The following is a 115,343-nucleotide window of genomic DNA, read 5'->3' as shown; positions in this document are numbered from 1 at the left end:
CCTCGACGTGGCGGCCGCCGGCACGGCCAACGGCACCCGGGTGCAGATCTACGACTGCAACGGCACCGCGGCGCAACGGTGGTCGTCCACCGGCGGGCAGCTGGTGAACGCCAACTCGGGCAAGTGCCTCGACGCGACCGGCCCCAGCTCCGCCGACGGCACCCCCCTGCAGATCTGGACCTGCACCGGCGCCGCGAACCAGGCCTGGACCCTGCCCAGCGGCGGCACCCCTCCCCCGTCGGGCGGCTTCACCCACCCCGGGGTGCTGGTCAGTCGCGGCCAGCTCGACTTCGTCCGCGGCCGGGTGCAGGCCGGCGCGCAGCCCTGGACGTCGGCCTTCAACCAGATGATGAGCAGCCGATACGCCTCCCTGTCCCGGACCCCGGCGCCCCGGTCGGTCGTCGAGTGCGGCTCCTACTCCAACCCCAACCACGGCTGCACCGACGAACGTGAGGACGCGATCGCCGCGTACACCGACGCGCTCGCCTGGTACGTCACCGGAGACGCCCGGTACGCCCAGAAGGCGATCCAGATCATGGACGCGTGGTCCGCCACGATCACCGCGCACACCGGCAGCAACGCGCCGTTGCAGACGGGGTGGGCCGGCTCGGTCTGGCCGCGGGCGGCCGAGATCATCCGCTACACGTACGCCAGCTGGCCCAACGCCAGCCGCTTCGCCACCATGCTCCGCACCGTCTACCTGCCAATGGTCCGCAACGGCTCGAACAGCAACGGCAACTGGGAACTGACCATGATGGAGGCCGCCGTCGGCATCACCGTGTTCCTCGAGGACCGGGCCGCCTACGACTCGGCGGTCGCCCGCTTCCTCACCCGGACCCGCGCGTTCGTCTACCTGCCCAGCGACGGGGCGCTGCCGTACACGACGCCCGGCAGCGGCCTGGACACCAGCAGCGAGATCATCAACTACTGGCACGGGCAGTCCACGTTCGTCGCCGGCCTCGCCCAGGAGACCTGCCGCGACTTCACCCACACCGGGTACGGCATCTCCGCCATCTCCCACGTCGCGGAGACCTCCCGCATCCAGGGACAGGACCTGTACCCGCAGGTCGGTGAGCGGCTGCGGCACGCCCTCGGCTTCCACTCCCGATACCAGCTCGGCGAGCCGGCGCCCCCCTGGCTGTGCGGCGGCAGCCTCACCCGGGGCCTCGGCCCGATCACCGAGGTCGGCTACAACGCGTTGGCGAACCGCCTGGGCAACGCGATGACCAACACCCAGACCCTCACGGCACAACAGCGCCCGGCCGGCAGCAACAACCTCTTCGTCGCCTGGGAGACGTTGACCCACGGCGACAACCCGAACTGACCCCGCGGTACGGGTCGCCGCCGGTTCTCCGGCGGCGACCCGCAGCACCCGTGCGGCTTGTCGGGCGGGGTCGACGCGAGGGCTCAGGCCAGGCCGAGGCCGCGGCGGCCGGTGTCGTTGAGCTGGTCGGGCTGGAAGCGGTCGGGCCAGGCGCGCTCGTAGTGCTCGGCGGGGAAGTCGCCGGGGCTGGAGCCGGTGCGGAAGGCTTCCCGCACGGTCGCCGCGTACGCCTCGTTGCGGGGGCACCAGGGCGCTGCGGGGATGTACATCACGTTGCCCCAGCCCTTCTGGTTCCGGACCGGCGCGACACTGTGGATCATGTCGCAGTGCCACCAGACGGAGTCGCCGTCGGGGATGCCGGTGAGGGCCCGCATCAGCAGCGGGTGCCACCGCTCGCTGGCCGGGAACACCTGGTTGACGGTCACACCGCACATGTCGTCGTCGGGCACGTCGCTCAGCAGCGGCCGCAGCATCAGGTACGCCATGGCCTCGGGGATCGGGACGGAGTGCAGGACACCCTGATCGTGGTCCATGTCGGACAGGGCCGTCCAGCCCTGGAAGGTGCGGAAGGCGGAGCACATGGTGCTGCCCGGGTACTGCGGCCCGGCGGTGCGGTGCGCGGCGTCCCACGGGTCGTACTGCTCGACGGTGCCGTCGAACAGGCGCCGGAAGGCCCTCTGGTAGGCCTCGGTCATCCACAGGTCGAGGGTGCCGGGGTCGAGGTGGGTGCCGAGGCCGTTGGAGTCGGCGCCCTCGGGGCGCCGGCGGATGCGGTCGGGGTAGAGCGAGTCGCGGTCGGGGTCGAACCACCGCACCCCGTCGGACTCGTGCGTCCACTGGCTGTTGAGGAACGCCTGGACCCGGGCCATCCGGTCGCTCTGGCGGGCCTGCATCTGCGCCGGCGACCAGTAGATGGGGTAGATCTCGGGCTTGGAGCCGACGCTGCCGAAGAAGTCGTCGCCGGGCCCGCGGTAGTTCTCGAAGAACCGGTTGCCGTCGACGTAGTCGACGATCTCGCGGTCCCAGCGCAGGGCCTGGTCGCGGTCGAAGTGCCCGCGCACGACGAGGCACCCGCGCCGGCGCAGCAACGCGACCTGCGCGGCGGGCACGGTGCCGGCGGCGATGTCGGCGTAGTCGATGGCGGGCCAGATCGCCTCACCCCGCGCCCGGGCGGCGGTGATCTCGTCGACAGCGGCCTGGACGCGGCGCTCGACGACGGCGAAGACCTCCTCGACCGTACGGCCGGAGGCGGCGATGCGGGCGCGCAGCGCGGCCTTGACCTCGCGGATCGCGGCCGGCAGGTCGGTCGGGGTCTGCTCCCAATGCGGCAGGGCGGGCAACGGACTGGTGGCGGGCACGGCGGGGGCTGACACGGCGGCTCCTTCTAGTCAGCTCTCTTCTTGAATCGACTGTAGGGGCGCTCCCCCTTCTAGACAAGGGCCCTGACTAGAATCGCGGCGTGGATCCCGCCAAGCCGTCGCTGGAGCTGGTGCGGTCACTGACCGACGAGCACGTGCTGCGCGCACTCATGCGGCACCGGCGGCTGACCCGCGCGGAGCTGGCGACGCGGACCGGCATCTCGAGACCCACCGCGGGCGAGAGCGTGCGCCGGCTGACCGAACGCGGCCTGGTGGCGGACACCGGCGAGCGGACGCCGGGCGGCCGCGGCCGGGGTCGCGTGGGGTCGTACTACGCCCTCACCGCCGACGCCGGCACCGCGCTGGCGGTGAGCATCGCACCCGAGGGCGTCCGGGCCGAGGTGGTGGACCCCTACGGCGACGTGCTGGCGCGGACGGCGCGGACGATCAGCCGGCCGGCCCGCCCCACCCAGGTCGCCGCCGCGCTGCGGGCGGCGGTCGTCGAGATCCGCGAGGCCGTCGGCGCGGCACCGCGCGTCGCCGTCGTCAGTGCCGCCGACCCGGTGCACCGCGCCACCGGCCGGCTCGTCCACCTGCCCGACGCGCCCTTCCTCGTCGGCGAGCTCGATCCGGTCGAGATCCTCGCGCCGCACGTCGCCGGGCCGGTCGTCGTCGACAACGACGTGAACTGGGCCGCGCGGGCCGAGCGCGCGGGCCCCGGAGCGGAGGGCCTCGACGACTTCGCCTACCTCCACCTCGGTGAAGGACTGGGTTGCGCCGTCGTCACCGACGGCGACGTGCGACGCGGCCACCACGGCATCGCCGGCGAGATCGCGCACGTGGTCACCACCGGCCCGAAGGGCGAGGCGACCGCCTTCATCGAGGTGTTCGGCCACCTCGGCCTGCGCCGGGCCGGCTCGACGGCCGTCGACGTCGACCGTCTCCTCGCGGCGACCACCGCCGCCGACGCGCGGGCGACGGCCGTCCGCGCGACGGTGGCCGACGCGGTCTGCGGCGTCCTGGCCGCGGTCGTCGCGCTCACCGACCCGACGATCGTGGTCATCGGCGGTCCGTGGGGCGGCCACCCGCTGCTGATCGACGCCATCGGCGCGGCCCTCGGCCGCGCCCGCCGGCCGGTGCCGGTCCGCGCGGCGGCACTGACCGACGAACCCGCGCTGGCCGGTGCACGGAACCACGCCCTCACCAGCCTGCGGGCGGCCATCGTCGCGACCGCCCACCGGAATCCCCCGCCGGGGTGATCCTCGTCGGCGTCGACGGGGCGGGCGACCCCCGGGGCGCGTCCGGACGGGTCCGTTCGCGGAGGGACATCCGGCCGGCTGACCGGCACCTGGTGGCCCCCGGCCCCGGTCACCCGGCGGCGCAGTTGTTGCTCGTCCGCGTGACGGTGTACTCCCGGTCGTCGTGCGTGATGCCCGACGGCTCGCCGTCGAAGTGGGTCTCGACCTTGTCCCAGCCGCGGCGCTGTTCGTAGTGCAGGTGGGGCGCGCCGGAGTTGCCGGTGCTGCCCACCCTCCCGATCTGCTCGCCCTGCGCGACCCGCTGGCCGACCCGCACCAGTGGCGGTTCGAGCAGGTGGAGGTACTGCGTCTCCCACCGGCCGCCGTGGTCGATCTTCACCCAGTAGCCGCCGCCACGGCCGCGCGGGCCGTCCGGGTCCTCCGGGGTACGGCCGCCCAGCGAGCCGTTGATGCCCGCCTCGGTGACCTCGCCGGCGTACGAGGCCAGCACGGGCCTCCCCCACGCCTCGCCCTCGGTGGGGAACAGGTCGACGTCGTAGTCGTCGTGGCCGGGGTAGGTGCCGAGCTGCCAGGTCTCGCCGCAGGCGACGGGGAGTTGGAAGAGCGGACGGGGACCCGGGGGGCGCAGCAGCGGCACGACGGTCACGACGACGGCCACGAGGACGGCGAGCGCGCCGAGCACGCCGAGCACGCCGACGATCCGGAGGATACGACGCCTGGGGCGATGGTCGGAGTGGGGGCTGGTCGAACGGCCAGTGGTCACCGCCACGACAATGTCAGACCCTGGCAAGACAACGTTGTCCCGTGTCGACCGATGAGGAGAAACCGGACGTGGCGTGCGAAGGCGACACGGACCGCAGCGGACAACGTCTATATTGCCGGGTTGTTACGGAAATGTTGGCTTCCTCACTTGCGGATGAAGTTCTGTTCGCAATACGTTGCCGTACACAACAAAACCCATCCGGTGCTGGACCCATCCCCTCACGGAGGCATCCCATGACGTTGGCAAGGTGGCGCCAACGATGAACGACGCGCCGATCCTCCTGGAGATGCGATCCATCACCAAGGAGTTCCCCGGAGTCAAGGCTCTCTCCGACGTCAACCTCGTGGTGCGCGCCGGCGAGATCCACGCCATCTGCGGCGAGAACGGTGCGGGCAAGTCCACGCTGATGAAGGTGCTCAGCGGGGTCTACCCGTACGGCAGCTACGACGGCGACATCGTCTACCAGAACGCGGAAAGCCGCTTCTCGGACATCCGGAGCAGCGAGCACGCGGGCATCGTGATCATCCACCAGGAGCTCGCGCTGATCCCGCACATGTCGATCACCGAGAACATCTTCCTCGGCAACGAGCCGCGCAAGCGGGGCGCGATCGACTGGAAGGCCGCGAACCGGATGGCCCTGGACCTGATGGCCCGGGTCGGCCTCGAAGAGGACCCGGACACCCTGATCAAGGACATCGGTGTCGGCAAGCAGCAGCTGGTGGAGATCGCCAAGGCCTTCGCCAAGGACGTCAAGCTGCTCATCCTGGACGAGCCGACCGCCGCGCTGAACGAGGAGGACTCGCGGCACCTGCTCGACCTGCTGCGCGGCTTCCGTGAGCGCGGCATCACCTCGATCATCATCTCGCACAAGCTGAACGAGATCGAGGCGATCGCCGACCGGATCACCATCCTGCGCGACGGCCGGACCGTCGAGACGCTGGACGTCAGGGCCGACGGCGTCGACGAGGACCGGATCGTGCGGGGCATGGTCGGTCGGGAGCTGCACAGCCGGTTCCCGGACCACACCCCGAAGATCGGTGAGGTCTTCTTCGAGGTCCGGGACTGGACCGTCCGGCACCCGATCTCCGCCGAGCGGCTGGTCGCCAAGCACTCGAACTTCGTCGTACGCCGCGGCGAGATCGTCGGCTTCGCCGGCCTCATGGGCGCCGGTCGCACCGAGCTGGCCATGAGTGTGTTCGGTCGCTCGTACGGCGTGTACGAGTCCGGCACGGTGCACAAGGACGGCAAGGAGATCGTCCTGAAGTCGGTGGCGGACGCGATCGCCAACGGGCTCGCGTACGTCAGCGAGGACCGCAAGGCGATCGGCCTCAACCTGCTCGACGACATCAAGACGTCGACGGTGGCGGCGAAGTTGTCGAAGATCACGCACCACGGTGTGCTCGACGAGGTCGAGGAGTACCGGGCGGCCGAGGCGTACCGCCGGGACCTGCGGATCAAGGCCCCGACGGTCGACGAGGGCGTCAACAAGCTCTCCGGCGGCAACCAGCAGAAGGTCGTCCTGGCGAAGTGGATGTTCACGGACCCGGACCTGCTGATCCTCGACGAGCCGACGCGGGGTATCGACGTTGGTGCCAAGTACGAGATCTATGGCATCATCCAGCGGCTTGCGGACCAGGGGAAGGGCGTCATCGTCATCTCCTCGGAGCTGCCTGAGCTGATCGGTCTCTGCGACCGCATCTACACGGTGTCCGAAGGCACCATCACCGGCGAAGTCGCCCGCCAGGACGCGGACCCGGAAACCCTCCTGAAGCTGATGACCTCGACTAAGAAGATGCAGACACGATGAGCCGACTGAAGGAACTCCAGAAGAACCTCTTCGGAGGAACCACCTCCAACGCCCGCCAGTTCGGGATGATCTTCACGCTGGTCGCGATCGTCGTCCTGTTCCAGATCCTGACGGACGGGCTGACGCTGCGGTCGGACAACCTGATCGCGCTCTTCCAGCAGAACTCGTACATCCTGATCCTGGCCATCGGCATGCTGATGGTGATCGTCGCCGGGCACATCGACCTCTCGGTCGGCTCGGTCGCCGCCATCACCGGCATCCTGGTCGCCAAGGCGATGGCCGAGTGGGACCTGCCCTGGCCGGTGGCCATCATCTTCGGCCTCGCCATCGGCGCGATCATCGGCGCCTGGCAGGGCTTCTGGGTCGCCTACATCGGGGTGCCGGCGTTCATCGTCACCCTGGCGGGCATGCTGCTCTTCCGCGGCGGCAACCAGTTCATCGGTAACGCGAACACCATCCCGGTGCCGGAGGGCTTCCGGGTGATCGGCTCCGGCTTCCTGCCCGAGGTCGGGCCGAACACCGGCTACAACAACCTCACGCTGCTGCTCGGCCTCGCGGGCTGCGTCGCGGTGGTGTGGCGGGAGCTCCAGGCCCGCAAGACCCGCCGGGACATGAACGCCGACCCGATCCCGATGTGGATCTCCATCCTGCGGATGGCGGTCATGGTCGGTGTGCTCGTCTTCGTCTCGCTCCGTTTCGCCAGCGGCCGCGTCGGCACCAGCTTCCCGGTGTCCGGCATCATCCTGGTCGCGCTGGTGCTCGCGTACTCGTTCTACACCCGCAACACCGCGGGCGGCCGGCACATCTACGCGCTGGGTGGCAACGCCCGTGCGGCGGAGCTGTCCGGCGTGAAGCTCAAGCGGGTCAACTTCTACGTCATGATGAACATGTCCGTCCTGGCCGCGCTGGCCGGCATGATCTTCGTGGCCCGTTCGGCGGCCTCCGGTCCGCAGGACGGCAACGGCTGGGAGCTGGACGCCATCGCCGCGGTCTTCATCGGCGGCGCGGCCGTCTCCGGCGGCATCGGCACCATCAGCGGCTCGATCGTCGGCGGTCTGGTCATGGCCGTGCTCAACAACGGCCTGCAGCTGATGGGTGTCGGCACCGACCGGGTCCAGATCATCAAGGGCCTGGTGCTGCTGCTGGCCGTCGCCCTCGACGTCTACAACAAGCGGCAGGGACGCTTCTCGGTCATCGGGAGCATCACCCGCTCGTTCCGCCGGGACACCCCGGCCGCACCACCTCCGACGTCCGACGCGGACCGCGAGCCCGCCAAGGCACCGGTGGCCGGCTGACGCCGACCACTCCCCTCAATCACCACCCGAGAAAGGCACGCATCTCTCATGCGCAACATCATCGGCAAGGCGGTGGCCGTTGGCGCCATCGCGGCGCTTGCCCTCACCGCCTGCGGCTCCGGCCGTGACGAGGGCACCAGCGGCTCGGGCTCCGAGGCCAAGGGCTTCCCGGCCAACTCTCTGATCGGTGTGGCCCTCCCGGCCAAGACGTCGGAGAACTGGGTCCTCGCGGGCGACCTGTTCACCAACGGCCTCAAGGAGGCCGGCTTCCAGAGCGACGTGCAGTACGCGGGCGCGTCGACCACGGTCGCCGACCAGCAGGCCCAGATCACCGCCATGGTCACCAAGGGCGCCAAGGTCATCGTCATCGGCGCGACCGACGCCGCGCAGCTGTCGACCCAGGTCGCCGCGGCGCACGAGGCCGGCGCGAAGGTCATCGCGTACGACCGGCTGATCACCAACACGCCGGACCTCGACTATTACGTCGCGTTCGACAACTTCAAGGTCGGCCAGCTCCAGGGCCAGGCCCTGCTGGACGGCATGAAGGCCAAGAAGCCGAACGGCCCGTACAACATCGAGCTCTTCTCCGGCTCGCCGGACGACAACAACGCCAAGGTCTTCTTCGACGGCGCGATGGACGTGCTGAAGCCGGAGATCGACAAGGGCAACGTGGTCGTCGCCTCGAAGCAGACCGACGTGAAGCAGACCGCCATCCAAGGCTGGAAGGCCGAGGGTGCGCAGGCCCGCATGGACCAGCTGCTGACCTCGACCTACGGCAACAAGGAGCTGGACGGCGTCCTCTCCCCGAACGACACCCTCGCCCGGGCGATCATCACCTCGGTCAAGGGCGCCGGCAAGCCGGTCCCGGTCGTCAGCGGCCAGGACTCCGAGGTCGAGTCGGTCAAGTCGATCATGGCTGGCGAGCAGTACATGACCATCAACAAGGACACCCGCAACCTGGTCAAGCAGACCATCGAGATGGTCAAGGCCCTGCAGGCCGGTAACACCCCGCAGGTGAACGACACCAAGTCGTACAACAACGGTGTCAAGGTCGTCGACACCTACCTGCTCCCGCCGGTCGCCGTCACCAAGGCCAACGCGGCCGAGGCGTACGCCAACGACCCGAAGCTCTCGCCGCTCACCAAGTAAGCAGCGGGGGTAGTCAGAACGACGTCGGGTCCCGGATTCCTCCGGGACCCGACTTCGTCTGGCGCTCCGTCCAGTCATCCGGACAACACCAGACGAGAGGAGGCCGACCATGGTGCAACCCACGCTGTCCGGCCTCCCCCGTGCCCGCCCGACCCTGGACTCCCCGGCGCCCACGGCGCCCGGCGCCAGCCAGGAGGAGATCCGCCGGCAGAACCTCGGCGCCGTGCTGCGCTACGTCCACGTGCACGGCCCGACCACCCGGGCCGAGCTGACCAGCCGGCTCGGCCTCAACCGCAGCACCATCGGCGCGCTCGCCGGCGACCTCGTCGCCGCCGGCCTCGTCACCGAGGAGGTGGCGCCCAGCACCGCCCGCCGCGCCGGCCGCCCCTCGCTCGTGGTGAGCCCCCGCTCCGGAGGGGTCTACACGCGGGCGCTCAGCATCGAGGCGGAGCGGCTACGGGCCGCCCGCATCGGCCTCGGCGGCCGCATCCTCGACCTGCGCGAGACCGTCCGCCCCGGCGGAATGTCCGCCGTCGACGCCGTCGGCCCGCTCGCCGACCTCGTCCGTGAGATGGAACGCGACGTCGAAGTCGACGGGCTCTGCGTGGGCGGGGCGGTCGCCGTGGCCGACACCGCCCGCGACGGCGACGGACGGATCCGCTTCAGTGGGCCTGACGAGACGCTCCGCGGCGCGTTCGAGGCGGAGTTCGGCGCCGGCCCGGCGTTCCTGGCCGGCGACCTCGCCGACATCGCCGGCCTCGCGGAACACATCCGCGGCGCGGGCGCCGGCAGCGGCAATCTCGTGTACCTGCACGGCGACCTCGGCGTCAGCGCCGGACTCATCATCGACGGCCGGCTCGTCGTCGGCCACCGGGGACACAGTGGCAAGGTGGGCCACATGGTCGTCAACCCCGACGGCCGGCCGTGCTGGTGCGGCTCCCGCGGCTGCTGGGTCACCGAGATCGGCGAGGAGGCGTTGCTGCGGCACGCCGGCCGGGAGCCGGGAGCGTCGGGCGCGGCCCTCGAGGTCCTTCGCGCGGCCGCGGACGGCGAACCCACCGCCCAGGCCGCCGTCCACAAGGTCGCCGAGTGGCTCGGCTTCGGCGTGGCCAATCTGATCAACATCATCAACCCGGACGCCGTAGTGCTCGGCGGCTCCCTGCGGGACATCTACGCCGCCGCGTCGGACACGGTGCGCCGCCGCCTGGACGAGCTGGCGCTGCCCACGTCCTGGCCGCAGGTGCAGTTGCGCACGGCGGCGCTCGGCTGTGACGCCGCCCTGATCGGCGCCGCCGAACTTGCCTTCGAGCGCCTGCTGGCCGACCCGCTCAACGTCGGCGTCCCGGGCTGACCCGCACGACGGGGCGGCGTGGGCGGCCGGCCGGTGCGCGGCCGGCCGCGACGGCGCCCGCGGTCACCGGGTCGCCGGTGGCCGCGGGCGATCGCCGGGCTAGTGACCGGCCGAGTTGTACGCCCGCGCCGTCACCCGGACCTGCCGCGGCGTGTGCGGCCGCTCCGGCCAGGAGATGCCCACCCGACGCTCCTCGCCCGGCAGGAGCCAGAAGTAGTTGTCGTCGTAGCGGGCGGGCAGGACCCGGTTGCCCTCGGAGTCACGGACGCTCAAGCGGACCAGCGCGGCGACGCTGTCACCGGTGTTGCGTACGGTCGTGACCACCGTGGCCCGGCCGGCGGTGGAGCGTACGGCGCCGGTCTTCGTCGACAGCCGGCTCGGCGCCAGGTCGTTGAGCGCCCGCATCTCCTCGGCGGCTCCGTACCGCCAGTAGGTGTTCTCCGACAGCAGCCGGTCGCGGCTGTCCCGCAGCTCCAGCCGGATCAGGTGCAGCCCGGCCCCGTCCGGCGCGGCGAGCGCGAACGCGGTCGAGGTGGACGAGGGCGCGACGGTCACCCGCTGGCGCTGGGACGCGCCCAGCGGACGGCCCCGGAGATCGTACCGGCGGGCGGTGACGGTGGCGCCGGTGAGGGCGGCGGCGGTGTGGTTGACCGCCCGGACCCGCCAGGTGCCGGGGTCGGCCTGGACGTGCAGCGGCTCGCAGGCCTTGCGGGAGCCGAAGTAGGCGCCGTTCACGTCGAGGTCGTAGTCGTACGTCTGCCAGACGGTGCTGTGCCAGGCCGGGTGCGACATCCACAGCAGCAGGCCGGTCGCGTCCTGCCACAGGTTGGCGTTCCACGCCTCGAACATCGCGCGGTGGCTCTCGTAGTTGACGAACTGCGCCCGGGTGGCGAACTCCTCCAGCGAGCCGGACTCGCCGAGCCGGGCGTCGATCGCCGCCTGGTAGGTGCCGACCCGTTGGTTGCCGATGGTCGACCAGTCGTGGTGGTTCCACACCTCGCTGATCGGCCACTCCGGTTGGTCGCCGACGAGGTTGCGCATGCTTTCGACGACCGACACGACCGGCATGCCGATCTCGGTGTGGAAGCCGAAGGAGTCGGCCTCGTAGATCGTGTTGTCGACGTACGTCGCCGGGTCGACCCAGTGGTACGGCCCGCGTCCGCTGACGATGCCGGCCGCGGAGTTGGGGATGTAGAGGATCTCCGGGTGCTCGTCGGCGACGGCCCGCGCGAGCCCCGCGTTGACGATCGGCGGCGGGTCGCCCTCGTTCGCCCCGCACCACACGACGATGCTCGGATGGTGGCGGAACCGGCGGATCGTGTCGGCGGCGATGTCGACGTAGCCGGGCGGGTCGGGCAGGAACTGGCCGGCCTGCCAGAAGTCGTTCCAGACCAGGATGCCCTGCTCGTCGCAGGCCCGGTACAGCTCCTCGCGGTTGCTGCTGCCGAGCCAATTGCGGATCATCGTGAAGTTCATGTCGCGGTGCATCTCGACGGTGTCGGCGAGCCGGTCCGGCAGCACGCGGCGCAGCAGCTCGTCCCAGCCCCAGTTGCCGCCCCGGGCGAAGACCGGCACCCCGTTGACGGTGATCTTGAGTTCGGTGATCTTGTTGCTGACCGACTTGACGTCGGTCCATCGCTGCCCGTCGTCGGAGACCTGGATGACGAACTCCCGGGCGTAGGCCTGTTCCCAGACGATGCTGACCTGGTCGAAGGTGACCGGCGCGCCCAGGTCGACCTGGATCCACTGGTCGTCCTCGTACTTCGACGACCAGCGGGTACGCGGGTTGCCGTCGACGGCCCGGTCCGGGCCGTTCGAGTCGCCGTCGGAGGACGAGGCGGTCGCGGTGGCATGCAGGGCCAGGTCGACGTCCGGCTGGGCCTGCCGCCGCACGGAGAGCGTCCACATCGAGACACCCCACGAGGTGGCCCGGGTGCCGGCCTGGATGCGCAGGTGCCGGGCGGTCTGCGCGGGGAAGGTCTCGACCTGGGTCGCCCGGCTGCCGAGCGGGGTCTCGTTGCTGACCGACGTCACGTCGGTCCAGGTGTCCCCGTCGTCGGAGACCTGGACGCGGTAGTCGAGCGCGTACGCCTGCTCCCAGACGACGGTGACACGGTCGAAGTCGACGGCGGCGCCGAGGTCGACCTGGATCCACTGGTCGTCCTCGTACTTCGACGCCCAGCGGGTGCCCGGGTCGCCGTCGACGACGTTGCCGGCGACGTTGCTGTCGTTCTCCGCCGAGGAGGCGCTGGCGGTGCGGCCCCGGGCCAGGTCGGCGCCGTCGCCGTCGGCGACCGACAGCGACCACATCGAGATGCCCCAGCCGGTCGCGCGCTGGCCGCCCTGGATGCGGACGTGCCGGGCACGCCGCCGGTCGAAGGTGACCGTCTGGGTCGCCGCGCCGCCGACGAACTCCAGCGGAGGCGTGCCGGGCGGCGAGATCTGGATCGGCTGGTGCCAGTCGTAGCCGAACTCCCGGATGCCGAAGCGGACGCCGCGCCGGTCGCTGATCCGGCCCTGGACGGTGGCGGTGATCGCGAGGTCGTGGAGGTGGGGTTCGCCGTAGCCGTTGGGCCACCAGAGCCTGGGCTCGGTCAGCCGCAGCGCGCGGAACCGGTCCGGGGCGAACGCGACGGTGGTGGTCCCGCGGGCCGGCACGGTCACCGTCTGCTCGACCTTGACCTTGTCGAACTGCGCGCGGACGGTCACCGTGGTGGCGGTGTCGGCGGCGTTGCGCACCGGCACGGCGATGGTGACCTCGGCCGAGCGGGTGTCCGGCAGCTTCGGCAGCATGGTCTTCACGTACGGGTCGCCGACCACCGCGGCGCCGGTGCTGCGCAGCCGCACGTGGTCCCAGAGGCCGCTGACGCGGTCGCGGACGGCGGGCATCCAGTCCCAGCCCGACACGGCCAGGTAGGTCGGCGCGTCGAGGTAGTGGTTGGCCGACTGGAGGAAGGTGCGGCCGTCGGTGCCCTTGTCGCCGGGCGTGCCGGGGTGCGGCATCGGGGTGACCCGGACGGCGACGACGTGCTCGGAGTGGCCGGCCAGGGCGTCGGTGATGTCGTAGGCGGCCCGGGCGAACGGGTGCGCGACGGCGCCGACCTGCTTGCCGTTGACCCAGGTGGTGGCCTCGTGGTTGATGCCGTCGAATTCGAGCCAGACGTGGCGGCCGGGCGAGGTGTCCAGGCCCCGGGGCAGCCGCAGCGCCCGCCGGTACCACCAGCTGTGCCGGGACAGCGCCTCGGGGATGCGCAGGTTGTTGAAGCCGGAGACCGGGTCGGGCAGGTACCCCCGCTCGACGAGGGTGCCCAGTACGGTGCCCGGCACGGTCGCGGGCAGCCAGTCGCGTACGTCGACGCCGGGAGAGGACAGGACGGCGCCGTCGGCGCCGCCGGCGAAGTCGTCCATCGTCAGGGCCCAGCCGGACTCGAGCGGCACGCTGCCGTCGGCGGCGACTCTCAGCTCGGGTACGGGCCGGGTGTTACCGCGCTCCCAACTGGTCCAACCCTCGGCCGCCGGGCGCGTGCCGAGGGCGGTGCCGTAGACCTGGAAACCGTTGAGCCCGACCGGGTTGCTGTTCGACCGCTTGGTGGCGGTCATCCGGACCCAGCGGGCGTCGACCGGCTCGGGCAGCCGGATCGCCTGGACGCCGCCCAGGCCGTCGCCGGTCTCGTGGACCGACCGCCAGGTGTGCCCGTCCGAGGAGACCTCGATCCGGTACGCGACCGCGGCGCTGGACAGGATCTCGTCACCGTCGGTGTGCGTGTAGTCGCCGTCGAACGGCCCGTCGGCGAGCGTGGCCTCGAAGACCAGGGTGACCGCCTCGACACGGCACAGGGCCTGCAGGTCCACCGAGATCCACTGCGGACCGCCGGGGGCGGCCCGCCACCCACTGCCCCGCACGCCGACCTGCGGCAGCCCGTCCACGGCGAACGCGGCGGGCGTCGGCGCGTAGTCCGTCGAGGAGACCGCCACCGGCCGGTACCGGGCGAGGTCGGTGGGCGGCGGCGTCGTCGCGGGGGCCGCGGACGCGATGGCGTCCGGCAGGACCGCGGTCACGCCGAACGACGCGAGAAGTGTGGCCCCGGTGGACAGGAAGGTGCGGCGCGATACGGACGGCGACTCGGGCATTCATGCCTCCCGGGCAAACTGACAACGTTGTCAGATCGTCGCGAGAGGTGTCAGACGTGTCAAGACTTCGTGTCCGACGTGCTGCCGAAGTCGCGGTGAGTTTCCGGCCGCAACGGCGCAGCGGGCGCGAACGGCGCGCGTCTTCGTGCAGATCGTCGATGGCGACGACGGCCGGCGGGACGGCGTCGACGAGTCGCGGAGGATCACCCGGCCGGCGGTAAGGTTCTCGCGTGACCAGCGACCTCACCCGCGCGAAACGACCCACCATGGTGGACGTGGCCGCCCTGGCCGGGGTGAGCCTGAAGACGGTCTCCCGGGTCGTGAACAAGGCGCCCCACGTGCAGCCGGAGCTGGCCGAGCGGGTTCTGGCCGCCGCCGCCGAGCTGGGCTTCCGCCGCAACCACCTGGCGAGTTCGCTGCGCTCCGGCCAGACCACCGCCACGATCGGCCTGCTCATCGAGGAGATCGCCAACCCGTTCTACGCCGCCATCGCCGGCACCGTCGCCGAGGTCGCCCGCGCCCACGACACGATGCTGATCATCGGTAGCTCCGAGGAGGATCCGTCCCGGGAGCAGGAAATCCTGAGCGATCTCTGTGCCCGCCGGGTCGACGGCCTCCTCGTGGTCCCGGCCGGCACCGACCACTCGTTCCTGGAGGCGGAGGTGGAACTCGGGACCCCGGTGGTCTTCCTCGACCGGCCCGCCGGCGGGCTGCCCGCCGACACCGTGCTGCTCGACAACCGGGGAGGTGCCCGGAACGGGATCGACCGCCTGCTCGGGGAGGGGCACCGGCGGGTCGCCATCCTGCTCGACTCGACCAGCGTCTACACCATGCGGGAACGGCTCGCCGGAGCGCGGGAGGCGCTGGCGGCGGCCGGCGTGGCGTACGACGACCGGCTGGTCCGCGACGGCGTCCGGGATCCGGCGACCGCGGCCCGGGTCGTCGGTGAACTACTCGACCAGCCCGACCCGCCGACCGCCTTCTTCGGCCTCAACAACCGGATCACGCTCGGGGCGGTGGAGGAACTCCACCGGCGCGGCAGCGACGCCGCCCTGCTCGGTTTCGACGACTTCGACGTGGCCCGGCTGCTGCCGCATCCGCTCACGGTGATCGCGTACGACACCCGCAGGCTGGCGCGTAGGGCCGCCGAACTGCTCTTCCGCCGGATCGAGGGCGACCGTTCCGCACCGCGCAACCTGCTGATCCCCACCGAACTGGCCGCCCGGGGTCTCCCCCGCGGTTGAGTCGCGCGCCGGCGGTAGCGCCAGCCGCGGGTTGCCGGAGGTCAGGACGTCGTCAGGAGCACGCCCGCGTACGACACCCCGGCGACGACCGCCCAGGAACCCAGGCCCAGGGCAGCGGCCCGCCCGCCGGTGCGGGCCAGCGTGGGCAGGTGCACCGCGCTGCCGAGTCCGAACAGCGCCGCGGAGAGCAGGATCTCCTGCGTCAGGCCGGTGCCGGCGAGCACGCCCTCGGGCAGCCAGCCGGTGCTGCGCAGCCCGATCATGACGAGGAAGCCGACGACGAACAGGGGCACCGGCGACGGCCTCCGGCCGGGCTGACCGCCGGCCGCGCCCGGCCCGTTCGGGCCCGTGCCGGACGCCCGCCGCCGCAGGCCAAGCACCACCACGGCGACCAGTGGGGCGAGCAGCGCCACCCGCATCAGCTTGACCAGGACGGCGTCGCCGAGGGCCGCCGGGCTGGCGGTCTGCGCGGCGGCGACGACCTGCCCCACGTCGTGCACGCTCGCCCCGACCCAGCGTCCGAACTGCGCGTCGTCGAGCCCGAGCGGGTGTTGCAGCAGCGGGAGCACGGCGATGGCCAGCGTGCCGCAGAGCGTTACCAGGGCGACCGAGGACGCGGCGTCCTCCTCGTCGCTGCCCGTCGCCGCGCTGACCGCGCCGATCGCGGAGGCGCCGCAGATCGAGTAACCGGCGGCGATCAGCAGCGGCTGGTCGCCGGGCAGGCCGAGACGACGCCCCAGCCACCACGTGCCGGCGAACGTCGCGGCCACCACCGCGACCACCATCAGCATGGTCGGCCACCCAAGCGCGCGGACGTCCTGCACGCTCAGCTTGAGCCCGAGCAGCACGATGCCGATCCGCATCAACCGCTTGCCCGCGACGCTCAGACCTGGTCGGGCCACACCTCGCACCCGGTCACGGACCCGGGGCAGGTGGGCGGCGGTGATGCCGAGCACGATTGCCGCGGTCAGCGCCGGGACGGCGGGCAGTGCCCAGTGCACCGCCCAGGCGCCGGCGGCCCCCACGGCCGCGAGGATCAGCCCGGGCAGGACACCCGTGCCGGCGCCCGGGATCCACGCCCGGCCCGGCCGGGGCGTGACGCCCGTACGGCCGTCGCCGGCCCGGCCGGGGCGATCGCCGTCGCCGGTCCGCGCGGGGGATCCCGGGAGGAGTCCGCTGCGGGTCGCCCTGATCAGCGCCGCACCGGCACCCGGCGAACCCGTCACGACTCGTCGGTCCGCTGCTCGTACACCCGGCGGACACTGGACCCGAGGCGGGAGATGTCCGCTCCGTAGATGTGCAGGGACACGGCCTTGCCGTCGCCCCCGTTCCAGACCCGGTGGATGTCGCCGGGCGGGGCGAAGCCGCACACCTCGCCCTGCCGGTTGACGACGTCCTGCGTCGCGACGAGCCGGGCGGCGGTGCCGTCGGAGACCAGGCGGAAGCGCCGCTCGTGCTCCTCGCCCTGGTGCACCCCGGTGACGCACCAGGCGACGTGGTCGTGGATCGCGGTGCGCTGCCCGGGGAGCCAGACCAGCGCCACGATCGAGAACGCGCCGTCACGCTCCGCGTGCAAGAGGTGCTGCCGGTAGTGGTCCGGGTCACCTTCGTACTGCTGCGGTGTGAGCAGGTCGGACGCGCCCAGGTGCGGGGCGAGTCGCTCCCCCACCAGGTACGCGGTCAGGTCCGGCGGCAGCCCGCGGTCCACCACGTCCCGCACCTCCTCGACCAGCTGGGCGAGGCGACGGGTGGTGGCGGCGACGACCGGGGCCGGAGTGGTCATGACCCCAGCCTGGCCGCTCCGACGTATCACGTCCAACAACAGTCCTTTGGGCGATCCCAAAGGAACGCTTATGGATGAGCCTCGCCGACCGCCGTCGAGCGCGGCCTGCGGGCGCCGCGGACCGCCGCGGATCGCGGCTGCGGTGCGGAAGGCGGGCCACTCACCCGGCGAGGTCGGCCCGTCGTCGGGACACCGCCGCGAGCGCCTCCAGCACCCGGGCGGTGGCGGGGATGCGCAGGTGCTCGCGCAGGACGTAGGCGGACACCCGGCGTCGCGAGGCAGGCGAGAGGGGACGCCCCCGGACCTTGTCCCGGCGGAGGAAGGAGAGGGTGAGCCCGGGCATCATCGCGACGCCGAGGCCCTGCGCGACCAGCGACTGCACCGCGAGGTTGTCGTCGGTGGTGAACACGATGTCGGGCGTGAACCCGAGTTGGGCGCATTCGTGCAGGAAGTTCGTCCGGCATCGCAGGCAACCCGCGATCCAGCGCTCCTCGGCGAGATCGGCGAGCCTCACCGCGCGGCGCCTTGCCATCGGATGGCCGGCCGGCAGCAGGACCGTGAGTTGGTCCTCCAGCAGCGGGACCTCGACCAGTTCCTCCGGCACCTCCTCGTGGAGCCCGGGATAGGTGAAGGCCAGCGTGAGGTCGGTCTCGCCCTGCACCACCCGACGGAGCGAGTCGGGCGGCTCGTCCTCGAGCAGCTCCACCCGGATCCCCGGATGGTCGACGGCCAGCAGCGCCATGGCCTCGGGGACCAGCGTCGCGTTGGCGCTGGGAAACGCGCACACGCGAACCCGGCCGGTACGCAGCCGGGCTATCGCGGCCATCTGTTCCCGTGCCACGGACATGCTGTCGAGGATGCTGTCCGTGTGGCGCGCCAGCGTCTCACCGGCCTCGGTCAGCCGCAGCCGCCGCCCGACCCGGGTGAACAGCGGCGTGCCGACCTCGCGCTCCAGGGCCTTCATCTGCTGGGTGATCGCGGGTTGGGTGTATCCCAGGGCCTGCGCCGCCGCCGAGTACGACTGGGTCCGAACCACCTCGTGAAACGTCCTGATATGGCGCGAATCGAACACCACCGGATCATAGGCGCGCCAGTCGAGGTGCGCGCCCACGGGCGGCCTGGCCAGGTCACACGACACCGGACTCGCCGGGCGCGGGGCGGTGGGGGATGCCGCGGCGCGACACCCCCCACCGGCCGCGGATCAGACGAGGTCGAACCGGTCCAGGTTCATGACCTTGACCCAGGCCGCGACGAAGTCCTGCGCGAACTTCTCCCGCGCGTCGTCGCTCGCGTAGACCTCCGCGAGCGCCCGCAGCTCCGAGTGCGAGCCGAAGACCAGGTCGGCGCGGCTGCCGGTCCACTTGACCTCGCCGGTGGCGAGGTCACGAGCCTCGAAGGTGTTGGCGTCCTCGGACGTCGCCTTCCACACCGTGCCCAGGTCCAGCAGGTTGACGAAGAAGTCGTTGGTCAGCGACCCGGGGGTCGCGGTGAGCACGCCCAGCGACGACTGCTGGTAGTTCGCACCCAGGACGCGCAGACCCCCGACGAGGACCGTCATCTCGGGCGCGCTCAGGGTCAGCAGGTTCGCCTTGTCGACCAGGAGGAACTCGGCCGGCAGGCGGTGGCCCTTGCCGAGGTGGTTGCGGAACCCGTCGACGGTGGGCTCCATCGCGGCGAAGGACTCCACGTCGGTCTGCTCCTGCGTGGCGTCCGTACGCCCCGGCGTGAAGGGAACCTCGATGGCGAGGCCGGCGTTCCGGGCGGCCTGCTCGACGCCGACACCACCGGCGAGCACGATCAGGTCGGCGATCGAGATCTTCTTGCCGCCGGTCTGGGCGGCGTTGAACGCCTCCTGGATCCCCTCCAGGGTGTGCAGCACCCGCGCCAGCTCGTCGGGGTTGTTGACCTCCCAGCTGTTCTGCGGCTCGAGGCGAATGCGCGCGCCGTTGGCGCCGCCGCGCTTGTCGCCGCCCCGGAACGTCGAGGCCGACGCCCACGCGGTGGAGACGAGGTCGGACACGGAGAGCCCGGAGGCGAGGATCTGCGCCCTGAGGGCGGCGACGTCCTCGGCGTCGACCAGCTCGTGGTCCACCGCCGGGACGGGGTCCTGCCAGACCAGCGTCTCGGCGGGGACCTCCGGGCCGAGGTAGCGCTGGATCGGGCCCATGTCGCGGTGGGTCAGCTTGAACCACGCCCGGGCGAAGGCGTCCGCGAACTCGTCCGGGTTCTCGAAGAAGCGCCGCGAGATCTGCTCGTAGACCGGGTCGAACCGCAGCGCCAGGTCGGTCGTCAGCATGGACGGCGCGATCCGCTTCGACGAGTCGTGGGCGTGCGGCACGGTGCCCTCACCCATGCCGCCCTTCGGCTTCCACTGGTGCGCGCCGGCCGGGCTCTTCGTCAGCTCCCACTCGTACCCGAACAGGTTCCAGAAGAAGTTGTTGCTCCACCGCGTCGGCGTCGTGGTCCAGGTGACCTCGAGCCCGCTGGTGATGGTGTCCGCGCCCTTGCCGGTGCCGAAGCTGTTCCGCCAGCCCAGGCCCTGCTCCTCGATCGGGGCGCCCTCCGGCTCGGGGCCGACGTTGTCGGTGGGACCCGCGCCGTGGGTCTTGCCGAAGGTGTGGCCGCCGGCGATCAGCGCGACGGTCTCCTCGTCGTTCATCCCCATGCGGCGGAACGTCTCACGGATGTCCCGCGCGGAGGCGATCGGGTCCGGGTTGCCGTTCGGGCCCTCCGGGTTGACGTAGATCAGGCCCATCTGGACGGCGGCGAGCGGGTTCTCCAGCTCCCGGTCGCCGGTGTAGCGCTCGTCACCGAGCCAGGTGGTCTCCGGGCCCCAGTAGACGTCCTCGTCCGCCTCCCAGACGTCCGGGCGGCCACCGGCGAAGCCGAAGGTCTTGAAGCCCATCGACTCCAGGGCGACGTTGCCGGCGAGGATCATGAGGTCGGCCCACGAGAGGCTCTGCCCGTACTTCTTCTTGACCGGCCACAGCAGACGGCGCGCCTTGTCGAGGTTGCCGTTGTCCGGCCAGCTGTTGAGCGGCGCGAAGCGCTGCTGCCCGGCACCGGCGCCGCCGCGCCCGTCGCTGATGCGGTAGGTGCCCGCGCTGTGCCACGCCATCCGGATCATGAACGGGCCGTAGTGGCCGAAGTCGGCCGGCCACCAGTCCTGCGAGGTCGTCAGGACCTCCGCGATGTCCTGCTTCACGGCGGGGAGGTCGAGGGTCTTGAAGGCCTCGGCGTAGTCGAACTCGCCACCAAGGGGGTTGGCCACGGTCGGGTTCTTGGCGAGGATCCTCAGGTTGAGCTGGTTCGGCCACCAGCCGCGGTTGCCCCCGCCCTGGGTCGGGTGGGGGGCGCGTCCGTGTGCGACCGGGCAGCGAGACTCGCTGCCCGCCTCCGCGTCGTGGACGACGGCGTCGTGGTTCTCGGACATCGGGTTCCTTCCGTGACTTTCGCGGATCAGAGGGGATCAGGACTTGCCTGCGGTGGAACAGTCGGGGCACAGACCCCAGTAGGTGACCTCGGCCTCGTCGATCGAGAAGCCGCTGTCGTCGGACGGGGTCAGGCAGGGCGCCTCGCCGGTGGCGCAGTCGACATCGGCGATGACCCCGCAGGATCGGCAGACGACGTGATGGTGGTTGTCGCCGATCCGCGACTCGTAGCGAGCCACGGAGCCGGAAGGTTGGATGCGCCGCACCAGACCCGCTGCCGTCAGCGCGTGCAGCGAGTTGTACACGGCCTGGTGGGACACGTCGGGAAGCTTCCCGCGCACGGCACGGATGATCGATTCCGTGTCGGCGTGCGGATGCGCGTGCACCGCGTTCAGCACCGCCACCCGTGGACGGGTCACGCGCAACGCGGCCCCGCGCAGCATCCGCTGGAAGTCCAGGGGCGTGGCCACGAGCGAAGTCTCGCCCGCTTTCTGGAACGAGTCAAGAATATGGGCTGAACATCACCGTGGACCTGGGCCACGGTATGCGCGCCGGCCGTCGCGATCCGACCCGCGCGACAAACCAGTCGAAAAGCGGATCACCGGACGGTCAGGAGACCAACGCGCGACGGGTGCCGGCACCGGTCACGACGTCAACGTGCCGGTGACGCTGGTGAGCACCCTCCCCCGCCCGCGAGTCGCGACCGAGGTCGTGGTCTCGAACCCGTGCGCCCGGAGCAGGCGTTCGGTGGACACGAGGTTCGCGGTGGCGGTCGCGGACGCGGGTCGCTCGCCGAACACGTGGAGCACGCCACCCGGAGCCAGCAGCCTCCGCATGCGGTCGATCCGCGGTGCCGCCGCGCCGAGCCAGAACAGGCTGACGTTCACGGCGAAGATCTTGGTGAAGTGGCCGGCCGGAAGCTCGACGGACTCGAAATCACCACGTCGGATCTCGGCCCGGCCGGCGCTGATGTGGCTGGCGTTGCGTTCCGTGGCGAGCCGTACCATCGTCGCCGCGCGATCGATCGCGACGATGGTGCCGGTGGTGAGCAGCGGGGCGACCAGTGAGACCGCCACACCCCCACCGCACCCGATCTCCAGCAGTCTGTCGTGCGGTGCGACGGCCATCGTCTCCACCGCCCACCGCTGCCGGTGGGTGGCCCCGGTCGCCCGAGCCGGTTGGCGCCGGGCCGGGCCGGGTTCGCCACCAACGAGACTCGAGGGCGGCATCGGCGACGTGCATCTCACGACGTCACCAGCCGGGCCGCGGCCGAGGCCGTGCAGCGGCTGGGCTCTGCTCACACACTGGTCGCACCTTTCGAGGTGGCTCCGGTCACGTCGTCGGCGGATCGGTCCACCGCACCGCGTACCGACTCACCGTCGACTGGACTGTACGGGGTGTTACCGCTAACCGCAGACATGCCTCGATGTGGCGGATAGATTACTGCCTGTGGTATCCGGAAGCGTGGGGAGCAGCGACGCGCGCGACAGCCGGCCGAAGCCGGCGTACGGGCGCGACGAGATCAGTGACGCCTGGATGCTCGCCGTGGCGGACACCGCGACGGCCCGCCTTCGGGAGCGGCTGCACGTGTGGCTCGACAGCGGCGAGACGCTGCTCGGTCGTTCGTCCGCCGACCGGGAGCAGGCCGCCGAGCCGAGCCCCGACGGCTCGCCGACGGTGGTCGCGGTGGCGTGGTTCGAGCCGGTCGCCGGGGAGATGGTGCAGACCCTGGCCGGGATGCAGTGTGAGGCACAGGTCGAGTCGGCGGTGCTGATGGGGTTGCCCCGGTGGCTGGCGGCGACGGCACTCCCCGAGAGCGCGCGATGGGTGGTTCGGGTACACCCGATGGGCCTGGCGCTGCACGACCCGACGGGCCAGACGTTCGCGCGAGGGGTCGCGGAGATCCCCCCAGAGTGGACGACCGCGGCCATCGCGCACGACAAGGTGCTGGCCGTCTACGGCGTGGGCGACGAGCGGCAGGAACCGCCACCGCCGTCGCGTCGGCTCCGACGTGCGCGGGACCGCGGAGCGGTCGCCGCGGCCTGGGTACCGCTCCAGATCTAGGACGAGTGTCGGGCGAACCCCTGGAATATTGATCAAGTAATATGGCGGCATGGCCGTCGACCTGTTCGCCGGAATCGCCGTGAGCGACTACCCGGCGGCGCTGGCCTGGTACGAACGGCTGCTCGGCTCGCCACCGTCGTTCTTTCCGAACGACACGGAGGCCGTGTGGGAACTCGCCGAGCATCGCTGGATCTACATCGAGCACCGGCCCGAGCACGCCGGCCACGCCATGCACACCGTCTTCGTCGACGACCTCGACTCGCGCGTCGCCCAGGCCGCTGAGCGGGGAGTCGAACCGGCGAAGCGGGAGACGTACGAGAACGGCGTGCGCAAGATCACCTACCGGGATCCGGACGGCAACGAGATCGGGCTCGGCGGCCCTCCGGCTTGACCGTGAGCCACCGCTGGCGCGGACGGCTGGCATGCCCCCAGGAACCGTGTCACCACGGTGGACCGACGCCACGGGCGGCGACGCCGTTGCGGAGCAGGACGGCGCGGTGCGACTATTGGTAAAGGTTCATTACAGTTAGTCGCGATATCGCCACAAGGCTCGTAAGTTGCCTAATTCGCTTAAGTCCGATATTGACACAAGTTCCCGTCAGACATAGCGTCTCATCGATCGCCGCGCCGCAGCCGGACGCCCCCGCCGACGCGACGACACGGAGAGGACGCGCCATGATCGCCCGCACCCGCCGCACCGTGACCCGAAGGGTGGCCCAGTTCCTCGCGCTCTGCCTGGCGCTGGTGACCGTCTTCGCCCCGCCCGCCCACGGCAACGCCCGGGCCGCGGCCCCCGCCTTCAACGTGATCGCCTTCTACAACGGCACCTGGGACCCGGCCCACATCAGCTTCGTCCGGGAAGCCAACCAGTGGTTCCCGCAGATCGCCGCGCAGCACAACTTCTCCTACACCGCGACCAACGACTGGAGTCGGCTGAACGCCGCCAACCTGGCCCAGTACCAGGTGGTGATCTTCCTCGACGACCTGCCGCCGGCTGCCCAGCGCCCGGCGTTCGAGCAGTACATGCGGGGCGGTGGCGCGTGGCTCGGCTTCCACGTCTCCGCGTTCACCACCAACCCCGGCGGCTGGGACTGGTACCACAACCAGTTCCTCGGCACCGGCGCGTTCCAGTCCAACACCTGGGGGCCGACCACCGCGGTACTGCGGGTCGAGAACCGGACCCACCCGTCCACCGTCCGCCTGCCCGCCACCTTCACCTCGTCGGTGAGCGAGTGGTACAGCTGGAGCCGCGACCTGCGGACCAACCCGAACATCACCATCCTCGCCTCGGTCGACCCGAGCAGCTTCCCCCTCGGCACCGACCCGAACCAGACCTGGTACAGCGGCTACTACCCGATCATGTGGACCAACACCGGCTACAAGATGCTGTACGCGAACTTCGGCCACAACGCCATGGACTACGACAACGACGTGCCGCTGTCGTCCACATTCGCCAGTGAGGTGCAGAACCACTTCCTCATCGACGGACTGCTGTGGCTCGGCGGCGGTGGCGGCACTCCCCCGCCCTCCGACCCGATCTCCCCGACCGCCTGGTACAGCCTGGTCAACCGGGGCAGCGGCAAGTGCGTCGACGCTCGGGCCGCCGGCACCGCCAACGGCACCGCGATCCAGCAGTACGCCTGCAACACGACCTACGCCCAGCAGTACCAGTTCCAGCCCACCAGCGGCGGCCACGTTCGGGTGAACAACCGCAACAACAGCGCCCGCGCTCTCGACGTGACGAACGTGTCCACCGCCGACAACGCGCCGATCCAGCTCTGGACCTACAGCGGCGGAAACAACCAGCAGTGGCAGGCGGTACCGGAGGCCGACGGCTACTACCGGCTGGTCAACCGGCTCAGCGGCAAGTGCCTGGACGTACCGGGCGGCTCCACCGCCGACAGCGTCCAGCTGGTGCAGTACAGCTGCAACGGCAGCGCCGCACAGTCGTTCCGACTCCTGCCGCGGTAGACCCCCCGTCCGCTCCGGAACGCGGGCGCGCCGGCTCATCGGCCGGCGCGCCCGCGTCGTGTCGTCCCGGACTCGTCGGTCTGCCCCGCTACCCGTGGCGCGGCGGTTCGTTGAGCAGGTGCCAGCAGTGGCGCGACAACCGTCGATGCGATGGACCGAGGAGACCGGTGCCGACTCCACCGATCGGAACAGCGTCCCCACTCCGACCGCCGGCGCAGGGCCGCGGCGGCCACCATGCGCGGCGCATCCTCGACGCGTGCGCCGAGCTGATCGGCGAGATCGACTACGACCGGTTGTCCATGACCGTGATCGCCGGCCGCGCCGGCCTACCGATCGGCTCGCTCTACCAGGTGTTCCCGGACACGCGCGCGATCCTGGAGGCGGTGCGGCTCCGCGGCGTGGAGACCTACCTGCGGCGCCTTGACCAGGCGCTCGTCCGCACTCGCCCGACGTCGTGGTGGGACGTCGTCGAGGCGGCGCTGGACGAGTCGATCGCCCTGCACGGCCGGCTTCCCGCCCTGCGCGTCATCCAGCAGCACGAGGTGGGGGGCGCGTACGCCGACGATGCGGACCCGAGCATCATCGGCGACCGCCTCGCCCGCGCCCTGGTCGTACGCTTCGACGTCGCCGACACCCCGCACCTGCGCCGCACGCTGCGCATCGCCGTCGCGGCGTTCGACCGGCTGGTCATCCTGGCCTTCCGGCGGCACCCGGCCGGCGACGATCGCCTTCTGTGTGCGGCGAAACGGCTGGCGCGGGAGTATCTGCACCGCCACCTGGAGCACACGCCGCGCCCACCCGCCGTGCGGCGCTGACCGTCCCGTCGAGATCGAGCGCGCGAGGTCGCGAAACGGTGTGGTTCAGGCGGGGACGATCATCGGCGTGCCGGCGATCGGGTCCGGGATGACGAGACAGCTGAGACCGAACACCTTCTCGACCAGTTCGGCGGTCACCACGTCGGTGGGGGCGCCCTCGGCGACGATGGCGCCCTCCGACATCGCGATGAGGTGGTCGCAGAAGCGGCAGGCGAGGTTGAGGTCGTGCAGGACGACGACGATGGTCTTGCCGGACTCGGCGTTCAGCGTGCGCAGCAGTCGCAGCAGTTCGACCTGGTGGTTGATGTCGAGATAGGTGGTCGGCTCGTCGAGCAGCAGCAGGTCGGTGTCCTGGGCCAGGGTCATGGCGATCCAGACACGCTGGCGCTGCCCACCGGAGAGCTCCCGGATCGGGCGGTTGATCAGGTCCGCGGTGCCGGTGGCGTCCAGGGCCCGGGCGACCGCCTCGTGGTCGTGCTCGGTCCAGCGGCGGAACCAGCCCTGGTGGGGGTAACGGCCACGGGAGACGAGGTCGGCGACCGTGATGCCGTCGGGCGCGATGGGGGTCTGTGGGAGCAGCCCGAGGACCTTGGCGACGTCGAGGGTGCGCAGGTCGGCGAGGGCCCTGCCGTCGAGGTAGACGGCGCCGCCGCGCGGGGCGAGCAGCCGGGCCAGCCCGCGGAGCAGGGTGGACTTTCCGCAGGCATTGGCGCCGACGATCGCCGTGATCATGCCGTCGGGTATCGCGACGTCGAGGTTGGTGACGATGCTGCGGTCGTCGTACCCGAGGGTGAGGGCCTCGGTGCGCATTCGGGTCATCCGCCCGCTCCTTGCCGGTTGGTGGTGGCCAGCAGCCACAGCAGGTAGGGGGCACCGACCGCGCCGGTCACCACGCCGGTGGGCAGCGGTGTGGGCAGCAGGTGCACGGCGACGAGGTCGGCGAGGAGCAGCAGCACGGCGCCGACCAGCGCGGCGGGGAGGATTCCGCCGGCGGCGGGGCCGAGGAGCCGGTTGGCGACCGGTCCGGCGACGAGGGCGACGAAGACGATGGGGCCGGCCACGGACACCGCGAGGGCGACCAGCACGATCCCGGTGGCGAGGAGCGCGGCGCGGCTGAGCTCCGTCCTCGTGCCCAGGGTGCGGGCGGCGTCGTCGCCGAGTTCCAGGGTTCGCAGCGGTCGCTGGAGCAGCATCGCGACGGGCAGCAGGACGACCAGGGCGCCGACGAGCAGACGAAGCTCGGTGGTGCTGGCCTGCCCCACGGAGCCGGTGAGCCAGTGCGCGGCCTGTCGCGCCTCGGAGAGCTGCGCCCGGGTGAGCACGTAGCCGACCAGCCCGTCGAAGAAGACGGCCACCCCGATGCCGATGAGGATGAAGCGGTAGCCGCTGACGCCGTCGCGCCAGGCCAGCAGATACATCAGCAGGGCCGCGACCAGTGCGCCGGCGAGGGCGAGCCCGCTGACGGCGAGTCCGCCGACGTGCAGGACCACGATGCCGGTGACGGCGGCGAGCCCGGCTCCGGACGTGATGCCGACGAAGTCCGGGGAGGCGAGCGGGTTGCGGAGCAGCTGCTGGAAGATCGTTCCGGAGGCGCCCAACGCGAGGCCGACCGCCAGGGCGGAGGCGGCCGTCGGCAGCCGCAGGCCGCGGACGACGAAGTCGACGCTGGGGTTGTCGGACAGGTGCAGCACCGAGGCGATGACCTCGCCGGCGCCGATGCGGAAGCTGCCGACCATCATGGTGAGCACGAAGAGCGCGGCCACGGCCAGGGTGAGGCCGACGGTCACCGTGACGGTGCGGGCGGCGCGTCGCCGCCGGTTGCCGCGCAGCGCCGCCGCCACGTCGCGCGCGGCGGTGGTCGCGTCCGTCGTGGTCGTCGTCGTGGTCATCGGCTCACACCTCCGACAGCCGGGCGTAGCGGACGACGGCCACGAACGCGGGCGCGCCGATCACGCCGAGGACCACGCCGACCTGCAGTTCGTCGGGCGCGCCGACGACCCGGCCGAGCACGTCGGCGAGCAGCAGCACGATCGGGGCCAGCAGCATCGAGTACGGCAGGATCCACCGGTAGTCGGGGCCGCAGATGAACCTGGCCAGGTGCGGCACGACGAGCCCGATGAAGATGATCGGTCCGCAGGCGGCGGTCGCCGCGCCGGCGAGCACCGCGACCACGGCGAAGGCGGCGACGCGGGTGCGGGTGACGTGCTGGCCGAGACCACGGGCCACGTCCTCGCCGAGCGCGAGGCCGTTGAGGGCACGGCCGAAGGTCAGCGCGGCGGCGAGGCCGAGCAGCAGGAACGGCGCGACCCCGGTCAGGATCGGGGTGTAGCGGCCGGCGAGCGAACCCACCTGCCAGAACCGCAGCTCGTTGAGCGCGTCCACGTTCGTCATGACGATCCCGGTCGTCACCGAGGTTAGGCCGGCGGTGACGGCCGCGCCGGCGAGGGCCAGCTTGACCGGCGTGGCACCCTCCCGGCCCAACGACGCGATCGCGTACACCAGCGCGAGGGCGGCGGTCGCGCCGACGAACGCGAACCAGACGTAGACGTTGACGCCGCGCAGGCCGAGCACGGTGATGGCGAAGACCACGAACGCGGCCGCGCCCGAGTTGATGCCCATGATGCCGGCGTCGGCGAGCGGGTTGCGGGTCACGCCCTGCAGGATCGCCCCGGCGACGCCGAGCGCGGCGCCGACCAGGATGCCGAGCAGGGTGCGGGGCACGCGCAGTTCCAGCGTGATCGTGCTGCCGATGGAGCCGTCGCTGTCCAGGCTGCCGAGGGCGTGCAGCACCTCGGACAGGCCGATGGAGCGGGAGCCCATCGTCACGCTCAGGAACGCGACGAGGGCGAGGATCGCGCCGAGCACGGCGAGCCCCGGCCCGAGGGCGGAGGCTCGCCGCAGGCCCTGCGTCGAGGTGCGCGTCGCGGACGGGCTAGTTGCCGACATTCGGATCCGCGGCCTTGACCGCCTCGGTCAGCTTGTCCAGCTCGGTGGCGAAGTCGCCGTACGTGTGCAGCCAGAACGCCGGCCAAGAGACGGCGGCACCGGCCTTGGCTGCCTTGATCTTGAACCAGGTCGGCTGCTTCTTGCCCCAGTCCGCGTTCGCGGTGGGGGTGAAGGAGCGGCCGTCCCAGAGGATCAGGTCGGGCTGGTACTTGTCCGCGTTCTCCCAGCTGAGGTTCTCCCAGTAGGCGAAGCTCGGGTCCGGCTTGTCGGGGTTGATCACCTTCAGGCCCCAGCTCTGCAGGTCCAGCAGCTCGGGGGCGTACGCGGGGTTGGCCACGTACAACTTGTCGTCAGCCGGCGACATGGCCGCGACGGTGAGTCCGGGCTTGCCCGCGACGGCCGCCTTGAAGGCGGTGACCGCCTCCTCGAAGCGCTTCTTGTTCGCGGCGATCTGCGGGTTGTCCACATCGGCGCCGAGGCTCTTGGCCAGGGACTCGTACCCCTCGGCCAGTTCGGCGATCGACTTGCCCTGCGCGACGCCGACGACGGGGGCGAGTTCGGCGAGCTTCTTGCTCTTCTCGTCGACGCCTTCCTCCATGCCGCTGTGCGCCTTCTCGACGGGCCACCAGTCCCCGACGATCAGGTCCGGCCGCAGTGAGGCCGCCTTCTCCACGTCGATCTTGCCCCACTCCTCGCCGAGGACCTCGATCCCGCTGAGGTCGAGGTTCTTCAGGTTGGGGTCGGTCTTGACCGGCTCGTCCGCGTAGATCCCCACGGGCTTGATGCCGAAGGACATCAGCGCGGCGGCCTCGCCGGCGTGCGCGATGATCCGGGTGGGGGTCTTGTCCGCCTTGACGACCTGACCGGACCCGTCGCTGAACGACCAGGGGCCAGCGGCGGAAGCCTTGTCGCCGGTCTCGGAGTTGTTGCCGCAGCCGGCGAGCATGGCGCTGAGCACCGCCACTGCCAGGATCGGACGCCACGCGCGCATGGTGAGGTCTTCCGTTTCTCGATGTCGGGGCCGGTGTCACGGCCGAGAGTTAGGTTAGGCTAAACAAAGTTGCGCCCGTTGGCTAGATGGCATGATCAGCCTCACCGCACCCCGCCGTTCGGGCGTCCCGTCAGGTGGTGGCGGGTCCGGGTCCGGAAGCGCGGAGGCCGGACATCTCCACTGGGGAGTCGCCGAGACCCTCCTCGCCGTCTCGTCCCCTCGGGACCACCGGATCCGGCGTGCGCCACGAACGCCACAGGTCGCTGTAGCGGCCTCCGGCCGCCAGCAGTTCGCCGTGCGTGCCCTGCTCCACGACGCGGCCGTGCTCCAGGACCACGATGCGGTCCGCCGTGGCCGCCTGGCTGAGCCGGTGGGCGACGATCAGCGTGGTGCGCCCCTCGGTGGCGGCCAGGGCGGCACGGTCGAGGTCGCGGGCACCGGCGCTGCCGGCCTCGGCGGTGGCCTCGTCGAGGACGGCGACGACGGGGTCGGCGAGGACGAGGCGCGCCAGGGCGAGGTGCTGGGCCTGGGCGGCGGTGAGCTGCTTGCCGCCCTCCCCCACGTCCGTGGCGAGGCCGTCGGGCAGGGTGCGGAGCCAGGCCGTGGCGCCGACCAGGTCGAGGGCGGCGGTGAGCTGAGCGTCGGTGGCGTCCGGGTCGGCCAGGCGCAGGTCGTCGCCGAGTGACCCGGCGAAGACGTGCACCTCCTGGCTGATCAGCGCGATCTCGCGACGGACGCGATGTTCGCCGAGGTCGGCCAGCGGCACACCGCGCAGCGACACCGATCCGTCGGTGGGGGTGATGATGCCGGCGCTGATGCCGGCGACCGTGCTCTTGCCGGCCCCGCTCGCGCCGACGAGCGCGACGCGTTCCCCGGGGGCGAGACGGAGTGCGAGGTCCCGCAGCACGACGGGTCCGTCGTCGTAGCGGTGGCGGGTGACGACCACCTCCAGCGCCCCCGGCTCGACCCGCCCGGCCGTTGGCCGGCCTTGACGAGGCTGCTCGCCGTCGCCCGCGGGCGCGGCGGTGGGCAGGGACGTGACGCCGACGAGCCGGGCGAGGCTCGCCCCGGCCTGCAGCACGGAGTCCGACTCGAACAGCAGCAGGCCGATGGGGTTGAAGAGCCGGTGGAAGAACAGCGCGGCGGTGGTGGCCGCTCCCACGGTGGCGAGGTCGTCGCGGACCAGCAGGAACCCGGCGAGCAGCACCGCGGCGAGCCCGACGAACTCCGCCCGGTTGATGCGCAGCCCGAACCGGGTGAAGAGGTTGAAGATCTCCAACGACAGGTCCCGGGCCACGGCCGAGCGCTCGGCGATCCGGGCCACGTGGGCGTCCTCCAGCCGGTAGGCGCGCACGGTCGCCGCGCCGCGCAGCGCCCCGGCCATCGCCTGGGCCCGTTCTCCGACCGCCACCCGCTCCCGCGCGTAGTACGGGACCGAGCGCGCCAGGTACCAGCGCAGAGCCAACGCGTACGCCGGCGCCGCGGCGAGCCCGGCGAGACCGAGCCGCCAGTCGAGGGCGAAGAGCCCGGCCGCGGTCAGCACGATGGACAGCAGCGCGCCGAGGAAGGCGGGACCGCTGCTGGCGATCACGTTCGTCACCACCGCCACGTCGTCGCCGGCCCGGGCCACCAGGTCGCCGGTCCCGGCGCGTTCCAGCGTGGCGGACGGGAGGTGCAGGGCACGGTCGAGGACCCGCTCCCGCAGTCGCGCCAGCACGGTCTCGCCGAGCCGCGCGGCGACCGCGGCCCCGGCCGCGGTGAGGACGCCGCCGAGCACCGCGGCGCCCGCGATCACGCTCGCCCAGGACACGATCCGTGACGTGGTGGAGCCGGCGATGACGTCGTCGACGAGCCGGCCGAGCACCCAGGGGGCGACGAGTCCGCTCGCGGCGGCGGCGACCAGCAACGCGCCCGCGGCGACACTGAGCCCGGGCAGCCGGGCGAACTCGGCCCGCAGCGCGGCCCAGGTCTGTCGGGCGGTGGCCGTGGGCAGCAACTGCCGGGATTGGACGACGTTCGGGCCGGGTTCGTCGGTCACCGCAGTACCTCCTCCCGGTAGCGGGCGTCGCTGGCGAGGAGGTGCTCGTGGGAGCCCTCGGCGACGACGCGGCCGCGGTCGATCACGACGACCCGATGGGTGACCCGCAGCAGGGCGGGGCTGTGGGTGATGACCACCGTGCCGCGGGCGGCGCTCGCGCGGGCGGCGGCCACCCCGTCGGCGAGCAGCGCCTCGGTCACCGCGTCGACGGCCGTGGTGGGGTCGTGCAGCACCAGCACCGGCGGGTCGGCGAGAAGGGCCCGGGCGAGCCCGACTCGCTGCCGCTGCCCGCCGGACAGGTTGGCTGCCCGCTCGGTGAGCACGCGGTCGATGCCGTCCGGGTGCGCGGCGAGCACGTCCTCGGCCGCGGCGGCCCGCACCGCGTCGCGGAGGACCTTCTCCTCGACCTCGGTTCCCTCGACCTCCGCCCCGGCGGCGAGATTGGCGCGCAGCGTCCCTTCGAACAACGCCACGTCGTGCGGCTCGACCAACAGCGTGCTGCGGATGGCGTCGATGTGCAGCTCGTCGGCGGGCACGCCGTCGACGTACAGCGTCCCCTGGTAGTCGTCCCGGGACACGCGGGCGGACAGCAGCGCGACCAGCGCCTCGGCCTCGGCGGGATCGTAGGCGAGCACGCCCAGGACCTCACCGGCCCGGACCTGCAGGCAGACTCCGTCGAGCCCGGCGTAGGTGACCGCGTCGAGGGCGAGCCGGGACGGGCTCGGGGCCGGCGGGCCGGCGGTGCCCGGCCGGATGAGCGGCGGGGCGCCGAGGACCCGCGCGACCCGTCCCGCGGAGGCCCGGGCCATGGCGAACAGCTGTACGCAGTATCCGAGCGTCTGCACCGGCTCGGCGACGAACTGGGCGAGCCCGACGACGGCGACGAGTTCGCCGATGGTGAGCCGGCCCTGTAGTGCGAGCCAGCCGGCGACGCCGGCGACCGCCGCGAGGAAGAGACCGTTGACGGTGGTGGTGAGCCCGAGGTGCAGCCCCTTGGTGGTGGCGGCGCGCAGCGTCACGTCGAGGGCGTGCCGGCTGGCGCCCGCGTAGCGGCGTGCCGCGTGGTCCTGGGCGCCGATGCCGCGCAGCACGCGGAGGCCGGCGACGAGGTCGACGGCGAGCGCGGTGGTGACGGCGAGCGCTTCCTGCTGTGCGGCGCCGCGTCGGGTGAGCAGCGGCGCCATGCGGTGCAGGGCGAGGACCACCAGGGGTACGCCGACGAGCACGCCGAGCCCGAGCGGGATGTCGACGATGAGTAGCGCGACGGCGGCGACGAGCAGGGCGGTGAACGCCGCCGCGGTGAGCCCGGCGACCCGTACGACCAGCGCGGACAGCTCCGCGTCGGAGGCGGTGACGGCGAGCAGCTCACCGTCGCGCAGGCCCGACCGGTGTCCGCGCGGGTCGAGAGCCCGCCCGGCGATCTCGACCCGCGAGAGGTGCGCCTCCCGTTCGACGGCGGCGTACGCGTGACGTGCGCCGGTCCGGTAGGCGAAGGCGAGGACGGTGAAGAGGATGGCGAGACCGGCGAGGGAGAGCAGCAGCGTACGGACGTCCCCGGTGGCGACGGCACGGTCGATGACGACGCCGATGGCGACCGGGACGAGCGCCTCGGTGGCCTGGTGGAGGCAGAGCAGCACGATGCCGGCCAGCACCCGGCCACGCTGGCGGCGCAGGGCGCGGCGCAGCACGCTGCCGGTGGTGATCTCGTCGTCCGCCACGACCGTGTGCGCCCCTCCCCGTGGATCAGGGGCAGGTTAGCCTAACCTAAACACCGGAGAGCCTTCGGGGTCCGGCCGAACGCGGCCGGCTGCTTCGCTGACCGACGCTTGCCACAATTCCGCCAGACCGACGGCAGGCTGACGCCGACGTCGCGCCGCGACGTCGGCGAACCGCGGGCGCCGCGCGCGACGCCTCTCGTCCGTCTCGCACGCGGGCGCCGCCCTTTGCCTCCGCCAGGGCGCGACCGCAACCTGCTGATCACGCCACCGCGTCCCTGGCAAGAGCCGGTCTTTTCGTAAGCAGATCTTTACTTTCGTCAATGCCATACATAGATTTTCGTCGTTCGACAAAAGTTCTGACTCATCCGAGAGAAGTCCGCGACGAGGTCACGGACGCGTGGGGGCCGACTCCTGCTGTCGACGGTCGCCGCACCCTGCCCTGTCGCGACCTGCTCGGGCGTGAACGGAGTTCCATGGACGACCATGCTGTCGGCTCCCCCCGCCACCTGTCCCGCAGATCCCTGATGACCACCAGCGTGCTGGCCGCCGGAGCGCTGGGCGTGGCCGCGCCCACGGTCGGCAACCCGTTCGCCGGGAGTCCGGCGCGGGCCGGCACCGGCGCCACGAAGCGCATCACCCTCTACGCCGAGCAGCTGCCCGGCGGGCTGTTCGGGTACGGCCTGGCACCCGGCCAGGCCACCGTGCCGGGTCCGGTGCTGGAGATGTACGAGGGCGACACGCTCGAGATCACCCTGGTCAACACCACCAACCAGCGACTGTCCATCCACCCGCACGGGGTGGACTACAGCACCGACTCGGACGGCAGCCCGCTCAACGCCTCGTTCAACAACCCCGGCGAGACCCGGACGTACGTGTGGCGCTCCCGGGAGATGTTCGCCGCGGCGGGTCGGCGCTTCATGCCAGGCAGCGCCGGCTACTGGCACTACCACGACCACTCGATGGGCACCGACCACGGCAGCGCCGGGGTGGCCAAGGGGCTGTACGGCGCGCTGATCGTCCGGCGCCGCGGCGACATCCTGCCGGAGAAGCAGTTCACCGTCGTGTTCAACGACATGCTGATCAACAACAGGATGGCCCCGGACACCCCGATGTTCGAGGCGAACCTGGGCCAGCGGGTGGAGTGGATCGCGATCGGGCACGGCAGCCTCTTCCACACCTTCCACCTGCACGCGCACCGGTGGGCGGACAACCGCACCGGGATGCTCGAGGGCCCGAGCGACCCGAGCCACGTGATCGACAACAAGGACCTCAACCCGGGCAGCTCGTTCGGCTTCCAGGTGCTGGCCGGCGAGGGCGTCGGGCCCGGGGCGTGGATGTACCACTGCCACGTGCAGTCCCACTCCGACGGCGGCATGGTCGGGCTCTTCCTGGTGCGCAACGCCGACGGCAGCATGCCGCCCGGCGCGGAGGAGGCGATCCACCGGTTCCAAGGCCACACCCACCAGCACGGCAGCTGACTGAAGGAGGGTGCACGGGGATGACCAGAAACGTACGACGAACCCTCGCCACGATCGCGGCGATCGCCACACTCCTGCCGGCCTCGGCGGCGATGGCCGCCGCGCCGGCGGCCGCGCCGAAGGCGGCACCACCGGACCCGATCAAGGTCCTCGTCTTCCACGGCCCCGCGGCCGAGCAGGACGACCCGGTGGCCCGCGCGACGGCGGAGATCAAGGATCTCGCCGCGGACCACGACATCGACGTCACGGAGTCCACCGACCCGGCCGTGTTCACCACGGCCGGGCTCGCGGCGTACCGCAGCGTGGTGTTCCTCTCCGCGACCGGCGCCACGCTCAACCGTGAGCAGGAAACGGCGTTGCAGACCTACATGAAGTCCGGCGGCGGGTTCGTCGGCATCGCCGACGCCGCCCGCGCGCAGGTCGACTCCACCTGGTTCACCGGGCTGATCGGCACCCGACCGGCCGGCGCCATCCCGGTCGCCGAGCCCGTGGCCCGGGTGACCGCCTCGGGCGAGAACCCGCCGAACGAGACCAAGGAGAAGCTGACCGACGGCGACGCCAACACCAAGTGGCTCGCGCGCTCCCCGACGGCGTGGGTGGCGTACGAGCTGAGCGCGCCGAAGCGCATCACCGGATACGCCCTCACCTCGGCCAACGACTCCCCCGGCCGGGACCCGAAGGACTGGACGCTGCAGGGCTCGGCCGACGGGCAGACCTGGTCCGACGTGGACCGGCGGACCGGCCAGAGCTTCGCGGAGCGGTTCCAGACCCGCCGGTTCGACATCGCCACCCCGCAGGAGTTCCGGCACTTCCGGCTGAACGTCACCGCGAACAGCGGCGAGCCGCTGACCCAACTCGCCGACCTGCGGCTGTTCACCGGCAGCACCACCGCCCCCGAACTGCCCCCGGTGAACCAGACGGTGGTCAACATCCTGGACCGCAACCACCCGGCCACGGCGTCGCTGCCGATGACGCTCACCCGCTCGGACCGCTGGGACAACTGGGACCCGAGCCCGATCGGCACCGTGCACACGCTCGCCCAGGTCGAGGAGCGGCACTACAACCCGGGACCGGGCGCCAACGGCCCGTTCCACCCGGTGTCCTGGTGCCGGGACTACGACGGCGGCCGGTCGTTCTACACCGGCATGGGCCACACCGAGGGCAGCTACGGCGAGGACGCGTTCCGTACGCACCTGGCCGGCGCCCTCAACTGGACCACCGGGCGGCTGCGCGGCGACTGCCAGGCCACGATCGCGGCGAACTACAAGGTGGAGCGGCTGACCGCGGCCAACCAGACCGGGCAGCTGGACCAGATCGGCGAGCCGCACGGTCTCACCATCGCGCCGGACGGCACGGTCTTCTACGTCGGCAAGGCGGCCTGCCCGACCGGCCCGATCGCCGACTGGAACAACCCGAACGTCGGCCTGGGCTGCGGCACCGTCCACTCCTGGGACCCGCAGACCAAGCAGGTCAAGCTGCTCACCACGCTCGAGGTGATGGGCAACCGGGGCAGCGGCTCCGAACTGGTGAAGAACGAGGAGGGCCTGCTCGGCATCGTGCCGGACCCCGCGTTCGCGAATAACGGCTGGCTCTACGTCTACTGGATGCCGCACGAGTCGATCGACCGGGTGCAGCGGGTCGGGCAGCGCACCATCTCCCGGTTCACCTACGACCGCGAGGCGCAGACCATCGACCAGGCCACCCGCAAGGACCTGCTGCAGTTCCCGGTGCAGATCCACAGCTGCTGCCACGCCGGCGGCGGGATGGCCTTCGACGACAAGGGCAACCTGTACGTGGGTTCCGGAGACAACAACTCGTCCGAGGGGTCGCAGGGCTACTCCGGCAACAACTGGACCCAGGAGTACCAGGGGATCTCGTTCCAGGACGCGCGCCGGACCTCGGGCAACACCAACGACCTGGCCGGCAAGATCATCCGGATCCACCCCGAGCCGGACGGCACGTACACCATCCCGGAGGGCAACCTGTTCCCGCCGGGCACCGAGAAGACCCGGCCGGAGATCTACGTGATGGGCGTCCGCAACATCGCCCGCCTGCAGATCGACCCGGAGCGCCAGTGGCTGACCGCCGGATGGGTGGGCCCGGACGCCTCGTCGCCCAGCCCGACCCTCGGCCCGGCCAAGTACGAGACGGCGACCATCATCACCTCGGCCGGCAACCACGGCTGGCCGTACTGCATGGGCAACCGGCAGCCCTACCGTGACCGCAGCAACACCGACGCGACGGTGCTGACCGGCTGGTACGACTGCGACAACCTGAAGAACGAGTCGCCGCGCAACACCGGCCTGGTGAACATCCCACCGGCCCGGGACAACATGATCTGGTACTCCCCCGACGGCGGCGGCCCGATCTTCCCGAAGCGCGCCGACGGCAGCGGACTCCCGACCTACGTCGCCGCCGACGCCACCTACACCCAGCCCTACCTGCGCGGCGGCGGCCAGGCCATCATGTCCGGTCCGACCTACCACCGGGACCGGGTCGACCCGAACAGCACCGTGGCCTGGCCGGCGTACTGGGACGACAAGTGGTTCATCGGCGACCAGTCGAACGCCAACAACCGCGTCGCGGTGACCGTCGACCCGGCCGGCGTGCCGCAGGCGGCCCCGCCGGTGTACGCCGAGTCGCTGCGGGCGATCATCCCGAGCGGCAGCGGGGACACCCGGCTGCAGAGCTGGATGGACGCCAAGTTCGGCCCGGACGGCGCGCTCTACCTGCTGGACTACGGCGGCGGCTTCTTCAGCCTGCACCCCAACCAGAAGTTGATCCGGATCACCTACACCGGTGGCGCGCCCACCCCGGCGCCGGCCGCGACGTCGGTGGCCGTCCAGAACAAGCCGCTGACCATCGCGTTCACCGGCTCCCGCTCCGGCGGCGTCAGCCACCGGTGGGAGTTCGGCGACGGCGCCACGTCGACCGAGGCGAACCCGCGCCACACGTACGCCCGGGTCGGCACCTACACCGCGAAGCTGACCGTCACCTACGCCGACGGACAGACGGCGACGGTGCAGACCACCGTCACGGTGGGCTGCGCGGCGCCGGACGGCCGGGACACGGTGTGGCTCGGCGACACCGACACCGGGGTGCCCAGCCGTACGGTCGGGCAGGGCTGCACCGCCAACGACCTGATCGACGACGAGAGCACCTGGCCCGACCACGACAGCTTCGTGCGACACGTCACCGCGGTCGCCCGCGCGCTGCAGGGCGACGGCCTGCTCACCGGCCGCGAAGCGGGCACGTTGACCCGGCTGGCCGCCGCGTCCGACATCGGCCGAGGCGGGCACACCGGGTACGAGCCGCTCTTCGACGGCACCGCCGAGTCGCTGCGCGGCTGGCAGCAGGCCCCGTCCGGGCAGTTCGGCATCCAGCCTGACGGGTCACTGCGCTCCAGCGGCGGCCTGGGCATGCTCTGGCACACCAAGGAACTCGGCGACTTCTCGCTGAAGCTGCAGTTCCGCGACATCGCGCCGGACACCGGCCGGGCCAACAGCGGCGTCTTCATCCGGTTCCCGGACCCGCGGATCCCGCTGGACCAGCGCCCGCCCGGCAGCTGCGGCACCGTCGGATCGGCCCGGACCTCACCCGCGTGGGTGGCCATCTACTGCGGGCACGAGATCCAGATCTACGACGGTGAGACCGGCGAGCCGCAGAAGACCGGTTCGGTCTACAACTTCGACCCGGTGCCGCTCGCCCAGGCCGGCGTCACCCCGAAGGACCAGTGGAACGACTACGAGATCCGGGCGGTCGGCCAGCACTACACGATCATCCGCAACGGAGTGGTGATCAACGAGTTCGACAACACGCCGGGCAAGCAGTCCTCCCGCGCCGGTGACCCGCCGACCGATCTGCGGCAGTTCCTCCGCGGCTTCGTCGGGCTGCAGAACCACGGTGACAACGACCTGATCGAGTTCCGCAACATCCGCGTGCGGGATCTCTAGGAGCGACCATGACCCGAAGACTGACGGCCGCGCTGGCGGTGCTCCTGCTCGCGGTGCTCCCGTCGGCCACGGCACCCGCGTCCGCCGCCCCGCGGGCGGCGGCGCAGGTGCTGACCTGGACCGCCGACGACGACATCACCCGCTACAAGTCCGCGCCCACCCAGGCGGTGGCCGGCGAGACCACGATCATCTGGGAGAACAGCGCGGCGACCGGCAACACCACCGGGATGCCGCACACGCTGACCTTCGACACCAGCACGGAGGGCTACAACCACGACGTCACGCTGAACATCCTGGCCAGCCCGTTCGACGCGAACGACGGGCGGCACCAGGCGACCGTGACCCTGACACCAGGCCGTTACCGCTACTTCTGCTCGATTCCCGGTCACGGCCAGATGGTCGGCGAACTGGTGGTCACCGACGGCGGAGGTGGCGACACCACGCCACCCGAGGTCTCCGCCAGCGTGGCGGGCGACCAGGACCAGGACGGCAACTACGTCGGCGCGGCCACGGTGACCGTCACCGCCACCGACGCCGGGTCGGGCGTGGACACCGTCGAGTACCAGATCGACGACACCAGCTTCCAGCCGTACACCGCCCCGGTGCAGGTCACCGCGATCGGTGACCACTCGGTGCAGTTCCGCGCCACCGACCAGGCCGGCAACACCAGCGCGGTCGGCTCGGTGTCGTTCCGGATCGTCGAGCCGGGCGAGGAGGACACCACCGCGCCGACGGTCACGGCCGACATCGCAGGCGACCGGGACGGCGACGGCAACTACATCGGTACGGCCACCGCCACGCTGACCGCCAACGACGCCCAGTCCGGGGTCGCGACGATCGAGTACTCGCTGGACGGGGCGGCCTTCACCACGTACACCGCACCGGTCGTGGTCGACGACGTCGGGATGCACATGCTGCACTACCGGGCCACCGACGTCGCCGGGAACACCTCGGCGGAGCAGATGGCCCACTTCACCGTCGTCGCCGCAACACCCGAGGACACCACTCCGCCCGTGGCCACCGCCACGGTCGCGGGCGACCAGGACGAGAACGGGGCGTACATCGGCCGCGCCACCGTGACCGTCACGGCCACCGACGCCGAATCGGGCGTCACGTCCATCGAGTACGCCCTCGACACCGGCGCCTGGACCGCGTACACCGGTCCGGTCGGCGTCCAGGCCGCCGGCGCGCACACCCTGCGGTACCGGGCCACCGACACCGCCGGGAACACCTCCGCCGAACAGTCGACGACGTTCACCGTCGTCCCCCCGCCGGCCGAGGACACCACCCCGCCCGTGGCCACCGCCACGATCACGGGCGACCAGGACGAGAACGGGGCGTACATCGGCCGCGCCACTGTGACCGTCACGGCCACCGACGCGGAATCGGGCGTCACGTCCATCGAGTACGCCCTCGACACCGGCGCCTGGACCGCGTACACCGGTCCGGTCGGCGTCCAGGCCGCCGGCGCGCACACCCTGCGGTACCGGGCCACCGACACCGCCGGGAACACCTCCGCCGAACAGACGACGACGTTCACCGTGGTCGTCGACGGCTCCGACGCCTGCCCCGGCTCGGACAGCCGGGACACGGTGATCATCGACGGTGACGACACCGGGGTGGCCAACGCCGACACCGGCAACGGCTGCACCATCAACGACCTGATCGACGAACACGCCGACTACCCGGGGCACGCCGCCTTCGTCCGGCACGTCGAGACGGTCACCGCCGCGCTCGTGAGCGGCGGCACGCTGACCAAGCGCCAGCAGGGCGCCATCGTCCGGGCCGCGGCCCGATCGGACGTCGGCGCATGAGTCATCGAACCTCATCGACAGGGAGTACAGCGATGCCCAGACGTACCGTCGCCAAGCTGGCCACCGTGAGCGCCGTCGTCGCCGTCTCGGTGCTGGCCGTGGCGCCCAGCGCACACGCCGACCTGGTCACCTACTGCATCGGCACCGGCGGTGCCGTGACGGTGCCCAACGATCTGTACGTCCCGGCCGGCGAGTCCTGCGCGCTCACCGGCACCACGATCACCGGAAACGTCAGCGTCGCCGCCGGCGGCAACCTGGTCGTCTCCGGTGGACGGGTCAGCGGCGAGGTACGTGTCGCCGCGGACGGCTACCTGGACGCCACCGACACGACCATCGGCGGCCAGGTGGTCCTGGCCGCCGGTGGGTACGGCGCCTTCCTCAAGGACGCCACGGCCGGCACGGTGACGGTGCGGCCGAAGGGCTCCGCGACCGTCGACAGCTTCCTGTTCGTGGAGGGGTCGACGATCGCCGGGCACGTCAACGTCCAGGCCGGCGAGGTCCGGCTGGACCGCGGCACGCAGGTGGAGCGCAACGTCAGCAGCACCGGCACCTACTACACCGACGTGCACGACTCGTTCGTCGACGGCACGCTGTCGGTGCTCAACAGCACCACCGGCAGCGTGGTGTGCGGCAGCGCGGTCCGCGGTCAGGCAACCTTCTCCGGCAACCTGGGCGGTGTGCAGGTGGGCCCGAACGGCGTCCTCGACGGCTGCGCGTCGGGCGGCTACTGGGGTCGGGACGTCAGCATCACCAACACCACCGGCGGTGTCACCGTCGACGACAACATCATCGACGGCCGGTTGACCGTGACGTCCAACAACCCGGTCGCCCAGGTCGCGGCGAACAACCGGATCCGCGGTGGCGTGACCGGTGAGCAGGCCGGCGCGAACGCCCGGTCGGCCCGGATCGCGGCGGCCCCGGACCGGGAGGACGCCGGAGAGCAGCGGGCACAGGCCCGCCGTACCTCGGCGGTGCAGGAGGCCGCGGCGGCCGGCGACGCCGGCCTCTAGGACGCGCTGTCCGCCGGGCCACGGGCGAGCCAGCCCGTGGCCCGGCGGCCGGCTCACGTGGATCATCCGTTCCGCCGGTTCCCCCCGCGCCACCATCAGCTTAGGGTTACCTAAGAACGGAGGTGTGCCGTGGGATTCGCGACGAGGCTGCGAGAGTTCACCCGGGCCGACCACGCGACGGCGCAGGGCACGGGTTACTTCGACGCACTGCTGGCCGGGCGCCTCGACCGCGCCGGCTACGCGGCGCTCGCCGGGCAGCTCTACTTCGTGTACGAGACGCTCGAGCAGGCCGCCGAGGCGATGCGGGACGACCCCGTCGCCGGCCGGTTCGTCTTCGACGAGCTGCACCGGCTGCCGGCGCTCGCGGCCGACCTGAGGCACCTGATCGGACCGGACTGGCAGACCAGGACCGGACCGGGCGAAGCGACCTCGGAATACCGGCAGCGCCTCCGGGAGGTGGCCTTCACCTGGCCCCTGGGATTCGTCGCGCACCACTACACCAGGTATCTGGGTGACCTCTCCGGCGGCCAGATCATGCGCCGGGCACTGCACCGCTCGTACGGCCTCGGCGAGGACGGCACCAGCTTCTACACCTTCCCCGGCGTGGATCCCCGATCGTTCAAGCAGCGCTACCGGAAGCTGCTCGACGAGGCGCCGTGGGACGCCGTCGACCAGGACCGCTTCCTGGACGAGGTGTCGCACGCCTACCGGCTGAACACCGCGATGGTGGACGAGCTGGGCCGCACCGTCCTGCCGCAGCCGACGGACGCGTCGTGACGCCGTTCACCCCCGACGTGGTCGCCGCGATCATGCGGCACATGAACGGGGACCACGCGGACGACTGCCGGGTGATCTGCCAGGGCCTGGGGGGCCGGCCGGACGCCACGGCCGCGACGATGTCCGGCATGGACGCGGCCGGCATGGATTTCGTCGCCACCGTGGACGGCGCCCCGGTACCGGTCCGGATACCGTTCCGCGCCCCACTCACCGAACGCCGTCAGGTCCGCGCCGAGGCGGCCCGCATGTATCGCGAGTCGTGCGCCGTGCTCGGCCTCACCCCGCGCCCCGACGCGACCTGATCGGCGCCGACGGCCGGGGCGGGCGGCTCGGGTCTCAGTCGGCGCTCGCCGGTCCCCGGTCCGTCGGGTCCCCGCCTCCGACCCTCCCACCGTCCCGACGCGGCGAGGTTAACCCTGGCGACCGCGACGTCGTGGTCGAATGGCGACGCGGTCACCGGGAGGTGACCGTCGGTCAGGCGGAGTGGCCCCGATCGCGGGACCGCTCAACGCGGAGGGACAGCGTCGTCGCCACGGCCGCGGACCCTGGTCGTTTCGGTCGGTTCGTGGCAGGGAACTTGAGCGGCGCCGGCAGAGACGAGGGATGACGATGCGCAACCGCACCCGACACCCGAGCGCCCGCGGCCGGACGGCGAGCGTGCTGTCCCTGCCGCTGCTCGCGGCCCTGACGCTCTCCGGCGGATGTGGCGCTGGTGAGGACGGGACCGATCCGGCCCCGTCGGCCACGTCACCGACGACCGCGGCGGCATCGTCGAGCCCGTCGGACCGGCCCTCCCCCACGGGCGACGCGAAGGTGGTCATCCCCACGTCCGCCTTCGTCGAGCTGCCACCGGAGCTGCGGAAGATGCCCCGACGGGCGACGCCCACCGAGCAGGCCCTGCCGAAGCTGTGCGGCAACGAGTTCGGCACCGGCGGCCGGCAGGTGACCGCGAGCGCCTCGATGACGGTCACCTACAAGCAGCCCGGTGACGACCCCACCTACGTGCCGCAGGGCATGATCCACCAGACGATCTTCACCTTCGCCGGCGAGGGTGCCGCGGACTACGTGCGACGGGTTCGCGATTCCGTCGAGGCGTGCCCGTCCTACGTCCGGGCGGGCGAATCCGTCACCGTCGAGAGCCGGCCCCTGCCCGGCGTCGGCGACGAGGCGGTGCTGCTGACCCGGACCTGGCCGCAGGCACACCCGGACGGGGAGCGCACCGGCGGCGACGCGACCAGCCAGATAGCGGTGATCCGCGTCGACGGGGTGGCGACCGTCCTCGACGACCAGGGGTGGGAGGGCACGAGCGGTAGCCCCGCCGTCCTGGATCGGGTCGCCCGCGAGGCCGTCCGCGCCATCGAGGCCTGGCAGCGGTAGGCCGCGCCGGCGGGTCCGGACCGGCCACCTACGGCCGCTCCCCGACCACGCGTTTCGCCTCCCGGGGCGCAGGGCATCTTGCCCACTGTCGCGTCAGCGCCGACGAGCCGGCCGACGGTGCGCCCGAACGGTGCGCACTGGACGCGCCGGGTGTCCCCACGTCACCGGGAGGCAAGCGATGCCCGCAGGGTCCAGCCCGAAGAGGGAGCGGCAGTACGAGCACATCAAGGCGAGCGCGAAGAAGCGCGGCGCCTCCACCGGCCGGGCCGAGGAGATCGCCGCCCGGACCGTCAACAAGGAGCGAGCCCGCTCGGGCGAGGCCCGCACCGCGAGCCGCTCCTCCCTCGACGACGTCTCGTCCGGGCATCGCGGCGGCAAGCGCTCGCACCGCGGCGCGCAGGGGCGCACCAAGGAGCAGCTGTACAACGAGGCGAAGAAGCGTGGCATCAAGGGCCGCTCCTCGATGTCCAAGGCGGAGCTGGAGAAGGCCCTGTCCCACTGAAGCCGGCATCGGGCGCCCGGAGGGCGACCCACCGGGGGTACGGCTCACCCGACCGGATCCCACCGGCCGTCGCTCACGGCGCCATCGCTGGCCTCTCCTGCCCGGCCGGCCGCCGACGGGTCGGCCGCGTTCGCGTGGCCTGCGGCTGCGCCGCCGGTCGACGCCACAGCGGGTGGATCGTGGTGCCGTCGGGGAGGGCGAAGGGCTCGCGGGCGACGTATCCGTGCCGGGCATAGAGGGCGGCCTCGGCGGCGGTCGCGACCTCCGCGTAGGCCGGAAGCGCGAGGCGATCCATCCGTACGAGGCAGCGGGCGAGCAGGCCAGCGGTGCGGGCGGCGTGCCAGGCGGCCGGTTGGACCGCGAGGAATGCCAGGTGGTTGTGCGCTTCGGTCGGACGGCGGACCGTGAGAAGTCGGTCCAGGCGGCGGAAGCGGTCGAGGTGGTCGCCGCAGACGGCGGTGAGCCGGTGGTGGTAGCTGGCCGGCGGCGGAATGGGCCGGTAGCGATGGAACCAGACGGCGGCGGCGGAGCGGTCGGCGAGGAGGAAGACCTCGCCGAACAGGAGCGCGTGGTCGACCCAGATTCGGGTCACCGCGGAGAGCACGGCTCGTCGCTGGTCACCGTCGGGCACGAGCCACGCGCCGACCGGCGAGGCGTGCAGGGACTCGGCGACGAGGCCGGCGACATGGCCGCTGTCGCACCACCGGGCGCGGACTGTGTGCGAAACACCTGGCATAGGAGACTCCCATGGATGGGCGGGGGCCCGGTCGACGGTGCGGTCCGTTCCACCGGGCGACGCGGTGCGGGTCAGGTCAGTAGCCCACCGCTGAGGCGGACGTGTCGTTGGGTCGGCCGTGGCCGCACGTTTCAGGCGTCGGCGCACGACGCCGCTCGGCGGTCGACGAGTTGGCGCCGCCACGGCGATGCCGGTCCCCGCGGGTCGGCGGGGAGGCCGGCCGAGCGGCTGCTCGACGGGGCGGCTCACGCCGTCGGCCGAGCCGTACCGGCAGCGGGTGCCGCCAAACGTGAGGTCAGGCAGGTCTGGTGTCGGGCTGCAGCGGTCGCCCGGTGAGCACCCCGCACCGAGGTGGAGCGCAGCCCTGGGGTGACAGACGTGGCGTCCACAGGTGCGGCGACACGTCGGCGACCACCGCCGTGGCGGTGCCAGCGGACGCGGAGCCGGCGGCGCTGCCGAGGGTGGCCGGCGTGAGGCCACCGGAGAGGGTGCCACCACCCGCGGAGCCACGACTCGCGCGGGCAGCGGCATCAGCTGCCCGCTCGGCGCCGACCCGTTGCGTCGCCGCCACGGTCTGGTCCGGCGCGGACGAGACGGCCGGTCGGTGCGTCCGGATCGCCGCTCGGGGTGGGACCCGCTCGGCGGTCCCGGGCGTGGTGGCGACCGGCACGGCCTCGGGCCCGGGTGGTGGGACCGGCTCGCCGGTCGGGGTGACCGGCTGGCCCGGCGACACCACCGGCGGCGCCGGGTTGTCGAGGATCGGTCGCGTCAGCCCGAGCACCGGGGTGAGGACCGGCGACAGCGACCCGACGATCGGCTCGACCACCGGCCGGACAGCGGCCGCGACCGGTGGGAGCAGGCCCGTTCCGGCGATCGCCCGCACCGCGGCGTCCACGACCGGACGCGTCACCGGCGCGACGGCCTCGACGACGTCGGCCAACCCTCGACCGGCCGCCCGGTCCACCGTGGGGGGCCCGGACGGCGCGGCGATCGCGCGCGCCGCCACTCGTTCGGCTCGACCAGCACCGGGACCGTCAGCAGGGCGGCCGCCGACGTGGGCCGTCGCGGCTGTCAGGTCGACAGGCGGCCGTGCCGCCGCCGCCTGTGGCGTGGCACGCTGAGGGCTCCGCGTGCCGGTCGCCCCCGCGACTCCGGACTCTGGTCCGTGGACCTTCCGGGCCTGGTCAGGTCCGCGGGTCTCGGCAGGTCGGCCGGTCTCGGCAGGGCGTCGGGGCTCGTCAGGTCCCCGGTCGATCGTGGTCGGCGCGACCGGGGCCGGCGGAGACGGGAGGATCCCGCCGACCACCGCGCCGGCGTCAGCGAGCAGGGTGCCGAGAATGCCCGGGCGAGGTCTCTCGACGGCCTGGGCGGCCTCGCCCTTGATCGCCTCGTACATGCCCCAGGTCACCGTCGTGCCGGTGATCAGGAGCAGTGCGCGCACGGCCAGCTGAGCGAGTCGTCGGCCGCGACGCCGCATCGGGCACCTCCCGGCTCGTCCACTGTCGCCCAGCAACGTTGGCAATTGTGCCCTAGATCGGCCGGTCGGTCACCCTCCGACGCGGCCGTCGACACCACGCGTACACGGCCGGTCCGGCCGGGCCCGCGGCCGGCATCCCCGGTCCGGCCGGACGTCGGCGGCGGGCACGGGACCAGCCAGGTGAGCGTGCGCCCTCGGTGGTCGCCGGGAGCACGTCACATGGCTGGTCCGTCGGGACGGCCGCGCAACGGGCAGTTCCGTGGGGGCGGCCGTCGTGCCGCGTCAGCTTCCGCTGATCACGAACTGCGACCCCGGTTGGATCACGATGTTGCCGTCGGCCGAGTTGGTGATGGTCACGTTGTTCAGGGTCGCGCTGCCCCGGGCGCCGCCCATGGCCAGGATGCCGGCGCCGTTGTTGGACTTGTCGATGCGTACGTTGGTGATGGCGACGTTCGGGACGTTGCCGCCGCCGTTCTTGAACTGGATGCCGTCGTAGGTCGAGTCGGAGATCTCGGTGTCCCTGATGGCGACCCCGAAGATGTCCCGGGTCGCCGGGAAGATCGTGATGGCGCCGAACTCCTGGTCCTCGTTCCAGAAGGCGCCACCGGTCCGGTAGAGGCCGTTGTTGGCGATCAGCGTCTGCCCGGAGAAGGGCAGCGGGTCATGGTCGGTGGCCAGCATGATGCCGGGGTAGTTCATGGTGTCGTAGACCAGGTTGTTCTCGATCGAGTTGTCGTAGCCGCCGTAGATGGCGATGCCGTTCGCGCGCCAGGGCAGTTGGATGGTGTTGTTGACGAAGTGGTTGTCGTGGGCGATGTCCACGTTCCGGTCCTTGACGTACGGGTTGGCCCAGACCGCCAGCGCGTCGTCGCCGGTGTTGCGGAAGGACGAGTTGAACACCCGCGAGTTCCGCGTGCCGTTGCTGAAGTTGATGCCGTCGGCGTAGGTGTTGCGGATCCGCATGCCGCTGAACTGCAGCCCGTCGGCCGGGCCCCAGAGCTCGGGGATGTTGTCGTAGTCCCGGCCGACCCAGACACCCACGTTGGCGTGCTCGATCCAGACGTTGCTGATCCGGGTGCCCGGCCCGAACCGGCCGTTGAGGCCCACCCCGCCCTCGGCGTTGCCGTCGCCACCACGGATCCGGCCCGAGCCGAAGATCGCGATGTCGGAGATCTCGGTGTTCCTGTCGATGTCGAAGCCGAAGTTACCTTCGTGCGGGTGGTTGATGCCGCCGACCACGTTCTGCGGCTCGGTCAGCGTGTAGAGCTGGGAGTGCCACATCCCGGCGCCCCGGATCGTCACGTTGCTGATGCCCACCTGGTTGTGCGGACCGCGGTTCAGCGGGTCGTCGGTGAGGATCTTCTGCTCCTGCCGCCACTGTCCGGCCGGGATCCAGACGCATCCGATGACTCCGTTCTGGTCGTCGGTCACCGCCCGCTGGATGGCGGCGGTGTCGTCGAGCCCATCGTTCGGGACCGCACCGTACGCCGTGATGGAGGTGCACCCCGCCGGCTGGCTCGCCGGTGGCGCCACCTGCTCCAGGTCGATCGTGTCGATGATGTAGAACGAGGCCGAGTCGCCCGTGTCGCGCTGGAGCTTGAACCGGGTACCGGCCGGGTAGGACTGCGCCAGCAGGGCGTTCGACTCGTCGAACAACCGCCGGGCGTCGGCCTGCGGGGTGTTGGTGAGCGCCTCCGGCCCGTCGGTGTTGCCGTAGAGCCAACTGTGCCGCGACGACAGCGTCAGCTTCCGCGAGAAGGTGTCGTTGATGTAGAGGCTGATCGTCGCCTCGATGCCGCCACCACCCGGCGCGTCCGGGATGGAGTTGCGCACCACGATGGAGTTCGCGGCGTTGGTCGAGGTGAACTCGACGAACTGGCCGGTGCTGTTCAGCCGGACCGACTTGCGGCCGGAGGACTCGGTGGCGAAGTTGGTGTGCCCGAAGGTGCGCAGCGGGTCGGTCTCCAGCAGCACGCCCTGGTAGCGGGCGGCTTCCGCCTCGTAGGAGACGTACGGGACCGCCGCCCCACGCCCGACCACGATCGACTGGGTGAACGTGTTGTTGGTCTCGTTGGTCTCGGCGACCGTGTTGGTCGCGTCGGCGGTGGCGGTGATGGTGGCGCCGCCGCTGGTAGCCGTCCAACTCCCGGTGATGGCCACGTTGACCGTGGTGCCGGCGGCGATCGACGCGGTGTTGGTGTTGAGCGTGGTGCCGCCCACCGCCAGTCGGGTGACCGTGGTGACGCCGGTCGCGGTGGTACCACGGTTGCGGACCGCCACGGTGAAGGTGACGGACGCCCCGACGGCCGGGTTCGGCGGGTTGGAGGTGATGCCGAGCACCTGCAGGTCGGGACCCGGGGCCTGCGCGACCACCAGCGGCGAGGCCGCGGTGAAGCTGTTGTTGCCGTTGTTCTGCTCGACGATCGTGTTCGTCGGGTCGACCACCGCCGTGACGCTGTAGCTGCCCATCGGCCGGGTTCCGGCGTTGAACGAGACGGTGGTGGAGCCACCGGCGTTCAGCGCGCCCACCGCGGCGCTGCCGACGACCGTGCCCGCCAGGCTGAAGTTCACCGTGGTGGCGCCGGCGGCGGCCGAGCCGATGTTCTGGACCACGGCCGAAAGGGTGACCGGAGTGGCTTCGTTGGGCGACGCGGGCGACCAGGTCGTCGAGCCGATCACCAGGTCGGGGTTGGGCGCGGGGGTGCCGCACACCTCCAGCTCGGCCACCTGGCCCGACGGGGCGCCGGTGTTGGCGGTGAACCGCAGCTGGACGTCGGCGGTGGTCGCGGTGACCGGGATGCTCACCACGTTGTTGCCCTGGACGAACTGGTAGCTCGCCGCCGACACCAGGTTGGCGTACGTCGACGAGGCCTGGTCGCGGCCGAGGATCTGGATGGTCTGGTTGCGGGTGCCCCAGGCCGGGTCGGGGTTCAGTTTGACGGTGACGGCCGTGATCGAGTGGTTCGCGCCGAGCGCCACGGTCAGGTTCTGCGGGTAGCTCGGGGCGCCTTCCCAGTAGGTGCCGACCTGCCCGTCGTTCGCCTTCTCCGGGGTGTAGGTGAACGTGGAGCCGCTCGCCGTCATGGTCTTGCCCTGCGCCACGTTGGTGCAGGCGGGGGGCGTCGTGCCGGTCCGGGTGACGGTGTTGCTGTTGCCGGAGAGATTGCCGGCGCCGTCGCGGGCGCGGACGTGGTACGAGACGGTCGCCGTCGCGGGCTGGGTGTCCTGGTACGTGAGGACGGTGCCCAGCGTCGCGACGAGGCCGCCATTGCGGTAGACGTTGTAGCCGGCCAGGCCGCTGCCGCCGGAGTCGGTGGAGGCGCCCCAGGTGAGCGTAATCGTGCTGCCCGACGTGCTGTGCGACAGCGTGCCCGGGACGCTCGGCGCGATGGTGTCACCGCTGCCGGTCCGGGTCACCGTGTTGCTGTTGCCGGAGACGTTGCCCGCGACGTCACGGGCCCGCACGTGGTACGAGACCGTCGCGGTGGCCGGCTGGGTGTCGTTGAAGGTGGTGACGTTCCCGATGGACTGGAGGAACGCGCCGTTGCGGTAGATGTCGTAACCGGCGATGCCGCTGCCGCCCGGGTTGTCGGTCGACGCGACCCAGTTGAGGGTGATCGTGGTGCCCGACTGGGTGTAGGAGAGGTTGCCCGGCACGCTCGGCGCGGTGGTGTCCGGTGTGCCGCCGCCGCTGCCGTAGACCTCGAGTTCGGAGAGTTGCCCGGCCGGCCAGCCGCTGTTGGCCGTGACGGTGATCCGCAGGTAGCGGGTGGAGGTCTGGTTGAAGGTGATGGTGACCGTGCTGCCGGTCGTGGGATTGAAGGTGTAGGTCTGCGGCCCGACCAGGTTGCTGAACGACGATCCGTTGGCGCTGCCCTGCACGCTCAGGGTCTGCGTACGCGTCGGCCAGCCGGCGGTCGGCAGCTTGAGCACGACCTGGTTGACGGCCTGCGACGAGCCGAGGTCGACCTGCACCCAGCCGGGGAAGGAGTTGTTGACGCTCTCCCAGTAGCTGCCCGCGTTGCCGTCGACGACCTTCGACGAGTCGTAGACGTCCGCGTGGCCGCTCTCCTGGGTCGGGCGCCCCTGGGCGAGGTTCGTGGCCGCCGGGGCGTTGGCGGGGCTCGTCGCGGCGGTGGCGCCGGCCGGGCCGGGGGTGCCGGCGGCGTTCGCGACGGCTGCCGACCCTGCCGTGACGATCATCGTGGCCGCGAGTGTCGCCGCCATCATCCTGAGCAGATTGGTTCGTCTCATCGCTGTCCTTGTCGTCGGGGGACGGTGCCGCGGGTGGCATGGCCACGGGGTGGGGGCGCGCGGCGGGTGGAGTGTGCGGTGGCGCGGCAGGGTCGGCGTTTCGGACCCGCGCCGGTCCGGTGCCGGGGGCCGAGGAGCGGGGGTGGCAATAGGGAGAAAGGCCGCCGAAGAGGCGGCCACTCGCGACTTTGCAGACCGGTGCAAGGAATCAAGCACGTCTTTGTCGAGATCTTGCATGGCGTTGACCAAAGGTTACTGACGTGCTACGGACGCGTCAATACTTCGACGGCTGTCACTATTGACGGCCCCCCGCCCGGCATCGCCGGGCGAGGGGGTCGAGCCCGGGCCCCGCTGGTCAACGGGTGGGGCTGCTCCCCCCGCCCGGACCCGCCACGGTGGCCGGACCACGGTCCGCGAACTCGTACGTCGTCGTGAGGGCCTCGGGCAGGTCGGGGACCAGGGCGTTGGTGCCGTCGACCACCTGGACGTAGCGCTTCCCCTGGAAGATCGAGTAGCTCCCGTCAGCGACCCGCTCGATCCGGTAACGCTGCGCCGGCGCGGCCGGGTCGCACTCGCGGGCACGGACGCTGCCCGGCGCGGCGTCGTGCACGACGGTCATGCAGACCTCGCGCCCGCCACGCGGACTCGCGAGCACGATCTGGAACGCGTCCCCCTGGGGGCGGAGGACCCACAGCGACCGGTCGTCGACGTCCCGCTCGGTGGTGGCCCGCACCTGGTCGTCGTCACGGCCGACCGCCAGCGCGGCCGCACCCGAGCCGGGCACCAGGATCTGGACCTGCCGCCCGCCGCCGAGGATCTCCTGCGGTCCCGCCGAGGCGGTCACGGACGGGGCGACCGACGCCGGTACCGCGCCCGCCGGCCCGATGCCGCGGCCCGGCGTCTCGACCCGGTCCCGCGCCGGCAGCAGGGTGGCCCCGGCGGCCACGACCAGTACGGCCAGGCCCGCGCCGGTCACCGCCACCCGACGCCGCCGGCGCCGGTCGCCGCGGTCGCGCAGGGTCTGCGCGGCAGGCAGCGTCGTGACTCGGCGGACCCCGTCGGCGATGGCCGTGAGGTCGTCGCGCGGATCAGCCATGGGAGGCCCCCTCCTGGTGCGCCTCGGTCAACATCCCGGCCATCGCTCTCCGGCCGCGGGCCAGGTACGTCTTGACGGTCCCGACGGGCCGCTGCATCTCGGCCGCCACCTCGGCGACGCTGAGATCGTTCAGGTGGTGCAGCACGACGGCGCGGCGTTCGTCGGCGCTCAGCCGCCGCAGCGCCTGCAGCAGGGCGACGTGGTCCTCGTTGAGGCCGGGCACGCTCTGGTCGACGGCGGCCCGGTGGTGCGCGCGCATCCGGTTGAGCGCCTTGCGCCAGCTGCTCACCGCGGCTCGCGAGGCGACCCGGCGGACCCACGCCTCGGGGCTGTCCGCCTCCCGCACCGTCCCCCAGCGCTGCCAGGCCCGCGTGAACGCCTCGGCGACGGCGTCCTCCGCCTCGTTGAGGTTGCCGGTCAGCAGATAGACATGACCCACGATCCGGCCCGCGCAGGCCGCGTAGAGGGCGTCGAACTCCTCGGCGTCACGCATGCGACCGGTGCCCCCTCGAAGCCTTGTCCCCTGCTCACCGCCGCATGCAACCCGGCAGGGATGGCCGACCCCACCCGCGCGGTCCGAGAATGTGACCGCCATCACACCCAGGACGATCAACCCGCCGCGCGAACCAGGCGTCATCGTGCCGACCCGGGAGAGGCCCGTGGCGGAGAGGACGATGTGCGACGACGGCAACGACGCGCCCTGACAGCCGCAGTGCTCGCGACCGCGCTGGCCGCGACGGGCCTGACGGCTTCCCCAGCGGGCGCGCGGGAGAAGCCGGAGGTGCCGGTTTCCCGACCGGGCGGCACCTTCACGTTGATCACCGGGGATCAGGTGTCGCTGGACGCGGACGGCAACCCGACGATCCAGCGGGGACCGGGGCGGGCGGGAATGCGGTTCGTGACCAGCCGGGAGGGCGGCCACCAGTACGTCGTCCCGGTCGACGCGCTGCCACTGCTGCGCGACGGGAAGCTCGACCAGCGGCTGTTCGACCTCACCGCGCTCGGCGAGCTCGGCTACGACGACCGGACGGCCGACCTGCCACTGCTGGTCGCGTACCCGGAGAACGGTGCGGCCCAGGCGCGGTCCGCCGCCGGCGGCGCCCGGGTGCACGCCGACCTGCCCGCCGCCCACGCGCTGGCCGTGCGGGCGGACCGGGACGACCGGGTCAGACTCTGGTCCTCGCTCACCGGCGGCACGCCGTCCGCGCGTTCGCTCGCCGCCGGAGTCACCCACGTCTGGCTCGACGGCAAGCGCCGGGTCACCCTGGACCGCAGCGTGCCCCAGATCGGCGCCCCGGCGGCCTGGCAGGCCGGGTTCGACGGCACCGGCGTCACCGTCGGCGTGCTGGACACCGGCATCGACGCCAGCCACCCCGACTTCGCCGGACACCTCGTCGCGATCCGGGACTTCACCGGCGGCAACGACCCCGGTGACACGGTCGGCCACGGCACCCACGTGGCATCGACCATCGTGGGCAGCGGCGCCGCCTCCGGCGGCCGGTACCGCGGTGTGGCCCCCGGCGCGAAGCTGGTCGTCGGAAAGGTCTGTGCCACCAACGAGTGCCAGGACTCGGACATCATCGCCGGCATGCAGTGGGCCGCGTCGCAGGCCCGGGTGGTCAACGTGAGCCTGGGCGGCACCGACGCGCCGGGGCTCGACCCGCTGGAGACCGCGGTCCAGGACCTGAGCCACCGGTACGGCACACTCTTCGTGGTCGCCGCCGGTAACGAGGGCAAGCCGAAGTCGGTCATGTCGCCGGCCACCGCGGACGACGCCCTCGCCGTCGCCGCGGTGGACGCCGACGACCAGCGGGCCTACTTCTCCGCCCGGGGTCCCCGCCTCGGCGACAACCACATCAAGCCCGAGATCAGCGCGCCGGGCGTCGACATCGTGGCGGCCGCTCCCGGCGGCGGCTACGTCCCCATGTCGGGCACGTCGATGGCGACCCCGCACGTGGCGGGTTCGGCCGCGATCCTCGCCGGACAGCACCCGGACTGGTCCGGCCCGCAGCTCAAGGCCGCCCTGATGGACTCGGCCAAGCCAACCGGCGAGGACAGCCTCTACGAGCAGGGCGCGGGCCGGCTGGACATCGGCCGCGCGGTCGCCCAGCCGGTCGCCGCCGACGTCGCCGCGATCGACTTCCCGGTCCAGCGCTGGCCCCACGCCGACGACGCGCCGATCTCACAGGTCGTCGGCTACCACAACACGGGCGCCACGCCGGTCACCCTGTCCCTGACCGTCGCCCCGGCCCCGGCCGGCATGATCACCGTCAGCCCGGCCACCCTGGTGGTGCCGGCCGGCGGCCGCGCCGAGGCGACGGTCACCGTGGACACCCGGGTGGACGCGCCCGACGGCCATTACCAGGGCGCGCTGACCGCGACCGGCGCCGGGGACCTGCGGGTGCGCACTCCGTTCGCGCTCAACCGGGAGATCGAGAGCTACGACGCCCGGCTCGACCACACCGGGCGCGACGGCCGACCGGCCACCGAGTACCGCACCGTGGCGGCGAACCTGGCGACCGGTGAGTTCACCACCCTCGACGGCCAACCGGGCGGCGGCACCCTGCGGCTGCCCAAGGGCCGTTACGCGCTCTACAGCACCATCCACGAGGGCGACACGTCGACCCTGCTCGTGCAGCCGGTCCTGGACGTGCGCGGCCCGGTCACCGAGGCGCTCGACGCCCGCACGGCCCGGCCGGTGTCGCTGACCGTGCCCCAGCGGGACGCCGCACCGCTCTCGATCAACGTGAGCGCGAACTGGGACGACGGCCTGCGCTACCCGGGCGTCCAGCTCAGCGGAGCGTCCTTCGCGGACGTGTTCTTCGGCCGGATCGGGCCGGCCGTCGCGGCCCCCGAGTTCGCCGCGACGTTGGGCATCGGGCTCGCCCGCCCCGGTCCGGACGGGACCTTCCGGAACAGCCCCTACACGTACGACCTCGCGTACGTGCGTCAGGGCGACATGTTCACCGGCCTGGACAGGAAGCTGTCGCCGAAGAACCTCGCCACCGTCAAGGCGACCTACCGGAGCCAGTCCACCACCGCGACCGCCGTCCGGTTCCACCGTGCGGCGTCCCCCGGCGGCCCGGGCCCGATCGGCTCGAGCACGTCGGTCGACCTGCCGTTCCACGCCACCGAGTACTACAACACCGACGGCGGGATCGTCTGGACGTCCACGGTCGTCGAGGGCGACAACGTCACCACGCAGGAGTCCACCTTCCAGCCGGGCCGGACGTACACCCAGACCTGGAACGCGGCGCCCTTCGGGCCCACGATGGGAGGGGCCCCGGCCTGGTCGCCGCTGGGATACGCGGGTCGTGACGGCGACACCATCTCGGTCGCCTCGCCGCCCCTGTTCGGCGACGCGACGGGCCGCCCGGCCAGCCGGGACGACCTGCAGGTCAAGCTCCGGTTGTCGCGCAACGGCGCGGAGATCGCCACCGCGGACGGCCCGTACGCGGACTTCTCGGTGCCCGCCGGCAAGGCGACCTACCGCCTGGAGGCGACCGTCGCCCGTGGGGCCCCGGACACCCTGTCGACGTCGGTCTCGGTGGCCTGGACCTTCACCTCCGCGCACACGACGAAGCCGGAGCGGCTGCCCCTCACGACGGCCCGGCCGACACCCGTGCTCGACGACACCAACACGGCCCGGGCGGGCCGGGCGATGACCATCCCGGTGGCGCTGGACCGGCAGGCGGGCTCGACCGCCGCGCCCAACCGGACGCTCGGTGTCTCCGCGTCGTTCGACGACGGACGGACCTGGGTCCCGCTGCCGGTCGTCCGGGGGGTCGCTCTCATCGCCCACCCGCGCCGGCCCGGCTTCGTGTCGCTACGCCTGACGGCCGCCGACACCGCCGGCAACACGGTGACGCAGACCATCCTGCGGGCGTACCGGATCGCCTGACCCGGTCCGGATGCCGGGCCTCGTCGCCCTCGATCGGCGGCGACGAGGCCCGGCTCCGGGTCAGCAGTAGAGGTTCGCCCCGGCCGGCACGCCGAGGACGCCGACGAACTGCTGGTACTTGGTGACGCGGCTTTGCACCTGGGCGGGGTTACCGCCGTTGCACTCGATCGAGCCGTTGATGCTGCGGATGGTCTCGCCGAACCCGGCGCCGTTGACCATCGCGTTGTGGGCGGTCATGGTGCCCGGCCCGTTCTGGGTCATCCAGTACCAGATGGCCGTCTTCCAGGCCACCGCGGCATCGTTCTGCACGAGCCACGGGTTGGTCAGCAGCGGCAGCCCGAGGGCGTTTCCGGCGGCGTTGTAGTTGAAGTTCCAGCTCAGCTGGATCGGCCCACGCCCGTAGTAGGCGGCCTGCCCGGCGGGGCAGCCGTAGGGCTGGCCGGGGTCGCAGTAGTGCGGGTAGTTCGCCTGGTTCTGCTCCACGATGTGGACGAGCCCGCCGGTCTCGTGGTGCACGTTAGCCAGGAAGGCCGCGGCTTCCTGGCGCTGGACGGTGGCGCTGCCGGTCTTGGTGAAGGCCGGGTACGCGCTGAGGGCGGCGACCAGTCCGGAGTACGTGTAGAAGGAATTGCGGCTCGGGAACATCTGGTTGAACTGGGCCTCGGTGACCACGAAGCCGCCGGGGCCGGGCGGCGGGGTGGTGGGCGGCGTGCCGCTACAGGTGTACGGCTCCCAGTACCAGGTGCTGATGATCGGGTCGTAGCCCGGGTTGTCGTGCTCGGCGACGTAGTACAGGCCGTTGGTGTACCGCACGATGCTGCCGGCGGGGTACCAGGTGCCGGCGACCCAGTTCGGGTGGTTGCAGCCGCCCGTGGGCGGCGGCGTCGTTCCACCTCCGCACGCGCCGAGATCCTGCCAGACGCCGGTGGTGCCCGGCGGCGCCTCGTTCTGGGTCCACCACTTCGCCTGGTAGTTGCGGCCGTTGTGGGAGGCCTGGTCGCCTCCCCAGTAGACGGCTGAGGATTGCCACGCTGCCGCGCACGCCGCAGCCGAGGCCGGGGTCGACGGGAGGACCGCCACCAGTCCGCCGGCGACAGCTAGTGCCGCCAGCGCGACCAGGGCTCGCAGTCTCGACATCTGATCACTCCTTCCGGGGGATGGCACGCGCCGATGGCTCGGCAGCACATCGACAGGAGTGACTGTAACACCTTCTGTTCACAATCTTTACTATTAGCTCGGGCCGGTCGCTCCCGGGCGCCCGGGGATCATTCCTCCCGGCGCCGGCCGAGGTGCGCGCCGAGCGCCGCCGCGATCTCGCCCGCCGCGAGGAGTTGATCCGGCGTGAGCGCGTCGACGAAGAGCTCGCGGATGGCGCGCAGGTGCGGAACGGTGGACCGCTGGAAGGCCTCGGCCCCGGTCGGCGTGAGCAGGATCTCGGCGCCCCGGGGATCGGTCGCGCACTCCTGCCGGCGGATGAGCCCCCGCCGCTCCATCCGCCCCAGGTGATGGGAGAGCCGGCTGCGCTCCCAGCCGATGTGTGTCGCGAGTTCGGAGGAGCGCAGCCGCCGCTCCTGCGCCTCGCTGAGGGCGAGCAGGACGGCGTAGTCGCCGGGCGAGAGCGCGGAGTCGCTCTGGAGGCGGGACGCGATCCGGGACCGGAGCACGTCCGTCGTCTCGATGAAGTCGCGCCAGATCCGTAGCTCCTCCGCGGTCGGCAGCTGGCGTCCTCTCGGCCGCGGTGTGTCCTTCGTCATCGGCCCCTCCTGGATTGACATGTCAATTACAAGCTACCGTGTTGACATGTCAATCGTCGACGGCTCCCTGCCGGCGAGGGGCCCACAGGGACCGAGTGTGAGGAGGAAGACGATGACAACCGAGCGTTTCGAACTCGGGCTCAACTCGTTCGGGGAGGTGGCCACCGACGGCGACCGCGTCCTGAGCGACGCCGAAACCCTGCGGCTTCTCGTCGACGAGGCGCGGCTCGCGGAGTCGGTCGGACTCGACGTGTTCAGCCTGGGTGAGCACTACCGGGAGGGCCACAACGACTCGGCGACGCCCGTGCTGCTCGCGGCGGCCGCGACGGCGACGGAGCGGATCCGCCTCGGCACCTCGGTCACGGTGCTCAGCACGAACGATCCGGTACGGCTCTACCACGAGTTCGCGACCCTCGACGCGGTGTCGAACGGCCGCGCCCAGCTGGTGCTCGGACGGGCGTCGGCGACCGAGTCGTTCCCGCTGTTCGGGTACGACCTGGCGGACTACGAGCGGCTGTTCGAGGAGAAGCTCGACCTGTTCGTCCGGCTCCAGCGGGAGGAATCGGTGACCTGGTCGGGAACCGTACGCCATCCCCTGGTCCGGCAGCGGCTGCACCCGCGGATGCGGCCGGGTGGCATCCCGACATGGATCGGCGTCGGCGGAAGCCCGAACTCGGTGATCCGCGCCGCCCGCTACGGGCTTCCGCTCATGCTCGCGATCATCGGCGGTCGGCCGCAGCGGTTCGCCGGTCACGTGGAGCTCTACCACCAGGCGCTCGAGCAGTTCGGGCATACCGCGCAGCCGATCGGGCAACACTCGCTCGGCCTCGTGGCGGACACTGACCAGGAGGCGGTGGAGACGTGGTGGCGGTACTGGCAGCCGGTCGTGGCGCGACTCGCCGAGGAACGCGGCTTCTACAAACCGGACCGGGCGCGCTACACGGCCGAAATCGACCACGGAGCGCTGTTCGTCGGGTCACCCGAGACGGTCGCCTGCAAGATCGCCACGGTGGCGCGTGACCTGCGCCTGAGCCGTTTCGACCTCAAGTACGACATCATGCACCTGCCTCGCGAGGCACGCGCGCGCACCATCGAGCTGCTCGGCAGCGAGGTCGCGCCGCGGGTCCGGGAGCTGCTGGCGAAGGAGCCCACCCATGTCTGATCTCACGTTCGGCCTCGACACCTTCGGCGACGTGCCGGAGGACGACTCCGGCAAGCCGCTGTCGCACGCCGCGTCGATCCGGCAGGTCGTCGACGAGGCGGTGCTGGCCGACCAGCTCGGCGTCGACGTCATCGCCCTCGGCGAGCACCATCGGCCGGAATACTCGATCTCGACGCCGGAGACCGTGCTGGCCGGGATCGCCTCCCGCACGTCGCGCATCCGGCTGGCCTCCGGGGTGACGGTGCTGAGCTCCGACGACCCGGTCCGGGTGTTCCAGCGCTTCGCCACGGTGGACGCGCTGTCCCACGGGCGGGCCGAGGTCATCCTCGGGCGCGGCTCGTTCACCGAGTCCTTCCCGCTGTTCGGCTACGACCTGGCGGACTACGACACGCTGTTCGAGGAGAAGATCGAGCTGTTCGTGAAGCTGCTGGACGAGGAGCCGGTCACCTGGAGCGGCACGCTGCGCGCCCCGCTCAAGGATGCCGACGTCTTTCCCAAGACCGAGTCGGGGCGCCTCACCACCTGGGTCGGTGTCGGTGGCTCGCCGCAGTCGGTCGTGCGCACCGCCCGCTACGGCCTCCCGCTCATGCTCGCCATCATCGGCGGCGCCCCCGACCGCTTCGCGCCGTACATCGACCTCTACCGGCGGGCGGCCGACCAGCTCGGCACGACGGCGCACCCGGTCGGGATGCACTCGCCGGGCTTCGTCGCCGACACCGACGAGGAGGCGAAGGAGGTGTTCTGGCCGTACTACCGGGTCATGCGGGACCGGATCGGGGCGCTGCGGGGCTGGCCGCCGATCCGTCGCGCGGAGTTCGACTCCGAGGTGGAGCGCGGTTCCCTCTACATCGGCTCGCCGGAGACCGTGGCCCGCCGGATGGCCCGCGCGATCCGCAGTCTCGGCGTCGGCCGGTTCGACCTCATCTACACCGCCGGGGCGCAGCCGGTGAGCGCCCGGATGCGTGCTGTGGAGCTGTACGGCACCAAGGTGATCCCCATGGTCCGTGACATCCTGGCCGGCTGACCGGACCCACGCCGCATCGGCACCTGGAAGGAAGACATGAACGACAGCGCCCTGAACGGGCCGCAGACCCTCGGTGTCCTCGGCGCCGGCAAGGTCGGTACGGTGCTCGCCCGGCTCGCTCTCGCCGCCGGCTATCGGGTGCTCGTCGCCGGCTCCGGCGACCCGGCGAAGATCGCCCTCACCGTCGAGGTGCTCACACCCGGAGCGGTCGCCACCAGCGCCGCCGACGCCGTGGCCGGCGCCGACGTCGTCATCCTCGCCCTACCGCTGGGCAAGTACCGCGGCATCCCGGCCGAGGCGTTGCGCGGCAAGCTCGTCGTCGACGCCATGAACTACTGGTGGGAGATCGACGGCATCCGCGACGACCTCACCGACCCGCGAACCTCGTCGAGCGAGACGATCCAGGCGTTCCTGCCCGGCTCCCGCGTCGTCAAGGCGTTCAACCACATGGGGTACCACGATCTCGAGGACGAGGCGCGGCCGACCGGAACGGCCGGCCGCAAGGCCATCGCGATCGCGGGAGACGATCCCGCCGACGTGGCCGCGGTCGCCGCCCTCGTGGACGCGCTCGGCTTCGACCCGGTCGTTGCCGGCCCGCTCGCCGAGGCCGTACGGCTGGAGCCGGGCAGCGAGCTGTTCGGCGCCAACGTGAGCGCCGAGGAGGTGCGCGCCATGCTCGACCGCTTTCCGGAGTCCGAGCGTGGGCGGATCGTCGCCGCCGCGCGAGCCGCGACGCCGTAGGAGGTGGCCTGGCCGCTGGTCGGGTCGGTCCGCGTCGTGCTGGTACACGTACTCGGCCGCGCAGCGGGGGCCGCCGCGGCACCCGCCGGCTACTCCTCCGGGACGCCCGGACCGACCTCGCCGCGCCTCAGGTGCTCGGCGTTGCGGTCGGCCTCGCTGTCGGCGTGCGCGGCCCCCGCGCCCGGGTCCGCGGTGCGGCGCCCCTCGGCGTCCTGATACACCTCGCCGCTCTCGAGCGCGCGCTCCTGCTGCCGCCGGCTGTGCTCAGGTGTGGTCACAACGACCCAACTACCCTGCTGCCGTACCGCCAAACGAGGGCCCTGGTAGGGATCATGAGACCCTGGCCCACGTGGCCGAACCGATCGATTCCTCCCTCGCCGATGCCGAACTGGCCGCCTTCATCGAGGCCGTTCGGCAGGACCCCGGACCTCCGGCCCGTGCTGCCGGAGCGGCGGAGCTGCGACGTGCACAACGGCTCCGGGTCGGCGCACGCCCGCCAGGCCCTGAGATCGCCCGGGTGGAGGATCTGACGGTCGGGTCGACCGCCGTGGGGACGCGCCTCTACCGGCCGTCAGCGGCGGCGCAGCCGCTGGTGGTGTTCCTGCACGGCGGGATGTGGACGATCGGCGACCTTGAGTCGCACGACCGAGCATGTCGCCGCCTGGCGGTCCAGACCGGTGCGGCCGTGCTGAGCGTCGACTTCCGACGGGCTCCGGAGCACCCGTGGCCGGCCGCCGTCGACGACTGCGTGGACGTCCTCCGCTGGGCGGTGACGGGTGGGGGTTCGAGCGCCGCCGTCGGGGGCCCGACAGTCGTCATGGGCGACAGCTCCGGCGGGAACCTCGCCGCGCTCGCCTGCCTGCGCCTGCGCGAGGAGGGCGGCCCACTGCCGGCCGCCCAGATCCTGGTGTATCCCAACACCGATCTGACGCTCTCCTGTCCCAGCGCGCGGACGAAGGCCACGGGTTGGGGCCTGAGCACCGACGACGTCGCCTGGGGGGCCGAGCAGTGGGTCCCGGACCCCTCCCGGCGCGCCGACGCCGGGGTCAGTCCGCTGTTCGCCGCCGACCTTGGCGGGCTGCCGCCCGCCGTCGTCGTCACCGCGGAGCACGACCCGCTCCGGGACGAGGGCAACGCGTACGCGGCCCGGCTGGCGGCGGCCGACGTTCCGGTCAGGCACCGCTGCGAGCCCGGGATGGTGCACGGATTCCTCACCCTCGACACCATCTCGCCGGCCGCCGCGGCGGCCGGCGGCCGGGTCTTCGCTGACGTCGCCGATCTGGTCGTCCGGCTCCGCTGACGTCAGCGCCGGCGGTGAGGACCTGGGGCGGCCCAGCGGGTGCGGGCGGATGGCCGGTCGGGCGGGCGGATGATCTCGTCGCCGAGTCCCGGCGGCCGGCGCGGCGGCGCGGTGGTTAGGCTGTACGGATGCAGGGGGCGGTGTCCGGGAGCGACCTCGATGGCTGACGCCGACGATGTCCGTCGGCTGGCGCTCGCGCTGCCCCAGGTGGTCGAGATCGACAGCGAGGGCTTCGACTTCCGCGTCGCCGACAAGGGTTTCGTCTGGTCCTATCCCGAACGCAGACCCGGCGCGAAACCCGTCATCCGCACCGACATCGCGGTGCTCTACGTCGGCGACGAGGCGGAGAAGCAGGCGTTGCTCCTCGGCGAGCCCGACGTCTTCTTCACCACGCCCGCGTACGACGGGCTGCCGCTGGTCATGCTGCGGTTGGCGCAGGTCGACGTCGAGCGCCTGACGGAACTCGTCACCGACGCGTGGCGCATGCGCGCCCCGACCGGCTGACCAACCGGCGGGGAACTTTCGGGACTCCCGGCACGACTACTGGTGCATGCAGCGATCATTGCGCCGCCCGCGACGGTCGAGCGGGGGCGGCGGGTGAGGGACGACGATGCCGCGGTGACGGCGTGGGCGCTCGCTGCGGGTCGTGGCGACCGGGAGGCCGCCACCCGCTTCATCCAGGCCACCCAGCGTCAGGTGTGGCGGTTCGTCGGTCACCTGTCGAGTCCGGGTGAGGCCGACGATCTCACTCAGGAGACCTACCTGCGGGCGGTGCGGTCGTTGCCGACGTTCGCCGCGCGCGCGTCGGCCCGGACGTGGCTGCTCGGCATCGCGCGGCGGGTGGTGGTCGACCACATCCGGGCCACCACGTCGCGCCCGCGAACCGTTCCCCTGTCCGAGCGCCACGACCCGGCGGACGCGGGAAGCGGGTTCGACGGTGTGGTCGCGCTGGAGGCCGTCCTGCTGACGATCGACGCCGATCGGCGGGAGGCGTTCGTCGCCACGCAGATCGTCGGCCTCTCGTACGCCGAGGCGGCGGAGGTGTGCGGCTGCCCGGTCGGCACGATCCGTTCCCGGGTGGCCAGGGCTCGGGAGGATCTCGTCGTCGCCCTCGACGGCCGCCGGCCCTCGGTGCGCGGACGGGTCGGCTGAGATCGCACCGTCGCGACCAGCGGGACCCGGGGACCTGCGGTGCCGGCCGGACAGCCCGGCCGGCACCGGCGAGGCGCGGGCTCAGCGCGGCTGCCCGGCGCGGCGGTAGCCCAGCAGACCGGCGACGAGACCGGCGAGGCCGAGCAGGATACCGACGATTCCGTAGCCGTCGCCGGTGCCGCTGTCGTCGCCGGACGTCGCCGCGGCGGGGACGGGCTGGGCCGACGCGGCGGCGGTGTCGGCGTCGGCCGCGGCGAGCTTGAGCACCGGGGCCGGGTGCTCCGGCTCCTGGCCCGGGGCTGGCTCGTCGATCCAGCGGACGACGTCGCCGTCGGAGTAGGTCTGCAGCGCCTTGAACACCACCTGGTCGGCCGCGGGCAGCGGACCGAGGGACACGTCGAACTCCTGGAACTGCTTCGGCTTGATCGCGGCACCGGAGCCGGCGGTCCAGGTGATCTTGCTGACCGCCTCGGTGATCTCACCGTCGTGGTTCTTGATCGGCGCGGTGAGTTTCGTCGTCTCGGTGGTGGCGGTCCAACCGGCCACCGGTTTGAGGGACACCGAGGCGATCGGGGTGGCGGTCGGGAGGTTCACCTCGACCTTCGTGGTGTCGGCGTCGTCCTTCTCGTTGGGTACCCGGAACGAGACCGTGGTCCAGCCGCCCGCCGTGGCGGTGCCCGGGTTGACGGTGACGTGCGCGGACGCCGGGCCGGCGACCGCGACGGTGAGCGCGGCGGCGCCGGCGGCGATGGCGGCCAGGCGCACGAGCAGGGACCGATTCATGACGGTCGTCCTCGCTTCTCGGATCACGTGGAACCGGTCCGTCCGGCCACCGTGTGTCAGTCGGCCGCGATCCCGGCTTGGTTCCCGGACTCCCCCGAACGGTTGTTTCCGGAGATCGCGGCGACCGAGCGGGAACTGATCGACCGGATCGTCCGACTACCGCTTCCGACGCCCTGTCCCGGAGAGATCGGACGGCCCGCATGACCGCCACGACCGACAGACGACCCGCCCCGGCTTCCCCGCCCTCGGCCTCGGCCGCCGCGGCCACGGCCTGGGGTGGGCTGCTGCTGCGCATCCACTTCTACGCCGGAATCCTGGTCGCCCCGTTCCTGGTGGTCGCGGCGCTGACCGGGCTGGCGTACACCGTCACCCCGCAGGTGGACCGGGTGATCTACGGCGAACAGCTGCTCGTTGACGAGGTCGGCGGGCCGACGCGCCCGTTGGCCGAACAGGTGGCGGCGGCCCGGTCGGCTCACCCGGACGGCACACTGGCGACCGTGGCACCCGGCGACGGGGACACGACCACGCGAGTGGTCTTCGACGTTCCGGGGCTGGGCGAGAAGCAGCACACCGTCTTCGTGGACCCCTTCACCGCCCAGGTGAAAGGGACGCTGACGACCTGGTTCGGGTCGACGCCGGTGACGACCTGGCTGGACGACCTGCACCGAAACCTGCACCTCGGCGTGGTCGGCCGCCACTACTCGGAGCTGGCCGCGAGCTGGTTGTGGGTCCTGGTCCTCGGCGGGATCGTTCTGTGGTGGCGCCGGCAGCGCCCCGGCGTCGGCCGGCTGCGCCGACTCTTCGGCCCTGACCTCACCGCCCGTCGCGGGGTACGCCGCACGCGTGGCTGGCACGCGGCGACCGGGCTGTGGTTGGCGGTCGGGCTGCTGGTCCTGTCGGCGACGGGGCTCACCTGGTCCCGCTACGCGGGTGAGAACTTCGGCGCCGGCCTGGACGCGCTGAACTCGCGGAGCCCCGAGTTGTCCGCCGTCCTGCCCGGCGCCGCCGCGACGTCGACCGGGACCGGCCACCACGGCGGCTTCCCGACCGCGGCCGGCGACGCCACGCCCGTCGACCCCGCCCTCACCGATCCCGTGCTCGCGATAGCCCGGGACGCGGGCCTGCACGGCCCGGTCGAGATCACGCCTCCCGCCGACGCGCAGTCGGCGTGGACGGTGACACAGGTCGACAACGTGTGGCCGGTACGCAAGGACCGCGTGGCGGTCGACCCGGCCACCAGCACGGTGACCGCGCGCAGCGACTTCGCCTCCTGGCCGCTGCTGGCGCAGCTGAGCAGCCTCGGCGTACAGGCACACATGGGCCTGCTGTTCGGGCCGGTCAACCAGATCCTGCTCGCCGCGCTCGCGGTCGGCCTGTTGTGTGTCATCGTCTGGGGCTACCGGATGTGGTGGCAGCGGCGCCCCACCCGCACCGACCGCCGGGCGTTCGTGGGCACGGCACCCGCCCGAGGCGCCTGGCAGCGGCTACCGGGCTGGGGCATCGCCCTCGGCGTGCCGGCGGTCTTCGCCATCGGGTGGGCGCTGCCGCTGTTCGGGGTGACCGTGCTGGCCTTCCTCGCCCTGGATCTGGCGATCGGCGCCTGGACAGCGCGGCGGGGAAAGGCCGGTGACGTCAGCGTGGCCTCCTCGGTCCCTGGTCGTTGACCGGCCGTCCACCCAGAAGATGCTCGCCGGCGACGCGCGTGGCGAGGTCCGGGTCGACGTGCGCGTACCAGATGTCGTCGGTGCGAGCGCCGCGCGGCGGCCGGCGACGGCCACCACGACGGCGAACGCGGCCAGCGCGCCGGCGAAGGAGCCGCCGGTGAGCGCGGCGACCCCGCCGCCGAAGCCGACGACGAGGGTCGCGACGGCGCCGAGTGACGCTCCGGACGAGACCCCGAGCAGGTACGGGTCGGCCAGCGGATTACGGGTGAGGGTCTGCATCACCGCACCCACCGCCGCCCGGCCCGCCCCCACCGTCGGGGGTAAGTCCGGGCCAGACGCGGCTCAGCCGCAGTTGCCCCAGCTGGACCGGCCGGCGCTCTGCCAGCTGGTGAAGTAGAGGACCTCACCGCTGTACATCACGCACTTGTCGCGGGCGGAGCGTTGGATGGCGGCGTAGTACTTGAAGTTTCCGGAGTCGTAGACCCAGGAACCGCCCTCCACCCGGATCCCGGCGGAGACGCCGGTGGTCGAGCCGACGGCGACCCGCTTGAGCGTGGCGACGCAGTTGTACGCGGTGGCGCTGTTGTACATGAGGTAGACGTCGCCCACCTTGGTGCCGTCCGGCGCGGTGATCGACCGGTGGCCGTCACTGGCGTACGCCCACGAGCCGCCGAAGTCGTTGTTGCAGGCCTGCGCCGCGGTGAACGGATTCGTCGCGGCCCGAGCGGGCGATGCGAACGTCACCGCCGCGACAGTGGCGGCAAGGATCGAGATGGTCAGTCGTCGCGCTGGTCCACGCACACAATCTCCCAGGATGCTCCGGCGCCAAGATCGCACATGAGCCCGCCATGATGCCACAGTGGACGCCCGGCAGGGATCGAGGGTCGTATCGACCGGTGCCGTGCTGGGTGACGGTGTCCGACGCCGGTGATGCCGGACCGGTCGGCACGGCGGCTGGCGTCGCGGTACCCGCCTTGTGTCGCTCAATACCTAGAACTACGATGCATCATAGATCTAGGGTATAGGTGGGGAGGAGGTCTCGTGAGGGTCACCAAGGATCTCGTGGCTGCCTCGGCGACACCGATGGTGCTGGGCATCCTGGCCGAGGGTGAGAGCTACGGCTACGCCATCCTCAGGCAGATCAACGAGCTGTCCGGCGGCGAGCTGGAGTGGACCGAGGGGCTGCTCTACCCGCTGCTGCACCGGCTCGAGCGCCTCGGGCACGTGGAGTCGAGCTGGCAGTCGGCCACCGGGGAGCGGCGGCGCAAGTACTACCGCATCACCGGCAGCGGCATGGCCGAGCTCGCCGAGCAGCGCCGGCAGTGGGACACCGTCGTGGACGCGCTCAAGCAGGTCTGGCTCGGCTCCGGCGATTTCCGGCCGTTGACGGCGATCCCGCTGGAGGGCCTGGCATGACGGCGCCAGACGGTCGGAACGAGCTGGAGACGCAGTTCGCCCAGTGGCGTCAACACGTGCAGCGCCGCCCGGAGCTGCGCCAGTCCGACGCCGACGAGCTCGAGGACCATCTCCGGGGATCGGTCGACGAGCTCATCGCCGTCGGCCTCCACGCCGACGAGGCGTTCCTGGTCGCGGTCAAGCGCATGGGCAGCCTGAACGACCTGTCCCGCGAGTTCGCCCGAGAGCATTCCGAACGGCTCTGGAAGCAACTGGTGCTGACCGGCGAGACCGACAGCCCGGGAACGGACAGCCGGTCGCGGCGTGACCTGATCGCGCTGATCATCTGCGCGGCGGGCGCGGCGGCGTCGGTCAAGGTGCCGGAGCTGTTCGGGATGAGCCTCGAACACGACGCCGCGTTCTACGGTCCCAACGCCAGTCTGTTCGCGCTGCCCTGGCTGGCCGCCTTCCTGGCCTGGCGCCGTCGGGCCGGACGGGCGCTGATCGGGGTGCTGCTGGCGTTGTTCGCGCTGGGCGCCGTCGCGGCCAACGTCTATCCACTGGCGGACGACTCCCAGTCGGTGGTCGTGACCAGCATCCATCTCCCCCTCGCGCTGTGGATCGTGGTCGGCGTGGCCTACGTGGCCGACGATCTTCACTCGTCACGCCGGCGCATGGACTTCATCCGCTTCACCGGTGAATGGTTCGTCTACTACGTCCTCATCGCCCTCGGTGGCGGCGTGCTGACCGCGTTCACGTTCGGCACCTTCGAGGCCATCGGGATCTCCCCGGAGGGCTTCGTCTCCCGGTGGCTGATCCCCTGCGGCGCCGCCGCCGCGGTGGTGGTGGCCGGGTGGCTCGTCGAGGCCAAGCAGAGCGTCGTCGAGAACATCGCCCCGGTGCTCACCCGACTGTTCACACCGCTGTTCACCGCGACGCTGCTCGCCTTCCTCGTCGCCCTCGGTGTCACCACCGCCGGCATCGACGTCGAACGGGAGGCGCTGATCCTGTTCGACCTCCTGCTGGTCGTGGTGCTGGGTCTGCTGCTCTACGCGATCTCCGCCCGCGATCCGCTGGCCCCGCCCGGCCTGTTCGACAAGCTGCAGCTCGCCCTCGTGGTCAGCGCACTGGTCATCGACGTGCTGGTGCTGGTGGAGATCACCGGACGCATCACCGAGTACGGGACCACCCCCAACAAGGCCGCGGCGCTCGGCGAGAACGCCATCCTGCTGGCCAACCTCGCCTGGTCGGCGTGGCTCGTGCTGGGTTTCGTCCGCCGACGGAGACCATTCGCGGCGCTCGAGCGCTGGCAGACCGCCTACCTCCCGGTGTACGCCGTCTGGGCCTGGATCGTGGTCCTGGTCTTCCCCCCGGTGTTCGGCTATCACTGAGCACCACCGCCCCGGCGCTCCCCCGAGCGCCGGGGCGGCGGTGGATCAGCGCGATCCGGCAAGGCTGGGTGCGGTGGACGGCAGTTCCCGGGGCGTTGCCACCGTGGTGGTGGGGCTGTTCGGCGCGACCCGGACCTGCACCACGGCGCCGGTCTCGATGCCGAGGGCGAGAAACTCGTTGCGGGTGAGAGTCACGGCGGCGACCTGGTCGGCGGCGGTGGTGACGTCCACCCGGATCTCGAAGCCGACGCGGGTGATCCGGGTGACCCGCCCGGAAACGCCGGTCGGATCCGCGTCGCCGGTGTGGATCCGCAGGTCGTGTGGCCGGACCAGCTGGTCGCCGAGTTGCGTCACCGGGCCGAGGAAGCGCATGACGAACTCGTTCGCCGGGTTGTCGTACAGCTCGTCGGGCGACCCGATCTGCTCCACCCGACCCTCGTTGATCACCACGATCTCGTCGGCGACCTCCAGCGCCTCCTCCTGGTCGTGAGTGACGAAGACGGTGGTCACGTGCACCTCGTCGTGCAGCCGGCGCAGCCAGTCGCGCAGCTCCTTGCGGACCTTCGCGTCGAGGGCGCCGAACGGCTCGTCGAGCAGCAGCACCGCCGGCTCGACGGCCAGCGCGCGAGCCAGGGCCATGCGCTGGCGCTGGCCGCCGGACAGCTGGGACGGCAACCGGTCGGCGAACTGCTCCAGGTGCACCAGGGCGAGCAGTTCGTCGACGCGTCGGCGGATCTCGTCCTTGCCACGTTTGCGGATCTCCAGCCCGAAGGCGACGTTGCGGCGCACCGAGAGGTGCTTGAAGGCCGCGTAGTGCTGGAAGACGAAGCCGACGTTGCGTTTCCGCGGTGCGAGGTTGGTGGCGTCGACGCCCTCGATCTCGACCCGCCCGGTGTCCGCGCGTTCGAGCCCGGCGACGATGCGCAGCAGCGTGGACTTCCCGCCCCCGGAGGGGCCGAGCAGGGCGGTGAGCTGGCCCGACGGGATGCTCACCGACACGTCGTCGAGCGCGACGAATCCCCCGAAACGTTTTCCGACGTTCGCGATCTCGATACTCACCGGGGTTCCTTCGGCCGGACGGCGGACACGACGATGATGCTCGCCACCGCGACGAGGGCGAGGAGGAAGGCCGTCGCGTACGCGCCGCTCTTGTCGAAGTTCAGGTACTTCTCCTCGACCACGAGGGTGGCGGTGCGGGTCTGGCCGAGCACGTTGCCGGACACGACCTTGACGGCCCCGAACTCGCCCAGCGAGCGGGCGAGGCTCAGCACGACCCCGTAGATCACGCCCCACTTGATCGAGGGCAGGGTGATCCGACGGAACGTCTGTAGGGCGTTGGCGCCGAGACTGCGGGCGGCCTGCTCCTGCTCGTCGCCGACCTCTTCGAGGACCGGCACGACTTCCCGGATGACCAGCGGCAACGCCACGAACACCGTCGCCATCACCATGCCCGGCACGGCGAAGATGATCTGCACTCCGGCGGCTTCGAGCGTCGGCCCGAACCAGCCGCTGCGGCCGCCGTAGACGAGCGCGAGGGCGAGACCGACGACGATGGGGGACACCGACAGCGGCATGTCGAGTAGGGCGTTGAGCAGCCGCTTGCCGGGGAAGTCATAGCGGACGAGCAGGATCGCCACGCCGACGCCGAACACGGTGTTGATCACGACGGCGACGACCGCGATGACCACGGTGAGCCGCAACGCGTGCACCACGTCCGGATCGGCGAGGATCGCGTTCAGATCGATGAGCCCGTCCGCGAACGCGTTGCGCCCGACGAGGTAGAGCGGCCACGCCACAAGGAGGAACAGGTAGGCGGCGACCACGAGGCGCAGCAGATGACGGCCGGGGCCGCGCCGGCCGGCGTGGGTGGCGGTGGCGCGCTCAGCCACGGCGCATCACCCTCCGCTGGAGGACGTCGAGCACGACGATGACGGCGAGCGAGATGGCCAGCAGGACCACCGCGACCGCCGCCGCGCTGTCGGAGTTGTCGTTCTCGATGCTGCTGAGGATGCGGACCGACGCCACCTCGGTACGCATGGGCAGGTTGCCGGAGAGCAGGACCAGCGAGCCGTACTCGCTGACCCCACGGGCGAACGACAGGGCCGCGCCCGCCGCGATGGCCGGAGTGAGGCTCGGCAGGATGATCCGCCGGAGGGTGGCGAGCCGGCTGGCGCCCAGCGACGCCGCGGCCTCCTCGACCTCCGGGTCGAGCTCGGCCAGCACGGGCTGCACGGTGCGCACGATGAACGGCAGCGTCACGAACAGGAAGGCGAGGAACACCGCGGCCCGGGTGTTGGCGACGTCGATCCCGAGCGGGCTGTTCGGGCCGTACAGCGACAGCAGCACGAGGCCGGCGACGATCGTCGGCAGGGCGAACGGGATGTCGATGAGGATCTCCAGCAGCCGCTTACCGAAGAACCGGTCGCGCACCAGGACCCAGGCGATCAGCGTGCCCATCACGATGTTGACCAGCGTCACCAGGAACGCGGTGCCGATGGTGAGCCGGATCGCGGCCGAGGTCTGCTCGTTGGTCACCGTGTCCCAGAACGTGCCCCAGCCGCCCTGCGACGCGGTCACGACCACGGCGGCCAGCGGGATGAGCACGAGCAGGCTGAACCAGAGCATCGCCACCCCGAGCCCCAGGCCGGAAGCCCGGCCCAGTGGCAGGCCGGGGGCCGCCCGGCGGTTGTCCGCCGGCCGGTCCGCCACGAGTGCCGTCGAGGTCACTTCGCCTTCCCGGACGCCGCGATGACCGTGGTGACGATGCCGTCCTTCTCGTCGAAGAACTTCTCGGACAGCTCGGACCAGCTACCGAAGTCCTTCTCGACGGTGAGCAGCTTCTGCGGCGCCGGGAACGGGTTGTCGGGGTCGATCGCGCCCTTCACCCCGGTGGTGTCGACGCCGTCGATGATCGGCCGGAAACCGGTGAGGGCGAACTGCCGCTGGCCCTCCGGGCCGAGGACGAAGTCGAGCCACTCCTTCGCCTTCGGGTTCGCGTTCGTGAGCACCGCGCCCGGATTCTCGATGAGGATGGTCGTCGCGGGCAGGATCCAGTCGAGTTCCTCGCCGTTCTGGCGGGCCAGGATCGTCTCGTTCTCGTAGGCGAGCAGGACGTCGCCGGTGCCACCGAGGAAGGCGGTGGTGGCGTCCCGGCCGCTGTTGGGCAGCGCCACCACGTTCGCGAAGAGCTTGGTCAGGTACTCCTCGGCCTGGGCGTCGGTGCCGCCGTTGGCGGCGATGTGTCCCCACGCCGCGAGGGCGTTCCACCGGGCGGCCCCGGACGAGCCGGGGTTGGGCGTGACGACGCCGATGCCCGGCTTGATCAGATCGTCCCAGCCCTGGATGTTCTTCGGGTTGCCCTTGCGCACGGCCAGGACGACGACCGACGACGAGACGATGCCCTTGGTGGGGCCGTCGTCCCAGCTCGCGTCGACCAGGCCGGAGTCGACCAGTCGGGTCACGTCGCTGGTGACCGAGAAGTGGACGTAGTCGGCCTTGAGACCGGAGACCACCGCCCGGCTCTGGTCGCCGGAGGCGCCGTACGAGGTCTGGAACCTGACCCCCCGGCCGGCGTCGGTCTTGTTCCACTGCGCGGCGATCGCCTTGTTCGCGGCCTCGGGCACCGCGTAACCGACGATGCTCAGCGTCGTCGAGCCACCGGCCGCCGGCCCGCCCCCGCAGGCCGACAGTGCCAGCCCGGCCACGAGGGCGAGAGCGACGGCGAGCGTGCCTCTCGTCCGCACGGGAAACCCAAGCTCCTTCGGCGCACGTCCGCGCGATGCGGCGCGCCCTTCTCGGTATTTCCTATCTGACATGTAGGGATAGTGGCCCAGACGCGATGGGCCGTCAAGAGGAAGTTCACTGGGTGGCGACGGCCCGCCGGCAGCGCTGGCTGGCGACGTCCGTCACCTCGCGGCCGGCGAGGAGGCGGCGCGCTACCGCGCGACGACGGGTACGGCCGCGCTGAGCCGCCCCTCGTTTCCACTGCGATCCAACCCGCCCACGCAGTAGGAGCCGGGGCGGTCGGCCGGCGCGCCGCGGTCGACCCAGCTCGTACCCCGAGTCGTGCCGACGAGTCGGGCGGTGTCGCCGTCCACCCGGTAGACGGCGAAGCTCGTGGCGACGTCGCCACGCCAGGTGAGGGTCACCCCGTCGGCGCTCTCCCGCCGCACCCCGGTGATCGTGGGCGCCTCCGGCGGCGCCGCCGGTAGCTGCGCCATCGCGGGCACCAGCGCCGGGCCGGCGTAGTGCGCGTCGCTGTACCGGCTGACCGCGCCGAGTTTGTCGGCGCGGACCTGCTTGGCGCTGAAGTGCACGCTGCCGCTCACGCCGTGCCGGCGGTTGAGGGCGAGTTGCCGGTCCAGCTCGGCCGGGTCGCGCCAGGCGCCCCGCTCCCCGACCCGATAGTCGGCCTGGCCGACGTAGAGCTGCACCCGCGTGCCCTTCACCGTGGCCGCCCACCAGGGCAGCAGCTTCGCGTAGTCGGCCTTGCCGAATCCGATGTGCCAGTAGAGCTGCGGCACGATGTAGTCCAGCCACTGCTCCCGCACCCACAGTCGGGTGTCGGCGTAGATGTCGTCGTAGCTCTGCAACCCGGCCGTGGCGGAGCCGGCCGGGTCGGTGCGCTTGTTGCGCCAGATACCGAACGGGCTGATCCCGAACTTCACCCACGGCTTGATCGCCTTGATCCGCTCGCTCATCTCGCGGACCAGCGTGTTCACGTTGTCCCGGCGCCAGGCGTGCTTGTCCGCGAAACCCTTGCCGTACCGGGCGAACGCCGCGCCGTCGGGGAAGTCCTGTCCCGCCTCCGGGTAGGGGTAGAAGAAGTCGTCGAAGTGCACCCCGTCGACGTCGTACCGCTGGACCGCCTCCAGCATCGAGTCCTCGACGAACGTGCGGGCCTCGGGGATGCCCGGGTTGAAGTAGAGGCGGCTGCCGGGCTTGTCGGCGCTGGGGTAGGTCACCGCCCAGTCGCGGTGCTGCCGCAGGGGATGGGTCGGCGCGAGCTGGTCCAGCCGCGGCCCCGGCCCACCCACCGTGGCCGGCTGCCCACCCCGGTAGGGGTTGAACCAGGCGTGGAACTCCAGGTTGCGGGCGTGCGCCTCGGCCACCATGAACTCCATCGGATCCCAGCCCGGGTCGCGTCCGTCACGCTCTCCGGTCAGCCACTCCGACCACGGCGCGTACTGCGACGGCCAGAGCGCGTCCCCGCTCGGCCGCACGTGCACGAAGACCGCGTTGTGGTTGCGCCGCACGGCGAGGTCCAGCCAGCCCCGGAACTCCTCGCGCACCGTCTCGGCCGGCAACCCTCGCCGGCTCGGCCAGTCGATGTTGTTGACCGTCGTGATCCACATCCCGCGCAACTCGCGCGGTGCCTGGGCCGTCCGTCCGGCGCACGTCCCAGCCTCGCCAGCCGGCCCGGCGCCGGACACGGCCCCGTCCCCCCGCTCCGGCGCACCGCCGCCGCCGACAAGTCGGCCCTGCAACGACCACGCTCCGGCCGCGACCACCACGGCGAGCGCGGCGACCACCGCGACGAGCACCTGCGTACGGCGGCGGGGAACGGCGGGTGCGGGCGGCTCGGCGGCGGGCATTGGCCCAGTCTGCCCAGCATCGCCCGCCGGGTGAACCGATTGGCCCGTTACTTAAAGATCAGCTAAGGGCGGCCGGTGGACGCGAGTCAGCGGAGCGAGGCGTACGCCAGCGGCAGCGGGGTGGGTTGGTTCGCCCACGTTCCGGCCAGCCGGCTCCCGGGGAGGTCGGTGTGCGCACCGACCCGCCGGACCACGGCGAGTTCGACGGATTCGGTCACGATGCGGACCGGGTCGCCGTCCTCGACGCGGTCGATCGAACGGATCTGCGGGACGTCGGCCCGATGGGCGCCCTCGACCGTGATCGCCATGCTCGGCGCTCGCCCCTCGCGGCGGCCGTCGACCTCGAAGTACTCCTCCGCCTGGCCGGTGTCGGCAAGGATCGCGCTGGCCAGGGCCGCGGCGTAGACCGGGTCGCCGCAGGCGTCGTACACCCAGCGCCGGCCCAGCACCGAGTGCTCGCAGGTGCCGACGAGCCACGGCTCCGCACCGTCCAGCGGCGCGCCCCGGTAGGTGAGCGGCACCTGGTGGATCGGCCCGGCGCCGGCGCGGACCAGCAGCGTCTCGATCCCCACCTCGCCGGCCGGGTCGTCGAAGCGGTACGCCGCCACGCGCTCGAGGTCGGCGCCGGCCTCTCCCCCGAACCAGGCGCGGCCCGGTAGCCAGGCGGCGAGCAGTTCCAGCTTCGTGGGGCGCAGTTCCGCCCGGTGCAGCAACGCCATACGCCGGATCATAGGGACCGCCCCCACCGGAGGCGGGAGCAGGTGCGGGGCAGCCCGCACCTTCGGGAGGTCACGGGCCGGCCAGTTGGTCGCGGCGACGGATGAGGTACTTCGTCTCGGCGGTGTTGCCGGCCAGCCCGATGGCCCGGTCGTACGCCGCCCGTGACTCCTCGCTCCGTCCCAGCCGGCGCAGCAGGTCGGCGCGGGTGGCGTGGTAGGCGTGGTAGTCCTCCAGCGGCAGACCGTCCACCTCCGCCAGCGCGACCTCCGGGCCGTCGAGCTCGGCGACCGCGATCGCCCGGTTGAGCCGCACGATCGGCGAGGAATCGAGGCGGACCAGTTGGTCGTAGAGCGCGACGACCTGCGACCAGTCGGTGTCACGAACGTCGCGGGCGTCGGTGTGGACGGCGTTGATCGCGGCGAGGATCTGGTAACGCCCCGGCGCCTGGCCGGAGGCGAGGCGCGCACGGACCAGGGCGTGGCCCTCGGCGACCAGCTCGCGGTCCCAGGCGCCGCGGTCCTGCTCGCCGAGGGCGACGAGTTCGCCGCTCGCCGACACCCGCGCGGCCCGGCGGGCCTCCGTCAGGAGCATCAGGGCCAGAAGTCCGGCGACCTCGCCGTCCGCCGGCAGCAGGGCACGGACCAGCCGGGTCAGCCGGATCGCCTCGGCGGTCAGGTCGCCGCGGACCGGCTCCTTCTCGGGGTCCGAGGCGAGGTAGCCCTCGTTGAAGATCAGGAAGAGGACGGCGAGCACCCCGGTGACCCGGGCCGGGAGGTCCTCACGCAACGGCACGCCATAGGGGATCCTGGCTGCCCTGATCTTCGCCTTCGCGCGGGTGATCCGCCGGCCGACGGCGGTCTCCTGGACCAGGAACGCGTGGGCGATCTCGGGCACGGTGAGCCCGCCGACCATCCGCAGGGTCAGCGCGATCCGCGCCTCCATGGCGAGCGCGGGGTGACAGCAGGTGAAGACGAGGCGGAGCCGGTCGTCGTCGATGGCGCCGAGCGGCTCAGGGATGTCGGACAGCATCAGCGCCTCTCTGTGCTTCTCCTCGCGCCTGACCTCACGCCGGAGCCGATCGATGGCCTTACGGTGGGCGGTGGTGGTGAGCCACGCGCCGGGGCTCGGGGGGACGCCGTCGACCGGCCAGCGTTCGACGGCGGCCGCGAACGCCTCGGCGGCCATCTCCTCGGCGATGTCGAGGTCCCCCAGGCGCCGGGCCAGGGTCGCGACCACCCGGGCCCACTCCTCGCGGTGGACCCGGGTGATCACCTCGCCGACGTCGGTCATCCCAGGAACGGCCGGAGCTCGACCCTCCGGTTGCAGTGCTTCGACCCCAGGGCGGCGAGCCGGAGCGCCACGTCGAGGTGGGGAGCCTCGATGATCCAGAAGCCGGCGATGTGCTCCTTCGACTCCACATAGGGCCCGTCGGTGAACACCGCCTCCCCGTCCCGGCCGTCGACGACGGTGGCCGTGCTGGGCGACGCGAGGCCGCCGGCGAAGACCCAGTGACCGTCGGACCGGAGTTGCTCGTTGAAGGCGTCGATCGCGGCCTGCTCCGCCGCGGTGGCGAAGCCGGCCGTGTCGTCGAGCACGGACATCAGGTACTGCGCCATCGAGACCATCTCCTGTCGTCGTGTGGCCGCCCCCTCGGGCCGCCTTCCACCCCTGCTACGAACGCCGCTGCCTCGATCCGACACGCTCCCCCGAGATCTCTTCCAGGATTCTCGTACGCCGCGCGGAGCGGCGGGGATCGGACGCGCCTGCCCATACCTCCCACCGGGCAGGAAATCGCGCGGTCGGCACCCGCTGGTGGGCTCTCGCCTCCGCTCGGCGTCGGCGCCCGGGAGCGGGCGTAGTCATCCGCAGGCCGGGTACGCGTCCGAGACGCATGCGGGCCGGAAGCCGGCCTTTCTTGCCCGACGATCTGTCTGGGAGGGAGAACGGTGTCACTCGACTACCGCAAGAACCCCGAAGCCATTTCCCGGCTGTCGCCGGAGCAGTACCGGGTCACTCAGGAAGCGGACACCGAGGCACCCTTCGACAACGAGTACTGGGACAACAAGGAGCCGGGCCTCTACGTCGACGTCGTGTCCGGCGAACCCCTGTTCGCCTCCGTCAACAAATACGACAGCGGTACCGGCTGGCCGACGTTCACCAAGCCGATCGAGCCGAAGAACGTCGTCGAGGTCCAGGACTCGAGTCTCGGCATCGTCCGCACCGAGGTCCGGTCGGCGCACGGGGACAGCCACCTCGGCCACGTGTTCGACGACGGCCCGATCGAAGCCGGCGGTCTGCGGTACTGCATGAACTCCGCCGCGCTCCGGTTCATCCGGCGCGACGACCTCGAGCGCGAAGGTTATGGCGCGTACCGCGGGGTGTTCGAGAACCCGGACGGGGAGCGACAGCCATGACCGACACGACCGAGAAGGCGGTCCTGGCCGGCGGTTGCTTCTGGGGGATGCAGGACCTCATCCGGAAACGGCCCGGCGTGGTCGCCACCAGGGTCGGATACACCGGCGGCGACGTGCCGAACGCGACGTACCGGAACCACGGTTCGCACGCCGAGGCGATCGAGATCATCTACGACCCCGGGCGGTTGTCCTACCGGGATCTTCTCGAGTTCTTCTTCCAGGTCCACGACCCCACGACCAAGAACCGTCAGGGCAACGACGTGGGGACCAGCTACCGGTCGGCCATCTTCTACGAGAACGACCAGCAGCGGAAGGTCGCCGAGGACACCATCGCCGACGTCGACGCCTCCGGCCTGTGGCCCGGCCGGGTCGTCACCGAGGTCAGCCCCGCCGGACCGTTCTGGGAGGCCGAGCCGGAACACCAGGACTACCTGGAGCGGTATCCCGAGGGCTACACGTGCCACTACGTCCGGCCGAACTGGAAACTTCCCCGTCGCGGCGAGAACGCCAGTTAGTGCTGCGGCCCCGACGAAACGGACAGGAGGCCCCCGTGGCTGTCAAGATGGAGGCGCGACCGCGCACCGCAGAGATCCGACCGTTCACGGTGGACATCCCGGAGGCGGAACTCGAGGCGCTGCGCAGACGCATCGCGGCGACCCGCTGGCCCGACAAGGAGACCGTCGCGGACCAGTCGCAGGGCACGCAACTCGCGACGGTCCAGGCCCTCGCGCGCTACTGGGAGAAGGACTACGACTGGCGCAAGGTCGAGGCGAGACTGAACGCCCTGCCGCAGTTCATGACCGAGATCGACGGGTTGGACATCCACTTCATCCACGTCCGCTCGAAGCACGAGGACGCGTTGCCGCTCATCGTCACGCACGGATGGCCCGGCTCGATCATCGAGCAGCTGAAGATCATCGGACCGCTCACCGACCCGACCGCGCACGGGGCGAGCGCGTCGGACGCCTTCCACCTGGTCATCCCGTCGATGCCGGGCTACGGCTTCTCCGCCAAGCCGACCGAGCCGGGCTGGGACCCTGAGCACATCGCGCGTGCGTGGACCGAGCTGATGAAGCGCCTCGGCTACACGCGCTTCGTGGCCCAGGGCGGCGACTGGGGAGCGGTCATCACGGACATGATGGGGGTGCAGGCGCCTCCGGAACTGGCCGGAATCCACACCAGCATGCCGGGCGTGTTTCCGCCCGACATCGACGCGCTGTTCCAGTCCGACATCACCGGTGCGAACAACGCGCTCGGCAAGCTGCCACCCACCGTCTCGGCGGAGGAGAAGCGCGCCTGTGAACAGTTGGACTTCTTCTGGAAGCACGGCGCGTACGGCCTCTTCATGGGCACGCGCCCGCAGACGCTGACCGGATTGGCGGATTCGCCCGTCGGGTTGGCGGCCTTTCTGCTCGACCACGACGCGGCCAGCCTGGCGCTGATCTCCCGGGCCTTCGCCGGACAGCCCGGGGGCCTGTCGCGGGACGACGTCCTCGACAACATCACGTTCTACTGGCTGACGAACACGGCGGTCTCCTCGGCCCGTCTGTACGCCGACAACACGCTGTCGTTCTTCGGCGCCAAGGGCGTGTCCGTCCCCGCCGCCGTGAGCGTCTTTCCCGACGAGCTCTACCAGGCTCCGCGGAGTTGGGCGGAGCAGGCTTATCCCCACCTCATCCACTACAACCGGCTCGACAAGGGCGGGCACTTCGCGGCCTGGGAGCAGCCAGAACTCTTCTCGGACGAGCTTCGCGCCGGCTTCCGGTCGCTCCGCTAGCCGACCAATGTCCGACCGCCCGCACCTGCCGTCGCTCGGCGGGGCCACCGAGTGGCTGAACTGCGCGCCACTCGACCCCGCCGGGCTGCGCGGCCGTGTCGTCCTCGTGAACTTCTGGACGTTGACGTGCATCAACTGGCTGCGCCAGGAGCCGTACGTCCGCGCGTGGTCGCAGACCTACGCCGCCGACGGCCTGGTCGTCATCGGTGTTCACACGCCGGAGTTCTCGTTCGAGCACGAGATCGACCGGGTGCGACCGGCCGTCGCGGCGCGCGGGATCGACTACCCGGTCGCGGTCGACAGCGACTACGAGGTCTGGCGTGCCTTCGACAACCACTACTGGCCGGCGTTGTACTTCGTGGACGCCGACGGCGTCATCCGCGACCAGCACTTCGGCGAGGGACGCTACGAGCAGTCGGAGCGCCGCCTCCAGCAGCTGCTCGGGATCGAGCGCGAACTCGTCCCCGTCGTAGGCCGGGGCGTGGAGGCGGAGGCCGACTGGGGCAGCCTGCGTACGCCCGAGACGTACCTCGGCTATCAACGCGGCGAGAACTTCGCCTCGCCGGACGGCCCCGCGTTCGACGAACGTCGCGTCTACACCGTGCCCGAGGGCCTGGGAGTCAACCGCTGGGCCCTCGCCGGCGAGTGGACGATCGGGCCGGAGAGCGCCGTGCTCGACCGGGCCGGGGGTACCATCGCGTTCCGGTTCCAGGCGCGCGACGCGCACCTCGTGCTGTCCCCCGGAGCACGCGAGCCGATCCCGTTCCGCGTGCTCCTCGACGGCGCGGCTCCCGGCGCGTCACACGGCGTCGACGTCGACGAGAACGGCACCGGCCTGCTCCGGGAGGGGCGCCTGTACCAGCTCGTACGACAGCACGACGCGGTCCGCGAGCGGACCCTGGAGATCACGTTCCTCGAGCCCGGCGCCGAGGCGTACGTGTTCACGTTCGGCTAGCCGGAGCCATCCCCGACGGGGCCGGCACGGGGAGACCCGTGCCGGCCGCATCGATGACGGCGGTTCAACTGCTGTACGCCTCCACCTCCCAGAGCGAGTGGCCCCACGGGGTGCCCCGGGCGGTGCCGTAGATCCGCAGATAACGACCGTTGGCGCCGAGTGCGGTGTGCTCGTCCACCCCGCCGTCGGCTCCGGCCACCGTCTTCACGTTGGCCCAGGTGGTGCCGTCGTTCGAGGTCTGGATGACGTACGAGCTGCTGTACGCCGCCTCCCAGCTCAGCTTGACCCGGCCGATCGCGGTCGGGCTGCCGAGGTCGACCCGGATCCACTGCGGGTCGGAGAACGCGCTCGACCAGCGGGTGGTCGGGCTGCCGTCCACCGCCTGCGCGCCGGACATGCCGGCCCCCTCGTCGCTGGACGTCAGCGTCGGCTTGTTCAACAGCAGGTTGGTGCCCGGCGGGCCGGTCGGACCACCGGTGCCGCCGTACACCTCGAACTCGAACAGCGAGTAACCCCAGGCGGTGCCGCGGGCGGTGCCGGTGAGCCGGACGTAGCGGCCGGAGCCGGTGAGCCCGGTCAGGTCGTCCACGCCGCCGTCGCCGCCGGTCACGGTCCGGATCGGGGTGAAGTAGACCCCGTCCGGCGAGGTCTGGATCTGGTACGCGCTGCCGTAGGCGGCCTCCCAGGTCAGCTTGACCCGGTTGATGGCGTAGGTGGCACCCAGGTCGACGTCGATCCACTGCGGGTCGCTGAACGTGCTGCCCCAGCGGGTGCCGAGCGCGCCGTCGAACGCGTTGGCCGCGACGAAGGCGCCCTCGACGCTGGACGCCCGGGCCGGCTTGCCCTGGGCCAGGTTGGTGCCCGGTTCGGGATCCGGACCGGGTCCCCCAGTGCCCGAGAGGGTGAACTCGTCGATGTCGAAGAATGGTCCGGTGCCCTTGAAGACCAGGTAGAGCGTCCGGGCACCGGTCGGGGCGGTGACCGCGCCGGTCACCGTGGCGAACGTGGCGTACCCGCCGGTGGGCACCACCGCCGCCTGGCCGACCAGCGGCCCGGTGGGCGAGTCCACCCGCAGCTCCAGCGTGCCGCCGCCACCGGCCGGGGCGCCGACGCGGGCGCTGAACGACTGCACGCCGGTCAGGTTGTACGGCTGGAACGAGATCCAGTCGTTGTTGTCGACGTACCCGATCGCGGCGCCGCCGTGCGCGCTGCCGGGCGTGACGACCTGGATGCCGGAGGAGTCGCCGAAGTGCTCGGCCTGGCGCACCCGCGGCTGCAGGACCGCCTGGGTGTGCGTGGTCAGCGGCGGCTGGCCGCCCCCGCCCAGGTCGGTGTACTCGGCGTCGATGATGCCGAAGATGTTCGCCGCGGTGTCGTGCTCGCCGTCGGCCGAGGTCTGGATGACCCCGCTACAGCCCTGCACGCTGCCCAGTTGGTGGCCGTGCGAGTCGTGACCGAGGACGTAGTTCACCTTCACCCGGGCGCAGTTGATCGCACCGTCCTGGGCGTCGGTGACGGTGACGCTGAACGGCACCGCGTCCCCGAAGCTGAACGTCCGTCCGTTGAGCGGGGTGTTGACGGTGACCACGGGGGCGCTGTTACCGACCGTGATGACCACGCTCGCGGTGGCCGTCTTGCCGGTGGTGTCCCGGACCGTCAGCGTGGGGCTGCGGGTCCCGTTGGTGGTGTAGGTGAAGCTCGGGTTGGCCGCGGTCGAGTCGGTGGTGCCGTTGTTGTCGAAGTCCCAGGCGTAGGTGAACGGGTCACCGTCCGGGTCGAGGGTGCCGGCCGACGAGAAGGCGACGGTGAGCGGCGCGACGCCGCTGGTCGGGGTCGCCGAGACGACGGCGCGGGGAGCCCGGCCCTCGCGGGCGTACTCGATGCGGTACAGCGCCGAGTTTGCGTCGCCGTTGAACCAGCCGGTGCCGTAGTCGAGGACGTAGAGCGCGCCGTCCGGGCCGAACTCCATGTCCATGACCTGGGTGCCGGCCCACGGGAACGGGTTGATCTTCAGGGGCTGGCCGGCGGCGTCGAGCTTGATGTTCTTGATCCAGCGGCGGCCGAACTCGCCGGCGAAGTAGGTCCCGTCGTAGTACTGCGGAAACGCCACGTCGGAGGTGTTGTTCGGGTCGTACCGGTAGACCGGGCCGCCCATCGGGGACAGGCCGCCACCGGTGAACTCCGGCGGTGAGCCAGAGCCGCCGTACGGCAGCCACGCCGGGACGGCCGGCGGCAGCTGGGTGATGCCGGTGTTGTTGGGCGAGTTGTTCACCGGCCCGTTGGCGCAGTCGAACTTCGGTCCGGACGGGCCGGACGGGAAGGTGTAGTCGTTGTAGGCGTCGTTGCGGGCGGTGCAGTACGGCCAGCCGTAGAACCCGGGCTGGCTGATCCGGGCGAACTCGACGTTGCCCGCCGGTCCCCGGTTCGGGTCGGCGGTGCCCGCGTCGGGACCGTAGTCACCGAGGTAGACGATCCCGGTGGCCTTGTCGACGCTCATCCGGAACGGGTTGCGGAAGCCCATCGCGTAGATCTCCGGGCGGGTCCGTGCGGTGCCCGGGGCGAACATGTTGCCGGCCGGGATGGTGTAGCCGCCGGCCGCGCTCGGTTTGATCCGGAGCACCTTGCCGCGCAGGTCGTTGCTGTTCGCCGAGGTGCGCTGGGCGTCGAAGGCCGGGTTCCGGCCGGCCCGCTCGTCGATGGGGGTGAATCCGGCCGAGTCGAACGGGTTGGTGTCGTCGCCGGTGGACAGGTAGAGGTTGCCGGCCGCGTCGAAGTCCATGTCACCGCCGACGTGGCAGCACATGCCCCGGCTGGTCGGCACGTTCAGGACGAGCGTCTCGCTGGCCAGGTTGATGGTGTTGTCCGGGTTCACGGTGAACCGGGACAGCCGGTTGACGCCGTCCCAGCGGGCGAAGTCGGCCGGGGTGCCGGTGGCCGGTGCTCCCCCGCCGGGGGTGTCCAGCGGTGGCGCGTAGTAGACGTACACCCAGCGGTTGCTGGCGAAGTTCGGGTCGGCCTTGATGCCCTGCAGGCCCTCCTCGTCCCCGGTGTAGACCGCCAGCGTGGCCGCGACCTTCGTGTTGCCGGCCGCGTCGGTGTGCCGGATGACGCCGTTGCGGGAGGTGTGCAGCACGCCCCGGTCGGGCAGCACGGTCAGGCTCATCGGCTCGCCGGTCTCGGCCGCGCCCTTGGCCAGCTCCACCTGCTGGAAGTTGCTGGTGACGGTGGGGCCGCAGTCCGCGTCGACCGCGCCGGCCGCGGTCATGATGCCGCCGAGCAGGTGCTGGCGGAAGTTCGGCTCGGCGTACGAGGCGTCGGTGTGGCCGAGGCCGGTGTACCAGGCCCGGCCGCCGGAGTAGTTCTGGCACCAGGAGATCGGGTGGTCGTACCCCATGCTTCCGCCGCTGTAGGTGCTCTCGTCCAGGGTGGCCAGCACGTGCACGTTGCCCCGGGGGTTGGCGCGGTAGTTGTACCACTCGTCCAGCCGGGTCCACCGCTGCGGCAGCGTCGCGGTGGACGGGTGCACCTGGTCGGCGACCTTGACGGTGGCGGTCTGGTCGGCCGGGTGCGAGGCGAAGTAGGCCCCGACCAGCCCGCCGTACCAGGGCCAGTCGTACTCGGTGTCGGAGGCGGCGTGCACGCCGACGTACCCGCCGCCGCCCTGGATGTAGCGCTCGAACGCGGCCTGCTGGGTGGCGTTGAGCACGTCGCCGGTGGTGGACAGCCAGATCACCGCGGCGAACCGGTCCAGGTTGGCGTCGGTGAACTGGGCCGCGTCCTCGGTGGTCTCGACGGTGAACCCGTTGGCGGCGCCGAGCTGCTGGATGGCGGTGATGCCCGGGGTGATGGATCCGTGCCGGAATCCGGCGGTCTTGGTGAAGACGAGCACGGTGAACGGCGCGGCGCTGGCCGCGGGGGGCGCGGCGGCTATGCCGCCCACCACGAGGATCGCGCTCAGCACGGCGCCGAGGCACGATCGCAGGGATCTGCGCACGGTGGGTCCTTTCGCGGTGTGGACACGGCGTGCGCCGATCACGCCTGGTGGGGGTGGAGGTGGTGGGGCCGAGCGTGGTTGCGGCTCGCCCGGCGCGCCGTCGCCGCCGCGAGCATGAGACATGTAAATGCATCGTTGCGGGCGGGTCGCGGGCTCGTCAAGCCCTCTCCCACCATCCCTGAGAGCGTTATCTCCGCAGCTCAACGGCGACTGCGGAAGGCGAGATCGAATTACGGTTTCGCGCCGCCGACCTCGCTCGGGCCGGCGGCCGAAGCCTCGGCGACTGGCCGTGTCCGAGACCACCGCGGCCGGACCGCGCCGGTGGCGGAACTCGAGCGGGCGGCGAGACGCCGCTCGCCACCCCTCGGGGCGGCGCCGTTCTTGATGCAATCAAGAACAAACTGGAGCATACTTACCCACCGTGGCCACGACCTCGAACTTCGAGCGGATGCTGCGCCGGGCCGCGCTGCGGGTGACCCGTCCGCGGCTGGCGGTGCTGACCGCGGTACACGCGGACCCGCACGCCGACACCGTCTCGATCTTCGGTGCCGTGCGGCGGGTGCTACCGGACGTGTCCCACCAGGCCGTGTACGACGTGCTGCGGGCGCTGACCGATGCGAGGCTCGTGCGGCGCATCCAGCCCTCCGGCTCGGTGGCCCGCTACGAGTCGCGGGTCGGCGACAACCACCACCACGTCGTGTGCCGGTCCTGCGGCGTCATCGCCGACGTCGACTGCGCCGTCGGCGAGACGCCCTGCCTGACCGCGTCCGACGACCTCGGCTTCTCGATCGACGAGGCCGAGGTCGTCTACTGGGGCCTGTGCCCCGAATGCGTCACGGAACCAGCAACCAGTTGACCGAACGAGACCGACAGGAGACGGACCGACGTGCCTGAGCACGGCAGCGAGAGCGAGAACCCGGCAATCCCCGCCCCGACTCCCAAGCTGAGCCGGCCGAGGACCAACCAGGACTGGTGGCCGAACCAGTTGAACCTGCAGGTCCTCCACCAGCACTCCCCCCGGGCGAACCCGATGGGCGAGTCCTTCGACTACGCGGAGGAGTTCAAGGCCCTCGACGTCGACGCGCTGAAGCGGGACGTCTTCGAGGTGATGACGACATCGCAGGACTGGTGGCCGGCCGACTACGGCCACTACGGGCCGCTCTTCATCCGGATGAGCTGGCACGCCGCCGGCACGTACCGGATCGAGGACGGCCGTGGCGGCGGCGGCGACGGCGCCCAGCGCTTCGCCCCGCTGAACAGTTGGCCCGACAACGCGAACCTCGACAAGGCGCGCAGGCTGCTCTGGCCGGTCAAGCAGAAGTACGGGCGAGCGATCTCCTGGGCCGACCTCCTGGTGTTCGCCGGCAACTGCGCGCTGGAGTCGATGGGGTTCAAGACGTTCGGCTTCGGCTTCGGGCGCGAGGACGTGTGGGAGCCCGAGGAGATCTTCTGGGGTCCCGAGGACACCTGGCTCGGCGACGAGCGCTACAGCGGCGACCGGGAGCTGGCCGGCCCGCTCGGTGCCGTGCAGATGGGGCTGATCTACGTGAACCCGGAGGGGCCGAACGGCACCCCCGATCCGCTGGCCTCCGCCCGGGACATCCGCGAGACCTTCCGGCGGATGGCGATGAACGACGAGGAGACGGTCGCACTCATCGCCGGCGGTCACACGTTCGGCAAGACCCACGGCGCGGCCTCGGCCGAGTACGTCGGCCCCGAGCCCGAGGGCGCCCCGGTGGAGGCGCAGGGTCTGGGCTGGAAGAACAGCTTCGGCAGTGGCAAGGGTGCCGACACGATCACCAGCGGCCTCGAGGGCGCGTGGACGCCCACCCCGATCACGTGGGACAACAGCTTCTTCGAGACCCTGTTCGGACACGAGTGGGAGGTCACCGAGAGCCCCGCCGGCGCGAAGCAGTGGCGACCCAAGGGCGGCGCGGCGGCGGACGCGGTGCCCGGAGCACACGACCCGTCCGTCAGGTACGCGCCGATGATGGCGACGACCGACCTCGCGCTGCGTCTCGACCCGACCTACGAGGCGATCTCGCGACGATTCATGGAGAACCCGGACGAGTTCGCGGACGCGTTCGCCCGGGCCTGGTACAAGCTGCTGCACCGTGACATGGGGCCGGTCTCGCGTTACCTCGGCCCGTGGGTTCCCGAGCCGCAACTGTGGCAGGACCCCGTCCCGGCGGTCGACCACGAGCTGATCGGGGACGCGGACATCGCCGCCCTCAAGGACACGCTCCTCGCGTCGGGGCTGTCGATCGCCCAACTGGTCCGTACCGCGTGGGCGTCGGCGGCGAGCTTCCGGGGGACCGACATGCGTGGCGGGGCCAACGGGGCGCGGATCCGCCTGGAGCCGCAGCGCAACTGGGAGGTCAACGAACCGGCCGAACTCGCCGGCGTGTTGCAGACCCTGGAGCGGATCCAGCAGGACTTCAACAGCGCGCAGTCAGGTGGGAAGAAGGTCTCGCTCGCCGACCTGATCGTCCTCGGCGGGTGCGCGGCCGTCGAGCAGGCGGCCCGGGCCGCCGGGCAGGACGTCACGGTCCCGTTCGCGCCGGGACGGACGGACGCCACCCAGGAGCAGACCGACGTGGAGTCGTTCGCCGTGCTGGAGCCGAGGGCGGACGGGTTCCGGAACTACGTGCGGGCCGGCCAGAAGTTGACGCCGGAGACCCTGCTGCTGGACCGGGCCAACCTGTTGACGCTGACCGCCCCGGAGATGACCGTCCTGATCGGTGGCATGCGGGCTCTGAACGCCAATGTGGGGCAGGCGCCGCAGGGCGTCCTCACCGACCGGCCCGAGACGCTGACGAACGACTTCTTCGTGAACGTGCTCGACGGCGGCACGGAGTGGAAGGCCTCCGCCTCGGCCGAGAACGTGTACGAGGGCCGGGATCGCGGCACGGGCGAGGTCACCTGGACCGCCACCGCCGTCGACCTCGTCTTCGGCGCGAACTCCCAGCTCCGCGCCATCGCCGAGGTGTACGGCAGTCGCGACGGGCAGGAGAAGTTCGTCCGGGACTTCGTCGCGGCATGGGTCAAGGTCATGAACCTGGACCGGTTCGACCTCGCGTGATCAGGTGGGGCCCCGGTCGGGTGTCGACCGGGGCCCTCGCCCCGGACGGGGAACACGGCGGGTGTCCCGTCGTCCGGGTGAGGCGCCACCGATTGACAGGGCATAGACCTACTGCTATCTGTTAGTTCTGTTTCCTGAAACTCGTGGCGCCCATCGGGACGATCCATCGCAACGGGGCCACCGACCGGCGGCACGCCGCCCCTTCCCCGAGGAGCACCATGTCTCGCAAGAGGACAGCCGCGTACGTCGCGGGGGCCCTGGTGGCCGGCGTCGCGGCGGTCGGCTACGGCCTGCCGTCAGCCAGCGCCGCGACCGCCGGCCCGATCACCGGCCTCGGTGGCAAGTGCGTCGACGTCGCCGGGGCGAACCCGGCCAACGGCACGCCCGTGCAGCTCTACGACTGCAACGGCACCGCGGCCCAGACGTGGACGGTCGGCAACGCCGACGGCTCGATCCGGGCCCTCGGCAAGTGTCTGGACGTCGCCGCCGCCTCGACCGCCAACGGCGCCAAGGTGCAGTTGTACGACTGCAACAACACCGGCGCCCAGAAGTGGACGGCCAGCAACGGCGCCCTGGTCAACACCGGCTCGGGCAAGTGCCTCGACGTCACGGACTGGAGCACCACCAACGGCACCCGGTTGCAGATCTGGAGCTGCTCCGGCACCGCCAACCAGCGCTGGACCCTGCCCGGGGGCACCACCCCACCTCCGACCACCCCGCCCGGGGCCAACCTCGACGACCCGGTGAAGAAGGACGTGGCCATGCAGCTCGTCTCGGCGGCGGAGAACTCGTCGCTCGACTGGCGCGCGCAGTTCTCCTACATCGAGGACATCGGCGACGGGCGAGGCTACACCGCCGGCATCATCGGCTTCTGCTCCGGCACCGGCGACATGCTCGAGCTGGTCGAGGCGTACACGCGGGCCAAGCCGGGCAACGTGCTGGCCCCCTACCTGCCGGCCCTGCGTGCCGTCAACGGCACCGACTCGCACGCCGGCCTCGACCCCAACTACCCGCGCGACTGGCGGGCCGCGGCCGGCGACCCGGCGTTCCAGGCGGCCCAGGAGGCCGAACGGGACCGGGTGTACTTCAACCCGTCCGTGCGCGACGGCAAGGCCGACCGGGTCCGGGCGCTCGGCCAGTTCGCCTACTACGACGCGGCCGTCATGCACGGGTACGAGGGCATGCGGGCGATCCGCAGCCGCGCTCTCGCCCGGGCGACGCCTCCGTCGCAGGGCGGCGACGAACGGACCTGGCTCCACGCCTTCCTCGACGAGCGGGTCATCGAGATGCGCAAGGAGGCCGCCCACTCCGACACCTCGCGGGTCGACACCGCCCAGCGGGTCTTCCTCAACAACGGCAACTTCGACCTGAACACACCGCTGGTGTTCGCCGTCTACGGCGACCAGTATCGGATCGGCTGACGGGGGTTGGCCCTCAGGCCGGCGTCGTCCTGGCCGGCCAGGCGGGATTGCGGCCGGTGAGCCCGACGACCCGGTCGAGCAGCGGCGCCTGGGTCGGCATGGGGACCGGCGGGCCGAACAGACCCGGGGCGCCCGCGCTGGTCTGCTGGGCGGACACGAGCGAGTGGACCGACTCGAGGGTCTGCGGGTCGACCTCGTAACGCTGCCCGGTCGCCCGGGCGAGATCCCAGCCGTGGATGACCAACTCGTCGAGCGCGACGACGCCCATGATCTCGGCGGGCAGCACGACGCCGCCGGCCGCCGTCTCGCCCGTCCAGGCGCTCGGCTTCCGCCACGCCGCGGTCAGGTCGGCCAGCTGCGCCGGCAGTACGGCGCGCCAGGCCGGGTCGAGGTTGGCCATGCTGGGGTTGGGCGGGCCGTCCGGGGCGGCGTCGGCGGCCTTCTCGGCGGCCACCCGGAACGCGACGGTCAGCCCGACGAGGTGGTCGAGCAGGTCTCCCACCAGCCATCCGTCGCACGGGGTGGGCAGAGTCAGCTGGTCGTCGGTCACCCCGAGCACCAGCGACCGTATCGCGCGGGACGCCGGCTCAAGATCCGGAGTGGTGTTGGTGTCGGGCATGTGGACCCCTCCTCTCGTCGCGATCCTCCGTACGTTACCGAGAGGGGCCGACAGGCGACGGCCCGCAGCGGACCGGACCGGCCGCGTGACCTACCGAACGCGCCGGTGGGCGGGCCGTGGTCACGGCCCGCCCACCGGCGGTCCTGCGGTCCCCGACTCAGCCGGTGACGGTGAAGGGCACGGCGACCCTCGCCTTCGAGTCGGCGCCCAGCAGCGTGACGCTGGCCGAGCCGGCCCGCGCCGCCGCGGGAACGCTGATCGTCACGCCGGCGACGACGCCGTCACCGTTCGCGCGCACGGCGCTCAGGACCGGGCCGTCACCGAAGGCGACCGTGAGCGCCTCGTTCGGCGCGAACCCGGAACCGTCCACCGTGATGGACGTACCGCGCGGGCCGGACGTGGTCGTCAGCGACACCTGCGGTGCGTACGTCCGCGCGTCCGACTTCCCGGCCACCTGGACGGTGGCCGTCGCCGGCGCCCGCGAGGACGCGCCGGTCGCGGTGACGGAGTACCGGCCCGGCTGCGCGTCACCGGACGTCGCGATCGAGGCGTGCACCGCACCCGCCGCCGAGGCCGCGACCGTCACGGTCCCGGCCGGGCCGGCACCGAGGGTCACGGTCACCTGCTCGCCGGCGGCGAACCCGCTGCCGTCGACGATGACCGCGTCACCGGCCGCCACGGTGGCGGACGAGGACAGCGCGATCGTCGGCTGCGCCCCGCCACGTCCCACGGTCACGGTGAAGGTCTCCGTGCTGCTCGACAGCGTGTCCCACGCGGTGACGTGCACCGTGTACGTGCCCTCCCGCGCATAGGTGTGCTGCCCGCTCATCGCACCGGAGGAGCCGATCGTGACGTCGTCCGGAACCGTGCCGTCACCCCACTGGACGCGGGCGTGGTAGCCGGTCGTGTCGGGAGAGCCCGCGGTCACCGAGCCGAGGTTGGCCGCGAGAGCCTGCCCGGCGGTGGCCGTCTGGTTCGCCGGGGCGGTGGTGTCCAGCGCGGCGGCCGGTGTGCCGTCGTCGGCGACGGCGAACACGTGGATCCGGCCGGCCGAGCCGGGGTCGCCGGTCTGCGTCGGCAGGGTCACCGAGACGAGCGTCTTGCCCGCCGGGATCTGGTACGGCGCGGTGGCGAACAGGAACGGCTGGGCGCCGTCCCGGCTCGTGCCGCTCAGCCGGTACGCGGCCTTGGCAACGACGATGTTGCCGTAGGACGGGGTGCCGTTGGCGTTGCCGCCCAGCGTCCAGTCGCTCATCTGGATCGGGATGCTGGCGGTGCTGCCGTCGCTGAACGTCGCCGTGCCGTTGGTGCTCTGGTTGCCCTGCGTGCCGGCGCCGACGAACGAGATGCTCCTGGCGTCGGCCGGAAGGTGCAGAGCGATCGTCCGCCCGTTGCCGGTCGCGTTCTCCGGCGCTCCCGCCGGGACCGCCGGCAGCGTGAAGTGCAGCGCCGTCCCCGGCACCTGGTGCCGCTCGCCCTGGGTCACGCCGTCTGCCGCGAGGGCGGCCCGCGAGTACGCCCACGACTTGGCGTCGCAGTTCGCCGCGAGGGTGCCCTCGTCGCCGATGCAGACGGTGTCGTACGCCGCGGCGAGGCTGTCGCCCGGCACGTAGGACACGTCGACGCCGACCGTCGCCACGCTCTGGCTGGTGCCGTCGGTCACCGTGACGGTGGCCTGGTGGTGACCCGGCTTGGCGTAGGTGTGCGACCCGCCGACGTGGTAGACGGCCCGTGAGCTCAGCGTCAGGGTGCCCACGGTGGCGGGCGAGCCGTCACCCCAGTCGATCGTGGCCTGGTAGCCGGCGGCGGTGCCCCCGGTGACGGTGGCCAGCGGCGCCGACACGGCGACGCCGGAGGCGGCGTGCACGCTGTCCACGGCGGTCACCGCGATGTCACCGCCACCGAGCTGGAGGTCACCACCGTCGAGCAGCTCGATCTCGGCGAGGTTCGCCTGCGCGGCCCCGGCCGTCTTCGTCACGACGAGGCGGAACTGCGTGAACCGTCCCGTTTTGTCGATCTTGAAGGGGCGGGTCTGGTTGCGCCAGGTGAACTCCTCGCCCTTGCGGGAGTCGACGGTGGTCCAGGTGATGCCGTCGTTGGAGCCCTGCAGCCGCCAGTCCGCCGGGTCGCCCGCGCTCGCACCCGAGGTGAGGGTGTAGTACTCCGGCCTCTGCTTGCCACCGCGGAAGGTCCAGTTGACCTGCGGCGTCGGGGAGCCGAAGGTCACCTGCGTGACGGAGGAGTCGTCGAACAGCTTCGACGCGTCCTGCCCGCCACTCGCGGTGGCGGTGCCGAGGCCGGGGCCGGTGGTGTCCTGCAGCGGCTTGGGCGCCTCGTCGCCCTTGGTCAGCGACGGCGGCGCCTCGTTCTTGCCGGTGCCCCAGGACGACGGCTTGGGGCCCATCTGGAAGTCGATCGTCCCGCCGCGGGTGAGGACCGCCGAGTCGATGGACACGTCGCGCTGCGTCTTCCCGTTGACCTTCACGCTCTGCACGTAGACGTTCTTCGTGCTGTTGTTCCGCGCGTTGACGACGATGTCGCCGGCGTGCCGGTGGACGGTCATCCGGGTGAACTGCGGCGAGCCGATCGCCCACTCGGACGAGCCGGCCTGCAGCGGGTAGATGCCCAGCGAGCTGAGGAGGTACCACGAGGACAACTCACCGTTGTCCTCGTCGCCCGGGTAGCCCTGGCCGATCTCACTGCCGACGTAGAGGCGCTGGAGGATCTCCCGCACGAGCGCCTGCGTCTTGGCCGGCGCGCCGACGAAGTCGTACATGTACGGGATGTGGTGCGACGGCTGGTTGCTCATGCCGAGCTGTCCCATCCGGACCGCGCGCGCTTCGAGCATCTCGTGGATCGTGCCGCCGTACCCGCCCGGGTGGTCGGCGTTCTCCGGGGTGGCGAAGAACTCGTCGAGTTTCCGCTCCAGCGCCTTCTGCCCGCCGTGCAGGTTGGCCAGCCCCTGGCCGTCCTGCTGCGCGGTGAACGCGAAGTTCCACCCGTTGGTCTCGGTGTAGACGCCACCCCAGTCCAGCGGGTCGCCGGCGAGGAAGGTGCCGGCCGCGTCGCGTCCCTGGAAGAACTTCGTCTCGGGGTCGAAGAGGTTGACGTAGTTGCGGGCGCGCTGCAGGAAGTACTCCGACTCCTCCTTGAGCCGGTCATGCTCCGACTTCGGGGTGGCCGGGTCCTTGGCCAGGGCCGCGGCCATGTTGCCGATGCCGTAGTCGTTGATGAAGCCTTCCAGCGCCCAGGACACCGACTCACCGGTAGAGGTCGGCGTGTATCCGAGGAACAGGGAGGTCTCGATGCCCTTGCGACCGACCTCGCTGCGCCCGGACGCCACGGTCGCGTTCTTGACCGCCGCGTCGTACGCGCCGAGCGGGTCCGGGAGCTTGACGCCGGTCAGGTACGCCTGGGCCACGGACACGTCCGAGCTGGTGCCGGTCATCAGGTCGGCGTAGCCGGGCGACGACCAGCGGGCGATCCACCCGCCGTCGCGGTACTGCTGGACGAACCCGTCCGCGATCCGGGCCGCGACGTCCGGATACAGCAGGGAGTACGCGGGCCACACGGTGCGGTAGGTGTCCCAGAAGCCGTTGTTGACGTAGATCTGCCCATCGACGATCTTCGCGCCGGTGTGGGTGGGGGTCGACGCCCCGGTCGGCTCCGACACCGGGCTCGCGTACTGCCAGCGCGGCGCCTTGGCGGTCCCGGTGTTCTCCGACTGCGAGTTCGGGTACAGGTTGAGCCGGTACAGGTTCGAGTACAGCGTCACCAGCTGCGTCTCGGTCGCACCCTGGACGTCGACCCGGCCGAGCCGGTCCGCCCACGCCGCGGTGGCCGCCGCGTGGACCTGGTCGAAGGTCCTGCCGGTGACCTCCAGGTCGAGGTTCTTGCGGGCCTGGTCGACGGAGATGAACGACGTCGCGAGGCGCAGCGTCACCTGCCGGTTCCCGCTGGTGTCGAAGGTGGCGGACGCGACGGCCGACGCCGTCGGCGCCCGGTCGAAGGTGCCGGACACGAACATCCGACTGCGACCGGCCGAGAGGCCGCTGCCGTTGTCGACCCAGCCGGTGAACGTGGCGTCCGTACCGATGGCGAACGTGCCGTTGTGGAACACGAGGCTTCCGGTGGCCTGCCCGGACGGGAAGGTGAACGCCATGATCCCGCCGTGGTCGGTGGGCGACATCTGCGCGATCAGGCCGTTCTGCAGCGTGACCTGGTAGAAGTCCGGCCGCGCGATCTCGTCCTCGTGGCTGAAGGCGAGGGCCCGGCCACTCGGCGCTCCGCTGAGGGATCCACCGGCCGGCACCGGCATGACCGACATCTGGTTGCGGTCACCCATCCACGGGCTGGGCTGGTGGGAGATCGCCAGTCCCTGCAGCGTGGGCAGGTTCTCCGCGTTGTTGCTCCGCTGGTACTCGTACTCCCAGGAGTTCGAGGTGGCGTTGGTGACCGGCGTGAAGAAGTTGAAGCCGTTCGGCACCGCCGAGATCGGCAGGTTGTTGCCGCGCGAGAACGAGCCGGACGCGTTGGTCCCCCGCCGGGTGTCGACGTAGTTGGTCCGGACGGAGCCGTCGATCGGCGCCGCGACGCCGGTGATCGTGAGGTCGTCGATCCACCCCTGGAAACGCGTCGAGGCGGTCGCCTGCGGGTTGTCGTAGGCGAGCAGGATGCGGTCGATCGTCTTGCCGCTCGCGACGGCGCCGATGTCGGACCGCACCGCGTTCCACTGGTCGGCGTAGAGCACCTTCGACGCGCCCTGCCCGGCCGCGGTCAGCGCGTAGCCGTGCTGGTCCAGCGGCGCGCGGCGGCTGAGGTAGCTGCCGTCGGTGAAGTGCAGGTCGACGGCCGCGTAGGTGGACGGGTACTGGGCATCCTGGCCGGTGAACTCGGGGAAGATCGTGTAGGACAGCCGGGTCTTGGGTCCGACCGGGATGTCGACGTCGAACAGCTTGTTGGTCGCGTACGAGCGGCCGTCGGCCACGGCGCCGCCCGAGTAGCGCAGCGAGGCCAGCCCGGTGAATCCGGCCCGGGGCTTCATGTTGTACCCACTGACGGGGCCGGTGCCGACGGCGCTGACCATCGGGGTGGCCGGCGGCTTGACGTCCGAGCCGTCGCTGATGTCCCAGTCGGCAAGCTGGATCAGGGAGTCACCGGAGTTGGCGGTGACGTTCAGCCGGTAGTAGCCGTAGGCCGTCGTGTTGGTGAAGCTGTAGGTCTTCGTGACGAAGCGCCCGCTGAAGCTCTGCCCGGTCTGCGTGTCCAGGTCGGTCCAGGTGTTGCCGTCGGTGGACCCCTGCAGCGTGAAGTCCTTCGGGTCACGGGTCGGGGCGTCGTTCGCGGAGGTCAACGCGTACCGCACCACGGCGGCCGGCTTGGCGAGCTGGTAGGTCACCCAGCCGGTCGGGTTGAACGCCAGCCACTTGGACGAGGGGTTGCCGTCCCGCAGGCTCGCGGCGGTCTCGTTCGGGGCGTTCTCGGCGCTCGCGGTCACCGCGCTGACCTGGCTGAGCAGGCTGCCGGGCAGTCCGGTGGGGCTCGATCCACTCAGGTTGGCCTGGACCGGCTCACCGCTCGCGTCGACCTCGACGGTGCTCGCGACGGGCTGCGGGTCGGCCGACTCGAACGAGGAGCTGAAGTTGCCGGGGGGCGCGGTGGGGGGTGCGGCACTCGCCAGGGGGGCGGCGGCCAGCAGCCCCGCCGGCAGCACGACCGCGACTGTCGCGGCGAGCGCCCGGAGGGACAGGGGGCGCGCGAGGTGGGGGTACGACATGGAGGCAGGGCCTTTCGACTCGATCCGGGTCGAGTACGTCGAACGGTTGGGCGGAGAGGGTGTGGTTACTGCGGTCGGTCAATCACGAGGAGCGTGAGTGTGCCGGCCAGGCGCTCCGGGGGGCTGACGTCGTCTCGGCCATGCACTCTCCTTTGGAGCCGGCCTGACATCGTTGTCATACGGACACGTGACCTACGAAGGCAGGGGCAGTGAACTGTCGCTGATGGTTCCGGGCAGACCACGGCCGTGTCAATGGGTTGATCAGAGCGAAACATGCCGGCCCCGGCGGCTGGACGGTCCGCCGCCTACGGAGCGAGCACCAACTCGCGCAGCCTGCTGTCGAGGGTGGTCGCGTCCACTCCGCCGGGCCAGCCCCGCAGCAGCGCGCCGCCCTTGGCGATCACCACGACGGCCGGTGGCTCGCGGACCGCGTAGGACCGCCAGATCGCGCCGTCGTCGTCGAGCACGACCGGGTACTCCACCCGGTGCTCGCGCAGGTACCGCTGCAGATCCTCCGGTTTGTCCTCGGTGGCCACACCGACGAACACGACCTTGTCCCGGTGGGTACGGGCCAGCTCGCTCAGGGCGTCCTGTCGCTGGGCGCACACGGTGCACCACGAGCTGACGAAGACCAGCACGACCGGCCGGTCGGCCCAGAGGTCGGCGAAGGCGATCCGGCTGCCGTCGGTGAGCGGGCCGGTGACCGCCGGCGCGCCGGGGACCCCGGACGGGGCCGGGCGCAGCGCGAGCCCCGCCGGCACCGGGCCGGGCAGCGCCGAGGCCCCACCCGCGAGCGGCTGCTGCGGCGGCGGCGTACCGTCGCCGTCCGTGCAGCCGGCGGCGGCGAGCGCGCCGACCAGCGCCAGCGCGGCGGCGGCCAGGCGGACGGCGTAGCCCCGGGTCATGACGGCACCACCGCGACCAGGGCCGGTCCCTCGCTGTCGTTCAAGGTGAGGGCGATCGGCGGGCGGCCGTCGACCACCAGCCGGTAGGCGTCGCGGGCGGCCACCGTGACGGGCACGGCGAACTCGCAGTACGTCGGCACGCGCGCCACCTCCAGGTCCTCCTCGAAGGTCGCCACGGAGGTGCCCGGCGGCAGCGCGCCCTCGGCGAGGGTCCGGCCGGCAGGGTCGATCACCTGGAACGGCGCGCGGTTGTGGAAGTGGGTGTAGGGGCCGGTCCCGGCGCACTCGACCCCCTCCGGCCGGATGTTGATGTCCCGGACGAGCACGCGCACGGTCATCGCCGAACCGGCCTCCTCGCCGTCGTCGCACGCGGTCAGCGCGCCGGTGAGCAGCGACGGCAGCACCAGCGCTGCCAGCAGGCGCCGCATCTGTCCTCCCAGGGGGTTCGGAGTGACGGCCCGGGGCGGTGGTCAGACCACCACCCCGGGCCACGCCGTGGGTCAGCCGAGCTGCGCCCGAGGTCGTTCGACCCGGCACTGGCTGGTCACGGTCTTGCTCGGGTCGCTCTCCGAGGTGGCGGTGAGCGTGACCAGGGTGGTCGCGGTCGCCTGCCGGCTGGCGCCCACCGAGACGTTGACCGAGGTCTTGCCTCCGAACGTGGCCGTGGCCAGCTCGTTGGGCAGCTCCACCTGCCAGCCCTTGCCGGCGACGCTCGCCGAGAGCCGGTACACGTCGGACTTCAGGTACCTGGCGGCGTCCTCCGGGTGCGGCTGCCCGCCGGCCACGTACCTCCCGGTGTTGGTCAGGTCGAAGGTGCAGGTCGCCCCCTTGCCGCTCGGCTTGCCCCGGGTGACCAGGTGACCCTTGGACAGCTTCACGCCGTGCGCGCTCGGCCCGGCGCCGTCCAGCGACCGGACCGCCACCGTGTACGACAGTACGCCCTTGCGGTCCCGGCGCAGGTTGAGCACGTAGAAGTGCAGCCGGTTGGCCTCGTCCACGTACTCGTACTCGCTGCCGGAGTTGGCGCCCGCGTGGAACAGCGCGTCGGACAGCTGCCGGTAGTCGCCCATGGTGATCTTCTGCGCGGTGCCGTTCGGCTGGTAGAAGTCCACCATGTCGATGTCCTGCGGGTTCGCGTCCACGATCCACTGGAACGGCGCGCTGTCGGTGTTCTTGGTCTTGCTGATCAGCACGCCGCTGTCCGGGGTGAACGAGTCCGCACCCATCCGGTCGACGACCTCGAGGGTGTAGTTGTTGAACCGGCCGCCGTCGCAGAGCAGGTCGGTGCTGGTGTCGCACGCCGGCGAGCGGTCGGCGTCCATGGCGATGTTGAAGCCGGTCAGTCCGCCCTGGCCGGCGTCCACCGCGCGGGCGGTGACGTCGGCGACGATCGGGCCCGAGGAGGCCAGCGCCTCGCGCGACAGGCGCAGCACGTGCTCCTCACCGACCAGGCCGATCTTCATCTTGTCCCGCAGGGTGTGCAGCGATCCCATGGAGCCGCCGTTGACCGGCGGGATCTGCCAGCGGGTGTGCGGGCCGCCCGGGCCGTTGAACGAGCCGCGCGACATCATGCTCCAGATGCCCGTGTACGCGCGCCGCAACGGGGTGCCGTACGGGTTGTTGTAGTTGTCCCCGATGCTCAGCAGGTGGCTCAGCTCGTGGGCGTACACGCCCATGCCCGAGCTCTCCGCCTGGGTCGACGAGCCACCGCCCGCGTTCGGCCAGATGGTGGCGGCCGCCTTCCAGGACGTCCAGTCGACGTACCGGGTCTTCGCGTAGTTGGGCAGGTTCGGGTCCGGCGGTCCCCACGCGTCCGGGACGTCCTCCTTGGTCTGGAACATCATCTGGCCGAACTCCTGCCAGGTGGAGGACTCGTCCTGGCCGGCGGAGAGGATGAACACCAGCTCGAAGCTGTTCGCCACCTCCTCGCCGACCGCCGCGCGCCAGGCGCCCAGACCGTCGGTACGGATGTTCTTCGCGCACGTGTCCCCCGACGGGCAGGCGCCGGGGTTGAAGCCGTTGTCGATGCCGTACTGGTACGACTTCGACGGCATCTCGTACGGGCCGAAGCCGGTGAGGTCCACGCCGTACCGGCCGTTGGAGTCCTGCATCCAGTACTCGTGCAGGGTGTGTCCCCGGTTCAGCCCGCCCGGCTTGTTGAGGAAGTCGGTGTAGAACGGCGCGACCTGGTTCCGCGGCACGTTGGCGGCCGTGGCCTGCGGGTTGCCGAACACCGTCGAGCCCGCCGGCTGGGTGATGACGAACGGCTGGTCCGGATAGTCGAGGGTGACCAGCGCGATCTTGAAGTTGCGGATCGATCCGCGCACGGTGGGGTCGGCCCAGTTCTTGTTGGGCACCCGGACGTAGTCGTCCCAGGTCATCGTGTCGGGGTTCTGCCAGTTCTGGGGATCGAGCACCTGGAACGGGGCGGGACCGTCCGGTGGGTGGGAGTGGCCCGGTGCGGCGGTGGCCTGCCCGGTGGAGCCGGTCGTGACCAGGACGGTCACGATCGCGGCGGCCAGCACCGAACGCCACGCCGCGCGCCTGGTGGACAGAAGGTGCATCGAGTCACCTCTCAGGTCGGGGGGCTCAAAGGGGCGGGGCGATCGGAGCCGGTGGCGGCGCATGATCACACCCGATGCCGAATCTAGGAGCCGGCCGGTTCCGCGGTCACCGTGCAGATGTCGGCAGATAGACCCGCGTGGTTTCCGACACGTGCAGGACGCGGCGCCGTACAGCGGACATTCGTGACGGTCGACGCGACCCGAGCCGGGCCGGGCACGCGGCCCGGGCCGTCGGGAAGTGGCGGTGACACGCACCGGAGTGGACGGCGCGGCGCCGGCGGCCCACCACGCCGCCGGCGCTGACACGCCGCTTCCGTTCGGCTACCCTTCGCGGTCGCCGGCGGCCCGCAGCGGTGACCGGCGGGTCGGGGTCCGTTCGGGCACCCTCACCGGGGCGCTCGGGGGCCGGCCGCCGTGACCCGGGTCACGGCCGGCGTGTGGACGTCGTCCGACGTTGGTCGGGAGTCCACAACATTCCCCCGCCTCAGGTGGCGGGTCCCACGGTTTCCCTACTGGCCGGTAACGGCGAAGGTTGTAGGCGGGGACCCCTGCCCTGAAGGGAGTCCCCGTTCTGCTGTGAAGGAACCTTTGGGAGGCTTGCTCGGTGTTCAGCCGCATCGCCATCGTCAACCGGGGAGAGGCCGCCATGCGGCTGATCCACGCTGTCCGCGAGCTCAATGCCGAGACCGGGGTCGCGCCGATCGAGACCGTCGCGCTTTACACCGAGGCCGAGCGCAGTGCCACCTTCGTCCGCGAGGCGGACGACAGCTACTGCCTCGGGCCCGCGTCGGTGCGTCCGTACCTGGACCACCGCATCCTGGAGCGTGCGCTGGTCGAGACCCGTGCGGACGCGGCATGGGTGGGCTGGGGCTTCGTCGCGGAAGACCCGGCCTTCGCCGAGCTGTGCGAGAAGGTCGGTGTCACCTTCATCGGGCCGAGCGCCGAAGCGATGCGCACGCTCGGTGACAAGATCGGCGCGAAGCTGATCGCCGAGGAGGTCGGCGTCCCGGTGGCGCCGTGGAGCCGCGGCGCCGTGGAGAGCCTGGACGCGGCCAAGCGCGCGGCGGCCACGATCGGCTACCCGTTGATGCTCAAGGCGACCGCGGGCGGTGGCGGCCGGGGCATCCGGGTCGTTCGCAGCGACGACGAGCTCACCGAGGCCTACGAACGCACCAGCCTGGAGGCCGAGCGCGCGTTCGGCAGCGGCATCGTGTTCCTGGAGCGCCTGGTGACCGGCGCGCGGCACGTCGAGGTGCAGGTGATCGCCGACGGCCAGGGCACCGCGTGGGCACTCGGCGTGCGGGACTGTTCGGTGCAGCGCCGCAACCAGAAGGTCATCGAGGAGTCTTCCTCCCCCGTGCTCTCCCCCGAACAGGCGCGCGAGCTGAAGGCAGCGGCCGAGCGGCTCGCGCTGGCGGTGAACTACTGCGGCGCGGGCACCGTCGAGTTCCTGTACCACCCGGGCGACAAGCTCTTCGCCTTCCTCGAGGTCAACACCCGGCTGCAGGTCGAGCACCCGATCACCGAGGCCACCACCGACTTCGACCTGGTCAAGGCCCAGCTGCACGTGGCCGCCGGCGGTCGGCTCGGCGACCTGGTCCCGACCGAGGCCGGACATGCCGTCGAGGCCAGACTCAACGCCGAGGACCCCGACCGCGACTTCGCACCGTCGCCCGGTCGGATCGTCCGGCTGGCACTGCCCAGCGGCCCGGGCATCCGGGTCGACACCGGGGTCAGCGAGGGCGACCTGATCCCGGCCGACTTCGACTCGATGATCGCCAAGATCATCGCGTACGGCCGCACCCGCGACGAGGCACTCGGTCGGCTGCGCCGCGCGGTCGCCGAGACCACGGTGATCATCGAGGGCGGCGCCACCAACAAGAGCTTCCTGCTCGACCTGCTCGACCAGCCCGAGGTGATCGACGCCAGCGCGGACACCGGCTGGATCGACCGGGTCCGCGCAGAGGGCCGCCTGGTCTCCAGCCGGCACTCCGGCATCGCGCTGGCCGCGGCCGCGATCGAGGCGTACGAGGACGAGGCTCTCGTCGAGCGGCAGCGGCTGCTGTCGACCGCGCACGGCGGCCGCCCGCAGGTCCAGCACGAGAGCGGCCGGCCGATCGACCTCAAGCTGCGCGGCGCGAGCTACCGGGTCACCGTCGCGCAGACCGGGCCGCACCGGTTCCGCGTCTGCGTCGGCGCCGAGCCCGCGGTGGACGTCGAGCTGGAGCGGTTCGACGAGCACACCGGCCGGATCCTGGTCAACGGTCGACGGTTCCGGCTCGTCACCGACACGCACGGGCCCATCCACCTGGTCGAGGTCGACGGCGTCACGCACCGCGTCAGCCACGACGAGGGCGGCGTGCTGCGCTCCCCCGCGCCCGCGCTGGTCGTCGCGACCCCGCTCGAGGCGGGGGACGAGGTCGAGGCGGGCGCGCCCGTGCTCGTCCTGGAGAGCATGAAGATGGAGACCGTGCTGCGCGCGCCCTTCAAGGCGAAGCTGCGCGAACGTCTGGTCTCCGTCGGCAGCCAGGTGGAGACGGGCGCGCCGCTGCTGCGCCTGGAACCGATCGGTGAGCAGACCGCGGGTGAGGCCACCGAGACCGAGGCCGTCGACCTGGAGCTGCCGCCCGAGCCGACCGGCCTGTCCGCCGAGGCCCGCGTCGCACGCGGCATCGCCGACCTGCGCAGCCTGCTGCTCGGCTACGACCTCGACCCGCGCGACGAGCGCTGGGCGCTGTCCCAGTACCTGACCGCACGAGCCGAGCTCGGCCGTCGGCCGCTCGAGGAAGAGGTCGAGCTGCTGCAGGTGTTCGCCGACCTGTCCGAACTCAGCCGCAACCGGCCGGCCGGCGAGGAGACCAAGGCCGACACCCGGGTCCACAGTCCGCGCGAGTACTTCCACACCTACCTGCAGAGCCTCGACGTCGAGCGCGCCGCGTTGTCGGACACCTTCCGCAGTCGGCTCGCCCGGGTGCTCGCCCACTACGGTGTCGACGACTTCGAGCGCACCCCCGCGCTGGAAGAGGCCGTGTTCCGGATCTTCCTGGCGCAGCAACGGGCGTCGACCGACGTGTCGGTGATCGTCACGTTCCTGCAGCAGTGGCTGACCGAGCCGCTGCCCGGCGACGGGCTGCGCGAGCTGGTCGGCCAGGCACTGGAGCACCTGATCTTCGCCACCCAGCTCCGGTTCCCGGTGGTCGGCGACCTGGCGCGCAGCATCGTGTTCCGCTGGGCCGCCCAGCCGATGCTGCGCCGCAAGCGGGCCGAGGTGTACGCGGGCGTCCGGCACCACCTCCGCCACCTCGACGAGAACCCCGGTGCGAACGACCGCGCCGAGCGGATCGCGAAGATGGTCGCCTCGCCCGAGCCGCTGGTCCGGCTGCTCGGTCAGCGCATCGGCAGGCCCGGCGCCGACCACGGCCCGATGTTGGAGGTGCTCAGCCGCCGCTACTACGGCAACCGCGGCGCGAGCGACGCGCGCTGCGTCGAGGTGGCCGGGCAGTCGTTCTTCACCGCCGGATACGACCGCGACGGCGAGCGCTTCCGGCTGGTCGCGGCGGCCACGGACTTCGCCGAGGTGCCCGCGACGCTGCAGCGGATCGCCGGCCTGTCCGATGCGGACTCCGTCGCCGACGTGTATCTGACCTGGACCGACCAGCCCGACGTGGACACGATGGCCGAGACCCTGCGGGAGATCGTCGACCGCGCCGGCCTGCTGGGCGTGCTTCAGCGCGTGACGATGTCGGTGGCCGGTCGCAACGGCACGGAGATGCACCACCACTTCACGTTCCGGGCCGGGCTGGGCGAGGACCGGGTCATCCGCGGGCTGCACCCGTTGATCGCCCAGCGCCTGCAGCTGCCGCGGCTGCGAAACTTCGACCTGACCCGGCTGCCGTCGGCGGACGAAGAGGTCTACGTCTTCCACTGCGTCAGCCCCGACAACCCGACCGATGAGCGGCTGGCGGCGATGGCCCAGGTCCGCGACCTGACCCCGCTGCGCGACGCCGACGGCCGGATCCTCGCGCTGCCCGCGGCCGAGGGCGCCCTGGACGCGTGTCTCGACGCGATCCGCAAGGTTCAGGCGCAACGGCCCGCGAGGAAGCGGTTCGACACCAACCGGATCACCATCTACGTCTGGCCGCCCAGCGAGCTGACCGTCGAGGAGCTCAACGCCGTCGCCCAGCGCGTGCTGCCGCGAACGGCCGGCGCCGGTCTGGAGGAGGTCCTGTTCCTCGGCCGCCAGCGCGACGAGTCCACCGGCGAGCTGATCGACATCGCAGCCCAGATCTCCTACGACACCGGGATGCGGGTGTCGGTCGCCCAGCCGACGGCCGAGCCGATCCAGCCGCTCGACGACTACCGGCAGAAGGTGCTCGCGGCGCGGCGGCGCGGCACGACGTACCCGTACGAGCTGACCGGGATGCTGGCCGGCCAGGGCGGCAGCTTCGTCGAGTACGACCTGGACGACGCCGGTGAGCTGACCCCGGTGGAGCGCCCGAAGGGGCAGAACAAGGCGGGCATCGTCGCCGGCGTGGTGAGCACGCCGACCGAGCGATATCCCGAGGGCGTCACCCGGGTGGTGCTGCTCGGCGACCCGACCAGGGCGCTGGGCGCGTTGTCCGAGCCCGAGTGCACGCGGGTGATCGCCGCGCTCGACCTCGCCGAGCGGATGCGCGTACCGGTCGACTGGTTCGCGCTGTCGGCGGGCGCGCGGATCTCGATGAGCTCGGGCACCGAGAACATGGACTGGGTGGCCGCCGCGCTCAAGCGGATCGTGGAGTTCACCCAGGGCGGCGGCGAGATCAACATCGTGGTCGCCGGGATCACCGTGGGCGCCCAGCCGTACTGGAACGCCGAGGCCACGATGCTCATGCACACCAAGGGCATCCTGGTGATGACCCCGGACTCGGCGATGGTGCTGACCGGCAAGCAGTCGCTGGACTTCTCCGGTGGGGTGTCGGCCGAGGACAACTTCGGAATCGGCGGCTACGACCGGGTGATGGGCCCGAACGGGCAGGCCCAGTACTGGGCGCCGGACCTGCGCGGCGCCCGCAACGTGCTGATGGCCCACTACGACCACGCCTACATCGCGCCCGGCGAGACCCGGCCGCGCCGGGCGGTCACCTCCGACCCGGTCGACCGCGACATCTCCGCCTACCCGCACGCGATGCCGGACAGCGACTTCACCACCGTCGGCGAGATCTTCTCCCGGGAGCGCAACCCCGACCGTAAGAAGGCCTTCGACATCCGTACCGTGATGCGGGCGCTGGCCGACCAGGACCACGCGATCCTGGAACGCTGGGCGGGCATGGCCGACGCCGAGACGGCGGTCGTGCAGGACGTGCACCTCGGCGGCATCCCGGTGTGCCTGCTCGGCATCGAGTCCCGGTCCGTGCCGCGGCGCGGCTTCCCGCCCACCGACGGTCCGGACACCTACACCGCGGGCACGCTGTTCCCGCGCTCGTCCAAGAAGGCCGCGCGGGCGATCAACGCGGCCAGCGGCAACCGGCCGCTGGTCGTGCTGGCGAACCTGTCCGGGTTCGACGGCTCGCCGGAGTCGATGCGGCAGTTGCAGCTCGAGTACGGCGCGGAGATCGGCCGGGCGATCGTGAACTTCCAGGGGCCGATCGTGTTCTGCGTGATCTCGCGGTATCACGGCGGCGCGTTCGTGGTGTTCTCCAAGGCGCTCAACCCGAACATGACGGTCCTCGCCCTGGAGGGCTCGTTCGCCTCCGTTCTCGGCGGGGCGCCCGCCGCGGCCGTGGTGTTCGCCGGCGACGTCGACGCCCGCACGGCGAAGGACCCGCGCGTGGCCGAGCTGCAGGCCCGCGTGGCCGCGGCCACCGGTGGGGAGCGAGCGGCCCTGGTCACGCAGCTCATGGACGTCCGGGCCACGGTCCGAGCGGAGAAGCTGGGCGAGGTGGCCGCCGAGTTCGACGGCGTGCACAGCATCCAGCGCGCGGTCGACGTCGGCTCCGTCGACGCCATCGTCCGGCCCGAGGAGCTGCGCCCGCAGATCATCGCGGCCGTCGAGCGCGGCCTGGCGAACGCGTAGCGCCGGGGCGGCCGGGTGGCGGAGGGTGCCGGTGGGGCTCCTCCGCCACCCGGCTCCGACGGTCGGTCGTCGGGTCAGCGCGACAGCTCCCAGATGGCGCGGGGGGCAGTGGGTTCCGGGGTGGGCTCGACGACCGGCCAGCCAGCGCCCGACTCGCGTGGAACCGGTGGAAACCGGGCAGTACCGCTAGCTGATGCCGGCTGACCTGGGGTGCGAAGCGATTCTCGGGAACCAGGACGGCCCGCCGGGCGACTACCGGTACATGAGCTGTGAGCAGTGGCGTGAGATCTTGTCGGCACAACTCGACGGCGAGGCGACCGCGGCCGAGCAGGCCGGCGTCGAGGCGCACCTCGAGGACTGCGACGGCTGCCGCGACTGGCTCGACCAGGCCGCGGCGGTGACCCGACGGTCCCGGCTGACCGTCACCCGTCCGGGTCCGGACCTGACCGCCGCCATCCTCGCGGCACTGCCCCCTGCCCCACCGGCCCGCCGACGCCCCCGCGCACGCGCCGTGCTGACGCTGCGCGGCGCCCTCGGGCTCATCGGCGCGCTGCAACTGGTGCTCGGCCTGGTCCAGGTCGGCCGAGGGCCCGCCGGGCACCTCCACACCGGGGTAGCGGCCTCCGGGCACCTGTGGCACGAGTCCGCGGCCTGGAACATCGCGGTCGGCGCCGGATTCCTGTTCGTGGCGGCCCGCCGCACCCGTCCGACCGGCCTGGTGCCCATGTTGAGCGCCTTCGTCGGCACCCTGCTGCTGCTCTCGATCAACGACCTGCTCCTCGGCCGGGTGGATCCCACCCGCCTGGTCAGCCACGGCTTCCTTCTCACCGGCTACCTGGTGGTCGTCGCGCTGTCGCGGCCCCGGATGTGGCCCGACGACCCGCGAGCGGGTGACCGGGGCGACCGGCCCGGCTGGCGCCTGCGCACCGACGAGACGCCGCAACCGGCCCCGACCCCGCTCCGGCTCGCGCCGCCTCACCCGAGCTCGGCGCGCACCCGGGACCGCCGGGCCGCCTGAGCCTCCGTCGTCCCGCACCACCCTCAGGGCAGGTTGATCGTGTACTCCGCGGTGTGCACGGTTCCGTCGATCTGGAAGTCGAGGAACGCCCGGTACCGGCCCGGGCTCGGCGCGGTCAGCCAGAACTTGATCGCCCCGTCGACCAGCTCCGCCTCCGGGTGGACGTGCACGTAGCCCAGGTCGCCCTCGCGGACGACGACCAGGTGCCCGTACGCGCCCAGGTAGCGCTGCGGCTGCACCGGCGCATTGGTCCGGCTGACCCGGAAGGACATCGGCGCCGTCGCGCCGACCGTGGGCGTGCCCTCCATCGCGACCGCGAACGGTCCAGCCGTCGCCTGCGGCTGCGCGGGCGGCAGCGGGGTCGGGGTGTGCGCGCCCGGCACGAGGTGGTCGACGCCCAGGACCAGCGGCAGCGGGCTGCCGTTCGCGGCGGTCACGGCGAAATCGGCGTAGATGCGGTAGCCCCCGGGTCGGGCCAGCGTCAGGGGCACGCTCCAGGTGCCGTCGGGCGCCATCGTCGGATGCAGGTGCTGGTATCCGGCCAGGTCGCGACCCACCACGATCAGGTGCAGCGGCTTGTCGTGCACGACCGCGAACCGCGTCGCCGCCTGCCGGTCGGTCCCGACGACGCGGAACCGGTAGTCCACCCGTACGCCGGCCGGCTGGGACCGTTCCACCGGCTGCAGGGTGTACCCGCCCGCGCTGACGGCCGTTCCGGCCGCGAGCGCCGTGCCGACGTCGCCCGGGTCCGTGTGCGGGCCCGTGCCGGGCGCGTGCTGATGACCGTCCGCCGCCGACACCGCCTGCCCGGCGGCGGGCGCGCCGGCGGCGGGTGCCGTGGGCGCACCGCTCGCGGCGGTCCCGTTGCCCGCGCCGAGACGCCCGAGCCCGAACCCGGCCAGCAGGGTCACCACCAACCCGCCGACGAGCAGCGCGAGCCGGACGTTGCTCGGCCGGGGCTCGCGCGTCGGAGCGGCGTCATCCGGATCGGATGCCGCCGGCCGGCCGGTGGTCGCGTCCCGAGAGTCCCCGTCCTGGCTCGCCACGGTGCTGGCCGTGGCCGCCATCCGCCCGGGTTTCGCCGGCCCGGTCGCGGCGGCCGTCCGGGCGGTGACCACCGCGCCGCCCTTCCGCGCGGGGACGAGCGCCGGCGCGGCGGCCTTCCCGCCCGGCCCAGCGGCCTTCCCGCCCGGCCCAGCGACCTTCCCGCCGGAGCCTGGCTCGGCGGCTTTCCCGCCCGGCCCCGGCCGAGTGGTCTTCCCGCCGGAACCCGGCCCGGCGGCCTTGCGGGTGGCGCCGGCGCGACCGGCCCCGCCCGTGCCGCCCCCGGAACGGGAGCCGCCGCCGCGTTGGCGCGAGGTCGGGCCGGAGGCGCGGCGGCCACCGGAGGCGCGGCCCGCGGTGGCAGGGCGGCGGCGCCAGGCTACGAGGGCGGCGACCGCCGCGACGACCGTCAGCGCCACGCCGGCCCACGGTCCCCAGCCGATGCCGCCGTTGTCGGAAGCCGTCGACGGAGCGGCCATCGCGGTCGGACCCGACGACGCGGATGGTGCGGCTGCCCCCGCCGACGACCCCGAGGTGTGCCCCGATGTTCCGTGCTGCTCGACGGCCGCCAGCAGCGACGGGTCAGGCTGGCCGGTCGGCGGGCTCCAGCCCTGCGGCGCCGCGGTGACCCGCCCTGTGTAGCGGAAGCTGAGCGTGCCCCGCACCGGGTCGCCGTCCGAGGCCACCGACAGGTAGCTCACCGAGTACTGCCCGACGGCCGGCAGGTGCGCGACCGTCACGACCGCCGGGAAGCCCGTCGTGTACTCGCGCGGCTCGAACTTCCCCTGGACCAGGAAGTACTCCCGCACCGGCTTGTCCAGCGGCCTGGGCTCCGCGTACGTCCACCCGTTGTCGACCCGACCGCCACCCGGGGCGGTGATCGTGAAGTACGCGTTGGCGGCGACCTTCTCGGTGAAGTAGAGCTGCACCGTCGTCAACGGCTCGCGCACCGTCGCACCCTCCGCCGGCGTGGACATCGCCAGGGTGCCGTGAGCTGCCGCGGGTGGGGCGGACGCCACGACCGCGATCGCCGAGGCGAGGACGAGCGCGAGCAGGCCGGAGAGCGCTCGGCCGAGGGCTGGAGGGAGACGGCGCATCAGAACATGGTCACGATCGGAGAGCTTCAATCAAGGGCTTGCCAACTTTTTCTGCAGATGGGCAAAAGTTCTGCGTCGATCTCATCAATGTCCACTCGGGACGTACGAAACTTCTCCCTCGGCATTCGATCGAGCGGGCGGTGCCGCCGAGCGGACGACGGCCGCGGCCATCCGCGGCATGGAGGGACCCGAACGTGGACGACAGGACCTGGGCGGCCCGGCTGGCTCTCGCCGCCGGTCACGGTGACCAGGTCGCCGCGGCCGCTCTCATCCGCACCACCCAGGAGCAGGTGTGGCGGTTCGTCGCCCACCTCGTGGGGCCGGACGAGGCCGATGGCCTGACGCGGGAGACCTACCTCCGGGCGGTCCGCCGCCCGCCGGCGTTCACCGCCGACTCCTCGGTCCACACCTGGCTGCTGATGACCGCCCGTCGGGTGGTCGCCGACCAGCACCGCACCGCGACCGCCGGCCCGCCACCGGCGCGGCGGGACGAACGGCAGGCCGACACCGAGGACACGGTCGCGCTGCGGCGGCTGCTGGACCGCCTCGCACCCGAGCGCCGGGAGGCCTTCGTCGTCACGCAGGTCCTCGGTCTCTCGTACGCCGAGGCCGCGCAGATCCTCGACTGCGCTGTCGACACCGTCCGGTCCCGGGTCGCCCGCGCCCGCGACGACCTCGTCTCCGCGACTGCCGACGCTGACGCCTCCCGCTCGGGCCGCCGCTCCGGCTGACCCGGACGTCCCGAGGCCCGGACGAGCCCTGTCCCGTCGCGGCTCCAACAATTAGCCTGCGCAGATGCGACACACCCTCGCACCTGACGACAAGACCCTGCACGGCCACTTCTCCGCCGACTACCCGCCGGTGCTCACCATCGACCCGGGCGACACCGTGAGTTACCAGACCCTGGACTGCTGGTGGTCGGCCGGGCCGTACGCCGGCGGGCTCAACCGGGAACGGCCGCGCGCCCCGCAGTACCAGCCCGACCACGGACACGCGCTGATCGGCCCGATCGCGGTCCGCGGCGCCCGCGCCGGCCAGACCCTTGAGGTACGCGTCGACAAGGTCGTCCCGGGCACCTGGGGGACCACCGTGGCCGGCGGCTGGCCCAGCGGTTTCAACCAGCGGTACGGCGTCGAAGACGACGGGGTGGTGCACGCCTGGGACCTGGACCCGGTGGCGATGACCGGCCGTAACCAGCACGGCCACACGGTCGCCCTGCGTCCCTTCATGGGAGTGCTCGGCATGCCACCGGCCGAACCGGGTCGGCACTCGACGGTCCCGCCCCGGCCCTGGGGCGGCAACCTGGACTGCCGGGAGTTGACCGCCGGCAGCACGCTGCTGCTGCCGATCCCGGTCGACGGGGCGCTGTTCTCGGTGGGGGACGGCCACGCCGCGCAGGGCGACGGGGAGATCGGCGGCACCGCGATCGAGTGCCCGATGGACGAGGTGAGCCTGACCTTCGACGTCCGCGACGACTTCCCGGTCACCGGCCCGGTGGCCCGGACCGCGGACGCCTGGCTGACCCTCGGCGTCGGCGCGACCCTCGACGACGCCACGTTCCTGGCCCTGGACTCGATGCTGACCCTGATGCAGCGGCTGCACGACCTCAGCCGCCCGGACGCGGTGGCGCTGGCCAGTGTCGCCGTCGACGTACGGGTGACCCAGATCGTCAATCAGACCGTCGGGGCGCACGCGGTGCTCCGCGACGGCGTGCTGGGCTGAGCCGTCCCGACGGCCGGCTCAGCGGATGCCGGCCGTCGTGCCGACGGCGACGTGCTCAGCTCTCCTGGACCGCCGGTTCCGCGGGCAGGCTGTCCATGAACGAGCTGACCGAGAAGACCGCCCGGCCGGGGCCCGCGGGGCCGTACCCCGGCGGGCTGGACAGGCCGTTCGCGTCCATGGTCGCGCGGTAGATCTCCAGCAGCCGGATGTGGTATTCGAGCGGCGCGCCCTGCGGGTTGGTCCGGCCGAGGGGGGTGGTCGGCTCCGGACACCAGGTGGTGAACCGCGGGGTGATCCCGCGGGACATGAAGTACTGGAGGCCCTCGGCCGTCGAGTCGATCGCCTCGTCCACGCTGGTGAAGCCGTGCGGGGCCGCCATCTCCACGCCGGCGACGAAGTTCGGGATGACGTTGCGCGGCCCGAAGACCTCGGCGGAGTCGAGGATGCGGCGGTGCCACTCCTCCCGGCCCACGTACCGCTCCTTGCCCGGGCAGTAGAGCTCGAAGAGCCGCTTGTCCCACACCTCGTAGTTCGGGTGGTAGATCCGGATCCCGTAGTCGTGGAAGCGCTGCACGTCGGCCCGCGGCAGCGCCTGCGCGACCACCTTGCCGATCCACCGGCCCGGGAACCGCTCCTCGATCGCCTGGGCGTAGCGGCCGTAGAAGTCCGCCTCGGCCAGCCCGTCGACCTTCGACGTGATGCTGCCGCCGGTCAGCGTGTACGCCTGCGACGCGCGGGTCGTGTCGTACTTGTCGATGATCGCGAGCGCCTCGAGGACCTCGTCGACCGGCTTGACCCCGGTGTACGGGCGGCCGGCCTTCTTGTGCTGGCGCCAGTTGTGGTTGATGTCGCAGTACTGGCACTCCTCCTTGGCGCCGAAGTACTGGCAGACCCGGAACGCGGTCAGGTAGATGAGGTAGCCCCACTGGATCGTCGGTGCGACCTCCATCACCGACTTGCCGTTGGCGAGCGTGTGCCGGTAGTAGTCCGGCATCGGGGGCAGGCCCACCTCGGCGATCGCCCGTCCGTCGAGGAACAGCATCAGCCGCCCGTCGTCGTCGGGCTTGACCCGGTACGGCGAGTCAGGGTTGGTGCGGACCGAGACGACCGTGCGGCGCAGTCCGTACGGGCCCCCGGTGAGCACGATCTCCTCCGGCGGGCGGCGCAGCGCGGCGGCTCCCAACTCCGGCAGCGTCCGGTGGTCGAACGAGAAGATGAAGTACGACTTGGGCTTGACGTCGCCGCCCTCGTTGTCCGTCAGGGCCGAGTCGTCGAAGGCCAGGCCACCGCGGAGCAGGTCCTCCTTGATGACCGCCTCACGCGGGACGTGCGGAAAACGCCCCATGAGGTCTTCGATGAGATCGGTGCGCGCCTGCATGCGCCCTCCCTGTCGGTCGTTCACTGCCCGGCGGGTTTCGCAAGGCTCGAGGTGGGGCGGGAACGTCTCGCCGACAGCCTTCGAGAGGGGCAAACGTAACACTCCCCTTCTCGCCCGTTTGCCGGGTTGAGAGCCAGTTCACGGCAGTTGACCTGAAGTACGGTTGAGGTCTTAGCGTCGCCTGATGCGACTGTCACGCTTTTTCACCCCCCGCACCGTGGTGAGCGCCCACTGCGACCTGCCGTGCGGTGTCTACGACCCGGCTCAGGCGAGGATCGAGGCCGAGTCGATCAAGGCCATCTGCGAGAAGTACCAGGCCAACGAGGATCCGGAGTTCCGCACGCGCTCGTTGATCATCAAGGAGCAGCGGGCCGAGTTGGTCAAGCACCACCTCTGGGTGCTGTGGACCGACTACTTCAAGGCGCCGCACTTCGACAAGTACCCCCAGTTGCACGGTCTCTTCAACGAGGCGACCAAGCTGGCCGGCGCCGGCGGGGCGAAGGGATCGGCGGACCCGGACGTCGCTGACCGGCTACTCGCGAAGATCAACGAGATCTCCGAGATCTTCTGGGAGACCAAGCAGGCCTGACCCACGTGGCGACCGCCGGCGCGCGGCCGCCGACGAACGCCCATCGCACCAGGGCCGTGGGTGGGACACCGCCGCTTGCGGTGGTCCACCCACGGCAGCGGACCCCTGAGCAGGAGTGTTGTCGGCTGGGCCGGTCCGCCCCGGCTCGGGCGGAGACCCTCCTGAATGCGATCATGGCTCAGTGAGCGCGACCCGACTTCTCACCCTCGACGATGCGCCGGTCCTCGCGGAGCTGGTCCGCGCCAATCGCGACTTCCTCGCTCCCTGGGAGCCGATCCGGAGCGCGGGCTACTTCACGGTGAAAGGTCAGCGCGGCGTCATCCGAGCCGATCTGGAGCAGTACGAGCAGGGTGCGAAGCTGCCGCACCTCGTCGTCGACGACTCCGGCCGGGTCGTTGGCCGGATCACGCTCAACGGCATCGTGCGCGCCCCCTCCTTCCTGTCCTGCAGTCTGGGCTACTGGGTGGGCGCGGCGGACAACGGTCGCGGCCTCGCCACCACGGCGGTGCGCGAGATCGTCCGGGTGGCGTTCGACGAGTTGGGGCTGCACCGGGTGCAGGCCGAGACCCTGTTGCACAACGTCGGGTCGCAGCGGGTGTTGGAACGCAACGGGTTCGTGCAGTTCGGCGTGGCGCCGTCGTACCTCAACATCGCGGGGAAGTGGCAGGACATGGCCATGTACCAGGTGGTGAACACGTCCCTTTCCCCCACCTGACCGTCGCCGCGACCGGCGGCGCCCAGGCCCTGGATGATCTAGGAAGGTGCGGCGGGGTAGGCGCGGGTTTCGGTGGCTTTCACCGCTGCCCAGACGCGCTGCCCTGGCACCAGGTGGAGGTGGGCGGCGGCGACCGGCGTGATGTCGGCGGCCACCTCGATCGGGCCGGTCAGCTGGACCCGGAGGTTGTCGCCGTTCGGCTGGATGCCGCTGATGGCGGCCGGCCAGGCGTTGCGGGGGCTGCCGTCGGGGCGGTGGGGATGCAGGGCGACGGCTGATGGGGGGAAGGCGACGAAGACGTCGCCGTCGTGCTGGCCGGCCGTCGTCAGCCGGAATCCGTCCGCGAGCAGGACGCTGTGCCCGCTGGCGTTACCGCGGTAGAGGTTGAGGCCGACGAGGCGGGCGACGTAGTCGGTGCGAGGTTGCGCGGTGATGGCGGCGGCGTCGCCTTCCTGGACCACCTGCCCGTGTTCGATGATGACGAGCCGGTCGGCGAGGACGAGGGCGTCCAGTGGGTCATGGGTGACCAGCAGGGTGGCTCCGGGGTGCGCGGCGAGGTGCCGATGGAGCTGGGCGCGGGTGTCGAGCCGGGTACGGGCGTCGAGGGCGGCGAGTGGTTCGTCGAGCAGCAGCAGCGCCGGATCGACCGCGAGCGCCCGGGCCAGCGCGACCCGTTGGGCCTGCCCGCCGGAGAGCTGCCGGGGTTTGCGGCGCGCATGCTCGGCGAGCCCCATCCGCTCCAGCCAGTGGGCCGCCTGTCGACGTGCCTGGTGCCGGTTCAGGCCGTGCCGGCGGGGGCCGAACGCGACGTTGTCCAGTGTGCTGAGGTGGGGAAAGAGAAGGTAGTCCTGGAAGACCACGCCGATCGGGCGTCGCTCGGTGGGAATCCACGTTCGGCGGCTGGGCTGGTCGAGTTCCTGGCCGGCGAGGGTGAGGTGCCCGGCCGAGAGGGGCAGCAGCCCGGCGAGGGTCCGCAGTGCGGTCGTCTTTCCGGCGCCGTTGGGTCCGAGGAGCGCGACGACCTCACCGGGGTTGATCGTCAGGGGCAGATCGAGCCGGAAGGCCCCGCGCTCCACGATGAGACGGGCGTCGAGCAGCGGCCCGCTGACCTGCGTGTCCGCCTTCTGGACGGTGAGGTCGGCGGTCATGGTGCGCTCATCCAACGGTCACGAAGGCTGGCCAGGATCGCCACGGAGACGGTGAGCAGCACGAGGCTGAGCACGATGGCGGCTTCCAGGTCGGTCTCCAGGGCGAGGTAGACGGCAAGCGGCATCGTCTGGGTGCGCCCGGGGAAGTTGCCGGCGAAGGTGATCGTGGCGCCGAACTCGCCGAGCGCGCGCGCCCAGCACAGCACTGCTCCGGCGGCGATACCGGGCGCGACGAGTGGCAGCGTGACGTGCGTGAAGGTGGTCCAGCGGTTGGCGCCCAGGGTCGCCGCCGCTTCCTCGTAGCGGCTGTCGGCGCCGCGGAGCGCTCCCTCGACGGCGATGATCAGGAAGGGCATGGCGACGAATGCCTCGGCGAGCACCACGCCGGCGGTGGTGAACGGCAGGGTGATGCCGAACGTCGAGTCGAGCCAGGAGCCGACCAGCCCGCGGCGGCCGAAGACGAGCAGCAGGGCGACGCCGCCGACGACCGGTGGCAGGACGAGCGGCACGGTGACCAGGGCGCGTACGAGCCGCCGACCGGGAAACTCGATCCGGGCGAGCAGCCAGGCCAGGGGTACCCCGAGGGCCAGGCAGAGCAGCGTCGCGAAGGTGGCGGTCTGCAGGGACAGCCGGAGCGCGGTGAGGACGCCCGGCTCGGTGAGCCGTTGGGGCAGCGAGGTCCATGGGGTGCGGGCGAGCAGACCGGCCAGCGGCAGGACCAGGAAGAGCAGCCCGAGCGAGGCGGGCAGGAGCAGCGCCATCGGCACGCGGCTGGTGTGCCGGGACCGTCGCCGTGGCGCGGCCCGGTCGGGTCGCGCCACGGCGTTGGCGAGCCGGGACGTCACCTACGGCGCCTGGAACCCGGCAGCGGTGAGTACGGATCGGCCCGTGTCGGACAGCACATGGTCGACGAAGGCCTGCGCGGCCCGCTTGTTGGCCGCGTTCTTCAGCACGACGATCGGGTAGTCGTTGACCGCTCCGGCCGATTCGGGGAATTCGACGCCGTCGACGTCCGCGGCGGCGGCCTTCGCGTCGGTGCGGTAGACCAACGCGGCGTCGACCTCGCCCAGCTTGACCTTCGACAGCGCGGCTTTGACGTCCTGTTCGAGGGTGACCGGGGTGAGCTTCACACCCGCCGCGTCGAGCGCCTTCTTCGCCGCCGCGCCGCACGGGACCTGCTCGGCGCAGAGCGCGACCTTCACGTCCGGCTCGGTCAGGTCGGTCAGGCCGGTCACCCCGTTGGGGTTGCCCTTGGGCACGGCGATGACGAGCTGGTTCTTCACGAATGTGGTCGGGGCGCCGTCGGCGTTTCCCGCGTCCGTGACGGCCTTCATGTTGGTGGGGGCCGCGGAGGCGAACACATCCGCCGGGGCACCCTGGTTGATCTGCGTCGCGAGCGCGGAGCTACCGGCGAAGCTGAACGTGACCTTCGCCCCCGGGTTGGCCGCCTCGAAGTCCTTGCCGAGCCGCGTGAACGACTCGGTCAGTGATGCGGCGGCGAACACGGTGACGCTGCCGGTGACGCCGGAGGACGCGCTGCCCGGCTGCGGGCTCGCGGGATCCTCACCACCGCATCCGGCCAGACCCGTCACCGCCAGCGCGATCACGGTCGCCAGGGCGGCACGAACACGTCGTGTCGTCACAAGCCAGTCCTCCCGCTGCTGCCCGTTGTCGCCGTGGACTTCTCCACGACGACGGTGGTCGACTTGATCACCGCGACCGCTACCGTCCCGACCTCCAGGCCCAGCTCGTCGACAGCCTCGCGGCTCATCAGCGACACCACCCGGAACGGGCCGGCCTGAATGTCCACCTGCGCCATCACCGCGTCCTTGACGACGGCGGTGACGATGCCGCGCAACCGGTTACGGGCCGACGACTCCTCCGCGCGGCTCTCCGGATCACCGGCCTGCGACCGCACGAACGCGGCGAGATCAACCCCGTTGATCACTCGATGACCCTGCTCGTCCCGACCCGCGGTGAGCCGGCCGGCATCCACCCAGCGCCGCACCGTGTCCACGCTGACACCGAGCAACTCGGCCGCTTCACCCATGCGAAACACCGTCACGACGGCCACCCTAGCCGATGGAGTTTGCGGCCGATAAGTGGCCGAAGGTGCGGCGTTCGCCGCACCTGCTTGCCCGTCGAGGCTCGCATCTGCACGGCGGGGCGACTATCGCCGTATTTCGATTCATGGATGGTAGCCTTCAGGCGCATCCATCCAACGGGGAGGCACTGATGCGAGGTACGGCCACCAGCGTTCTCTGTGCGCTCGCCGTCGCCGGTGTGACCGCGGTCTCCGGGGCACCGGCGCAGGCCGCACCGGTCCGTGGGGTGCTACTGGCGACGCAATCGACGGCGACGGTGCGGATCGATCCCGCCACCGGGCAGGAGTTGGGCACCGTCGGCGCCGGCGCCGGCGCGGCGGTTTCCCGCTCCGGCCGGCTGGCCTACAGCCGTGACGTCGACCCGTGCCATCCTGACGTCGAGGGCTGCTTCGGCGCCCCGGACCTGCTGACCGCGCGGCGCGACGGCTCTCGCGAGCGCGTCATCGTGCACAACCCGGAAGCCGGGGGCGGT

Annotated in this window: 88 protein-coding genes and 1 pseudogene (1 of these 89 running past the window's edge); 43 read left to right on the top strand and 46 right to left on the bottom strand. The window is 71.7% G+C overall.

The genetic code is table 11. The annotated features are described in order from the left end of the window. Window positions 1–1,324: the 3' portion of a ricin-type beta-trefoil lectin domain protein gene (locus O7603_RS00445; protein WP_281573659.1), read on the top strand. It extends 284 nt beyond the left edge of the window; the window shows 1,324 of its 1,608 coding nt (coding positions 285–1,608); the start codon falls outside the window, past its left edge; the stop codon is at window positions 1,322–1,324. Window positions 1,325–1,407: 83 nt separating this feature from the next. Here the strand turns inward: O7603_RS00445 and O7603_RS00440 are convergent, their stop codons facing one another. Further along, window positions 1,408–2,697, bottom strand: coding sequence for a DUF1479 domain-containing protein (locus O7603_RS00440; RefSeq protein WP_281573658.1), 1,290 nt, complete (start codon window positions 2,695–2,697; stop codon window positions 1,408–1,410). 86 nt (window positions 2,698–2,783) lie between these two features. Here O7603_RS00440 and O7603_RS00435 point away from each other — a divergent pair, with 86 nt between their 5' ends. Beyond that, window positions 2,784–3,941, top strand: coding sequence for an ROK family transcriptional regulator (locus tag O7603_RS00435; protein ID WP_281573657.1), 1,158 nt, complete (start codon window positions 2,784–2,786; stop codon window positions 3,939–3,941). Between the two features lie 109 nt (window positions 3,942–4,050). On the opposite strand, the gene O7603_RS00430 is transcribed toward O7603_RS00435, so the two are convergent. Beyond that, entirely contained in the window at window positions 4,051–4,704 is a 654-nt protein-coding gene (locus O7603_RS00430) for a M23 family metallopeptidase (RefSeq protein WP_281573656.1), read from the bottom strand. A gap of 259 nt (window positions 4,705–4,963) precedes the next feature. Here O7603_RS00430 and mmsA point away from each other — a divergent pair, with 259 nt between their 5' ends. The 4 genes from mmsA to O7603_RS00410 all read left to right on the top strand — a co-directional run bounded on the left by mmsA (window position 4,964) and on the right by O7603_RS00410 (window position 10,306). Then, the gene (gene mmsA, locus O7603_RS00425) at window positions 4,964–6,511 is read left to right on the top strand and encodes a multiple monosaccharide ABC transporter ATP-binding protein (RefSeq protein ID WP_281573655.1); all 1,548 of its coding nucleotides are present in this window, start codon (window positions 4,964–4,966) and stop codon (window positions 6,509–6,511) included. Further along, the gene (mmsB, locus tag O7603_RS00420; RefSeq protein WP_281573654.1) at window positions 6,508–7,806 is read left to right on the top strand and encodes a multiple monosaccharide ABC transporter permease; all 1,299 of its coding nucleotides are present in this window, start codon (window positions 6,508–6,510) and stop codon (window positions 7,804–7,806) included. The genes mmsA and mmsB overlap by 4 nt, the downstream gene beginning before the upstream one ends. 48 nt (window positions 7,807–7,854) lie before the next feature. Next, on the top strand, window positions 7,855–8,955 hold the full coding sequence (locus O7603_RS00415; RefSeq protein ID WP_281573653.1) for a sugar-binding protein: 1,101 nt from the start codon (window positions 7,855–7,857) through the stop codon (window positions 8,953–8,955). A gap of 109 nt (window positions 8,956–9,064) precedes the next feature. Further along, on the top strand, window positions 9,065–10,306 hold the full coding sequence (locus O7603_RS00410) for an ROK family transcriptional regulator (RefSeq protein ID WP_281573652.1): 1,242 nt from the start codon (window positions 9,065–9,067) through the stop codon (window positions 10,304–10,306). 99 nt (window positions 10,307–10,405) lie between these two features. Here O7603_RS00410 and O7603_RS00405 read toward each other — a convergent pair whose 3' ends face one another. Next, complete coding sequence (locus tag O7603_RS00405; RefSeq protein WP_281573651.1) at window positions 10,406–14,437, bottom strand: discoidin domain-containing protein; 4,032 nt, start codon at window positions 14,435–14,437, stop codon at window positions 10,406–10,408. 266 nt (window positions 14,438–14,703) lie between these two features. On the opposite strand from O7603_RS00405, the gene O7603_RS00400 reads away from it, so the two are divergent. Further along, entirely contained in the window at window positions 14,704–15,681 is a 978-nt protein-coding gene (locus O7603_RS00400) for a LacI family DNA-binding transcriptional regulator (protein ID WP_281576913.1), read from the top strand. Window positions 15,682–15,722: 41 nt separating this feature from the next. Here the strand turns inward: O7603_RS00400 and O7603_RS00395 are convergent, their stop codons facing one another. The 6 genes from O7603_RS00395 to O7603_RS00370 all read right to left on the bottom strand — a co-directional run bounded on the left by O7603_RS00395 (window position 15,723) and on the right by O7603_RS00370 (window position 22,124). Further along, window positions 15,723–16,907, bottom strand: a complete 1,185-nt coding sequence (locus O7603_RS00395; RefSeq protein ID WP_281573650.1) for a putative sulfate exporter family transporter — start codon at window positions 16,905–16,907, stop codon at window positions 15,723–15,725. Continuing rightward, complete coding sequence (locus tag O7603_RS00390; protein WP_281573649.1) at window positions 16,904–17,464, bottom strand: cysteine dioxygenase family protein; 561 nt, start codon at window positions 17,462–17,464, stop codon at window positions 16,904–16,906. The genes O7603_RS00395 and O7603_RS00390 overlap by 4 nt, the downstream gene beginning before the upstream one ends. A 160-nt stretch (window positions 17,465–17,624) precedes the next feature. Continuing rightward, window positions 17,625–18,575: a LysR family transcriptional regulator gene (locus O7603_RS00385; RefSeq protein WP_281573648.1), complete on the bottom strand. Its 951-nt coding sequence runs from the start codon at window positions 18,573–18,575 to the stop codon at window positions 17,625–17,627. Window positions 18,576–18,665: 90 nt separating this feature from the next. After that, window positions 18,666–20,897, bottom strand: coding sequence for a catalase/peroxidase HPI (gene katG / locus O7603_RS00380; protein ID WP_281573647.1), 2,232 nt, complete (start codon window positions 20,895–20,897; stop codon window positions 18,666–18,668). A gap of 36 nt (window positions 20,898–20,933) precedes the next feature. After that, on the bottom strand, window positions 20,934–21,338 hold the full coding sequence (locus tag O7603_RS00375; RefSeq protein ID WP_281576912.1) for a Fur family transcriptional regulator: 405 nt from the start codon (window positions 21,336–21,338) through the stop codon (window positions 20,934–20,936). A 201-nt stretch (window positions 21,339–21,539) separates the two neighbouring features. Next, entirely contained in the window at window positions 21,540–22,124 is a 585-nt protein-coding gene (locus O7603_RS00370) for a class I SAM-dependent methyltransferase (RefSeq protein WP_281573646.1), read from the bottom strand. 235 nt (window positions 22,125–22,359) lie between these two features. Here O7603_RS00370 and O7603_RS00365 point away from each other — a divergent pair, with 235 nt between their 5' ends. From O7603_RS00365 to O7603_RS00350, 4 genes are all read left to right on the top strand, one after another. After that, window positions 22,360–22,959: a hypothetical protein gene (locus tag O7603_RS00365; RefSeq protein WP_281573645.1), complete on the top strand. Its 600-nt coding sequence runs from the start codon at window positions 22,360–22,362 to the stop codon at window positions 22,957–22,959. 49 nt (window positions 22,960–23,008) lie between these two features. After that, complete coding sequence (locus O7603_RS00360) at window positions 23,009–23,350, top strand: VOC family protein (RefSeq protein WP_281573644.1); 342 nt, start codon at window positions 23,009–23,011, stop codon at window positions 23,348–23,350. Window positions 23,351–23,634: 284 nt separating this feature from the next. Further along, a complete protein-coding gene (locus tag O7603_RS00355) occupies window positions 23,635–24,930 on the top strand; it encodes an RICIN domain-containing protein (RefSeq protein ID WP_281573643.1) in 1,296 nt (431 codons plus the stop codon). Window positions 24,931–25,097: 167 nt separating this feature from the next. After that, window positions 25,098–25,745 (top strand): TetR/AcrR family transcriptional regulator, encoded by a 648-nt coding sequence (locus tag O7603_RS00350; protein WP_281573642.1) that lies wholly within the window; start codon window positions 25,098–25,100, stop codon window positions 25,743–25,745. A 45-nt stretch (window positions 25,746–25,790) separates the two neighbouring features. Here O7603_RS00350 and O7603_RS00345 read toward each other — a convergent pair whose 3' ends face one another. The 6 genes from O7603_RS00345 to O7603_RS00320 form a co-directional block, all read right to left on the bottom strand. Continuing rightward, the gene (locus O7603_RS00345) at window positions 25,791–26,564 is read right to left on the bottom strand and encodes an ABC transporter ATP-binding protein (protein ID WP_281573641.1); all 774 of its coding nucleotides are present in this window, start codon (window positions 26,562–26,564) and stop codon (window positions 25,791–25,793) included. Continuing rightward, window positions 26,561–27,634 (bottom strand): iron chelate uptake ABC transporter family permease subunit, encoded by a 1,074-nt coding sequence (locus tag O7603_RS00340; protein WP_281573640.1) that lies wholly within the window; start codon window positions 27,632–27,634, stop codon window positions 26,561–26,563. Before O7603_RS00340 ends, O7603_RS00345 begins: the two co-directional genes overlap by 4 nt. Before the next feature lie 4 nt (window positions 27,635–27,638). Then, the gene (locus O7603_RS00335) at window positions 27,639–28,691 is read right to left on the bottom strand and encodes an iron ABC transporter permease (RefSeq protein ID WP_281573639.1); all 1,053 of its coding nucleotides are present in this window, start codon (window positions 28,689–28,691) and stop codon (window positions 27,639–27,641) included. Beyond that, window positions 28,678–29,682 carry an ABC transporter substrate-binding protein gene (locus tag O7603_RS00330; RefSeq protein WP_281573638.1) on the bottom strand — a complete coding sequence of 335 codons (1,005 nt, stop codon included), beginning with the start codon at window positions 29,680–29,682 and terminating at the stop codon, window positions 28,678–28,680. Before O7603_RS00330 ends, O7603_RS00335 begins: the two co-directional genes overlap by 14 nt. Window positions 29,683–29,812: 130 nt before the next feature. After that, complete coding sequence (locus O7603_RS00325) at window positions 29,813–31,720, bottom strand: ABC transporter ATP-binding protein (RefSeq protein ID WP_281573637.1); 1,908 nt, start codon at window positions 31,718–31,720, stop codon at window positions 29,813–29,815. Then, window positions 31,717–33,438 carry an ABC transporter ATP-binding protein gene (locus O7603_RS00320; RefSeq protein ID WP_281573636.1) on the bottom strand — a complete coding sequence of 574 codons (1,722 nt, stop codon included), beginning with the start codon at window positions 33,436–33,438 and terminating at the stop codon, window positions 31,717–31,719. Before O7603_RS00320 ends, O7603_RS00325 begins: the two co-directional genes overlap by 4 nt. A gap of 473 nt (window positions 33,439–33,911) precedes the next feature. Between O7603_RS00320 and O7603_RS00315 the strand changes: the two genes are divergently transcribed. The 8 genes from O7603_RS00315 to O7603_RS00280 all read left to right on the top strand — a co-directional run bounded on the left by O7603_RS00315 (window position 33,912) and on the right by O7603_RS00280 (window position 44,349). After that, window positions 33,912–34,916, top strand: coding sequence for a multicopper oxidase domain-containing protein (locus tag O7603_RS00315; protein WP_281573635.1), 1,005 nt, complete (start codon window positions 33,912–33,914; stop codon window positions 34,914–34,916). Window positions 34,917–34,936: 20 nt separating this feature from the next. Then, window positions 34,937–38,869 carry a ThuA domain-containing protein gene (locus tag O7603_RS00310; RefSeq protein ID WP_281573634.1) on the top strand — a complete coding sequence of 1,311 codons (3,933 nt, stop codon included), beginning with the start codon at window positions 34,937–34,939 and terminating at the stop codon, window positions 38,867–38,869. A gap of 8 nt (window positions 38,870–38,877) precedes the next feature. After that, window positions 38,878–40,683, top strand: coding sequence for a plastocyanin/azurin family copper-binding protein (locus O7603_RS00305; protein WP_281573633.1), 1,806 nt, complete (start codon window positions 38,878–38,880; stop codon window positions 40,681–40,683). Between the two features lie 32 nt (window positions 40,684–40,715). Beyond that, window positions 40,716–41,693 carry a hypothetical protein gene (locus O7603_RS00300; protein ID WP_281573632.1) on the top strand — a complete coding sequence of 326 codons (978 nt, stop codon included), beginning with the start codon at window positions 40,716–40,718 and terminating at the stop codon, window positions 41,691–41,693. 129 nt (window positions 41,694–41,822) lie between these two features. Next, the gene (locus O7603_RS00295; protein WP_281573631.1) at window positions 41,823–42,470 is read left to right on the top strand and encodes a biliverdin-producing heme oxygenase; all 648 of its coding nucleotides are present in this window, start codon (window positions 41,823–41,825) and stop codon (window positions 42,468–42,470) included. After that, complete coding sequence (locus tag O7603_RS00290; RefSeq protein ID WP_281573630.1) at window positions 42,467–42,772, top strand: DUF2470 domain-containing protein; 306 nt, start codon at window positions 42,467–42,469, stop codon at window positions 42,770–42,772. Before O7603_RS00295 ends, O7603_RS00290 begins: the two co-directional genes overlap by 4 nt. A 301-nt stretch (window positions 42,773–43,073) precedes the next feature. Then, a complete protein-coding gene (locus O7603_RS00285) occupies window positions 43,074–43,847 on the top strand; it encodes a hypothetical protein (protein ID WP_281573629.1) in 774 nt (257 codons plus the stop codon). Window positions 43,848–44,025: 178 nt separating this feature from the next. Continuing rightward, window positions 44,026–44,349 (top strand): plasmid stabilization protein, encoded by a 324-nt coding sequence (locus O7603_RS00280; protein ID WP_281573628.1) that lies wholly within the window; start codon window positions 44,026–44,028, stop codon window positions 44,347–44,349. 73 nt (window positions 44,350–44,422) lie between these two features. On the opposite strand, the gene O7603_RS00275 is transcribed toward O7603_RS00280, so the two are convergent. From O7603_RS00275 to O7603_RS00255, 5 genes are all read right to left on the bottom strand, one after another. Next, window positions 44,423–45,085, bottom strand: coding sequence for a hypothetical protein (locus O7603_RS00275; RefSeq protein WP_281573627.1), 663 nt, complete (start codon window positions 45,083–45,085; stop codon window positions 44,423–44,425). A 295-nt stretch (window positions 45,086–45,380) separates the two neighbouring features. Continuing rightward, a complete protein-coding gene (locus O7603_RS00270; RefSeq protein ID WP_281573626.1) occupies window positions 45,381–46,091 on the bottom strand; it encodes a hypothetical protein in 711 nt (236 codons plus the stop codon). 753 nt (window positions 46,092–46,844) lie between these two features. Then, window positions 46,845–50,816, bottom strand: coding sequence for a CARDB domain-containing protein (locus O7603_RS00265; protein WP_281573625.1), 3,972 nt, complete (start codon window positions 50,814–50,816; stop codon window positions 46,845–46,847). Between the two features lie 355 nt (window positions 50,817–51,171). Next, on the bottom strand, window positions 51,172–51,912 hold the full coding sequence (locus tag O7603_RS00260) for a hypothetical protein (RefSeq protein WP_281573624.1): 741 nt from the start codon (window positions 51,910–51,912) through the stop codon (window positions 51,172–51,174). Further along, window positions 51,905–52,405 carry a SigE family RNA polymerase sigma factor gene (locus O7603_RS00255; RefSeq protein ID WP_281573623.1) on the bottom strand — a complete coding sequence of 167 codons (501 nt, stop codon included), beginning with the start codon at window positions 52,403–52,405 and terminating at the stop codon, window positions 51,905–51,907. The genes O7603_RS00260 and O7603_RS00255 overlap by 8 nt, the downstream gene beginning before the upstream one ends. Window positions 52,406–52,693: 288 nt before the next feature. On the opposite strand from O7603_RS00255, the gene O7603_RS00250 reads away from it, so the two are divergent. Then, window positions 52,694–55,813: a S8 family serine peptidase gene (locus O7603_RS00250; protein WP_281573622.1), complete on the top strand. Its 3,120-nt coding sequence runs from the start codon at window positions 52,694–52,696 to the stop codon at window positions 55,811–55,813. Window positions 55,814–55,873: 60 nt separating this feature from the next. Here O7603_RS00250 and O7603_RS00245 read toward each other — a convergent pair whose 3' ends face one another. Together O7603_RS00245 and O7603_RS00240 are read right to left on the bottom strand one after the other, a co-directional pair. Then, on the bottom strand, window positions 55,874–56,950 hold the full coding sequence (locus tag O7603_RS00245; RefSeq protein ID WP_281573621.1) for a glycoside hydrolase family 19 protein: 1,077 nt from the start codon (window positions 56,948–56,950) through the stop codon (window positions 55,874–55,876). Between the two features lie 128 nt (window positions 56,951–57,078). Continuing rightward, complete coding sequence (locus O7603_RS00240; protein WP_281573620.1) at window positions 57,079–57,567, bottom strand: MarR family transcriptional regulator; 489 nt, start codon at window positions 57,565–57,567, stop codon at window positions 57,079–57,081. A 112-nt stretch (window positions 57,568–57,679) separates the two neighbouring features. Here O7603_RS00240 and O7603_RS00235 point away from each other — a divergent pair, with 112 nt between their 5' ends. From O7603_RS00235 to O7603_RS00225, 3 genes are read left to right on the top strand one after another with little or no spacing between them, the layout of a single operon-like run. Beyond that, window positions 57,680–58,729: an LLM class flavin-dependent oxidoreductase gene (locus O7603_RS00235; protein WP_281573619.1), complete on the top strand. Its 1,050-nt coding sequence runs from the start codon at window positions 57,680–57,682 to the stop codon at window positions 58,727–58,729. Then, on the top strand, window positions 58,722–59,753 hold the full coding sequence (locus O7603_RS00230) for an LLM class flavin-dependent oxidoreductase (protein ID WP_281573618.1): 1,032 nt from the start codon (window positions 58,722–58,724) through the stop codon (window positions 59,751–59,753). The genes O7603_RS00235 and O7603_RS00230 overlap by 8 nt, the downstream gene beginning before the upstream one ends. Before the next feature lie 15 nt (window positions 59,754–59,768). Then, window positions 59,769–60,494 carry an NAD(P)-binding domain-containing protein gene (locus O7603_RS00225; protein WP_281576911.1) on the top strand — a complete coding sequence of 242 codons (726 nt, stop codon included), beginning with the start codon at window positions 59,769–59,771 and terminating at the stop codon, window positions 60,492–60,494. A gap of 89 nt (window positions 60,495–60,583) precedes the next feature. Here O7603_RS00225 and O7603_RS00220 read toward each other — a convergent pair whose 3' ends face one another. Next, a complete protein-coding gene (locus O7603_RS00220) occupies window positions 60,584–60,772 on the bottom strand; it encodes a ribonuclease (protein WP_281573617.1) in 189 nt (62 codons plus the stop codon). Between the two features lie 239 nt (window positions 60,773–61,011). Here O7603_RS00220 and O7603_RS00215 point away from each other — a divergent pair, with 239 nt between their 5' ends. From O7603_RS00215 to O7603_RS00205, 3 genes are all read left to right on the top strand, one after another. Continuing rightward, complete coding sequence (locus O7603_RS00215; protein WP_281573616.1) at window positions 61,012–61,794, top strand: alpha/beta hydrolase; 783 nt, start codon at window positions 61,012–61,014, stop codon at window positions 61,792–61,794. 159 nt (window positions 61,795–61,953) lie between these two features. Then, window positions 61,954–62,298 (top strand): MmcQ/YjbR family DNA-binding protein, encoded by a 345-nt coding sequence (locus O7603_RS00210; RefSeq protein ID WP_281573615.1) that lies wholly within the window; start codon window positions 61,954–61,956, stop codon window positions 62,296–62,298. A 93-nt stretch (window positions 62,299–62,391) separates the two neighbouring features. Further along, complete coding sequence (locus O7603_RS00205; protein ID WP_281573614.1) at window positions 62,392–62,946, top strand: sigma-70 family RNA polymerase sigma factor; 555 nt, start codon at window positions 62,392–62,394, stop codon at window positions 62,944–62,946. A gap of 81 nt (window positions 62,947–63,027) precedes the next feature. Here the strand turns inward: O7603_RS00205 and O7603_RS00200 are convergent, their stop codons facing one another. Further along, window positions 63,028–63,729, bottom strand: coding sequence for a YcnI family protein (locus O7603_RS00200; protein WP_281573613.1), 702 nt, complete (start codon window positions 63,727–63,729; stop codon window positions 63,028–63,030). 200 nt (window positions 63,730–63,929) lie between these two features. On the opposite strand from O7603_RS00200, the gene O7603_RS00195 reads away from it, so the two are divergent. Continuing rightward, on the top strand, window positions 63,930–65,393 hold the full coding sequence (locus tag O7603_RS00195) for a PepSY domain-containing protein (protein WP_281573612.1): 1,464 nt from the start codon (window positions 63,930–63,932) through the stop codon (window positions 65,391–65,393). 93 nt (window positions 65,394–65,486) lie between these two features. Here O7603_RS00195 and O7603_RS00190 read toward each other — a convergent pair. Together O7603_RS00190 and O7603_RS00185 are read right to left on the bottom strand one after the other, a co-directional pair. Continuing rightward, a pseudogene (locus tag O7603_RS00190) lies at window positions 65,487–65,705 on the bottom strand (iron chelate uptake ABC transporter family permease subunit); the annotation flags it as partial. 30 nt (window positions 65,706–65,735) lie between these two features. Then, entirely contained in the window at window positions 65,736–66,137 is a 402-nt protein-coding gene (locus O7603_RS00185) for a hypothetical protein (RefSeq protein ID WP_281573611.1), read from the bottom strand. A 297-nt stretch (window positions 66,138–66,434) separates the two neighbouring features. Between O7603_RS00185 and O7603_RS00180 the strand changes: the two genes are divergently transcribed. Then, the gene (locus tag O7603_RS00180; protein ID WP_281573610.1) at window positions 66,435–66,809 is read left to right on the top strand and encodes a PadR family transcriptional regulator; all 375 of its coding nucleotides are present in this window, start codon (window positions 66,435–66,437) and stop codon (window positions 66,807–66,809) included. Beyond that, window positions 66,806–68,179 carry a permease prefix domain 1-containing protein gene (locus O7603_RS00175; RefSeq protein ID WP_281573609.1) on the top strand — a complete coding sequence of 458 codons (1,374 nt, stop codon included), beginning with the start codon at window positions 66,806–66,808 and terminating at the stop codon, window positions 68,177–68,179. Before O7603_RS00180 ends, O7603_RS00175 begins: the two co-directional genes overlap by 4 nt. A gap of 45 nt (window positions 68,180–68,224) precedes the next feature. On the opposite strand, the gene O7603_RS00170 is transcribed toward O7603_RS00175, so the two are convergent. From O7603_RS00170 to O7603_RS00135, 8 genes are all read right to left on the bottom strand, one after another. Next, entirely contained in the window at window positions 68,225–69,238 is a 1,014-nt protein-coding gene (locus O7603_RS00170; RefSeq protein WP_281573608.1) for a sulfate ABC transporter ATP-binding protein, read from the bottom strand. Further along, window positions 69,235–70,068: a sulfate ABC transporter permease subunit gene (locus tag O7603_RS00165; RefSeq protein WP_281573607.1), complete on the bottom strand. Its 834-nt coding sequence runs from the start codon at window positions 70,066–70,068 to the stop codon at window positions 69,235–69,237. The genes O7603_RS00170 and O7603_RS00165 overlap by 4 nt, the downstream gene beginning before the upstream one ends. Beyond that, entirely contained in the window at window positions 70,061–70,906 is an 846-nt protein-coding gene (gene cysT, locus O7603_RS00160; RefSeq protein ID WP_281573606.1) for a sulfate ABC transporter permease subunit CysT, read from the bottom strand. Before cysT ends, O7603_RS00165 begins: the two co-directional genes overlap by 8 nt. After that, entirely contained in the window at window positions 70,903–71,922 is a 1,020-nt protein-coding gene (locus O7603_RS00155) for a sulfate ABC transporter substrate-binding protein (RefSeq protein WP_281573605.1), read from the bottom strand. Before O7603_RS00155 ends, cysT begins: the two co-directional genes overlap by 4 nt. A gap of 192 nt (window positions 71,923–72,114) precedes the next feature. Further along, a complete protein-coding gene (locus tag O7603_RS00150; RefSeq protein ID WP_281573604.1) occupies window positions 72,115–73,773 on the bottom strand; it encodes a family 10 glycosylhydrolase in 1,659 nt (552 codons plus the stop codon). An 86-nt stretch (window positions 73,774–73,859) separates the two neighbouring features. Further along, window positions 73,860–74,492 (bottom strand): hypothetical protein, encoded by a 633-nt coding sequence (locus O7603_RS00145; protein WP_281573603.1) that lies wholly within the window; start codon window positions 74,490–74,492, stop codon window positions 73,860–73,862. A gap of 70 nt (window positions 74,493–74,562) precedes the next feature. Continuing rightward, complete coding sequence (locus O7603_RS00140; RefSeq protein ID WP_281573602.1) at window positions 74,563–75,783, bottom strand: DUF6596 domain-containing protein; 1,221 nt, start codon at window positions 75,781–75,783, stop codon at window positions 74,563–74,565. Beyond that, complete coding sequence (locus O7603_RS00135; protein ID WP_281573601.1) at window positions 75,780–76,109, bottom strand: YciI family protein; 330 nt, start codon at window positions 76,107–76,109, stop codon at window positions 75,780–75,782. The genes O7603_RS00140 and O7603_RS00135 overlap by 4 nt, the downstream gene beginning before the upstream one ends. A gap of 330 nt (window positions 76,110–76,439) precedes the next feature. Here O7603_RS00135 and msrB point away from each other — a divergent pair, with 330 nt between their 5' ends. The 4 genes from msrB to O7603_RS00115 are packed head-to-tail and all read left to right on the top strand — an operon-like array spanning window position 76,440 to window position 79,639. Then, window positions 76,440–76,907, top strand: a complete 468-nt coding sequence (gene msrB, locus O7603_RS00130) for a peptide-methionine (R)-S-oxide reductase MsrB (RefSeq protein ID WP_348651046.1) — start codon at window positions 76,440–76,442, stop codon at window positions 76,905–76,907. After that, on the top strand, window positions 76,904–77,422 hold the full coding sequence (gene msrA / locus O7603_RS00125) for a peptide-methionine (S)-S-oxide reductase MsrA (RefSeq protein ID WP_281573600.1): 519 nt from the start codon (window positions 76,904–76,906) through the stop codon (window positions 77,420–77,422). Before msrB ends, msrA begins: the two co-directional genes overlap by 4 nt. Before the next feature lie 35 nt (window positions 77,423–77,457). Continuing rightward, window positions 77,458–78,684, top strand: coding sequence for an epoxide hydrolase family protein (locus O7603_RS00120; RefSeq protein WP_281573599.1), 1,227 nt, complete (start codon window positions 77,458–77,460; stop codon window positions 78,682–78,684). Between the two features lie 7 nt (window positions 78,685–78,691). After that, window positions 78,692–79,639 carry a redoxin family protein gene (locus O7603_RS00115; RefSeq protein ID WP_281573598.1) on the top strand — a complete coding sequence of 316 codons (948 nt, stop codon included), beginning with the start codon at window positions 78,692–78,694 and terminating at the stop codon, window positions 79,637–79,639. A gap of 64 nt (window positions 79,640–79,703) precedes the next feature. Here the strand turns inward: O7603_RS00115 and O7603_RS00110 are convergent, their stop codons facing one another. Further along, on the bottom strand, window positions 79,704–83,633 hold the full coding sequence (locus O7603_RS00110; RefSeq protein ID WP_281573597.1) for a ThuA domain-containing protein: 3,930 nt from the start codon (window positions 83,631–83,633) through the stop codon (window positions 79,704–79,706). Window positions 83,634–84,081: 448 nt separating this feature from the next. Between O7603_RS00110 and O7603_RS00105 the strand changes: the two genes are divergently transcribed. The 3 genes from O7603_RS00105 (at window position 84,082) to O7603_RS00095 (ending at window position 88,136) form a co-directional block, all read left to right on the top strand. Next, window positions 84,082–84,489 carry a Fur family transcriptional regulator gene (locus tag O7603_RS00105; protein ID WP_281576910.1) on the top strand — a complete coding sequence of 136 codons (408 nt, stop codon included), beginning with the start codon at window positions 84,082–84,084 and terminating at the stop codon, window positions 84,487–84,489. A gap of 30 nt (window positions 84,490–84,519) precedes the next feature. After that, a complete protein-coding gene (gene katG, locus O7603_RS00100; RefSeq protein ID WP_281573596.1) occupies window positions 84,520–86,715 on the top strand; it encodes a catalase/peroxidase HPI in 2,196 nt (731 codons plus the stop codon). Between the two features lie 218 nt (window positions 86,716–86,933). Beyond that, window positions 86,934–88,136: a chitosanase gene (locus O7603_RS00095; protein ID WP_281573595.1), complete on the top strand. Its 1,203-nt coding sequence runs from the start codon at window positions 86,934–86,936 to the stop codon at window positions 88,134–88,136. Between the two features lie 13 nt (window positions 88,137–88,149). Here O7603_RS00095 and O7603_RS00090 read toward each other — a convergent pair whose 3' ends face one another. The 5 genes from O7603_RS00090 to O7603_RS00070 all read right to left on the bottom strand — a co-directional run bounded on the left by O7603_RS00090 (window position 88,150) and on the right by O7603_RS00070 (window position 98,000). Beyond that, window positions 88,150–88,755 carry a TIGR03086 family metal-binding protein gene (locus tag O7603_RS00090; protein WP_281573594.1) on the bottom strand — a complete coding sequence of 202 codons (606 nt, stop codon included), beginning with the start codon at window positions 88,753–88,755 and terminating at the stop codon, window positions 88,150–88,152. Between the two features lie 157 nt (window positions 88,756–88,912). Beyond that, a complete protein-coding gene (locus O7603_RS00085; RefSeq protein ID WP_281573593.1) occupies window positions 88,913–94,531 on the bottom strand; it encodes a GH92 family glycosyl hydrolase in 5,619 nt (1,872 codons plus the stop codon). A gap of 305 nt (window positions 94,532–94,836) precedes the next feature. After that, a complete protein-coding gene (locus O7603_RS00080) occupies window positions 94,837–95,436 on the bottom strand; it encodes a TlpA disulfide reductase family protein (RefSeq protein ID WP_281573592.1) in 600 nt (199 codons plus the stop codon). Further along, the gene (locus O7603_RS00075; RefSeq protein ID WP_281573591.1) at window positions 95,433–95,864 is read right to left on the bottom strand and encodes a hypothetical protein; all 432 of its coding nucleotides are present in this window, start codon (window positions 95,862–95,864) and stop codon (window positions 95,433–95,435) included. Before O7603_RS00075 ends, O7603_RS00080 begins: the two co-directional genes overlap by 4 nt. A 72-nt stretch (window positions 95,865–95,936) precedes the next feature. Next, entirely contained in the window at window positions 95,937–98,000 is a 2,064-nt protein-coding gene (locus O7603_RS00070) for a M6 family metalloprotease domain-containing protein (RefSeq protein WP_281573590.1), read from the bottom strand. Window positions 98,001–98,604: 604 nt separating this feature from the next. Here O7603_RS00070 and O7603_RS00065 point away from each other — a divergent pair. Continuing rightward, the gene (locus O7603_RS00065; protein WP_281573589.1) at window positions 98,605–104,055 is read left to right on the top strand and encodes a carboxyl transferase domain-containing protein; all 5,451 of its coding nucleotides are present in this window, start codon (window positions 98,605–98,607) and stop codon (window positions 104,053–104,055) included. 262 nt (window positions 104,056–104,317) lie between these two features. Then, window positions 104,318–105,073, top strand: coding sequence for a zf-HC2 domain-containing protein (locus O7603_RS00060; protein WP_281576909.1), 756 nt, complete (start codon window positions 104,318–104,320; stop codon window positions 105,071–105,073). 23 nt (window positions 105,074–105,096) lie between these two features. Here the strand turns inward: O7603_RS00060 and O7603_RS00055 are convergent, their stop codons facing one another. Further along, complete coding sequence (locus tag O7603_RS00055; protein WP_281573586.1) at window positions 105,097–107,214, bottom strand: copper resistance protein CopC; 2,118 nt, start codon at window positions 107,212–107,214, stop codon at window positions 105,097–105,099. 194 nt (window positions 107,215–107,408) lie between these two features. Between O7603_RS00055 and O7603_RS00050 the strand changes: the two genes are divergently transcribed. Further along, complete coding sequence (locus O7603_RS00050; RefSeq protein WP_281573585.1) at window positions 107,409–107,945, top strand: sigma-70 family RNA polymerase sigma factor; 537 nt, start codon at window positions 107,409–107,411, stop codon at window positions 107,943–107,945. Window positions 107,946–108,009: 64 nt separating this feature from the next. Further along, window positions 108,010–108,936, top strand: coding sequence for an acetamidase/formamidase family protein (locus O7603_RS00045; protein ID WP_281573584.1), 927 nt, complete (start codon window positions 108,010–108,012; stop codon window positions 108,934–108,936). Between the two features lie 55 nt (window positions 108,937–108,991). Here O7603_RS00045 and O7603_RS00040 read toward each other — a convergent pair whose 3' ends face one another. Beyond that, a complete protein-coding gene (locus O7603_RS00040) occupies window positions 108,992–110,314 on the bottom strand; it encodes a radical SAM protein (protein WP_281573583.1) in 1,323 nt (440 codons plus the stop codon). A 184-nt stretch (window positions 110,315–110,498) separates the two neighbouring features. On the opposite strand from O7603_RS00040, the gene sodN reads away from it, so the two are divergent. Together sodN and O7603_RS00030 are read left to right on the top strand one after the other, a co-directional pair. Then, complete coding sequence (sodN, locus tag O7603_RS00035; protein WP_281573582.1) at window positions 110,499–110,903, top strand: superoxide dismutase, Ni; 405 nt, start codon at window positions 110,499–110,501, stop codon at window positions 110,901–110,903. Window positions 110,904–111,084: 181 nt separating this feature from the next. Further along, window positions 111,085–111,618 carry a GNAT family protein gene (locus tag O7603_RS00030; RefSeq protein WP_281573581.1) on the top strand — a complete coding sequence of 178 codons (534 nt, stop codon included), beginning with the start codon at window positions 111,085–111,087 and terminating at the stop codon, window positions 111,616–111,618. A 38-nt stretch (window positions 111,619–111,656) separates the two neighbouring features. Here O7603_RS00030 and O7603_RS00025 read toward each other — a convergent pair whose 3' ends face one another. From O7603_RS00025 to O7603_RS00010, 4 genes are all read right to left on the bottom strand, one after another. Then, entirely contained in the window at window positions 111,657–112,766 is a 1,110-nt protein-coding gene (locus tag O7603_RS00025; protein ID WP_281573580.1) for an ABC transporter ATP-binding protein, read from the bottom strand. Next, complete coding sequence (locus O7603_RS00020) at window positions 112,763–113,527, bottom strand: ABC transporter permease (RefSeq protein WP_281576908.1); 765 nt, start codon at window positions 113,525–113,527, stop codon at window positions 112,763–112,765. The genes O7603_RS00025 and O7603_RS00020 overlap by 4 nt, the downstream gene beginning before the upstream one ends. Before the next feature lie 84 nt (window positions 113,528–113,611). Then, window positions 113,612–114,349: a molybdate ABC transporter substrate-binding protein gene (gene modA, locus O7603_RS00015; RefSeq protein WP_281576907.1), complete on the bottom strand. Its 738-nt coding sequence runs from the start codon at window positions 114,347–114,349 to the stop codon at window positions 113,612–113,614. 56 nt (window positions 114,350–114,405) lie between these two features. Beyond that, complete coding sequence (locus O7603_RS00010) at window positions 114,406–114,831, bottom strand: helix-turn-helix domain-containing protein (protein WP_281573579.1); 426 nt, start codon at window positions 114,829–114,831, stop codon at window positions 114,406–114,408. 17 nt (window positions 114,832–114,848) lie between these two features. On the opposite strand from O7603_RS00010, the gene O7603_RS00005 reads away from it, so the two are divergent. Beyond that, window positions 114,849–115,343 (top strand): hypothetical protein (locus tag O7603_RS00005; RefSeq protein WP_281573588.1); only part of this gene is annotated, 495 nt, incomplete at its 3' end.

The organism is Micromonospora sp. WMMD812, assembly GCF_027497215.1.
Taxonomy (GTDB): Bacteria; Actinomycetota; Actinomycetes; order Mycobacteriales; family Micromonosporaceae; genus Micromonospora.
This window is presented reverse-complemented; position numbering and strand designations above follow the sequence as displayed.

Coding starts and splice junctions, on each gene's coding strand:
- msrA (WP_281573600.1), top strand. CDS start 76,904: ATGACCGACACGACCGAGAAGGCGGTCCTGGCCGGCGGTTGCTTCTGG.
- O7603_RS00085 (WP_281573593.1), bottom strand. CDS start 94,531: ATGTCGTACCCCCACCTCGCGCGCCCCCTGTCCCTCCGGGCGCTCGCC.
- O7603_RS00315 (WP_281573635.1), top strand. CDS start 33,912: ATGGACGACCATGCTGTCGGCTCCCCCCGCCACCTGTCCCGCAGATCC.
- O7603_RS00195 (WP_281573612.1), top strand. CDS start 63,930: ATGACCGCCACGACCGACAGACGACCCGCCCCGGCTTCCCCGCCCTCG.
- O7603_RS00105 (WP_281576910.1), top strand. CDS start 84,082: ATGCTGCGCCGGGCCGCGCTGCGGGTGACCCGTCCGCGGCTGGCGGTG.
- O7603_RS00145 (WP_281573603.1), bottom strand. CDS start 74,492: ATGGCGTTGCTGCACCGGGCGGAACTGCGCCCCACGAAGCTGGAACTG.
- O7603_RS00265 (WP_281573625.1), bottom strand. CDS start 50,816: ATGAGACGAACCAATCTGCTCAGGATGATGGCGGCGACACTCGCGGCC.
- O7603_RS00235 (WP_281573619.1), top strand. CDS start 57,680: ATGACAACCGAGCGTTTCGAACTCGGGCTCAACTCGTTCGGGGAGGTG.
- O7603_RS00280 (WP_281573628.1), top strand. CDS start 44,026: ATGCCCGCAGGGTCCAGCCCGAAGAGGGAGCGGCAGTACGAGCACATC.
- O7603_RS00060 (WP_281576909.1), top strand. CDS start 104,318: ATGAGCTGTGAGCAGTGGCGTGAGATCTTGTCGGCACAACTCGACGGC.
- O7603_RS00080 (WP_281573592.1), bottom strand. CDS start 95,436: ATGACCCGGGGCTACGCCGTCCGCCTGGCCGCCGCCGCGCTGGCGCTG.
- O7603_RS00345 (WP_281573641.1), bottom strand. CDS start 26,564: ATGACCCGAATGCGCACCGAGGCCCTCACCCTCGGGTACGACGACCGC.
- O7603_RS00310 (WP_281573634.1), top strand. CDS start 34,937: ATGACCAGAAACGTACGACGAACCCTCGCCACGATCGCGGCGATCGCC.
- O7603_RS00055 (WP_281573586.1), bottom strand. CDS start 107,214: ATGCGCCGTCTCCCTCCAGCCCTCGGCCGAGCGCTCTCCGGCCTGCTC.
- O7603_RS00335 (WP_281573639.1), bottom strand. CDS start 28,691: ATGTCGGCAACTAGCCCGTCCGCGACGCGCACCTCGACGCAGGGCCTG.
- O7603_RS00305 (WP_281573633.1), top strand. CDS start 38,878: ATGACCCGAAGACTGACGGCCGCGCTGGCGGTGCTCCTGCTCGCGGTG.
- mmsB (WP_281573654.1), top strand. CDS start 6,508: ATGAGCCGACTGAAGGAACTCCAGAAGAACCTCTTCGGAGGAACCACC.
- O7603_RS00360 (WP_281573644.1), top strand. CDS start 23,009: ATGGCCGTCGACCTGTTCGCCGGAATCGCCGTGAGCGACTACCCGGCG.
- O7603_RS00405 (WP_281573651.1), bottom strand. CDS start 14,437: ATGCCCGAGTCGCCGTCCGTATCGCGCCGCACCTTCCTGTCCACCGGG.
- O7603_RS00095 (WP_281573595.1), top strand. CDS start 86,934: ATGTCTCGCAAGAGGACAGCCGCGTACGTCGCGGGGGCCCTGGTGGCC.
- O7603_RS00240 (WP_281573620.1), bottom strand. CDS start 57,567: ATGACGAAGGACACACCGCGGCCGAGAGGACGCCAGCTGCCGACCGCG.
- sodN (WP_281573582.1), top strand. CDS start 110,499: ATGCGACTGTCACGCTTTTTCACCCCCCGCACCGTGGTGAGCGCCCAC.
- O7603_RS00175 (WP_281573609.1), top strand. CDS start 66,806: ATGACGGCGCCAGACGGTCGGAACGAGCTGGAGACGCAGTTCGCCCAG.
- O7603_RS00025 (WP_281573580.1), bottom strand. CDS start 112,766: ATGACCGCCGACCTCACCGTCCAGAAGGCGGACACGCAGGTCAGCGGG.
- O7603_RS00070 (WP_281573590.1), bottom strand. CDS start 98,000: ATGCACCTTCTGTCCACCAGGCGCGCGGCGTGGCGTTCGGTGCTGGCC.
- O7603_RS00020 (WP_281576908.1), bottom strand. CDS start 113,527: ATGGCGCTGCTCCTGCCCGCCTCGCTCGGGCTGCTCTTCCTGGTCCTG.
- O7603_RS00260 (WP_281573624.1), bottom strand. CDS start 51,912: ATGGCTGATCCGCGCGACGACCTCACGGCCATCGCCGACGGGGTCCGC.
- O7603_RS00300 (WP_281573632.1), top strand. CDS start 40,716: ATGCCCAGACGTACCGTCGCCAAGCTGGCCACCGTGAGCGCCGTCGTC.
- O7603_RS00150 (WP_281573604.1), bottom strand. CDS start 73,773: ATGCCCGCCGCCGAGCCGCCCGCACCCGCCGTTCCCCGCCGCCGTACG.
- O7603_RS00355 (WP_281573643.1), top strand. CDS start 23,635: ATGATCGCCCGCACCCGCCGCACCGTGACCCGAAGGGTGGCCCAGTTC.
- O7603_RS00370 (WP_281573646.1), bottom strand. CDS start 22,124: ATGCCGCCCTCGAGTCTCGTTGGTGGCGAACCCGGCCCGGCCCGGCGC.
- O7603_RS00415 (WP_281573653.1), top strand. CDS start 7,855: ATGCGCAACATCATCGGCAAGGCGGTGGCCGTTGGCGCCATCGCGGCG.
- O7603_RS00210 (WP_281573615.1), top strand. CDS start 61,954: ATGGCTGACGCCGACGATGTCCGTCGGCTGGCGCTCGCGCTGCCCCAG.
- O7603_RS00400 (WP_281576913.1), top strand. CDS start 14,704: ATGGTGGACGTGGCCGCCCTGGCCGGGGTGAGCCTGAAGACGGTCTCC.
- O7603_RS00255 (WP_281573623.1), bottom strand. CDS start 52,405: ATGCGTGACGCCGAGGAGTTCGACGCCCTCTACGCGGCCTGCGCGGGC.
- O7603_RS00230 (WP_281573618.1), top strand. CDS start 58,722: ATGTCTGATCTCACGTTCGGCCTCGACACCTTCGGCGACGTGCCGGAG.
- O7603_RS00115 (WP_281573598.1), top strand. CDS start 78,692: ATGTCCGACCGCCCGCACCTGCCGTCGCTCGGCGGGGCCACCGAGTGG.
- O7603_RS00375 (WP_281576912.1), bottom strand. CDS start 21,338: ATGCTGCGCGGGGCCGCGTTGCGCGTGACCCGTCCACGGGTGGCGGTG.
- mmsA (WP_281573655.1), top strand. CDS start 4,964: ATGAACGACGCGCCGATCCTCCTGGAGATGCGATCCATCACCAAGGAG.
- katG (WP_281573647.1), bottom strand. CDS start 20,897: ATGTCCGAGAACCACGACGCCGTCGTCCACGACGCGGAGGCGGGCAGC.
- O7603_RS00200 (WP_281573613.1), bottom strand. CDS start 63,729: ATGAATCGGTCCCTGCTCGTGCGCCTGGCCGCCATCGCCGCCGGCGCC.
- O7603_RS00040 (WP_281573583.1), bottom strand. CDS start 110,314: ATGCAGGCGCGCACCGATCTCATCGAAGACCTCATGGGGCGTTTTCCG.
- O7603_RS00275 (WP_281573627.1), bottom strand. CDS start 45,085: ATGCCAGGTGTTTCGCACACAGTCCGCGCCCGGTGGTGCGACAGCGGC.
- O7603_RS00390 (WP_281573649.1), bottom strand. CDS start 17,464: ATGACCACTCCGGCCCCGGTCGTCGCCGCCACCACCCGTCGCCTCGCC.
- O7603_RS00245 (WP_281573621.1), bottom strand. CDS start 56,950: ATGTCGAGACTGCGAGCCCTGGTCGCGCTGGCGGCACTAGCTGTCGCC.
- O7603_RS00090 (WP_281573594.1), bottom strand. CDS start 88,755: ATGCCCGACACCAACACCACTCCGGATCTTGAGCCGGCGTCCCGCGCG.
- O7603_RS00075 (WP_281573591.1), bottom strand. CDS start 95,864: ATGCGGCGCCTGCTGGCAGCGCTGGTGCTGCCGTCGCTGCTCACCGGC.
- O7603_RS00140 (WP_281573602.1), bottom strand. CDS start 75,783: ATGACCGACGTCGGCGAGGTGATCACCCGGGTCCACCGCGAGGAGTGG.
- O7603_RS00340 (WP_281573640.1), bottom strand. CDS start 27,634: ATGACCACGACGACGACCACGACGGACGCGACCACCGCCGCGCGCGAC.
- O7603_RS00045 (WP_281573584.1), top strand. CDS start 108,010: ATGCGACACACCCTCGCACCTGACGACAAGACCCTGCACGGCCACTTC.
- O7603_RS00285 (WP_281573629.1), top strand. CDS start 43,074: ATGACGATGCGCAACCGCACCCGACACCCGAGCGCCCGCGGCCGGACG.
- O7603_RS00135 (WP_281573601.1), bottom strand. CDS start 76,109: ATGGCGCAGTACCTGATGTCCGTGCTCGACGACACGGCCGGCTTCGCC.
- O7603_RS00410 (WP_281573652.1), top strand. CDS start 9,065: ATGGTGCAACCCACGCTGTCCGGCCTCCCCCGTGCCCGCCCGACCCTG.
- O7603_RS00330 (WP_281573638.1), bottom strand. CDS start 29,682: ATGCGCGCGTGGCGTCCGATCCTGGCAGTGGCGGTGCTCAGCGCCATG.